Below are 87,613 nucleotides of genomic sequence, written 5' to 3'. Positions count from 1 at the left end.
TCCGGCCGGCGGCCCCATGTGGCTCTTTGGCGATCAGCCGGAAATTTGACCGATTAAAAGGGAAGGCAGTGATTTTTCCGAACTGCCTCGGCGAAAATCTTTATCCGCGAATTTCTTGAATTTTCACGAATGAATTGCATCCAACCCCACTATTGAAAGCGAAATGCACTTCCCTAAATCGAAAGCCGAACATTCCCGCGATCTCTGTGAAAAAATTGACATACCCAAACTTTCACCTTTTAAAAAAATCATCCATTTGGAAACGACAACAATTTCAACTTGACTTTTTCATTGAAGTTATGTAAAATAGACCATCCAAGGCAATTTCATGCATGGCCGTGAATTTTATTAAAAGGAGATTCTCCTCATGTACTTCGGGTATGCCAACAAAAAGGAAATTCTTTCCGATTATGCTGACTTTGTTTCCAAAGGGAAAGTGGCCTTTTTCAAAAAATTTCGGATGGATGTTGTTATGGGCAAACGCGAAGGCATCTATTTTTACGACATTGAATCCGACAAGCGACTGATTAATTGCCATTGCAACGGCGGGGTTTTTAACCTCGGCCATCGCAATCCCGATATTTTGTCTGCTCTTCAAAACGGGATGCAGGATTTCGACATCGGCAATCACCATTTGATCAGTGCGGCACGTGCACGGTTAGGGGCTAAACTGGCCGAACTCACACCCGGAAAAATCTCCAAAACGGTGTTTGGCGTGGGCGGTGGAGAAGCCGTTGACCTTGCACTGAAGCTGGCCATGGGTCACACACAGCGACCCAAAATCATTTCGGCTCAGGGCGGCTACCACGGACACACCGGGCTGGCCCTTGCCGCGGGTCACGAGCAATTTCGCAAACGGTTCGGCATTCACCTGAATAATTTCACCTTTAATGACATCCCGGCGCTGGACAAAGCCATTGACGACCAGACAGCCGCCGTCATTCTGGAACCCATTCCCGCCACACTCGGTATGGTCATTCCCGATGATGATTATCTCCCCGCGGTGCAAAAGCTCTGCAACGACCGGGGCGCTCTCTTTATTATCGACGAGGTCCAAACCGGGCTGGGCCGCACCGGGAGACTCTGGGCGGTAGAAAACTGGAATGTGGAACCGGACATTCTGGTCATTGGAAAGGGACTGAGCGGCGGGCTCTACCCGATTACGGCAACCTGTTTCAAACCCGACCTGGAAAAAATCTTCCTGGAAGATCCCTTTATTCACATCTCAACCTTTGGCGGAAGTGAGGTGGGTTGCTTCCCGGCACTCAAGGTGTTAGAAATATCTTCTCAACCGGAATTTCTGACTCACGTGAATGAACTGGCAGATCATTTTAGTGAAGGGTTTCGACAAATTGCGGCACGCGTGACCAAACCCAAATTCACGGTCCGACAGAAAGGCCTCATGATCGGCCTCAAATTCGATGCTCCCCTTAAGGCCATGGCTCTTTCCAAGCTTTTGTACGACAACGGTATTTTTGCCGTTTTTTCCGGGAACGACCCCTCCGTGGTGCAATTTCTGCCGCCCCTTATTACGACCCTCAATCAGGCAGACGACATTCTGACTATCCTTGAAAAATCCATAAGCGATTTAAACAGCCTGAAAACAAAAATGATGATGCAGGCCGTGAAATTCTTTGTGAGAGACCTGTAATGGAGTTTACAATGGAAGGAATTATCCAGAGCTATTGGCAGGCAGCCGATCTCAAACGGCGCCTGTTAAAATTAGTCAGTCAGACACCCGCTGAAGACCGCTGCCGAAAAATCTTTATTCACGGGAAAACAGTATCCACCGAATCATCTCCGGAAAAGATATTGAAAAATGAGCCCGTGCTTCAAATGATTCAACAAATTATTCAGGCCAATGACGACCTGCTGTCAGCAAATCCCACAGAGCTGGAAAATTTTCTTCGGTTTCGGATTCAAAATCCAACCGTTACCGTACGATTACTCAAAATTATTTTTACAGGCTGCTGCGGCCAACCTGCCCTTACCACCCTTTTGAATCAGGAAAATATCTTCCTGAAGGATTTGTTAACGAACACACTTTGTGAATTCATCTCTGAAGAAAACTGGCAGGATTTTATTCAACTTCTGAAAAATGAACAGACCCTGGCCGCGGAGTTTTTCAGGGATTACCATGCCCTGCTTAAATATCCGCTCGAACTGAAAATACTGGGCTACGGCGAAATATCCACCGTTATGAAACCGGCCCGTAAATTTTCAAACCGGCAAAGCACGCGCTGGATTTACAAACGCATGCCGATTTTCCCTTCGTTGGAGGATGTGAAAAAATATCAGAAAATCTACCGAGAGTACCGCGAATTGCTGATCGAAAAATGCGGCCTTCGCGTTCCGGAGCAAAAAATCTGGTACGTGGTTCGAGAGAATGGAACCGTGTCGGTCTACGCACTTCAGGAAATGGTCAACCCTGACCTCATCGGACATAAGATTATTCACCGCCTGACCCCGGAACAGGGGCGGCATCTGTTCCGCAGGGTTTTGTATGAGATGAAAAAGGTGTGGGATTTTAATCAGACGAGCGACGATCTGAAAATCGCCCTGGACGGCCAGATTTCCAACTGGGCGCTCGAAGACCGCGAAACCGATAATCTGGACGAGCAAATTCAGGCCGATCTTATTTACCTGGATACCAGCACCCCCCTGTATCGCGTCAATGGAGAAGAGCAGTTGGATCCCGAAATTTTCATCAAGAACAGCCCGTCCTTTCTGCGCGCCGTCATCCGGATGTTTTTTCTTCAGGACGTTTTGGACCGGTACTACGATTTTCGCTCGGTTGTCATCGATTTAATCGCAAATCTGTACAAAGAGGGGCTTCCCCAGTTTATTCCGCAACTGGTGGAAGACGCTAACCGAATCTTTGCGCAAGATTTTCGTGATCTTGCCCTGGAACCGCTTACCGAAAAAGAAATTGAAAAATATTACAAGCAAGACGCTTTTATCTGGCGGTTTTTTCAAACCTCCCGTCGAATTGACAAATTTATTACAGAAAAAATCAAACGAAAACGTTACGAATATCGTCTTCCGGGAAAAATAAAACGGTAATTTTTAAAAACAGGAAACGGACATGCTCAAAAAATTGCTCTTTAACTATTGCCCCTATTGTGCAACACCCTTAAAAGAAGGCTCGGAAAACGGCTCATTTGTTCAGGTGTGTCCCAACTGCGGCTGGACACACTATTTTAATCCGGTACCCTCTTCAGCCATTTTGCCCGTTCTGCCGGATGGACGCCTGGTGCTTATTCGGCGCAAAAACGAACCCTTTGCCGGGAAATGGGCCATCCCTTCCGGATTCATTGAATACGGGGAAACGCCTGAAGAGGCCGCCTTGCGGGAACTGAAAGAAGAAACCGGGCTGAGTGGAAAGATTATTTCACTCCTGGACATCTCCCAAAAAGAATCGTACGTTTATGGCAGTGTTCTGGTTATTACATATATTGTGCATGTAACGGGAGGAAATATGCAGGCAGCCGACGATGCCACCGAAATTGCTGCCTTTGCGTGGAACAACCTGCCCAAAATTGAAATTCCCATATTTGAAAAGGTACTGAAAAAATTCGAACATTCTAATTTTTTCTTGACATCCGCCCGATAATATCGTATATTAAATAAAATTTTTAGCTCATCTCGTATCCAGAGTGGTGGAGGGACAGGCCCTGTGAAGCCACGGCAACCGTTCCGGGAAAGTTTGAAAAAACTCCGGAAGCCAGGTGCCAATTCCTGCTCGCCTTTTGGCGGGAAAGATGCGGGGTGGAGAGGTCTTTAAAGCTTCTTCCATCTCGAAGGAGCTTTTTTTGTATGTGATCTTTGCAATAGGATTCATTTCGTATCCAGAGTGGCTGAGGGACGGGCCCTGCGAAGCCACGGCAACCGTTTCGGTCCGGTTTTATGAAAACCCCCGAAAGTCAGGTGCCAACTCCCGCTCGCCTGTGGCGAGAAAGATGCGAGATGGTCGGTGTTTGGTAACGTTTAAAACCCCTTCCATACTCGAAGGGGTTTTTTGTTTTAGTAATCAACCTTGCGAAGGTTATGTCCAATGTAAGACTCAACACACTGAATTGTTCAATGTCTTACATATTATGTTTTATGGCTTTAAAAACCTTCGCAAGACTAAATGACGCCAATTAACAGAACCAAGAATAAAAAGATTTCAGGGAGGCTTTATGCCGTTTGCAACACACCTTGTTTGCAGGGAGTGCGGGAAAAAATATCCGCTGGCCTCGCTCACCGCTTGTGAGGAATGTTTTGGGCCGCTGGAATTGGACTATGATTATGCCGCTATTCAAAAATCGCTTTCCCGGGAGATGTTGCAAAGCCGTCCGCCCAACATGTGGCGGTACAGGGAATTTCTGCCACTGAGCGAGCCTCCCAAAGTGGGCTTTGACGTAGGTTTCACACCGCTCATTCATGCCAGGCGCCTGGGCGATACTCTGGGACTGAAGAATCTCTACATCAAAAACGATGCGGTTAATCATCCCACCCTGTCGTTTAAGGACCGCGTGGTCGCGGTATCCATTTCCAAGGCAATTGAATTTGGATTTCGGGTTGTGGGATGTGCATCTACCGGAAATCTTGCCAATGCAGTGGCTGCCCAGGCCGCCTCGGCTGGTTTGGAGAGTTACATTCTCATCCCGGAAGATCTGGAAACCGTTAAGATTATGGCCACCGCCGTTTATCGCCCCCGGCTCATTAAAGTCCGGGGAAATTACGATACCGTCAACCGGCTTTGCAGTGAAATCGCCGATGAAAAGGGCTGGGCTTTTGTCAATGTGAATCTCCGCCCCTATTACGCCGAGGGTTCTAAAACCATGGGGCATGAAATTTTGGAACAGCTTAACTGGCAGGTACCGGACAACGTGGTACTTCCAATGGCCGGAGGATCGCTGCTCAATAAAATTAACAAGGCATTTAATGAATTTGAAAAAGTCGGCTGGATCCAAAAGAACACGGCTAAATTTTTTGGCGCGCAAGCCTCGGGATGTTCCCCGATCTCAACGGCTTTTAAGGAAAATTATCCTGACATCCAGCCTGTGAAACCGAAGACCATTGCTAAATCGCTGGCTATCGGTAATCCCGCCGACGGCTACTATGCGGTGGAAACCATTCGGCGATCCGGAGGCCGTGCGGATGATGTGAGCGATGAGGAAATCGTTGAAGGAATTCAACTTTTGGCTGAAACAGAAGGGATTTTCACCGAAACCGCCGGTGGTGTAACCATCGGGGTTCTAAAAAAGCTGGTTGAGGAAAAACACATCCATCCGGATGAGGTAACGGTTGCAGCCATTACGGGACAGGGGTTAAAGACAGTGGAGGTGTTGTCTGAGACCACATACTCCATTCCCATTATCAATGCCGACTATGATGATTTCGAAAAAGTCCTAAAATGAGCCAAACTAACGTAAGAAAGGGATTTTGCTATGGCAGTTTCTGTAAAATTACCGCGGCCCTTCAGGCGAATGACGCAGGGACAAACAGAGGTCCTGTTGAACGGATCGTCCGTCCGCGAATTGTTGGACGACCTGGAATCCAAACATCCCGGAATCCAGGAAAAAATCTTCGACGATCGAAACCAATTGCGTCGATTTATTAATGTCTACGTCAATAATGAGGACATCCGCTTTCTGAATGGACTGGATACACCCATTTCAGAAAACGATAAGGTAACCGTGATTTCAGCAATCGCAGGTGGCTAAATCAGGAGGTGACAACCATGAAACCGTCTGTTCCTGAAGACACCCGGTCTGTCCGGGATTCTATCGCAAAATATTCTCATGTAAAGTCACAATTCATCCGAAATGTTATCACAGGAAAACATTGGAATCTCAAGGATCAACGCAAATACATTGACGACTTGATTGCAATAGAGGATTTTATCCTAAATGGCAATCATACGGCGTACGATTCCCTTGTTTACAGTCTTTTGAAAGAACGCTACGCTGAAGAATTCAAGGCCATTGCCTATGAATTGAAACCTGAAATCTACACGCACTTTGTTGAAAGTGAACGTTTGGAAATCAAAAAGCTTGAACACGCGGAAGACTCCGTTCAAGAGGAACTTCAACTCAAACAGGATTGGATCAATGCCGGTGGACTCGAATAACACCCTGAAAAATATCGTGGTTCAGAAGTACGGCGGCACTTCCGTTGGCGACATCGAAAAAATGAAACGGGTTGCCCAACGAATTGCCGCTGAAAAAGAGCGCGGCAGAAGCGTTGTGGCCGTCATCTCGGCCATGGGCAAAACAACCGATGAATTGGTAAACATGGCACGCCAGGTACACCAAAACCCGCCGCGCCGGGAAATGGACCTGCTGCTCTCGGTAGGTGAACAAATCTCCATTGCCCTCCTGAGTATGGCGTTGAACGACATGGGGTATCCCTGTATTTCCCTTTTGGGACACCAGGCAGGCATTCAAACGGACGGGCAATTTGCCAATGCGCACATTGAGACCGTCAACAAAAGCCGTATTTTAAAGCACTTAAATGAAGATAAAATTGTTCTGGTGGCGGGATTTCAAGGCATAAGCCAGGACGGCGAGATTACCACTCTCGGACGCGGCGGTTCCGACCTGACAGCGGTGGCTCTTGCCGCCATTTTGGAAGCCGATCGCTGCGAAATCTACACCGATGTGGATGGCATTTTCACAACCGATCCGCGGTATTTTAAGAAGGCCCGGCTGCTTCCCTTTATTTCCTACTCCGAAATGCTGGAACTGGCCTCCGAGGGAGCTCAGGTGATGCAGACCCGCGCCGTGGAAGTTGCCAGAAAATATCACGTGCCACTGGTTATCCGCAATTCATTTAAGCAAAATTCGGGAACATGGATCATAGGAGATGAAACATTGGAAAAGGTTGCCATTACCGGAATAGCCTTCGACAAGCAGGTGGATCAAATTCGGATAAAGGACTATTCCAAAGACCCCAAAAATTTTCTCACGATTTTTGGGAAATTAGCCCAGGAAAACATCAATATCAAAATCATTGTTCAGGGAGCCAGCTCTAACGGAAACACCTCCATCAGTTTCCTTGTTTCAAGTGACCAATTGGGTGGAGTTAAACGCGTCCTGGATGAACTTCAGAGCCGGCGCAAAAATTTCTTTTACGAGGTGGATACGGATGTCTCTAAAATCGCCGTGGTGGGTTCAGGAATCGCCAGTACCCCCGGCACGGCCTATCGGGTTTTTCAGACGTTGTTGGAAAATCAAATTCCGATCCTCTCAATTAGTACGTCTGAAATTAAAATTGCCTGCGTGGTTCCCGAGGGCCTGGCTGAAACAGCCGTAGCCGTACTCCACGACGAATTCGGACTTGAAGATATTCAAAGGAGGAAAATTGCCTGATCCAAAGCTTGGAATTGTGGGCGCCTCCGGGTTGGTGGGCCGCACCCTGCTTGAGGTGATTGGCGAACACAACTTTCCTTTTCGTGATCTTCGGCTGTTTGCCTCCGAGCAATCGGAGGGCAACGAGTTGCAGGTTGGACATCGCTCCTACCCCCTTCGACGCCTGGAACCGAACTGTTTTGCGGGACTTGATCTTGTGTTTTTTGTTTCAACCAATCAGGTGAGTCTGGACTGGGCACCGGAGGCCGTCAAATCCGGCGCACTGGTCATCGACAACAGTAAGGCGTATCGAATGGATCCGGCAGTCCCGTTGATTGTCCCTGAAATTAACGGCAAGCAGCTTTTTAAAAATCAAGGGATTATTGCCAATCCGAACTGTTCCACTGTCCAGACGGTATTGGCGCTTTCCCCATTGGAAAAGGCGTTTGGCCTGGAACGGGTTGTCGTTTCCACCTACCAGTCCGTATCGGGCAGCGGAAAATTGGCACTTGAACAATTAAGGGCCGAACGGAACGGAAAAAAGGAGGACTACGCCAGGGTTTACCCTCACCCGATTTTCAACAACTGCCTGCCGCATATCGGAACATTTCTGGAAAATGGCTACACGGACGAAGAGATGAAAATGGTGCACGAAAGCCGAAAAATCCTTGACCTGCCCGATCTTCGAATCACGGCCACTACGGTTCGTGTGCCGGTGGAAAGCAGTCACTCGGTTTCGGTAAATGTAGAATTGAGAAAAGACTTTGATTTGGACTCCGTGCGGGATCTGTACCTGAAGACCCCGGGCATTATTTTAAGAGATGATCCTGCAGAGGCCGTTTACCCGCTCGCCCGGGAGGCCCGGGGACATGATGAGGTTTTTATCGGACGTATTCGCAGAGATTTTAGCGTGACTCACGGGCTGAATCTCTGGGTTGTTGCGGACAATCTCCGAAAGGGTGCCGCTTCGAATGCACTTCAAATTGCTGAATATTGGTTACAATCGCGACACTGAAAAGAGGAAAAAAATGCACATGATTGACAAAAACAATTCATTTGAACGCTGGGCAGAACGATACGACCGCCACATCCGACTGGACGAGATTGGAGAAGCCGGACAAATCAAACTAAACAACAGCAGGGTTTTGGTGGTTGGTACGGGCGGGCTGGGCTCACCGGTTGCTTTGTATCTTGCCGCCGCGGGCATTGGAACCCTTGGGCTGGTTGACCATGATACCGTCGATTTGAGTAATCTCCAGCGGCAGGTTTTGCACAGCACACAGGACATTGGCCGACCCAAGGTGGATTCGGCAGCGGACACACTAAGCCATTTGAATCCGGACATCACGATTCGAAAATACAACGATTTCCTGTCCAGGGAGGATGCGGTCCAAATCATTTCCAATTATGATGTAGTCGTGGACGCATCCGACAATTTTCCGACACGATTTTTACTGAACGATGCCTGCTATCTGCTCAAAAAACCGCTCATTTTTGCGGCGGTTCTGGAATTTCAGGGACAGGTAACCACCTTCACCCAGGAACCCGACTCAGCCTGTTATCGGTGCTTGTTTCCTGAGGCTCCCGATCCGGCGCTGGCCCCCACCTGCGCCCAAGCCGGGGTTATCGGCGTTCTCACGGGCGTCATCGGGTCTGTCCAGGCAACAGAAGTCATTAAAATCCTCCTGGATTTCGAGGGAAAAAAAATGGGAAAAACCCTCAAGAACCGAATATGGACATTTAATGCACTAACCACCGAAGTGGAGGTTTTGCCTATTCGAAAGGACTCTTCCTGCCCTCTTTGTTCACGGGAAAATGTCTCGCTGGATGACTTCGATTATTCCCACTTGTGTGAATGGATTCACGCTTAAAGGATCCAAAAATCGTTATTCCGTCCGTTTTGCGCGGGGTTGTATTAGGACTCTAAAAACGCATTTGTGAGGTTCATTCTTCATAGCCTGTAATGGCAAAAACGCATTTCATGCCTGAAAAAGGGACTTTTAATACAACCCCCGAATATATCCACAAAAAAACTTGAAATCGACCTAAAATCATTTTATATTAAAATCCAATAATATTAGAATATAGAAATTTTCTAATATTTTATCAAGGTAATCAATTGAGAAATAGCACATTAACAAAAAAAGCCGAAATACTTAAGGTTCTTGGACATCCGGTAAGACTGAGCATTATTTGCAGGCTCTACGACGAGAAACAAAATGTCAGCCAATTATGCAACTGCCTGGATGTTTCTCAGCCGGTTATTTCGCAGCATCTGGCCGTTATGCGGTCTTGCGGTCTGATTGAGGGAAAACGCCAGGGTGCACGGATTATCTATAAGATTAAGAATCCCTTCGCCCGGGATATTGTCCGGCTGATCATAGAATAAGCTGTATTTTTTAAAATAGACAGAATTTACGTGAACACGTCAGGTCTCTTCTTTGTTTTACAAGCTTGGGCCGGGCGTAATTTGGTTTTCTTTCTGTTGACAAAAAGGACTGACACAGATGGAAAAAAAGGTTAATAAAGACGTAACCATTGAGGAATTGGTCGTTAAGTTTCCGGAATCGGTTAAATTCCTGATGGACAAAGGCATTAAATGCATTGCTTGCGGAGAACCTGTTTGGGGCACCCTGGAAGAAAATGCAAAGGAAAAGGGATTTGATGATCAAAGCATTGAGAAGGTAGTGGAAGAATTGAATGAGTTGATTTCATCGGATTCGAAAAAGGAGGAGAAATAATTCATGGCAACCACACAAAATCAACCCAAGGTGATTGTTTTTACGACACCGACGTGCCCGCATTGCCGTGCGGTTAAACAGTATTTAAGACAACATCAAATTCGCTTCAAAGATATCGATGTTTCGAGGGATCAGCGGGCGGCTACGGATATGGTTCGCCGAACCGGCCAGAGCGGCGTTCCCGTTGTTCTCATTAATAATCGTCCCATTATTGGATTTGATCGGGCTAAGATCAATCAAATGTTGGGCTTACGTGGTTAAAAAAGGAGGTTTGCTGCAATGAAGATACAGCCATTGGATGATCGGGTTTTGATCGAATTACAACAGGAAGAAGAAAAAACCAACAGCGGGATTATTATTCCTGAATCGGCCAAAGAAAAACCAAGAGTGGGTACGGTTGTGGCGGTTGGTACTGATGAAGATTTGAAGGAAATCATTAAAGAGGGGGATTCTGTTTTATTTGCAAAATACGGCGGCGAGGATATTTCGCTGGACGGAAAGGATTACATTATTTTGCAACGAAGCGATATTCTTGCAATCATTAAAAAATAGGCGAATCCCATAATTGGGGTGATTTAATCACCCCAATTGCCTTTTAAATATTTCGATAAGGAATAATATTTTTCTTGACAATCTCCAAATAAATTTTTATATTAGATGACAATGAAAACAAAGACCAAAAAAAGTAAAAAAGAAAAAAAAGCCGCTTCACGTAATAGCGGTTTGTCATTTACCCGAAGAAATTACCAACTCTTTATTATCGGACTTTTGGTTTTAACGATTGGCTTTGTTTTCCTGAGCATCGGCCCATGGGATAGTTTTTGGTCTCGAACATTGGCACCGGTTATTTTGGTTATCGGCTATCTTGTGGTAATTCCGTGGTCTATTCTCTATCAGAAAAAGTCAAATTCGTCATCTAAATAGCGTTTTGGGGACGTAGTTCAATTGGTTAGAGCACTGGCCTGTCACGCCAGAAGTTGCGAGTTCGAGTCTCGTCGTCCCCGCCATCCCAAAAAGCCAGCCCGATCGGTTGGCTTTTAAGTTTCCGGCAAATTCGGGCGCTTAGCTCAGTTGGTTCAGAGCGCTGCCCTTACAAGGCAGAGGTCACTGGTTCGAATCCAGTAGCGCCCACAAAAATGCCTGCCTTTTTCTTAATCGTTTTCCAGCCGGATTTCCACGATTTCAGCCGGCGCGCCAATTCGCAGAGGGGGGCCCCAGGTCCCTACTCCGTTACTGACATAGACAAACATCTCCCCCACTTTTTTCAGACCGGAACTGACGTCATAAACCCAGTCGGTTACATAATTAAAAGGGAAAAGTTGCCCATGATGGGTATGGCCGCTTAATTGCACATTGATTCCCGCACGGGAGGCTTCTTCCAATCGGTTGGGCCGATGGTTAAGCAAAATCGTCGGCAAATCTGGATTCACGGACGAAAGCAATTCTGAATAGGGAACGACTGGTTCATTTACAAATCGTTTCGCCTCGATATCATGAACGCCAACCAGATTCAAAACATTTCCAATTTGTACGCTTTCATTTTTCAATACCCGAATGCCGGCTTTTTCCATGACATCAATCGCCTTTTTTACGCCCGAATAATACTCATGATTTCCCGTTACGGCGTACACCCCAAACCGGCTTTTAAATTTCGAAATCGGCGTTACAATTTTCTCGGATTTGGCCGCATTTTCATCCATTAAATCGCCTGTAATGACAATCAGATCAGGTTTAAGTTGATTAACACGTCGCACCAGACGCTCCAGCCGTTTTTTGCTGAATATGGTATTGATGTGAACGTCCGATAATTGAACAATTTTGAAGACCTTCTGACTGGCAGGCAACCGTTTAACCGGCAATTTTACCCGGCTAATTCTTGGGTGCCTGGCCATAAAATAACCGTATCCCAGAATAACGGCCACTCCCCCAATAATCGCAAAGCCCACGGCATTCAGCAAATTGGGTGAAAGCATTTGAAACAAACTCTTCCCAAGTGACAGGCTCAGAAAAAAATTTAAGGCATCTGCCACAATAAAAATCATAAAGAAATAAACCATGGCTCCAAGCCAGATTGAACCGGGCCATACCAACAGCTTATTCAGCTTTCCCTTTTTGGTCAGCTCGGAAATTCGACCTATCGGAAAGGCAAATATTTCAAACCATAAAAATATTTTTAATCCGGTCACAAATGAATGCGAACCAGAAAAAAATCTTATTAAGTTAATGTATATAAAATAATTAATAAGAAGATAAAAGAAAAAAACAGTCCCCAAAATAAGAAAAAGTTTTGTCCGTTTCATAAAAAGGCCTTATATTTTCAGCCGGATTTCATTAGGCTTCAAGCCAGACATTTTCATTGCCTACCACGGCGCGTACCCGGTTTAAGAATTCATCGTTAAAGGGGACAAAAAGGGATCTGGACCGGATGAGGTATTCCCGTTTTTGCCCATTTATGACGTGCAAAAGAACCCCGCATTTTCCGCGGTTGGCCCGGAAAAGTTTCTGGAGGTCCGACAATTTTTCTTCATTCAATTCATTGAGATACAAATTGACACAAACGGTTTTCACGTATTTTTCTCTCGCCTGAGAAAGAGGAATGACTTCGGAACACAAAATTTTTGCCGAAGATTCATCCTGTTTCGACACCTGTCCCAACAGCAGAACCATTGAATCCGGCTGCAACAAATGGCGATGCTTTTCAAACGTATCGGAAAACACGACCACGTCTGTGGTTCCCGTAAAGTCTTCCAGGGTCACAAAGGCCATGGTTTTCTGTTTGCGATCCAGGTGGGTCCTTACATGGGTAATAATCCCTCCCACGCGAACCATTGTTCCGTGGTCGTGAGAAGCCAGATGCGAGAGCGAAACGGTTGAAAGGGTCTGAATATCACTCTTGAACCGTGAAAGGGGGTGTCCGGATAAATAGAATCCGAGCAATTCTTTTTCAAGGGCCAACGCCTTTTTCTGATCCCATTTTTCCACGCTGGGCATGTCCGGATAGTGACCATTGGTTCTTTTCGTCTCTGCCCCGCCCAAATCAAAAATTGAGGTTTGCCCCAACATGTGTTCATTTTGAACGCTTTGGGCGTAATTAATGGCAATTTCCACCGCAGCCAGCAACTGTGCACGGTGCCCCTGCAGCGAATCCAGAGCGCCAGCCTGGACCAGACTTTCCAGCACCTTCTTATTGACCAATCGAAGATTCAAATGCTGCACAAGGTCAAAAATGGTCTGAAATTTCCCGTGTTTTTTCCTTGCCCGAATTATGGATTGAATGGCCCCGTGTCCCACATTTTTGATGGCCCCCAATCCAAAGCGGATGTTTCCCTCCACAACCGTAAATTTTGCAAAGCTTTCATTTACATCCGGGGGCAGCACATTTATTCCCATACGTTTGCATTCATCCATCAGAATCATCACACGATCGGCATTCCCCATTTCACTGGTGAGTGAAGCGGCCATAAATTCGGCCGGATAGTGCGCCTTGAGATAGGCGGTTTGGTAAGCCACCACCGAATAACCGGCTGCATGAGATTTATTAAAGCCATAACGCGCAAACTTGTTCATTAAATCAAAAACTTCTTGCGCCGTTTTCTTTGGAATGCCATTCTTTTCGGCGCCCTTCAAAAATTTGACGCGCTGCTCCCGCATGAGCTCGGCTTTTTTCTTCCCCATAGCCCGCCGCAGAATATCCGCTTCGCCCAGTGTAAAGCCGGCCATTCGGCTGGCAATTTGCATCACCTGTTCCTGATAGACAATAATTCCGTACGTTTCTGCAAGAACCGGCTCCAGCAGCGGATGGGGATACTCAATTTTCTTCACCCCCTGTTTGCGATCAATAAAATCGTCGATGTTCTCCATGGGGCCGGGGCGATAAAGGGCGTTCATTGCAATGAGGTCTTCAATCCGGTTGGGCTTTAGTTTCCTCAGGTATTCCCGCATTCCACTGCTTTCAAATTGGAATACGCCCACCGTATCGCCGCGGGCAAACAATTCGTAGGTTTCGGGATCGTCCAGAGGGATTTTATCCAGATCAAAATCCGCTTTCCTTCGCTTGATGAGTTTTACCGTGTCATCGATTACAGTCAACGTGCGAAGCCCCAGAAAGTCCATTTTCAACAGACCGATTTCCTCGATCCATTTCATATCGTACTGAGTGGTGACATCCCCTTCTTTCGATTTGTAGAGCGGAAGAAAATGGGTCAGGTCCTCGGGCGCGATGACGACGCCTGCTGCGTGTGTCGATGCGTGGCGCGACAACCCCTCCAAAACAAGGGCGTATTCAAAAAGCTTTTTATAAATTTCCTCATCACTGTTTTCTGCGATCTCCTTCAGTTCAGGCACTTCGGCCAGGGCCTCGCCCAGTTTTTTATTCGGGGGGATCATTTTGGCAATCTTGTCCACGTCACTGTAGCGCATTTTCAACACACGCCCCACATCGCGAATCACGGCCCGTGCCGCCATGGTTCCAAAGGTAATGATCTGTGTGACGTTCTTTTCACCGTATTTTTTTCGAACATATTGAATCACTTCTTCTCGACGCTCGTAACAAAAATCAATGTCGATATCGGGCATGGTTACCCGTTCCGGATTAAGAAAGCGTTCAAAAATAAGATTATATCGGAGGGGATCGATATTGGTGATTCCAATGGCGTAGGACACAAGGCTGCCTGCCGCGGAACCGCGCCCCGGCCCCACAGGAATTCCGTTTTTGCGTGCATAGGAGGTAAAATCCCGCACAATTAAAAAATAACCCGAAAACCCCATTTGCCTGATAACGGAGATTTCGTGATCAAACCGCTGTTTGATTTCGGGAGTAATTTCTGGATAGCGCTGCTGTAATCCCTCCCAGGCCAGCTTTTCCAGATAATCATCCAGGGTTTCCGCCGTATCATTGGGAGGAATTTCATAAACAGGCAAATGGAGCGTGCCGAAGGGAATTTCCAGATCACATTGCTCCGCAATTTTCAAGCTGTTTTCGATGGCTCCGGGGTACTCCCCGAAGAGTTTCTCCATTTCCTCGGGAGACTTAAAATAGAGCTCTTTTGTGGAATATCGCATGCGGGTGGGATCGTCGTAGTCCTTGCCGGTTTGCAAACACAATAAAATGTCGTGCGCATCGGCATGCTCCTTTTTCAGATAGTGAATATCATTGGTGGCCACCAGCGGAATCCCCAGGTCGTCACTCAATTCCAGCATGCCCTGCCGGACCTGGCCTTCTTCTTCTATTCCGTGGTCCTGAATTTCCAGGTAGAAATCTTCGCCAAAGATATCCTTGTACTCCACGGCACTTTTCCGGGCGGCCTCCATTCCCTGTTTGATCATTTTTCGCGGAACCTCGCCATGAAGACAGGCTGTTAGTGCAATTAAGCCCTCATGATGTTTCCAGAGCAATTCCTTGTCGATACGCGGCTTATAGTAAAAGCCCTCCAGAAAACCAGCACTGACCAATTTCAGGAGATTTCGGTATCCCTCCTGATTCTTGGCCAGAAGAACGATGTGATAGGCATTGTCACGCCCCTTTTGCGTGGTTTTTTCAAAGCGGCTTTCCGGGGCAACATAGGCTTCTACGCCAATAATGGGCTTGATTCCGGAAGCCTTTGCCTTTTTAAAAAACTCAATTGCGCCAAACATATTTCCATGGTCCGTAATGGCCAGGGCAGGCATGTTGTATTCCGTTGCCAGCTTCATCATGTCTTCAATCCGGCAGGCGCCATCCAACAAACTGTAATGGGTGTGATTATGCAGATGAACAAAAGAACTCATGGCGAGTTTAGACCCTCTTTTTTTCTTATTTAATTTTTAAATCATTAAATCTTTACGGTGAGTTCGTTTAATTTAAACAGCGATTAAATCGGCGGTAACACCCCATTCTGAATTTCAATTTTTATTTTTCATCCAGAGACTGTCACAAGAGTCAAATACCGTGGTCGTCAGGTCCATTCAAGGTATAAAGATAAGAAATTTTGGGCAGGAATAAAAGATAAAATTCGCTTGAAAAAATCACACTCTGCCGCAAACAGGTTTACTTCAGGCAAAAAACAGAGGGTTAATCACATTTAAAAAATAAATGCCTAACCGAACAAAGACCCCCGAAACAACCCTGCTGCGGCAGAGACTTTTGTTTACTTGGCGACAGAAATCTTGGGTCGTGTGTAACCGACTTTCTTAATCAATGCTTCTATCTTATCCATAATTTCCTCGGAAACATCCGGATTATGGACCGGTTTTCCTTTGTTTAAAACAGTGTACATTTTTTGGGCCGACTTCAAAAGCGCTTCTCGTTTCTTCCTTTCTTCAGGCTGTAAATTGGCACGCCGCAGATACGTTTCGGCTCCCTGTAAATCCATGAAAACATCTATCAAACGATCCTGTAAATCATTATGCCACTTCCGCAACGTCTGATCATACCCCTCTTCATGACAGGCCACGCAATTTTCCGCCACGGAAATCAGCGGTTCCCGCTTATCCTCCAGATTATGACAATCGGTGCAGCCGATCTCGGCGGCGTACATCACATCCGGCTCATCGGTAATACCCGCTTCCTTTACCTCTCCTGAATACAATTCCGTTTGGTACACATGACAGGTGGCACAATTTGCATTTTCATCCTTGTGGTGGCAATTCATGCATTCCTGCTTCGAAATGATGCGCTGTTTGTGGCGTTCCGGTGAATGGCATACCGTGCATTCCAGCCCCACCTTTTTGACATGTTTGTTGTGCGGAAAATCCATTTGCTCAAACATGATGCGGTCCGGCGGTTTCACAATATTGTGACAAAAGGCCGAACAAAAGGCATCGGGGGTTGTGAGAATGGGATCGCGAAATTTTGGAGGGGGAGCGTGAAGCTCTTTTGAAACAGCCTCCAGATTTGATTTTGTTGATTTTAATAATTTTACCGCATAAAAGATATTGTGAACACCCTTTCCATTCTTGACAAAATTAAAATTATAAGATGCATCATTGTACAATTTCTGGACGTATTTTTTTTCGATCTCGTTATTTAGGCGCCCGGATCGGCTGGCCGCCGAAACAAGCCGGCCCACCTTCGAAATTTTGGGCTGCATTTCTTTCACCAATCGGTTCATGTTTATAATCCAATTGTCCAGCATTTTGTCGTATTGGCCGCCATGGCACCGCAAACAGGCCTTTTTCTTTTGCACCAGACTGCTCTTGGCATTTGATTTAACATATTCACTGGAAATAGTGGAGTGACATCCTTCACAGGAAACCTGGGCCAAAAACATTTCACTGGGGGTATCGGGCACGTCCTTTCCGCCGGCTCCCATGTACATCTCCTTTTTGGCGCTGTGCGTGGTTTGGTGGCAGCTGCTGCATTTTACGTCCAAGGTATTAACCAGCTTAATATCCCCGTGTTTAATCGCTGTGTGACAGATATTACAGTCGAAGTCATTTTCGGTCACATGTTTTTCATGGATGAATTCCGCATCTGTGATTTTCCCGAATCGTTCCACATGGCAATGCCTGCACCGCTCCCGGGGCACATTTCCCGTGCCGCTGGCCACGTCCACATGACATTCATTGCAGGTAATACCGGCTTTTACGTAGGTTTTGTGATCGAACACAAACCCCGAGTGATGAATAATTTTTTTGGGTGTTCCGTGGCAGGAGGGACACCCGGGAAAGGCCTGCCCCTTCGGAACATTCTTGAAGTGACACAAAAAACAGGTCTCTTCATTGACATCCAAATGCGACTGATTGGACGTAAAGTTGTGACAGCTGCTGCAGTGGAGTCTTGTATTCCGTGCCAATCGGCCAATGTGTTGCGTGTGGTCAAATTTAATGTCCCGCTTGTAGGTAATTTTCTTTTTTAGGATTTCCTCACCATGGCACTTCAAACACGATTGATCGCTAATGTGCGGATTGATTTGAAAGCGGTATGTCCCCGTCCAATATTTCCAGATGAATCGAATGTAGGTTCCCGGACTGTAGGTGTGACATTTGGAACAACTGACGTCGGCATGGTAGGAATTTTCCCAGCGATTCACGACCGATGTCTCATAATGGCAGACAGCACACGTTTTGGGAGCTATAACCGAAGACGTATAAAATCCAAGATCAACAAAAACAAGCACTCCAAAAATAATGAGAAAAACCATCACCAAAAATCGATAATGTTTTCGTATAAGATTCCAAAAATCGGCCAAGAAACTCTTCATGAATCTTCTTCCTCCAGCTTTGGAATTTTTCCTTCTTTAAGGAGTTTCTCATATTCGAGAGGATGTTCCTCCTTCAAATCTTCGATGGATATTCTTCCGGTAAAAATCGTTTTATTCAGCGGAAATTTGGACGGATTAAAGTGAGCATTGTAAAAATGCCAGATAACAATGACCAGTGTTGCCAGCATGGCTTCATCGCTGTGCACTTCGATGGCGATGTCCGATATGAATTTTGGCAGAATACGGAGAGAGATATTTTCAAACCACAAAATAAGGCCTGTTCCAATCATGACAATCATCCCCCAGTACACCGCCCAATAATCGAATTTTTCAATATACGTAAACCGGCCAAATTTGGGTTTTTCTTCACTGAGTCCCAAAAAATACCGGATGGCCTGATATACATCAATAAAATCTTTTTTACTTGGAAAGAGCTCCTTAAAATTGTTTCGTCCGTCTTTTGTAAAAATGAGATAGATCAGATGAAAAACACCCACAAAAATCAGGCCTGTAGCCCCTATCCGATGAATAAAGCGCGTCGTTTGAATGCCTCCATATAGCGTGATTAAGAACCTTGAGAGCGCCGCGTCGTGAAATTTTATGGGTAATCCCGTGAAAATGAGAATCAGCACCGATGTGAACATGATAACATGCTGGATACGAATACTCAGTGAGAATCTCTCTACCGATTGAATGGTTTCCTTTTCTTTTCGTTCCTTCTTTTTCTTGTGAAGAATTTGTTTCTTTTTATATTCTATTTCTTCCAATATTTCTTGATGAAGTTCCCCTTTCAGCCTATCCAATTGCTGTTCAAACCGGTTCAAAAATTTCTTTTCCAGCTCTTCTGCGTAGGATTCATTTACTTCATTTGCAAGATGGTCTTGAATCTGCTGCCGGATAAACTCCTTTAAATCTTTTTCGATGGCGGCAATTTCACCCTTTTTTAATGGTTCCTCTTTCATAAATACTATCGTTCCTCTTTCTTCTCATGAAATTTACGATTTAGATCCAAAAAAATATGTATAATTAATGCAAAAAGAACAGATATGGTTAAATACTTAAAAAACAGGCCAACATAATAGATAATTCCTGAGCTTTTGCTATGCGGGTCGACATGTATCTTCCCCTTTGCAAAATTCTTATTGGCATTTTTATGACATTTTCCGCAGGTGTGCGGCAAATTCTTTTTGTTGATTGGCGAACGTGGATCGCTCGCAGGCAATATGCTGTGATACCCGTGACAACTGGCGCAATTAGCCGCTTTCTCATCCCCGAATTTCGTTGCAATTCCATGAAAGCTGTCTTCATAGGTGAGTACCTGCTGGGTCGGAATGCCATATTTTCCAACAATTTTTACCGAAGAATGACATCGGGAACAGGTATCCGGGATTTTCGTGCCGTACACCGATGAACTCTTTTGCGTGGGAGGCTCAATCGTGTGACCACCGTGGCAGTCTGTACAGGAAGGCGCCTCGGGTTTTTTCTGGTTCAGCAGTTTTGCATGAATACTCTCCTCATAATCCCGATATTCATTCGTGTGACATTTCCCGCAGGTACGGACGACATTGAATTTGTTTACCTGCGACCGTGAATCTTTGGCCGGCAATATGTTATGATCCCCGTGACAATCCTGACAGTGGGGTGCTTTGGGATTTCCCTTCAGTAACGCCTGTCCGTGCGCGCTTTTTTGAAATTGGGTGTACCGTTTCGTTCCCTTCGGCTCAATCGGGCTTCCTTCATAATGACACCGCGTACAATCCACCCGTTTTATTTCGCCCTTGTGAGGAATCGTCACAATATCAATATGACACTCCTGACATCGAATATTCTTATGGGAAGAATTTAAAAGCTTTTTTTGATCAACAAAAAGCGAAATGACGTGTCCCTCTCTTGTCACCTTTTTCAGATCCGGTTTGGCATGACACAAAAGACATTTTTGCCATTGCAGGGCTTTTGTCTTTTTCGTATTAGTCGTTTGCCCATAAAGTACGGATAAAAAAAGGGCCACAAACAAAGGTGCCATCACAAATTTTTTCACACGGCCTTTATTCATCTTTAGCTTTCCCCCCATCTTCTTTAAATAGTTCCACATATTCCAGATAATGCTTTCTTTTTAGTTCATCAACGCTGATTTTCCCGGTGAGCCACACCTTGCTCATTGGAAAATAATCCGGATTCAGATGAACATTATAGAGATGCCACAGGAATAACACGATGAAAATGATTAAGCCCTGCCATCCATGAAAAATCACCACAAGATCAATTACCCATTTGGGGAAAATAGCCATCGATATGGATCGAAACCAAAGAATGCCACCGGAAATAACCATGACGATAAATCCCAAGACCACACCCCAGTATTGAATTTTATTTATAAAACTGTATTTCCCAAATTCCCGGCTTTCTTTTTTCCCGGACAGGGAAAGGGTCCATGAATGAAAGAAATCCTGAACATCCTTCCATGTGGGAAGCAATTTCATAAGCTCTTGATGACCTTCTTCCGTAAAAAGAACATAAAATGAATGGTAAATTCCAAGGAGGACCAAAATGACCGCAAAAATGCGATGAATAATTCCTCTTGCTTCAAATCCTCCTTCCAGTTTGATCACCAGGTGCCCAAACCAGGTATCATGAAACATGAGTGCCAGGCCGGTCAGGCATAAAACGATCATGCTGGTCAACAAAATAAAGTGTTGAATTCGGATATTCCAGGAAAATCGTTGAATTTCTTCTGGTTTTTTTTCTGGAGCCATGATTACCCTCCACAAATAGAATTATTGAGACTATTTCTCATTCCTAATAAGACAATGCGAGTAGGAATTGTCCAGAATAAAAAAGGCCTTTTCCGTTAAAGGAAAAGGCCTGCTGATTGCATTACTTTTTACAATGCAAATCGATTTACGACTCTTCATCGTATTCTTCCAACTCCTCACACTCACCCTTCTCATCGAACATCCGGCGAATAGACTCGGGTTCTTTATGCATAAGTTTTCGGTACCAGTACCCATGATGTTTTTTGCATTCTTCGCACGGCATTTTTCCTGTAATACTGACCAAACTCATAGGATATTCGCTCGGGTGGAAAATAACAAAGAAGAAATGCCATACCAAAATGGCTAACGTTGCAAGTATCGCTTCAAAGTAGTGGAAAAGCAAAGCAATCGGAACAATCCAACCCCCGAAAAGATTGGCTGCAATAACCGGAAACCAAAGAATCAAACCAGAGGCCCCCATAACCACCGTGCCCCAGATAAGGGCCCAGTACTCAGCCTTTTCTGTATAATCATACTTATCATATTCCGGTTTCGTTTCACGAAAGCCCAGATAATATTCCACACTGTGGACGGCATCGGTTACGTCCTTGAGTACGGGAACCATATAACGTAATTCAATTCGGCCGCGCTTACTGAAAAAGAGCCAGAATAAATGATAAAAACTCGTTACAATCAGTATCGTTCCGGCAACCCGGTGAATAACCGATCGAATAGATTCATGCAGCCCAATGGAGCTCAAAATTTTCACCCAGAAGGCATCCGGAAATTTGAGAGCAAATCCCGTAATTACGAGGGTTGTAAATGAGATAAAAAGAAAAAAGTGTTGAATAATCATGCTTTTATTGAACCGGGTGATAGACGGTTCAGTTAAGATCTTTCTATATTTCCGGATAACCGCCTGCAGCCAGATCAGGAAATTGTGAAAGAACATTGAGCCAATAACGGAAATGATCAGAAGAATATAGATTCTGGTAATAATGTCGGCAGCCTTTGCTTCCGCGGGATTTCTGGGTTGATGTACGGGAATTGCGGTAAACCGTTTACTTGCTCCCGGATGGCATTTCCCGCAGGTTCGATCCAGATTGTCTTTGTTAACGGTAGAACGCGGATCCCATGAGGGATAAATATTGTGGACACCGTGACAACTGGTGCAGTTTGCGGCAATTTTGGATTTCCCCCTGACAGCCAGACCATGATAACTGTTTTCGTAGGTCAACACCCGATCATTCGGCATCCCAAATTTTTCGTTCAATGTTTCATTCGCGTGACATCGGGCACAGGTTTGCTGCGACACATTTTCAGGATTCACCGGGGAACTTTTACTGGTCACCTCCTGAATTGAATGCTCCCCGTGACAATCCGTACAATTGGGAGCATCATCCACGCCGTTAAGAAGCGCCTCTCCATGGATGCTTTCAATAAATTGTTTGTATTCATTGTAGTGACACTTGCCGCAGGTTTCCGGAACATTTTTGGAATTGATTCTTGAATCGGGATTGGATGCCTGAAGGATTTTATGGGCACCATGGCAATCGCTACACGTTGCTGCATTCTTGCCCTGCTGAAGCATCCGGCTGTGAATGCTGTGCATATAGGCCCGGGTGGGATCGGCTACTGGAATCTTGTGACGCTGGTTAAAAGCGGGATCCCCGTGGCATTTGGCGCAGGTTTTGGGTTGATTCAGTTTCGATGTGGGTGAAATGGGATCGTCTGACGGATGAATATTGTGAGATCCATGGCAGGTGGCACAACTGGGCGCATCCTTATCGCCCCGCAATAAAGCCCTCCCATGGACGCCCTGTACAAAGTTCTGATAAATATCCTCGTGACATTGCTCGCACGACACCTTTTTAGGGCGTTCCTCATGCGGGGATTGTTTTACATCGGAATGGCAATCCGTACAGGCCAAACCGGCATGTACGGAATTCTTTAACGAATCAACACTTACATACAGGGAAACCTCTTTCCCCTGTTCATTTTCCCCCGTAAACTCCGGGTCCCCATGGCATTCCAGGCAATCCTGATTGCTCTGGGCGTGTACAAAAGCGCGATTGGAAGAGTCTATAAAAAATACGGCCGCCGTAATAAAAATCAGGCCAATCGAAAACACCGTTCCGAATCTTTTTGCCTTTTTCATCATCAATCTATCCTTCCTTCTGCTATTGATAAAATGGGCCTATTTTGATCAGACACACTTTTAAAAATATAATTTTCAAATATGAAATTTCAGAGAAACTATTTTATGATCCTGTAAAATCTGAAGGCAAAAAGAATTTTTAATGATTGATTTATATCGCATTTAACATACTCATAATATTGCTTACTAATTTAAACTTTACACAATAAAAATCAATAAAAATTTTCAGTTTTTTAAGAGCTTTTGATTTTGAGGCCTATCTGCCCCTATTTTTGTTGAATTATTCAACATGCTTTATTGGGTTTGATTCATTCGACCGAGATGGCAAACGATAAGCCGATAAAACGTAGGGTGTCAGGATGGTTTTCGCAGGATGATTTGGCGGTTGGTTTTTCCAATGGGTGCCCAAAGCGTTTTGCCAGGGTTATAAAACACAAAAGCATCTCCTTCTGGAGATGCTTTTGTGTTTCTAAAATTCGAATGCCTATTTCTTGGGAATATTGTGGGCAATTTCTTTCCAGAATTTTGCATAAACAAATTTCTTATAGGTCGGACTTTCCGGATTATGGCATTGTACGCACGTTTTTTCATTCGGTTGAATGTATCCGACGGTTTTGGGATCAATTTGGCCCTTATATAATTTTCGCATCACACTTGATTTCCAATAAGCCGATCCCGGACCGTGGCAGGCCTCACAGGTAACCCCATCTTCCATGTGATATTTGGGTCCAAAAGCCGTTTTGGGCTCTCCATAACCCGTTACATGACATTTTAAACATTTCGGGCTTTTTTGCGGGTCAGCAATCCCTTTTTTCTTGGCAATCGCTTTTGCCTCAGCGGTTCCAAGAGCTTCATAGGCCTTGGCATGAGGACTGCTTTTCCAGATTTTAAATTGATTTCCTTTCCGGGCGCTGTTGTGGCACATTTTGCATTTTAATACGCCAATGTACTTAAACTGACCTTTTTTTGCCTGCGGTGTGCCGGATATCCCCATGCTCATCCAGGTTAAAATTAAGCCGGCGGCAAACATCACACCCAGGCCAATTTTCATTTTTCTAATTCTCATGGATTGAACCCTCCTTTTTTAATGGTTTGTCATGGAACAGCCTGCTTGCTTACTTTATTCCTTTATGCGTACACAAAAATCTGAATTGAAAGGATATGTTTTTATAAACAGACACATTTACAGAAGGTTATATGAGCATAATTCATTAAATTTAATGCTAAGCCGGACATTCCTAAAACCAAGGAAAAGCAGGAAAATCACATTTCTTTATTACCATACTTTTTTCAATTTGTTCCGATTCGACTGCTGAACAAATTTCGTATAGTTAGCGAAAATATAGAGGAATTGAGAATTAAAATCAAAATGTATGATCTTAATTTAAAAAAAAAACTTTAAAAATCAAGAGAAAATCGGCTCATTTGAAAAAAATTGGGACTTTATTGCAGAAAAGGCAGGCAAAACCAAAGAAGCGGAAGCACGTGCTTCCGCTTCTTGTATTCTCAATTTTTCAAGAATGTCTTTATCAGTGCATGTCTTTGTAAAAGGATTCTCCCGGAAGATTCAGATCAATAACCGATTCCTTCATGTGTTTCAGATCCCTTTGATCACGTTCCTTGTAGAATTTCCATTTCGGGTGTTCCGGAAATTTCGTACCCATGTAGTATTCTTTGTTATTGTATCGCTTCAACCATAATTCCCATTGATCCTGTGAAAGGAGTCCCTTTTCATAAGCGGCTTTCACATTGGATTTAATGCGGGTCCAATAATCGGGAAACATCTGGTACACAAAGTTGGGTTTATAAAGCTCCGTGTTGATTCCCCATTCATTCCCTGGAACATCATATAGTTTGAATGTAATCATTTTAGTGGGATTATTGGATTTCTGCCACACCTTGGCCTCGGCATCCCCATGGTCGGCTGCCCAGTTCAGCATTTCAATAAAGTCTTGCTGAACTTCCCAGATGCCATGCCACTGGGTAAAATCGGCCCCCATCATCTCGGCTCCGTGGCGGAAACGCCGTCCTTCATGGTGCCAGGCATAATATTTCGCGCGCTCCGGCTCCTGATCATAGCCGTCCAATACGGGATTTGTCCAGAGGCGGTCGCCGGTTTTCCAGGGATACATCAATTTTTCCTTATACAATTTTTTATTCCAGTAAACAAACTGACGCCGAATTTCGTTGTATTGAAGATTGACAAGGTCGGCTTCCAAAAAGTATTCATTAACAAAATCGGGAGCATGACAGTTAAGACAAATCTCTTTCATACGTTCCCGTTTTTTCTGCCAGGTACCCAGGTGCTCCTCATCCCAGACCGTGCGATAACTCCACGGGGCCTGTGACTCCCAGGCCAGGCGTGCACTCACGTTGTGGGTCATGGGCTGTGTGGGACTACCATCCATGTGACAGGTTGTGCACACGGGGGCTTTAATTGGGATTTTTTCGTGATTCGTCGTTTCGTACCCCATGTCCCAATCTTTTCCTTCGGCCGCCCAGATGTTTCCGTGCTTGGATTCTTCATAAATCTCAATATGCGGATGGTCTGGCCCCAGGTGACATTCTCCGCATGTCTTCGGATTTCGGGCCTGGGCAATTTTAAAGGAGTGCCTGGTATGGCAGGCCGAGCAGTCGCCCACGCTGCTGTCGGGCCACATATTTCCAATTCTGTGGCATTGTTCGCATCCGTGCTTAACCGCAGAGGGAAATTCATACACGGCACGGTCATCATTATGCAAAAGCCAGAATTGGTGAGCATGCTTGCTGTTTTCAAATTCTTTCACTTCCTTATCATGACAAACACTACAATCTTTGGGGGTCGGGTAACGGCCCACTAAAATATCACTACCCGGACAGGTAAAGGCATCAAAATCGCCTTTCTTTGCGGCATGGCATTCGATACATCCAATGCCATATTCCGCATGTTTGCTATCTTCCCACTGTTCAATTTGTTTAACGGCGATTCCTTTTCGTTCGTGACAGGTGACACATTGTTTGCTCTTGCCGGTTAGTTCAACTTCGGGTTTTGTAGATTCGCTCTTTTTCGTCTCAACGCCGGCCACAATTACCAGGGTCACCAAAAATAGAATCGAAAAAATTCCGACCAGATACTTTGTTCCATCTCCCTTGGCCATAAAAATACCCTCCTTTTATTTATTTTGCTAATAGTTCCATTATTGTAAATACCAGCGCCAGTACAGCGGTTGTTCCGCCCAGGACATAACCGATAGGCGCTTTGGGCCATTTTGCCCGAAACCAATCATCGATAAAAGGCCAGAAAACCAGTACAATCATAAATGCCAGAACCAGATACACACCCAGCCACAGCGGCACAAGTTTTAGTAGTCCGTAGACCGAATAAAAATACCACTCGGGTTTGATATGCATAGGTGTTTGGGTGGGATCTGCCGGAACTCCGATTCCCGGCGGAATTAAAATTGCAAGTGTACTCATGAAAACCAGCAGAAACAGGGTGATGTAAATTCCTTTAACAAAATGATCAGGATAAAAGGCGTAGTACCCCTCGCCTTCGTGGCCTTCCAATTCGGCCACGCCGTGAAGATGAATCATAAAAATGTGCAGGGCGATGAGAATAAATAAAATTGAAGGCACAAACAATTCATGAAAAACAAAAAATCGGGTCAGGGTGTTGGCAGAGACCTCTTCTCCGCCCCGCATAAATGTGAGAAGCCAGTGTCCGATCAGGGGAAGTTGATTAACGAGGTTGGTTCCAACCGTTGTTGCCCAATACGAAAGCTGGTTGTAGGTAAGGGAATATCCCGTAAACCCCATTGTCAGGGTCGTTCCCAAAAGAAGGGTTCCCAGTATCCAGTTGATTTCCCGAGGTTTGCGATATGCCCGGGTAAAAAAGACACGCAGCATGTGGAGAAAAACCGCTATAATCATCAGGTTGGCTCCCCAGCGGTGCAATCCCCGAATCCAGAACCCCAGAGGAACATCCTGTTGAATATGCCGTACACTCTCGTAAGCCATATCTGGTGAGGGGATAAAATAAAATGTCAGCAAAAGCCCGGTTGTCACCTGAAGCAAGAATAAAATCAGGGGCGTGGCTCCCATTGCATAGTACCATTTTTTCATGTGTACGGGAATGGGTTCCTTGATCACAAGATCTCGTACAATTCCTATCGCTTTCTCGTAATCCAGAGGGACCCTTTCCACCCACCATTCCTTTTTAAGTACGCTCATACAAGCCCTCCTGTGTATTTTTCTTTCATCCAGACATAAACCAGCCCTGTTTTTACCTCCACTCGAAAGTGATCCAGAGGTCGGGGAGGCGGTCCGGAAATCACCGTTCCATCAGGACGATAGCGGCCCTTGTGGCAGGGACAAAAGAATTCCTGGTTTTCTTTCTGCCATTGAACAATACACCCCAGATGCGTACAGATGGCTGAAAGAACGCGATATCCCTCTTTTAAATGAACCACAAAAATCTTCTGTCCGGCCACCTCCATAGGCTTGGCATTCCCCACTTCAATTTCATTGAAATGGGCAACCAAAACCTCTTTCATTTTGGGCGGCCGTTTTTCGGGTATAATGAACCGAAGAAGACCCGCTGTAAATCCCCCAAATGCGGCAAGGATTCCTCCTCCATACAGAAGATTCGCCAGGAAACTCCGGCGCCCTTCTTCTTGTACGTCATTCTTTTCTTCTGCCATTGATTCCTCCATTTTAGTGGATTGGATTCCTGAATTATAACGAAATTTATGGTAAGTGTACAAAAATAATCTGATCTCAAAAAATCAAATTATTGTCCCTTCCAAATAATCCAAACCGCCCTGAACACGCACGGTCCCTTTATTGGGAGGATCATATCTCCAGGGGAACAATCCGAATCGCCGGCGGCGACAGCGGACAAGCATGTTCACACAGTCCGCACCCCGTGCAGAAATCGGCATTGATTTCCAATTGAAGTCTCTCGTTCAATCGGATGGCCTCCCCCGAAAACGGACATTTTTGGAAACATGCATCGCACCACCCTCCCTTCGTGTTGAAACACCGCCTGGAATCGAGTTCAGCCACCCCCATTTTAAGATGATCTTTTGTAAGGGCTCCCTCCTTGCAGGCCGTCACACAGGGAAAATCCTCACAATACAAACAGGGTTGAATCCTCGGAATGATTGCCGGGGTACCCTGATATTTTCCCGCCCGATGATCCAGCAACCGAATGGCTTCAAATTGACAGGCAACCACACAATCGCCGCAACTGGTACATTCCTGACCCAGTATTTCTTCTGAAACGGCTCCGGGCGGCCTCAGGATGGGCCGCCGATTTCGCCGGCTTTGCGGAGATTTTTGCAAGGGCACCCGTTCCTTCAGGGTTCCCAGACCCAATGAAAAAAACTCCCTTCGATTGAGTGTTGTTTTCCCCGGACTTTCAGCCATATTTTTCGGGACTCCTTACCGTTTTGTTTTTCCAGTTGAACCGAAGGGCATCAAACGGACAAATGTCAATGCAATCTCCGCAATTGGTACAATAAACCGACGCTCCTTCTCCCAATTTCGGCATAAGACCCCAGGTACAGATTTCGTGATTTTCACAAATTTTGCAGATTCTCTGACATTTCGCGGATTCAAACTCAATCTTCAGAAGGCGTTTTTGGCCGACCAATGAGAGAGTGGCTCCCAGCGGGCAGACATATCTGCAAAATCCTCTTCGTGCGACAAAAAGCTCAAATGTCAAAAAGATCAAAATAAAAAGAATTTCCCCACCCAAAATGTGGAAAAAAGCCAGCCGCATGGCTTCCCGGCCAATCACACCCGGAGGGGAATAGATTGAAAACAGAGACGTTCCCACAATCATCGACGCCAAAATCTCAGCCGTCAGAATAACCCAGACTATCCATCGCGGAATCGCAAAAAGGCCCTCCGGCGGATGATGAGAGTGTCCCCATTTTCGATACGCCCACTGACGGAAATCCGACACCCACTCGGACAGAAGCCCAAACGGACAAAGCCAGCTGCAAAATACACGTCCCAGAATAAATGCTAAAATAAATGGCGTTAAAAATGATACAAACAGGGTTAAAAAAAACGTTCGCGAGATCAAAAAACTCTCAAATGATTCGAGAGGGGAAGCAATAAACCAATACCCGATGCCCAGCGATTGGTACCATCCGTTAAAAAAATGAAACCCAAACAGATTTAAAAAGGGAACAATTAGCAAAAACAAAAAACCCACTATCTGAATCGTCCGACGATATCTAAAATAGATCCTTTTCTTTTTGGTTTTGTCAGCCAATTTTAGCCACTCCGTTTCAGGTGATCCTCCAACGGATCCACATTTACTGCACGCGGAATCTGGACGGGACAGGCAGCCACGCAAAGCCCACAGCCCACACATTTATCTTCGATAATAATTGGTTTTAGGCGAATCAGCTGAATCGCCACATTTTTGAAAGGACAGGCATCGTAACAGGCCCGACAAATTGCTTTTCCATTGTAGGCCCAGCACCGTTTCTGGTCGATATGTGCCAACCCCATCCCTGCCTTTTCTGCAGGAACGTTTTGGAGCGCGCCGGTGGGACAAACCTTTACGCATTCCATGCACAGGTAACAGGCAATGTGCTCCACATCAATCAGCGGTGTACCTGCCTGCAGGCCGCCCGACAAACGAATCGGTTCAATGGAATAATAGGGGCACACTTCGGCACATCGTCCGCACCGAATGCAGGCTGCCACAAAGTCGGCCTCCGGAAGCGCCCCGGGGGGCCTCAGATGATTTCGCCCGATTGGAGACCATAACACCGAAGAAAACAGGTTCTCGGGCCGTAAAACGGATAACCCCATCCCGGCTCCAAAAGTCAAGAATGATTTCAGAACCGTCCTTCGATCAAGCGATTTCGACCCGTTTTCTTCAGAATTCATTTTTTGCATTTTCTTTTTGCTTCGGGGACGGAATATCGTCCTCAAAGTAATGATAAACGCCCATCACTTTTATGACCCCGTCTATGGCCTCTATCTGTTGGTTTAATTCCTCCAGGGCCTTTTTATTTTCGGTCTCCAGAACGGCGATAATGTTCCCTTTTTTATCATCTCCGTAGAGGCTGACCGCTTTCATTTCATTCAGTACATCGTAAACAAAGCTCGTTTTATCAGGCATTGTTTGTATTGCAACCCCGGTAATCGGCATAAACAAGCTCCTCCGCTTTAATTGAAGGCACCGATTTCAGATGAAGAGACAGAAATCGGTGCCCGTCATTTTCCCTTACGTCACTAAACCAGCTTCATCTCCACCGTGGTGGGTTTAAGGCGTTTGGGACCGGATATTTTTCTGATCTTAACCGCACAGATTTTATATTCAGGCTCTTTTGATCCCGGATCAACCGCTTCAATGGTCACAAAATTAATCATTCGATTGAAATTCTGGTCATGCCACGGAACGGCTATGAGTCCCTCGCGCGGGCCTTCCACTATTTTTGCCGGAACCTCCACTTTTCCGCGGCGGCTTTTGATTTCAATCATATCGCCATGTTTGATTCCCAGGCGTTTCGCGTCTTTCGGATTAATTTCCACATAGGCATACGGAAATCCGCGGAGAAGTTCCGGAACCCGCCCCGTCATCGTCATCGTGTGCCACTGTTCAATTACGCGTACGGTCGTCAAATAAAACGGGTAGCTTGCATCGGGCGGTTCGGCCGGACCCTTGTAAGGCCTGGCCCACACAAAGGCGCGTCCATCCGGATGTCCGTAAAACTGAATCCAGGCCTTGCCTTTGGCCAGCGGATCAATTCCTTTAACATATCGCTTGGGTGTTCCGGGAGAGGTTACCGTGGGCACGGGCCATTGCAGGCCATCCGGCGCTTTTTTGAGCCGTTCGTAAGTGGCGCCCCAGAGGTCTACATCCGTTCCCTTGGTGCACCGGCGATAATCATTCCAGATATCTTCCGACGTGTGCAATCCCTTTACGATATGTTTGTAGATCGGATCCTTCATTTCTTTGCCCAGGCGAAGGGCAAATTCACGAAAGACCTGGATTTCTTCCCGTGCTTCCCCGGGTGGATCAAGGGCCTTTTGTGTCAGTTGAGAACGATGTTCGGTGCATCCGTAAACGCCCGATTTTTCGAACAGAAAAGCAGCTGGTAGTACCAGATCCGCCAGTTGTGTGGTTCGGGTCGGGAAAATATCCGTTACGATAATAAAATTATCTTTTCGCTTAAAACCCTTTATCACCGGAGTTAAATCCGGTAAGGATTGTGCCGGATTGGTGGTGTGAATCAGCATAACCTTAATCTTTCCTTCCGTCAGGGCTTTAAACATGGCGACGGTATGATAGCCCGGTTTTTTGGGCAATCGTTCCACCGGGATCGTCCACAATTTTGCAATTTGTTCCCGGTGTGCCTTTTTAGCCACCAATCGATGGCCCGGAAGAATGTGGCACAGCCCACCGGCTTCGCGCACGCCACCGCAGGCATTGGGTTGTCCGGTAAGCGAAAAAGAATCCGCACCCGGCTTTCCGATTTGGCCGGTAAGCAGATGCAGGTTATGCACCAGATTGTTGGCCCAAACCCCGCGAATACGTTGATTGAGTCCCATCGTCCACATGGACATGGTAGCACTGGATGTGGCAAACCATCGCGCGGCCTGACGAATTTGATCCGCCGGGCATTTGGAGATTTTTTCAGCCTTTTCCGGAGTAAAATCATTCAGGAATGTCTTGTATTCTTCAAATGTCATGCTGGCCGGCTTACCGTTTTTCATCGTTTTGAAGTCAACAAAATGATCCACAAAATTTTTGTTGTACAGTCCTTCATTCACGATAACATTGGCCATGGCATGCATAACAGCCAGATCGGTTCCCGGCAGGAATTTCATGTGCAGGTCTGCAATTCTGGATGTTGGGGTGACACGGGGATCCGCCACAATCACCTTGATGCCGTCCGGATTGGAGAGTTTTCGGTTCATAACCCGCCGGAAAAGAACGGGGTGCGCCTCTGCCTGATTGGTTCCAATCAGAAAAAAGCAGGTGGCATGCTCGATGTCGGAATAGGATCCGGAGGGTTCATCTTTTCCAAAGGTCGTCACATACCCGCCTACCGCACTGGCCATACAAAGCCGGGGATTTCCTTCTACGTTACTGTTGCCAATTCCAGCCCGAAAAATCTTCTGAATGAGATAGGTTTCTTCGGTCAACGCCTGACCCGATCCGTAATAGGCAACGGAATCCTTCCCATATTTTTTAATGGAATGGGCAAATTTTTTCGCCATAATGTCCATGGCTTTGTCCCAGGAAATCCGCTTGAATTCACCGTTCTTCTGGCGCAGCAGGGGATATTTCAACCGGTCCGGATGGTTGTAGATTTTATACTGTAAAAATCCCTTCATACAGAGAAACCCAAAGTTTGTTTTGGAATCCTCAACCCCTTTTACCGCCACCGGTTTCCCATTTTTTACACCCAGATACATGCGGCATCCGACGCCGCAAAATCGACAGGTTCCCTTCACCCACTTATCCACATCCTTTTCGCCCGGCGGAATTTCCGCTCCGGCTGAAGGGATTTTCAGGCTGACACCCAGAGCCGATGCAACGGCTGCGGCTGCCGTGGTCTTCACAAAATCACGTCTTTTCATTGTCATAACTACACTCACCTCCTTTATTTAATGAAAGGGTGAAGGTTTGGTTTTATCAATCCGATGAACCGATTCATAATGCGCCGGATGACACTGCCAGCAGGTCATTTTTGTTTTCCCTTCCGGGAGAACCATTTGATCGTATTCTTTGGCATGGCAGCTCCGGCACGTTTCCACCGAAGGGACACTCTTAAAATCTACAAATGAACCGTGGCAAACGGTGCAGCGTACATTTGCAATTCCATGTCTGCCGTTTGCCCATTCTTTGTACACGTCGGGAGTGGTCGTCATATGACACCCCCGGCAGGTTTTGCTTTCCAGCTCCGCTCTATTTTCCGGCCAGCCGGGGTGTTGATCCGCTTGAACAAGAACGCGGGCTTTGGGTGAAGCGTTTACCCAACCGCCGTTCCGATTCGAAAAAAGAAAAATCAACAACCCGACCAGTCCAATGAAAACCGGAAGCATCCATAAAGACTTTTTTGGCATGGCTGGTCCTCCTTAGGTTTTAAATGGAAATAATCCTCGATCCTGCATTTTTAATAAGAGGAAATGTGCATCCCTTTTCACTTCTTGTAGAAAAAGAGGCTCTACTGGAATTTTTGTGGATCTTTTTTCTTGAAACATGAAAAGCATTCCATTTCTGACCCTCCCTCCGGCCCCTTCCCTGAGATCAGGGAGGAGATCAGGGAGGGGGAGTCAGGGGGTGGGTTTAAAAGACCGGGTTCTATTTCCAAAAAGATTGTCTTTTCCACAAAAAAGCCAATAGAACCGAAAAAGAATACACATTTTCCTCGTCCACACAAGAGTGTGCTATCCTAAAATTTTACCGTAAGGGTTGTCTTTAACTCAATAGGTTTGTCATTCCATTTGTTCGTTCCGTTGATTAAATAGCCAGCGGCGTCACCGGGCATAAAAATACCTCCGCGAACCGTCCAGATCAGTTTCGGGTAAATTTTCATATCAATTTTAAAATCGGCTTCGGTTCCCAGTGCAGTGGAATTATCGGCCAAAATGCTTGTTTTCCCATTGGCATCGACCGTCCAGGCATGAATCGGTTGTGTGGCTTTAATGAATGTGTATGAACCGAAGAGACTCACTTTAGGTGTTGGTTTGAGCGTTACATTGGCTTGTACCAGAGTGGTGTTTTCCAATTCTCGATAGCCGCGTGTATTGGGAGCACCCAGCCCCTGAGGTGTAATGCCCTCTTCATCAGGCATAATGGAATCTTCCCAGATTTCCGTTACATAGAAGAAACCGGATGTTCGCAGCTTGTTTACATTTCCCTTTCCGCTTGTAACATCTTTATCACCGGAACCCAGTCCGAACACGCCGCCCAATTTTACTTTTGGTGTAGCGGCAAAGGTAGGTTTGAGGTAAAGGTTGAAACCCGAAATATCTCCATTGTTGATATCATGCCGTTGTTTGGGCCCGAAGGTAGTATTTTTAACATTGTCTTTTCCTGTCAGATAATCGAACTCTCCATCAACAGCCAGTTTCCCAAATTTGAAATTCGGGGCCAGTCCAATAATGGCCAGAGAGCTAATATTCGGGGTAAAACGTGCCCGGAAATACTGGAGATCGTCCGGAACGTAGGTTTTGCCGTCTCCATCACCGGCATCCCGGTAATACAATCCAAATGCATTAATTTTAGCAAAGCTAAACGCCGTACAGGTGTAATTGGCAAACACGACATCAGCGTCTCTCCCATCCGTATCGCCAAAGGCACTTTTGCCGGCCCCCACACCGTTATCGCTCAAGCCGTCAATTCCTTCAGACACCTTTGCCCAACCTACTGTGATCTTCCGCACATCACTCAATTTTACATCGGCCTGAATCCCATCCAGGTTGTTATCCAGAACCAGTTTATTTCCAAGCCGATATTGCTGCCGTCCAACGCGCATGACGATTGGCGCCACAGGCACCTTAAATTCCATGTAGGCCTGATCTACGTGGAAGAGATAATTTGTATCTTTGAAATCAAACAGGCTGCTGCCACCATAAGCACCATATGGCCGGTTAGCACTTCTCAGGGCATTATCCACACCCCACCATCCCTGAGCAATATCAAAACGCGTGACGGCCTTTACATTGTCATTGGCGGCCGCCTGAATTTTGAATCGCAGCATCTGGACAAAATAATCGTCATTGCCATTATTCTTGCCAAAGAAAAATTTTTGCTGAGATAATCCCCAGGCCGTGTACAGGCCATTAACCTTGATCTTTTTTCCATTTTGCGCAAACGACGGCGAAACCAGTGTAACTGTCAATAAACCAACAAACAACGCAATCACATACTTTTTCATAGGTTTCTTCCTCCTTTTCCCGAATTTGAATTCAAAAACGTATCCTTTTTAAAAAGTGAAACCCACATCCAAAAACAGAAAGACGTATCACCTCCTTTTTTAATTCGATTAGGCTTTTTCTAACCCATTTAGAAACACCCCGTTTTCTTTGAGTCCGTCCCAATTGGCCACCAGCGATCGCAGATCACGGCTAATCATTCCAGTCCGGTTGTCGGAGTATTTGCACACGCGTGACGCTTCCCCTTGGAAGCTGCCTTACATTTTGCGGAAGGACAATAATGCCGTTGACCTTGCGCCGGTTTTCCGGGTTGGAAAATGGATTTTCTTCAACAGGGACGGCATAAAAAACACCATTTCTCAAGTGAACCGAGGCCTGAACAAGTGATATCCGGTTTTCAGACTTATTAATGGTCTTGTCCAATCGTGCATTGATCACATCGTGAGTGATTTGTTTTTTGCCTCTCATTTTAAAAAGCGCGGGCCGGACAAATTCCTCAAAATTCAGAATGGCGCCAATGGGATCGTTGGGGAGCAAGAAAATCAATCGGTCTTCAAATGTTCCGAATGAGAAGAATAATCCCGGGTACACATTCTGGGTGTGTAAATGAAATTGAACATTTTTCTTCTCCAATACGCCAATCAAAATATCCTGGTACCTTTTTGAGCATTCGCCAATAAAAATGATCAAATCATTTTTCAAAGCACGCGAGATTGTGACACGATCGGCCCCGGAAAAATCAGATAATATTTTATAGCGTCTGACAAGACCGCGATATTTTATGACCTGCGCAGCAATGGTATTTGAAATTCCCTTCAGGTATTTTACAAGCGTCTCTCTGTCCCTGACATTTTGAATGGACGGGCAAACAAAAATCAAAGCCACCCGCGGCTTTCGAATAACGGGCAAGGATTCTAACTCCAGGAACGATGCCGTACCGATATCTAAACAAGTGATTTCGCTTCCCTTTGACAGCAACACCCGGCCTTTGCGTATTTTTGAACCCGCAGGCAACACATTCGTCCATTTTTGAAAGGGTTTCTCAATGGTAATTGTCTGATGCGACACGGATACCTCTTCTTCTCCAAATACAACATCAAAACCCTCGGGCAGGGGTTCAAATAGTCTGGCAGAAATGGCAACATCTTTCTCAAACACCCTTTTTGAGACGCTTCTTTGGGATCGTTTTAAAGTAACAGGGGTTTTTTTTGATGCTTTTTCCAGCCATTCGTGGCGGGATGCAAAACCATCCATCAGGGAAAGGGTGCGTGACGGAAAATCGGCAGATGCAATGATGTTTTCACCTGCAATACAACCTACAGATTTCATTAATGAGATATTTTCAGAAGGAAGTGTCTTTGTGTATTTTAAAATCGTGGCAACAATGGATTGGATAGATTCCAATGCTCCTCCTTAGGTATTTGCTGTCCTGATATTCAAGAAGTGTGCCATTCCTGAGAAGAAAGCGTAAAATATCCAACTTATTGATTTTATTAGAAATAGGCAAGATGCAGGAGTTGGCATGAAGGGGCATAATTTACGAATTTCTGTACAAGTGACGGAATTTCGTCAGGTATTGTCGGGGATGACATGAAATTCCTCCCAGAATCGGGACACTGCGAAGGGCTTACTTCATCTCTGCATAGAGAATGGGTTTGGTTTGTTTGGATGTTAATGGCGGAATCAAAATAGAAAATGTGGTTCCTCGTCCAATTTTACTTTTCACGATGATCTTTCCCCCATGTTCTTCGATAATTCCGAGACTGACGGCCAGCCCCAATCCCGTTCCCTTTCCCACTTCCTTGGTTGTAAAAAAGGGATCAAAAATCCGCGGTAAATCATCTTTTGGAATTCCAACGCCCGTATCCTCAATCGCTATTTTTGCCCATTTTTCACTCTCTGCTTTGACCTCGATCCGCAGTTCCCCGCCCTCGGGCATGGCATCAATGGCATTCAGAAAGACATTCATCATAACCTGCTGCAGATGGTTGTCATCGCCCAAAACGAGAATGTCCTTTTCCGGATACTGCTTAATGACTTCGATCCCCGAACGCGACAGTCGATATTCCAACAAAATAAGCGTTTTTTCGATAATTTCGCTCAGAGAAACCGCTTCCATTCGGTAGCTTCGCGCACGGGCATAACCCAGGAGTTGCTTTACAATGGTTTCAATCCGTCCGATATTCTCAAGAATAAGATTGAGGTAGACCATGTTTTTCATCTGGTCGTCAGGATTTTGGATAATATTGTGGATGCTGTTTTGAATGCCATCCAGAGGATTATTAATTTCATGCGCCACTCCGGCAATTAAGCGCCCGAGAGAAGCCATTTTTTCAGACTGAATAATTTGATTTTGAGCGTTCTTTAATTTCTTGTAGGCCTCCTGCAATTCCTTTGTTCGTTCCTGAACATGATCTTCAAGAACCTTCATGTAGTCTTCCATTTTTTTCTGCATCTTGACCTTCTCGGTCACATCCCGGCTCACCAAAATCATCCCCACAAAACGTCCCTTTTCATCCCGGACTGCGGCGTAGACATTGTCGTAATAGCGATCCCCATTGACTGAGGGAACCATTCGACGATATTCAGTGGCATTGTTCGATCGAAAACTTTCGATAATTTTTTCCACGCCGGGGCGAACTTTGGGCGGATGACAATCCATAACCGAGTTGCCAATGATATCTTCCTCCCGGATTCCCCGAATGACCTCTGCAGCATGGTTACAAAAAACAACCCGATTCTCGGTGTCAACAAAAATAATCCCTTCACTAAGATTTTCAATAATATGCTTGAATATCGCAGGGTTGGCAGATGAATTCATCGGATCCTCTCTGTCGAAATAGGTTTATTTTCGGAATGAGTGAGTTTGCTTCAAAAACCGCAAATTACACAAATCGCGCTAATTTCATTTCAATAAAATCAATTCGTGAAATTCGCGGACAACGGCTTTTTTAGAACAGATGCCTGAATACACCCCTAAATTAATAATGTTCATTAAAGAAGTCAATATTTTTCTGATCCCAAAGCGAGATTGGGCGTACCGTTTGGTCCCGGTCTCAACCCTCTTCATTGTTTGCAGTGTGCCGGATGGTTTTCAGAATTTCATTTGCCAATTCTCCACGATTGGAAACCGTGACGTCGAATAGATGATAGGGCACTCTCAGGTTGACGAGCATTCCCAGGATTGGGCTTCTTTTTTGGATGACCCAGATCTGATTGCGGGGCGATTTCCACAGCTTTTTCAGGGCATCCACAAAAGGCCTGGAATCTGATTCCATAATTCCGACCTCATCAATGACGATCCAGCCCTCTTTCGACATCACCTGCGCCACAATTTGTGTTCCGAATTTCTCAAATACCTCTTCACGAATTCCAAAATCACCCAAGCGCTTATCGCTTTTGAAACGCCTGTGTGCAAAGAGATACTTTTCTCCGGTTTCCAGGTCTTGAAGATAATACCCCAATTTCTGGCGGCCTTCATAAATGGGAAGGGTCTTAAAACCCGAGGGCTTTAGATGCAGTTTTTGAACCAGGTTTTGAGTAAGTGTCGATTTTCCGACACCCTGTTCACCGGTTATCAGAATACGTATCATTTCAGACAAATGGCAGATAAATGTTGTAAAAAAACCGGGAAAGCCAGAATCATAATAAAGCCGCTCTGTTGTTTCTTTTCACACCGTGCCTTTTATTGATTTTTGACTGAGCCAGTGGTACGAAACCATGTGACGCAGGCGATTGGATAAACTCCACCCGACCATACCTGCCAGTAATCCGGCCGCTGCAAAAAGACTGAACAGGAGTAATAAAACAATAAACGCCTGTTGGGGAGCCAGATGAAAAAGTTTGGCCCCTTTTTCAACGACAATGGAGAATATCTTCCAAAATCCCAGACCCGCAACAAGCCCCTGAACAATAAATGGGTGGAAAAAACTCCACAGCAATCCCAGAACACCGGAGACCTGGTAATTGATTCGGGAAGAAAAGGGAAAGGCCAATCCGATTTCCACAAAAATGGACTCCATAACGATGCCGATCATCGGGTAGATGACAATCGCGCCCAGGAAAAGGAAGGTAGATAAAGCAGCAATCAAGCCGGTTAGAACGGCTGTTCCCGTCCGTGGAACAAAGGTCCGCCCCACCAAAAGAATGATCACGCCAAAAAACGTTAACAAAATTCCGGCAAATGGTAATTTTACAAGGTGCAGCAGAAAGCCAACGTGAATTTCCACCGCTGCCCAAAGCGCACCAAGAAGGGCAATTAGAACCATTTCCTGAAGCGAAACAAAAAATTGTTTATGAGCCACGTTTCCTCCCAATGGAAAAATTTAATTTGCCGGAGGCAGATCCAATATTCTCTGATCCGTTCCCCGGTCTCCTGCGTTTCTCTATGGATTTTTACGACAGATTTTTCAAACAAAAAACCCCAATTTCGCGTTCGGAAATTGGGGCTATTTTTCCTCTGCTATCTCCTTTCCAAACGCGGGAGGCTCACCTGTTTCCAGTTGAACCCTATCGGTTCGAGAACCCTGGCTTTTGGGCTGTAGGTTCGGGAACTCGGAGATATTGAATAATGTGATTGAAATCAATTACAACAAAAGCTATGCCATTCAATCCCCCGATATGTCCAGATAACCTTCATAACAGCGTAACCGTTTGATTCTTCAAAAGGTGAAAACCAAAAGGCTTTGTCCCAGGAATCCCTTTGAGCAGTCGCAAATGATGCATTTTCGACAATGTGACGGCATTTCGTCACAACTGTTTGAGCGCCTCTTCATACCCTTCGGGATCATTGATATTCCAGAAAAATTTACGGAGATCCCCAAATTGAGCCAGATCTCTTTTGCTCAGCGTTTTTGTGGGAACCCGGTCAAAAAGGGACTCAATTTTCCGGTTTCCGCTTTTTAATAATTCTTCGATCACCGGCATGGCTCGATGGGAATAGAGTCCCGCCAACGGCTCATAAAAACGGCCTATTTTGGGAATCAGACAGCTTATCTTGTCTGACCACTGGTCCAGTAAAAAGAAAAAATACTCTGTTGTAATAAAGGGGGTATCGCAAGCCATCACAATAACCGGTTCGCTTCGTGTGATCGCCAGTCCGGTAAAAATACCGGCCAGGGGCCCGCTATCGGGAATAAAATCAGCGTGCATGGGTAAATTGAGAAATGTGTACAATTCGGGCGTATTTGTAATAATCCGAATATCCTCGGTTACCGGGCGCAATTGATGAACCACTCTCTCAATCAGCGAAATTCCGCCAAAATTAAGCAAAGCCTTTGGCCGGCCCATTCGGGTGCTGCTTCCGCCCGCCAGTACGATGGCAGTGTTGTTATTTCTCCTGAAGGCCATATTTCTTCAATTTATCCTGAAGAGTTGTACGCTTTAACTGCAATAATTGAGACGCTTTGCTGCGATTTCCACCGGCCTTGTTAAGTGCCCAAATCAGCAGCTCCTTTTCATAGGATCGAATCAGTTCCGCAAAATCCAGTTGAGGGTGATGACCATAAAATCCCCGCCAGTTAAATGTTGTTTTTGAAGGAACCAGAAGAAAATCCGGGAGATCCTCCAATTCAACGATTTCATGCGTGGTAAGTGTACAAATGCGCTCTACGATGTTTTCCAACTCCCGCACATTCCCGGGCCAGTCGTACGAAAGAATGACTTTCATGGCGTCATTTGAAAATTTTCGTACGGGAGATTTTGTTTGATATTTGCTCATGAAGTGGTCAATCAACAGGGGAATATCTTCCTTTCTCTCCCGGAGCGGCGGCAACAAAATGGGAACAACATTCAGGCGGTAGTACAAATCCTCCCTGAATTCATTCTGCTTGACTTTTTCAAGAAGATTAACCTTTGTCGCGGCCACCACACGAATATCCACAGAAATGCTTTTTGTACCCCCCACCCGCTCAAACGCTTTTTCCTGAAGAACTCGCAACAGTTTTACCTGCGACGACAGGGGAATATCGTCCACATCATCCAGAAAGATCGTTCCTCCGTCGGCCAGTTCGAAACGGCCTTTTTTCTCTTTTACTGCTCCTGTGAATGCCCCTCTTTCGTGGCCAAAAATCTCACTCTCAAAAAGGCTCTCCGTTAGAGCGGCACAACTGACACAAACAAGGGGTTTGTTTCGCCGGTTGCTGTTAAAATGGATCGCATTGGCAATAAGCTCTTTTCCCGTACCGCTCTCCCCCTGAATGAGGACCGTGGCATCCGAATCGGCTATGGTTTGAATAATACGATAAATTTCCTGCATGGGTTTGGAGCGGCCAATAATGTTTTCAAAGCGGTAACGGCTTCGTATTTTCGCTTTTAGATAAATGTTCTCCCGCACAATTTCCTGATAATCCCTGAGACGATCCAGAACAAGAATCAGTTCATCGGTTGTAAAGGGTTTGGTGATGTAATCGTAGGCCCCCAATTTCATGGCATCCACGGCCGTTTCTACCGTGGCATAGGCGGTTACAACAATAATAGGGATTTCTTTATCAAATTCACGAACTTTTTTAATGAAATCGATGCCATTCATTTTTGGCATTTTTAAGTCCGTGACAATAACGTCTATGGCTGCTTCTTCTTCCAATACAGCAAGCGCATCAATCGGGTTTTCGCAGGGAATGACCTCAAAATTTTTTCTCTCAAGAGCATCCGTCAGTGAAATGCGCTTGAGTTTTTCATCTTCTACCAATAAAATTCGCATGGGCATTCGGGAAAGATTTTCGCCTCGGCTATTTTAGTTCTCAAATGATTTACTTTATTCGACCTAAATATAAGAATTCCAATTCTGAAAAGCAAAGCAAAAATCCGGTTCCCGAACAAATTCATCGGGTATTTTCCCCGGGACGGTACCCAGTCCGGCTTCATCCCTTTATTCAGCTGAATCGCGGTTTTCCTGAATCCAGCGAATAAATGTCATGACCCACGGCCGGGGAGCGTGCTTTGCAAACCAGGCGCCCAGTCGATTTGGAAACCCGGGAATGACCACCCGTTTCCCCTTCATTAGCCCCCGGTAACCGATTTCAGCCACCCTTTGTGACGACATTAGCCCCACCCGGCCTACCAGCGCATTTTTCATCCCCGCTTTTTTCTGAAATTCAGAAGCCGTTGGACCGGGGCACAGCGCCGTCACCGTAACAGGCGTCCCTTTAAGCTCGTGTGAAATGGCCTCCGAAAAATTCAAAACAAACGCCTTTGTGGCGTAATACACGGCCATCAGGGGGCCTGGCTGAAAGGCAGCCGTTGAAGATACATTCAGAATTTTTCCGTACCCTCGTTCCAGCATATCGGGCAAAAACTGGCGCGTCAGGCGTGTCAGTGCCGTCACATTGACCTGAATCATTTCAACTATCTTTTCCGGATCCATTTTGTAAAAGGGCCCAAGTGCTCCCAATCCCGCATTATTCACCAGAATGTCCACCGAAATATTCCAGGCCCGAAGCTCCTCAGCCATTTCCTGAACTGCCTCGCTGCGGAATAAATCCTTTACAAGAAGCGTGACCTCAATTCCATATGCAGATTGAAACCGCTCTGCCGCGGCCCTCAATTTTTCTTCACGCCTGGCAACCAGAATTAAATTAAAGCCATTCTCTGCAAACACCGCTGCCAGTTCAAGCCCAATTCCGCTGGAAGCCCCTGTAATCAGTACATTTCTTTTGGAGATTTTATTTTCCACGGCTTATTCTTTCCCTTTTTCATCAGATGTCCCGGATTGTATTTTTCGAAGGAGCGCTTCAATTTCCGGCAATTTTTCTCGGGCGGCCCGGGCGCCTACCTCAATTCCCTTATCCACGGCGCTAAATTTGGTGTAGCTTAACCCCTGTAAATCGGGCCGAATCAGGACATCCGCTCCGCTCATCTTGTCGCGGGTTTGAGCGTCCTGCGAAATGTAAATAGCCTGCCGGATCACATCAAAAGGCGTGCGAATATTTTCCTTCAAAAGCGGGTGATGCACATCCACGGCAATGACGTATCTGGCACCCAGCGCCTTGGCTGTGGGTACCGGCAGGTTTTCAACGAGACCGCCATCCACCAGCGTATGCCCGTCGATTTTGACCGGTGTGTAGATTCCGGGCACCGACGCACTGGCCAGCATAGCCGTTACAACGTCTCCGGAATCCAGCACAACCTTTTCCCCTGTGTATAAATCGGTTGCCACAGCTGCAAATGGAATTTTCAGTTCGGCAAACGTCTTGTGATCCAGATTAGCCCGAAAAAGTTTCTCCGTTTTTTCCCAACTGAAAAATCCCAGGCCAAGAAATGACCAGTCCATCAGCTTAAAAATCGTAATGGACGAAGCCTGCCGGATTAAAGCGGGAAGCGGAACACCGGCCGCCACGTGCCCCCCAATAATGGCACCCATGGACGTACCCACAATGAGATCCGGCTGGACGCCGTTTTCTTCCAGCACCTTTAATACACCGAGGTGGGCATAGCCAAGAGCAGCCCCGCCGCTGAGCACCAGTGCCAGCGAGTAGGTTTGTTTTTCAGGAGCCGTCCTCTGAAGCTGAGCGTCAGAGCTCCGGCTGAAAAAAAGGAGCAGTAAAATTGACCCCAAAAACCATTTTTTAAAATCAACTTTCATTTCCGCACTTTCAACAAATTCAATAGTCATATATATCATTGGAATAAAGTTAAATTTACCCCAAACAGGACCCAAAATCAACTTTTTTGCGTGGCTGGGACGTTTTCCGGAAACCGGCGGATTCTCTGAAAATAGATTCAGACAAGGCGTCAAAGAAATAAAAAAGCGCTCCGTTTGGAACGCTTTTCTGTGAATCCATTAACGCAGGATGGGATACAACCCTGGCCGCACGAGAAACAGCGGTTTTCCGGGCATTTCGGACACCATTCGAAGATAGTCCATTTCCGATGGGGTAAACATTTTCACGCCCGCAAACGGCAGGTTGGGAATTGGTGATTTAAAAAGTCCCTTGTATTTGGGAATCTCAACCAGGGCCACATGGGCGCCCGGTTTCAGGCCGGCTTTTTCCCGGGCGATTCGAATCGCCGTCTCCAACCCGCCAATCACATCCACCAGCCCTATTTTCTTGCCCTCCACACCGGAATAAACATGCCCCTGGGCGATTTGTTTCACCGAATCCACCGGGAGCGACCGTCCCTCAGCCACATTTTTCACGAAAATGTTGTACGCACTTTTCATAAAATACCGAACCGTGGCCCGTTCATCCCGGGTTAAATCGCGTTCGGGAAGCATGCCCACAAAAGGAATGGAAATTCCGAAACCCGCGTCGGCGTGTTTACCGCGTTTCACATGATCGGCTGTAAAGCCAATCTTCCCCGAAAACCCCTTATCGTAAAGCCACCCCCCAATGACCCCGATGGAACCGGTTACCGTGTTTGGTCCGGCCACAATGGTATCTCCGTACATGCTGATCCAGTACCCGCCGGAACCGGCCACCTGTCCCTGTGAAACAATAACCGGCTTCTTTTTGGCACAGGATTTCATCGCTTCCGCCACCAGATCGCTGGCCATGGCGTCGCCGCCGGGAGAATCCACACGGAACACCACGGCTTTCACGCTTTTGTCCTTTTCCAATTTTTTGAACACCTTTTCCAGCCAGCGGGCACGGATGCCTTTGTCCATGGCACAGGTTCCCAGCGCGTACACCAGGGCAATTTTTGGCGCGGGTCCCCACTGATCGATCACTTGCTCATTGGAAAGCAGTCTCTTTACCGGAAGGGGCCGGAGTTTTTTATGCATAAATGCTTTAACCACGTCATCAATCGCTGACCAGCGGGCCAGCGTATCCACCAACCCCGCTTTTTGGGCGGAATCTGCCAGAAAGAGGAAATTTTGGTTGACCAGCGCATCAAACTTTTCAGGCGTCATATTTCTGGAGCTTGCAATATCCGTTTTAACCAGACTGTACCAATCGTCCACAAAAGCCTGGCGCTGTGCGCGGTCTGCTTCAGACATCTTCTTTCGACTAAAGACCTCAACGGCTGACTTGTATTTGAAAAAGCGAAGCTCGTCAAATCCGATTCCCAGCTTTTCCAGTGTGCCTTTGTAAAACGTGCGTCCCATGACAAAGCCTTCCAGCGTCAACGAACCCAGCGGATCCATTACAACCCAATCCGCCACACTGGCCAGATGGTAGAGTGAGATGTCGGTATTTTCGAGGAAAATAAGAACTTTCTTCCCTTTTTTCTGTGCCTGCTTAAGTGATTCCCGAATTTCCCAGGCATGTTCCGGCTGAACCCGAGTTCCGGACAAATTGAGTACGATGGCCGTTACCCGCGGGTCATTGGCCGATGCGGAGATATTTTTCAGCAGCTCAAAGAAGGAATATTCCTTCCGGTCGCCAAAGCGGTAGCTGTGGTATACGATCGGTCCCCTGGGCCAGAAACGAACGTACCGGGTGTTCTTCTGCACCTTTCCGGAAAACGGATTTTCCAAAAGAGCTCCTGTACGAATTGCTGTGGTGTTGGAAATCAAATCGTGCTGATTGGAAAATCGGGCCTGTCCGGCCACACCCGTGTGTCCCAAATTGAAAGACAATCCGGCGGTGAGGGTTTTGTCCGAAAAGTATCGACCGATAAGGTGCACGCCCGGCAATACGCGCACCACGGCCCCGGCACTCCATTCGGCATTTTTCAGGGCCTGACCAGAATGTGCTGCCGCGTCCGCAAAGAGGGTGAGCGCAGGTGAACCGAATGGCCGGATGCCCGTTTCGAATATGCCTTCACGGAAATTGTGTTCCAGCGAAAAATGGCCGGCCGCCCCTAACGAAAAATAGCGACTGGGTCGAAAAAGAGCCCCAACATTCAACAAACGATCGTGCGGCAGGGCCCCCGCCGACGCCTTTGACCAGCGGTAGCCCAGGCCAAAGCCGACTGTTTCCGTCGAAAAAGCAGCCGACAACCCGTAGTCCGAAACCCAACCGGTTCCTTCTCTTTGCCGGAAAAATTGGGTTCCCAGACCGTGTGACGCAGCGAAAATACCCCACGTATTTGTCTGGGTGATCGGATTTCGCCTCGTGTCCCAGACGCCCAGAACTTCAAATTTGGGGACAAACGCAGGAACGGAAGGGTTCACAAATCCCAGCAAACCATTGTGAAAGGCCCCCGGAGGCGTAAAAAGCAACTGCGTACTGCCGGTGTAGGTCAGATTATTTTGGCCCCAAATAGGATTTGTCAAAAGAACCGAAAAAACAAAAAGAACCGCAAACCTCCTCAGACGTTTCATGCCATTCCTCCTTTCTAAAATTGACTCCGACAAACCGGACGCGGTGAAAAGAAAAGTGCCCTCGGGTCATTTCAAATCAGCCCAAATGGGAATCCTTTTCAAGTTTGTCCTAATCTACGCAAATTTCATGGGTCTGTTTCAAATTAGCCGTTGGCAGTTCGCCAAGTGGATTTTGCTTGAATTTAAACCGGTTGTTTTTTACATTGGTGTAGTTTGTTAAATGACCAGGATTTCCAAATAAGGAAAGGACAAACACGATGAAAAAATGGCTCGTTTTTCTGTCGATTTTTCTTCTGTCTTTGCCTGCAATGGCACAGAAGAAGGCCTTCACAATTGAGGATTTGTACCACCTGAAATCGGTTTCCGATCCACAGATTTCACCGGACGGAAAAGAAATTGCCTTCACGGTCACCTCTTACACCCTTCACAAGGGCAAGAGCAACACGGAAATTTACCTGATGAACAAAGACGGCAGTCAGGTGCACCAGATGACCAACAACCCCGCGGCCGATTACGCCCCGCGCTGGACGCCGGACGGGAAATCCCTGCTTTTCATTTCCACCCGGAAAAACGGATCGCAGCTCTGGCTGCTGCCGGTCAGTGGCGGCGAACCGACCCAATTAACCCATATTTCCACCGGAATCACCAATCCGGTTTGGTCCAAAGACGGAACCAAAATTTTATTCGAAACGTCGGTTTTTCCGGAATGCGGTGCCAGCGACAGTTGCAACAAAGCCATTAACGAATCCATGAAAAAAGGGCCCATTCAGGCTCACCTGGCTGACCATCTCCTCTACCGGCACTGGACACACTACAAAGACGGCCACCGGAACCACCTGTTTGTGTTTGATGTAAAATCCAAAAAAATGACGGACGTTACGCCCGGTGATTTCGATTCGCCGCCCTTTTCCTTGAGCGGTGCGACCGATTACGATTTTTCGCCGGACGGGAAGGAAATCTGTTTTACCTCCAAGCGCGTGCCGCACCCGGAGTCTTCCACTAACATGGATCTGTGGCTGGTTCCGGCCACGGGAGACCCCGCCAAAAATATTACGGCGGACAATCCCGCTTACGACGGCCAGCCGCGCTATTCGCCTGACGGTCGCTTCATCGCCTACCGCACGCAGAAAATTCCCGGCTACGAATCCGACCGGTTCCGCCTGGCTATTTACAACCGAAAAACCGGCCAAAAACGCATTCTGACCGAGGCCTTCGACAACTGGGTGGACGACTTCGCGTGGGCTCCGGATTCCAAAAGCATTTACTTTATTGGAGAAGTGAAAGGCCACTTCCCGTTGTACAACGTGCGGCTGAAAGACAACCGCATTCGTCCGGTGGCCGATTTGAAAACGATCAATGCCTTTGCCGTTTCACCCAACGGAAAATGGGTGGCGGTCAGCCGGCGGGCGGTACAAGACCCCACGGAAATTTGGCGGGTGGACACCAATGGCAAACATGCCAAACGGCTGACCTTTTTCAACAAGGCGGTGGAAGATTCCGTGGACATTCGGCCGGTTCTGGAACGCTGGTTTCCCGGTGCGGACGGCATTCCGGTGCACACGTTTATTGTAACGCCCCACAATTTTGATCCCCACAAAAAATATCCTTTGATTCTAAACGTGCACGGCGGGCCTCAGGGTCAGTGGGCAGATGCTTTTCGCGGCGACTGGCAGGTGTACCCGGGCGCGGGTTACATTGTGGCCTTTCCCAATCCCCACGGGTCCACCGGTTACGGTCAGGCCTACACGGCGGAAATCTCCAAAGACTGGGGCGGCAAGGTGTACCAGGATGTGATGGCTGTGGCCGATTCCCTGGCCAAAATCCCCTGGGTGGATGCCGATCGGATGGGCGTGATGGGCTGGTCGTACGGCGGCTACATGATGATGTGGCTCCAGGGACACACCACCCGTTTCAAGGCCATTGCCGCGATGATGGGCGTGTACGATTTGCGCTCGATGTACGGCGCTACAGAGGAACTCTGGTTTCCGGAATGGGATTTGGGCGGGCAGCCCTGGAATTCGCCCCTTTACCAGAAATGGTCTCCCAGCAATTTTGTGCCCCATTTCAAAACCCCGACGCTCGTCATTACCGGCGAACGGGATTACCGCGTGCCTTACACCCAGAGTTTGCAGTTTTTCACGGCCCTGCAAAAAATGGGCGTTCCGTCCCGTCTGATTATTTTTAAAAACGACGGCCACTGGCCCAGCTATGTGAAGTCCATGCCGCTTTACTACGATGCGCACCTGGATTGGTTTCACAAATATCTGCACGGCGGGGCCGCTCCGTGGGACGTGAAAAAAATGGTTCGAAATGAGGTGTTTAAATAAGTCCGACAGACAGAGGCCTGGAGTTTCCAGTAAAAAAGACCCAAATAAAAAACCTTGCGAAGATTCAAACCTTCGCAAGGTTTGCTTTTTGGGGATTGATTTTCACTCACGTTATTTCGGGTAAACCAATTTCCGCATTCAGGGGTTGAAATAAAAAATTAAATGTGGGATTTTTCTGAAATACGAATAATCTCAAAAATACCCTACCATTCTTGGGATTAATCTTCCCATTGCGGGTGCGAAATTTTACCGATAAATACAATTGTGTTCGTGGCGTGCTCCCGAATCACACACAAAAAGGGCCGATTGACGATCATCGTAAATCCATTGCTCCCCCCTCCGACACTTGTAGCATACATGCCCACCACCGTCACGGCAGCAGCTTCGGTTCCTTCTTCGTCCACTTTGGCAAAGGTTTTGTGTTTGACGAATCCAATGTAAAGTCCCCCCTTTTTGCTCATTCGGGTAAAATCGGCCTGTGAGGGACTAAAGGCAATGCCCATCCCAAGCGCTTCTAATACGCTGTTTAAGTTAATTTTGTAGCGAAGGGTAAATTTTGGCAGCAAAATACCGCCTTTTTTCTTCTCAAATCGCCCCATCCAGGTATGCCAGGTTTGGGGATTCAACTGGCCAATGAGCGAATCCAGCGGCACATTGTGTGTGGGCAGGAAAATGGTCATGCTGTAAGCGCCATCTCCGTAGGGCAAATCAATGGCTTGAAACTGATCCGTTTCAAAATAGTCGTATTCTCCGGATTGGTTCATCATCTGGACGGAAATCGTTGAGCCGTCCGGCAGATAGAAACTATCTTCTTGGGTGGCTTCCTTCTTGAATTGATAGGTCCACGTTCCTTTAAAATAAATGGCATTGATTAGAAACATGACAGAACTTTTGTCAATCCGATCCAGAATGCTTTTGATCTTATTGTGTGTTTTCGCTGCCACCCAGTTGTTAATGATCTTCACCGAATTCGGATCATTAAAATTGAGCCCCTGCACTTCGGACTGAAAATAGGTTCGGACCACATCAAAAAAACTTTTTTCAAAGGGAAACGTATTTCGGTACCAGATGGAATTGGCCAGTTCAAAAATGACTTTGGGATCCGCTTGAAGCAGATAGGTTATGAGCGACCTGTAGGCGGTGTCCACCGATTTCAAATCCATGTCACCAAAGCCAAGCGTGGTCTTCATGGCGCGTTCCGTTTCCCCGTTGGCCCCGTTTAGGGTCATGCCCAGCGCCATGGATACACTCAAAGGCGAGACAAAGATGTTTTCGCTGGAATCTTCACGAACAATTTCTTTGAACAAATTGAAGCCGAAATCGTTACTGGAGGAAACCACCTTTTTTTCAAGAGGGGTTAACGTATGCGTCCCCACCGGCTGTAATGGTGAGACGTCTTTCGAACAGCCTCCCCACAAAAAAGCAAAACCGACCAGCAGAAGCACCCATTTAAAATGGCTCATGTTTGGGCTCCTTTCTGAAAAACGTGACCTCCTTACCCAACTATTACAAAAATATCATAAAAATGGGGGGTTGTCAATTTATTTTGGAAAAATTTTTTGGTGTTCGTGTTTGTCGGATATTTTAGGCTTTGCATTCTCGTGGTGAATTTTTTAAGCCGCGAATGCGCGAATGTTTGGTGGTGGGGCGATTCACGAATCGCCCCGATGAATTGCCCCCACAAATCGCCCCGGAAATAACACCCGATTATCTCGCAGGCGTAAAGCCTGCGGTTACGAAACTTTCCATTTTTTAGATCACATTTTCCCGGAAACCGAATCTTTCCCCTGTTTTCAGGCATTCATCGACCGGCAAAATGCTTCCCGAACAGGTGGAATCGAAAAGCGACACCGCAGCCACGCTGACTCCCAACCGAACGCTTGCCTGAATATCCCACTGTTCATGCATACCGTAAAGAAATCCGGCCGCAAAGGCATCGCCGGCACCCGCGGCACCCTTGATTTTTTCAGACGGAACACGCACACTTCCCTGTACAATAACCTGCCCTTTCGAATTGGCCGCCAGCGCTCCCTCAGGAAAATGAATAGCCACCCACCGGCGCACGCCCCGGTTCAAAAGCACGCGAGCCGCTTCGCGAAGACCTTCCGGTTTCAGTTTTCCATTGACGCGAGTGGGCACTCCGGCAATCTTTCCCGCTTCAAACTCATTGACGATCAAAAAATCAACCCACGGCAAAACCGGCCCGACCACACTTTGGAACCGGTCACTGGTTTCACTCACTACATCAACAGCGGTCTGAAATCCCAAAGCCGTGGCTTTTTGTAACACCCGGGCTGCTCCTGTACGTCCATCTGAGCCGGGGACGTCCAAAGTGTCCAGGAGTAACACGTACCCCAGGTAAAAAATCCGGGCCGTTTTCTTCTCCAGCTCAAAATGGGATTCATCCAAAAAGGCATTGGCTCCTTTCTGGTGAAAGAAGGTGCGCTTTCCCGTTGAACGAACAGTCATAACGTCTGTGTATGAGGTGGGGGCCCGATCGGTGGTTTTCAATCCGGAAACGTCAATGCCGTGTGTCCGGCAATCGGCTCGAATGAATTTCCCTTCCGAATCGTCTCCCAGCAGGCCAATTCCCGCCAGGGAAAAGGGAGCCTTTAAACGGGCCAAATCCTTCAGCAAATTGTACGGCCCGCCTCCGTTACCCAGACTCTCCTCCTGAATAATAGCCAAAGATTCCTGTTCCGGATACTGGTCAATGATTTTGACATGATCCAGCAGCCAGTTTCCGGCAGCCAGAATACCACTTCGGTGATTTTCCATGTGTTTTTTCCCGCAAAATTAAAATAATCGCAATTCGTAAGCACCCAGAATTTCGCATCTTAAAAAACCTTGTGTTACCTACAACTCATTTACCAATTTCACAAACGGGGGCTCATCTTCTTCAATTTCCGGGAACCGCCCCACATCCGGATTGGCGAAGAAATTGTCGTGCAAATCATCATTGTGTGACGAAACTTCCCCGATAATGCATTCCTCCGATTCCGGCCAGAATTCGTGGTACACGCCCGGCACCAGTGTTATGCGTTCGCCCGCTTTCAGGTGAATGATATCTCCCGACCGCACGTCCCGCATTTCTCCATTTATTTTGACTTGGAAGATCTGCGGCTCGCGTTTTTCATTGGGATTGTGATTCCAGACCTGAATCGCCAGTTCCCCGTTTCGGCAAATGATGTCTTCTTTCTTCTGGCGGTGGCAGTGAGCCGGTGTACGCTGATTTTTGACCCCGTACATCAGCTTTTCACAATACTCGTCTTCTTCAGCCAGATTCACCAGAACCAGGCCGTATTTCTTAAAATCACCCAGCCCTGCATCCGTTACATCCCATCGGGGGTTAGGCGGCAAATGCCAGCCATTTCGTTCAAAACAGGCCATGGCCTGTTTAATGGCGCGGTTGATTTCGGAACGTTTCATGCTAAAAATCCTTTCTTAAGAAATTTACAATTTGGTTACACCTGTAGACATTATGTGCTGCGTGTTGTCAAATAAAAATTTCTGGCCTTCATTTTATTGTGATCCCGTTACGGTTGCCGGTGTGTCTGATGAGTAGGGAAGTTGTTTTATTAGTCTCTAAAAGATAAAGTTTGCAAGGAATGGAATCAAGATAATTTCGTAAACAGGGAAATTAAAATCTCTAATTTTGTTTTCGCGGCCCAATAAATAATTCTCTTGTAAATTGAAGAAATTGGCAATCTCTGAATAAAACATGCATCTTTTAGGAGGATGTACTTTTTCCCAAACATTAAAGCATTCGTATCGTATTTTATAAGGCACGGTTCATTTCAACAAATGGAAAATAAAAATGAAAACCACGGATTCAACATCCAGTGACAATCAGAAAATTGGAAAAACAATTTTAAATGATCTTCACCAAACCGGACTCTGGAAGACTATCCGGGATGATTTTTTAGGCCTGCAGGATTTCTTTCTCACTCGCGATCGGAAAAAACGTCTGCAAAATATGGGAAAAGTCAAGCGTTGGCTCTTTCTTGTCTGGTGGCTTTTAAAAACCCTCTTTTTTAAGCTCACACCTGCCCGTCGTATTTTGCTGCTCATCGCCTTGTTTTTAATGCCGTCTTTTCAATTCGGAAGAACCACTGCAAATACCAATTTCTTGGGCGAATTAATCATCCTCTTTGTTCTGATGCTTGAATTAAAAGACAAACTGGTTGCCCAAAATGAATTAGCCGAGGGACGGGCTATTCAGAAAGCCCTGGCTCCTCCCCCCATGCCGAACGTACCCAACTGGGAACTGTGGCTCTTTACCCAGTCTGCCAACGAAGTGGGCGGAGACCTGATTGATTTTTTGGAATTGGATCAGGATCGATATGCGGTTGCTCTCGGAGATGTGTCGGGCAAGGGCCTGCCGGCAGCCTTATTGATGGCCAAATTGCAGGCCACCATCCGGGCATTGGCGCCGGAAGCTGAATCGCTTCCAGATTTGGTCTTCAGAATAAATCGCATCTTTTACAGGGATGTTCTTCCGCAAAATTTCTCTTCGCTGGTTTATCTGGAGTTGGGATCGAATTCTCACGAAATCCGGTTCATTAATGCCGGGCATTTGCCCCCGGTTGTTGTGACAAAAATGGGGTTCAAGGAAACGTCAAAGGGAGGACCGGCTTTGGGATTGCTTCCAAATGCTGAATATTCGCAGCAAACCGTCATCCTTCAGGAAGGGGATTTCCTCCTGATCTATTCCGACGGTTTAACCGAGGCACTCAATGAGCAGGGTGAGTTTTTCGGCGAAGAACGGCTGTTCACGCTTTTTGAAAAACGATCCCATTTATCTGCCCGGGAAATGGGAGAAAAACTCCTGGCGGATGTCCGTCAGTTTGTGGGTCATTCCCGCCTGGGAGACGATCTCTCGCTGGTGGTGTTAAAGCGCATCGCTTAATATTTCTCTTAAGCGAAATACAATCCCGAATCTGAATTCAAATAAAAACTCCTTTAATAAGCCTCATTCCAGATCGAAAGAAACCGACAGCCGGAAATTGTTGTTTAAATCCTGAAAAATATACGCTCCATCCAGATACAGGATAAACCCCTGAGGAAACCGATACCGAAGTCCCCCGCCAACGGCCGTCGATAAGAAATCCGAGGGAACCAATCCCCGTGAAATGCCGCCTCTCAGAAAAAAGTATTTGTAAATCGGGCGTTCCATCCCAAAAGAAAAGCGGTCTGCAACGTCTTGGTAGAGAGCTTTCTCGAAATCCAAATCAAAATTAAATTTCAAAATGTCCAATGCAGCGAGACCAAAAACCAATTGCCTGGGTGTACCCTCGCTGTATTTTCCGAGAGTGGAGCTGTTCCATTGCAGATAATTTACCATATTTTTCAGGACGGCCGCCAGAACGTAGTGTTTCGCCGGGGAGTACTGAACGCCCCAATCCATGGAAAATCCCGATGCGCTTCCGGTGACTGCTCCCTCGTTCTGAGCGGCATTTTTCCCAAAGCTGGCATTGCGGTAGCTGATCGTCGCCCCGCCTCTGACCCAAGACCCGGTTTCCCACCGTTTTTCGTAGCTCAACCCCACCAGAAATGTAAATTCCCGCATGGCGTCGTCGCCCGAAAGGATGATTCCTTCGGAATGAACAAAATTCAGCCCGAAGCGAAAGGCGGCCGCCGCCATTTGATAAGGGATAAGTCCCAGCTGCCGGGTGGTGCTGAATGTTCCCTGAACAAAAGGGACTCCCGCCAGTCCGGCCGGATTCCAGAGAAGCGATTCCACCCCGTTACTTGCGGCGGAATACGCGCCGGACATACCCAAGGGCCGGGCCCCAAATCCGATGTCCACAAAAGCAGCAGGGATACCGGCCAAGTCCTGAGCCCGGACGGTCGTCACCCCCACACCCAGCAGCAGCCACACGAAAATTACAAGCGTTCGTTTTTTCATTTTTATTTCACCAGAACCACGGTTTTAAGGGTTGTTTTTGTACCGGTTGCATCCGATACGTCAATTTTTATCAGATAGCGCCCGTTTCGGGCCATTCGGCCATCATCGGTCAGCCCATCCCAGTGAAAGCGCAAATACTGGTCCTTATTTTCCGGCTGGTCATCCAACAGGGTTCGCACCTTCTGGCCGACCATGCTGTAAATCTCAATGGTCACAAAGGGACGCCGCGTGTCCCGTGAGGTAATTAAAAACTGAATGGTCAGGCCGGGACTGCCATCCCCATCCGAATCCACCACAGGCGAAAAGGGATTCGGGATCAATTTGAGCGATTCCATTCCGAGATCACGTGCCGGGTTAAGAACGGCCAGAAGCGAAAAGGATTCCACATCGGCCGTAATCGCACGCTCTCCGGTTACCCGGGTTTCCAGAATGTCCCATCGGGCCAATTCCTGATTCCATTTGCCGATGCGCGTGCGCTTCGGAACAAATCCCTCCGGAACCGGCAGAGTTAATTGGAGGGGCTTTAGAAAATGAAAGCCTCCCGGTTTCAGCAGATAACCTTTCCCCAAAGCCGCGTACCGCTTTGTACTCTTCTTTACGGATGGAAGCGAGATGGCTTGAATTTTTATTTTTTGAGGCTGGTCTACGGATCCCGCCGCAATGGCCAGGGTTACGCCGTCTGCATTTTTAACGGTGAGCTGCGAAGAAGGGCTCACCGGAGCATACAGAGAAATGGCCAGTGTATCTGCAATTCCGGTAAACGGGTCCATTACGGACAGAAAAGCCTCCCCAAAATACTGAGAATCCGGGTACACCACCCCCTGACTGACAACCCCCGCGGCCTCCGGCCAGAGTTTCCAGACGGGCGATTGCAGGCCCATGACCTTTCCGCCGGCCGTCTTGGCCACAAAATCGAAACGGGAAGGAACATTATTGGGAATCTCCCGGTCGCCCGAGATTTCAATCGAGGCCAAAACAGCCTTTTCCAGGATAAAATCTTCCGTTACGGTATCTCCGGGTGCCAGGTTAACCGTGACCTGGTTGGGCGTACTGACAAATCCGTTACGAAGAGCGTAAACCAAATATTGGTCGGCTTTCAGGCTGTCCAGTTGGTAGCGGCCGTCTTTTCCGGTTAAGAAGCTGTCCACTCGCGTTCCCTTTTTCAGATTCAATGCCTGTACCCACACACTATCCATGGGTGCCCGGGTCGTGTCTCTAACCATTCCCAAAACCCGGCCGTAAAACCAATCCAGTGTAACGGAAACCGTTTGATTGACGGCAACATTGGAAATAATTTTATCGTGAAAACCATATTTTGTAATCTTCACTGTGTACGCGTACCGTTTTGCCAGATTGTTGATGGCAAAGTGGCCGGTAGAGTCCGTATTCCCCGAACCGAAGTGCGTGTGTCCGTCGTCTGCCACGACAAGAGCCCCCACCACCGGTTCACCCGTATTCGCCTTAACCCAGCCGTCAATAAACCCGTTTTGTTTTTCAAGGTACAATTTCAGATTTCGGGCCCCGGGCTTGATTTTCCTCAAAATGTCCGAGGGGGTGTAACCCGCTTTGGAAGCAAACACGTCATAGGTTCGGGTTGAATCCAGACCGCGAATCTGAAAAAATCCCGTTGTGTCCGACCGGGCCGTTTTTACGGTTTGGGTTCCCGTTTCCCGGGCAGAAATTGTCGCGCCCGGTAAAACCGTTACGCTGTCCGACTCAAAAACAAGGCCCGAAATGGCATCGTGACGGATAACAATTCGCACTCTCCCGTTTTTCACCTGAGCCACAGGGTTTCCGCGATTAAAGGTAAACCGCTCCAAAATGAGGGAACTCGTATCGCCTTCATTGGCCTGAGAATTGGTTGTCCCCTCAAAATAAAATAAGACACCGGAGTCCGAAAGAGCCTTTGTCCCCTGCGCCGAAAAAATGACGCTGTCCGGGTAAACAGACGCATCAATTGTCTTCCAGGCTTCCAGCAGGGACTTTTGGGTGGTGGCGCCGCTTATTTTGAGAACCGAATGAGAAAAAACCAATTTCCCGTTAAATGAGAATATTCCTTTCTGAGTTAGATCTCCTACCCTGACCGGGATCCGCACGCTTTTGCCGGGTAAAAAACTGGTATCCGGCAGGGAAACCTCAATTCCGCTCCCCCCCGCAATGGCGTGGATTTTTGCCGGTGTGGTCTTTACAACCGGCGTTCCGTTATTAAACTGAAACGATTGAAACGGAATTTCCAGATCCGTGCCGGGCACCACACCACCCAATAATTGGAATTTCAGCCGGATTAAAACACCGGTTCCTTTGAGCGGCTCTGTCCCGGACATTTCCACGTGAAGCACATGATCGGAAGCGGAAAAAGCAGGCACACCCCAATCCTGAGCAAGTGTCCCCCTGGAAGACGCCCCCAACGCCGTAATCTGATCGGGATTGTAGGCAATCTCAATGGCAAAACGGGTGATTCCAAATCCCGTCAGATTGGTTACGACCAGCGGCAATTCAAACGTACTGCCCATGGGGACCGTTGTGTCGGGGACGGTAACAAAAACCGTGTCGGACAATGTGGTGAAGCTTAGATCCTTGCTCAAAACCGGCCCGTTCCCTGCCGTATCCGTGACAGACACCCTGAAATGATAGGTTGTAAGAGCGGTCAAATTCTCTATCGTGATCCGGTGAACGGTGTCTATTTTCGTTTCTTTGAGTTGTTTTCCGTAACTGGGTGTTGTGCCGTAATCAATTTTGCCTGTCGTTAATTCATTGGTTTTCCAGAATAGGGTCGCATAATTAAACCCCACATCTGTGACCTTTGGCGTTCCCACAAACTCAGGCGGGGTGCGGTCAACCAAAAGCCATCGTGCGCTGTTGGGGGAAGCCGGCGGATCTCCGGTATTAAAGGTAAACTCTTGAAAAATCAGTCCCACATCCCGGCCCACTCCGGCCGTGGCCTTAATCTTAAATTGAATCTGAATCAAATCTCCGCTGCCCGAAAGAGGGGCATTTCCGGTGTGATCCACTGTAATAGATGTGTCGGTTATCCCAACGGTGGGCGTACCCCAGGATGCTGAAAGCGTTCCGGTTTTTCTCACCTGAAGCGCGCGAACCGCCGAAGAATCGTATTTTAGGATGAAATGGTAGCGGGTGATGTTCTTTCCGGTGACATCTTCAACAGAAACCGGGTACCAGATGGTCTGCCCCACAGGGGCCAGGGTGTCGGGAATGGAAACCACCACCTCATTTCCAGACGTCGTGGTAAAGGTTTGATCGGTGCTTTGAACCGGCCCATTGCCCACAGAATCGGTTGAACTGACACGAAAATGATACGTCGTGTTTGGATTGAGTCCGGCAACCGCCAGATCGTGGTAGGTTACCAGGTCCTCGCTTTCAACAGCCTTGTCATACGTGGAAGTCACTCCGTAATCCACTTTACTGTTGGACGGCTCGTTTGTTGTCCAGACAATGTGAACCGAATGAGCCCGAACCTCGGTGGAATTGGGACCCGTCAAGATTTCCGGAGGCGTCAGATCGCGAAGCGTAAAGCGGCCCTCCCGAATAACGAAGCCCGAAGAAAGGCCATTTGCAGAAACATTCTGCAAAGTCAGAGGAGTCGGGTAATTGTAAGCTCCACCGGTTTTAACCCGAAATTGTACCTTAAAAAGAACGCCGTTTTCGTGGATCGGATTGTTGGAACGCATTTCAATGGAAACCGAATCCGGGCCGACACTCACCACGGGCGCTTCCCAGAACTCGGTCAAACTTCCTGCAGTTTTCACCCCTGTTGCCTCGAGATAACGGGAATCAAACTTCAGGGTCATTTTGAAGGAATACAGACTGCCATTTCCAAGGCTGTCCAATCGAACGGGTAAATCAAATGTGTGTCCCACATCGTAGGCCACGGAAGGCAGCCGGAAAATCATGGGCTGTTCAACCACCGTTTGAAAGGTCTGGTCGGCGCTTTGTGTGGGCCCGTTTCCACTGGCATCCGTTGATGAGACACGAAAATGGTAGGTTGTCCCCGAATACAATCCGGTTATGACCGCCAGGTGACTTTTTTCGAGAATGCCGCTTTCTTCCATCTGGCCGTAAGAAGCGGTCTCACCGTAGTCAATCCTCCCGGTAGACGCTTCATTCGTTGCCCACAAAATAGTGGCCGTAGACGCCGTTTTTGCCACCACGGAGGGTCCCGCTGTAATTTTCGGTGCCGTCACATCCTTGACCGTAAACAGTCCCCCCCTGTAAACAGAAGCCGGTGTTCCTTCATTAAAAACGAACCGCTGAAAAACAACCGGTGCCTGGGTTCCTTCCTTTGCGGATCCGGATACCTGAAAGCGGATTTTGACCAGGCTGCCACTGCCGCTAAGGGCACTAATTCCTCCCATCGCAATAATTATTTTGCCCCTTTTCACGGTTGTGGTGGGAGGCCCCCAACTGCTGGCCCGTGTCCCCGACGTAGAGGCCGAAATGGCCGTGAGCACGTCGGGATCAAAAGTCACCGTGATGTCGGCCGAATAAACGGACTTTCCGGAAACGTCCCCGATTTGAATGGGCCAGTCGAATTGTGTTCCGGCACGAATGGTCCGGTTGGGAAGAGAGACCTGTACTTCCCCTCCATTGGTGGTCTGGAAAGAAGCATCCGGGCTGACAGTGGGTCCGTTTCCCCAGCGATCCGATGATTTGACCCGAAAATGGTAGCGGGTGCCCGGAAGCAGCCCCGACAGGGTGATCCGGTGAATCCGTTCAAAAACAGCTGCCCCCCCCGCCGTTTGTCCGTAGGAGGTCCCCGTTCCGAATTCCACAATCCCGGAAGAAGGCTCGTCCGTAACCCAAACGATTTGTGCCCCGGTTGCCGAGATATTTTGTGCAAAGGGTCCAAACGTGATCTGCGGTGCCTGGCTGTCGGGGGTTCCGCGAAGGGTAAGCAACCCGTTCGCGGTGGTCAATTCAGGCATCCCCGTATTGAATTGGGCAAAGACAAAGGAAATAGGAGTGGTTACGCCGTCGGTTACGTCCGATTTGACGTGAAAAATCACCTTCACCAGTACTCCCGCTCCGGCAAGGGGCGTACCGGATTGTCCCTGGATAACCACCTGTCCATCCACTTTTTGAAAAACCGGAGCGCCCCAACCGGACGTTAAAGTACCGGACGTTTGAGCCGAAACCGCCGTGATCAGCTCCGAATCGTAGGTCAGTACAACGGTGTAGCGTCTGACGCCCTGCTGGCTTACATCCGTCACCCGGAGCGGCACGGTGACATCATTTCCCGCCTGTCCCGTGACATTTTCCGCCGTTAAAATAATTCCGGTTCCGGCTTCCGTGCTGAAAGTGGCATCCTGGCTGAATGTGGGACCGTTCCCGCTGGAATCCACTGAGCCCACCTGAAAATGGTACGTCGTAGACGGTGAAAGATTGGACAACAGAACGGAATGCTGAAGGGTACGCGTCTGATTCTTTTTCTGCCATCCATACGATGTATCGCGCCCATATCGCACAATACTGGTACTTTTTTCATTGGTCTGCCAGGTGACTACGGCACTTTTGGCAGTGATGGATTCCACCTGCGGACCCGACACAATTTCCGGAGGACGCGTATCCTCTACGGTAAACCGCCCGTTCTGGGTGGTGGCAGGTATGGTTTCGCCCCCGCTGTTTTTCAACATAAATTTCTGAAATGTAAGGGGCGTGGTTTGCCCGATTTTCGCCGCGTCTGAAATGTGAAACTGTATGTTGACCAAAATCCCCGACCCGCTCAAAGGTGTCGTACCGGAAAGGGTAATGGTGATTTTTCCGGATTCCACCTGAAATGCCGGAGAATTCCATGCGGAAATAAGGGTGCCGTCCGAACTGACGCCTGTCGGAGATAAAAGTCCGGCGTCGTAGGTGACGACGATTTCTGCAGACGTAATCCCCTGCTCCGAAACATCCGTCACGGTCAGAGGGAAAATAATGTCCGCCCCCGGATCCAGGGAAAGCGAAGGCAAACGGGCAATAATAGCGGCCGTTGTAAAGGTTTGATCCGAAGAAACCGTTGGGCCGTTCCCCAATTTGTCTTTGGATGCAACCCGGTAATGGTAGGTAGTCGAAGGTTTGAGTGGATGAAGCGTTACCGAATGGGACGTAACCAAGGAGGAATTTTCCAACACGTCTCCGTACGAAGAGGTGAGTCCGTATTCCACCTTGCTGTCGGCGGGTTCATCCGTTCGCCAGTGAATGTCGGCCGAATGCGCTGTAAGATTGACTGCCTGCGGGCCCGATGTGATCTTTGGGGGCTCGGTATCCAAAATAACCGTAAATGTTCCATTGTTTAATTGGACAGATGGAGACCCCTCATTGAATTTAAAGTTTGTAAATGTCAATATGGACGTTTTGCCGACAGACACCCCATTATTGACCTTAAAAATAAGGTAAATCAAATCCCCGGCACCCGACAAGGCATTCGTTCCCCCAATACCCACCTGAATTTGCCCGCTGGTGATGTTTTTTGTGGCCGGCCCCCAGGAGGCCGAAAGGGAACCCGACGTTCGGGCATCCAGAGCCGTTAAAACACCGGGATCATAAACCAGCGTTAAATCGAATGAGTAAATATTTAACCCGGAAAGGTCAGACACCTTCACCGGCAACCGGAATGTTTTTCCTTCCGACTGCTGAATATCCGGCACCGAGACCGTAACGGTTTGAGCATAGGCCGTCGTGGCAAAAAGTAGTGCTCCCCAAAAAAACACGCATAAACGTTTCATAGACACAACCTATTTCAAAAGTAAAAGCTTTTTCACATAAACCCGATTTTTGGCCTTTAATCGATAAAAATAGACCCCGCCCGGAACCTGATTGCCCGATTCGTCCGTTCCGTTCCATTTGAACTGATAATAGCCGGGTGCCAGTTTTTTTTGCACAAGCTGCCGCACCTTTTGTCCCAGCACATTGTAAACGGACAAATCGACTGAAACCCCTTGTACATGGTCTTCTGACGGAACCGCAAACCGAATCAGGGTTTCACCGTTGAAGGGATTGGGATAATTATCATACAAACGAAATTGCGTTGGAAGCCGGGTCCGTTCAGGCGGCTGAAATTCTGACACAACCAGCCCCTCATTCACCTGCACCTGCCTCACCTCCAAAAAGGTTTCGGGGGAAATGGACGGATCCCCCTTCACCTCAATCAAAATGCGAAGCAGTTTTCCGGAGCCCTCCAGCGCTTCAGGGCCCGCCGTTGCAATGGTAAGCACACCATTTTTCTCCGACCAGGCCAGAGCATGGCCTTCCGAGGAGCGGAACAAGACACAATTCTGTACATTTACCCACTGCCGATCGACCTCAATTTTCCATTGCGTGGCGTAAATATGATTCAGATTATCCGCTTGAATATCAACAGCCCAACGGGTTTCATCCAGATGTTTCACCGCAAATGTAAACACGTGAACCTCCGGATCAGAATAATTTTCGAGCCCTTTTCCCAGTCGGGACGGTTCCACAGGAAAGCGATCAATCAGATTGACCGAATAGCGAAAAATAAGCGATGCATCGAAGGAACTCACCTGTCCGTTACCGCTGACGTCGGCCGCGATGGAATCCCTCGGCTGATTTCGATAATACGGGGCCACATTTTGCTGAGCGCTGATTCTAAGGATAAGCGACCCGTCAAATGAACTGACCTCTTTGTTGCCGCTCACATCTCCGTACAGAGCTCCGGCAAAATCCTGGCCGGTTTTGTTGGCGATCAGAGGAGCAAAGCGTCTTTTGGACGGAACGAAGAAAAAGCCCGGCAGTTTGGGACGCAGGGTGTAATCCAAACCGGTTTGCAGTTTCTTGATATCGTACGTTCCATCCGTTTCCGTGTAAATGATATCCACCTTCCCACCGGAGAGTGAAATTGGAACACCCACCATAGGTTTGTGAAAATCATCCAGAATTTTGCCCTGAATCCGGGCTATTTCCGTGGGATCCGGCTGAAGCGCCATATTTTGGATTTTGACGGCACCTGCCGCAAGCGACACACTGAGCTGCTTTCGGTGATATCCCAATTGATCGGCGACCAGGGTGTACGTCCCCGAATTGAGAAAAAAGGTGTATTCGCCCGTGTAATCCGTTTCCGTTTGCGTCGTGTCGGCTCCCAGGATCACCCACACGGCCGCCTTATTGATGGGCAGACCCGTGGAACTGTCCGTTATTTTTCCGGTCAACGTTCCCATGGTGGTCAGGGAAAAATTCTTCGTAATTGTTGAATTAAGTACTGCCGTAACGGACGTCGTCTGGCTGCTAAACCCCGGTTTCCATGCCTTTAGCTGGTAAGGTCCCGGTTCCAGCTGAATGGTGTAATTTCCATTCAGATCAGACACCGATTGGAGATTTTCTCCAATCACATCGACCCATGCATTTTCAACCGCCCGTCCATGATTGTCCGTGATTTTTCCGGAAATCGTGCCCAAGTTGAGTGTAAGATTGAAATCCACACCCGTAACGGTTTGACCGGATTGCACGGGCGTATTCAATTGGGCGGGAACAAAGCCTTCCTTTTCAGCCCGGATTGTCCAGGTGCCGGGTTTTACCGAAAGGGTGTATTGTCCCACATTTCCGGGCAGCGTGCGAAATGTATCCGTTCCGGAATAGGCCAAAACGGCTGCCCCCACAATGGGCAAATTCCCCTGTTGAACACGTCCCTTAATCGTTCCAACATTGGGCACAAGTGTAAAATTGACCCCTGTCTTATTTTCACCCAGGGCAATGGTTACGGTTTGAATTCCCGTTGCCGCATATCCCGTTTTGGATGCCGTTATTCGGTACGTCCCGGGTTGAACCCAAAGGCGGTAAGACCCGTCAGAAAGAGTCGTGTCGTTTGCCCCGTCTGTCTGAATGATCACCCCTTCAAGGGGTTTTCCGCCTGAGGCGGCTTTTCCGGAGATAAAAACGGGATTTACCCGAAGATTAAAATTCAGGTTGGAAAGGGTTTCACCGGAGTGCAGAGATACCTGCAGCGGGTCAGGTGGTGCGTACCCCTGCTTGGAAACGGTGACGGTATAATTCCCGGGAGCCAGATTCAACGCATACGCTCCCTTGGGATCGGTTAAAAAAGAAACCGGCTGTCCTGACGGAGGGATGGCCTTCACTTCCGCCCCATTTACGGAGTTCTGTCCGCTGAAAACAAAGCCGGTCAAAACCCCGGCATTGGACGTGAGCTCCAGGTCGGGAGTCAGATTTATTGTCGCTCCGGGCGTCACCTGGACAATTCGGGGCGCCGGGCTCACATAGCCTCCCTTTGTAACCGTCACCGTCCACTTGCCGCTGCTCACCTGCAAGCGAAAAGATCCATTATTGGCCGTAAACTGAGAAACAACCCGTGCATCCTTCTGTGCCTGTACGCGTGCCGTAATAACGGGCTGTTTATTTACATCCACCACCGTACCCGTAATGAAACTGTCAAATTCCTTTAAAACAAGGGGCTGAGCCAAGGTTACTTCTTCCTGAGATGATAACACAACCCGAACCGTATCTGAATTGGAATAGTTCTCTTTCTGTCCCCAGATATCCCAGACCCCGCTGGAAAGGCTGAGTACGAAATTCCCGTTTGCGTCGGAGGAGGTCTCCAGAAGCCGGCCGGAAAGATTCTCTTCCGCCCGCAGTGAAACAGACGGCAGAAGCTGATCGGCCTGGTTACGCGTGACCCCCTTTACGCGATGGGACGCCTTCCTTAAACGCAATGCGACGGAAAGGGTATCCCCCGCCTCCACCTCAACGGTTTTAGTCGTATCCAAAAAGCCTTCCTTTGAACCCGTAATCGCATACGAACCCGGCCGGACCGTAGCTGTAAAATTGCCATTATCCGATGTAATGAAAGACACGTTATCCGAAGAGCCATCAATAGCCGTTAAGGTAACGTTGGTTCGGGGAAGATTGGTTCCATCCATCTGAAGGGTGCGAATGCTTAATGCGCTGACCGGTACAGTGTAAGAAAATTGACGCGTGTCGCTTGGCGTTCCGTTGCCGGAATTGTCCATGGCCAGTACACGCCAGGCGTATTTCGTTCCCTTTAATACTGTGCGTGCCGGAAAATCAATGGACGTATTCGAAGTGGTGGTGCTCCAAATGAGAAAGCTGGAGGAACTTCCCTCTTCGTAAATGTACTCAAACAGTGAAATTTGATAATTGACCGCACCGGACGCAGGCTGCCATTGGAATGTAATGGTTTTTGAATTCAGAGAGACTCCGTCAGCCGGTGAGATAAGAATGGGCTTGGCTGCTGTCGTGGAAAGATTAACGTAGAACGCACTTACACCTGATTGAACCAATGATGTGAAGGCCGGATTATTTCCATAGTTGTTCAGCACGATCCAGGTGTAGTGATTTCCATTGAGCAGCGGCGGAGTGGTCCCGTTGAAATCCGTAAAGTAGCCGGAAGGATCGGGATCGCCATACGTAATATGTGTCTCAGACGTAATCACCTGCCAGATGATATTGGCACCGGTTAACTGCAACTCGCCGGTATCGGGATCCCGTGTAATAATCGCTTCGTGATCGGAAAGAATGAGGTGGTAAAAGGGAACCCCGGAAACTTCATCCCACTGAAATTCAGGCGTGGCTGTCCGAACGGTTCCGTTATTTGTGGGTTCGCGCATAATCGGAGACACAGATGCCTCTACAATGAACGGAAACTCAGCCGACCGCAGCGAGCCATTGGTAATAATCCCATAATAAACCCCGGGATGAATGCCTTCATTTTGCGGAGTAAATGTGAGTGAGCGCGTACCGCTTTTTGAAATTGAGGCATTGTACACTCCATGGGTCGTTCCGTAATGAAGTGTCGCCTGAATCGGCTCTGCCCATGTCACCGTAACGGATTCGGACTCACTAATGAGCTGATAGGGTACGCTTGTAAGTGTAATTTGCTGGGCCGCAGCCTGATGGGGTAACATCAGGACAATTAGCCCAATCCAAATTAGAACTGCTTTTTTTTGCATTATCCCGCCTAAAATTCAAAATGAAAACTGTTCAAAACCTGCCGAAAGCATTAAAATTGGTAGCCCGTTGAAAAATAGAGAATGGGATCGGGCAAAAGGGAAAGTCCGACATGAATCGGGTAATGTTTTTGAAACAGCCGGGCATACCCCATGGCAAATGAAGGCAGCCAGATTCGGCTTTCTCCCTTTCCGAGCTTTTCCGAATGATGAATAAAACTCTTCATATATTTTAATCGGATTTCCATATAAAAATGATGGAATCCAAACAGGGTTTGCCAATCCAGTTTTGATTGCAATCCAAATTCGTAGGGTCCATAGCCTATTCCGGCGTAACCAAAATTCTGGACCATACTGTTGTACCAATAAAAATGCGGCGTTTGGTAGAGAACTCCCACTTTCAGATACGATTGTTGATGCAGAAAAAGGGCCGGATATGTGGGATTTTCTACGGAATCGGTGAGGGTTAATTGGGACAAATCCAGCTTCGCCGGATCCAGAATTTCCGCGTTGGGATCATCCGAAGACAGGGCGTCGATGTTCAGTGCGGGAATTTTGTTAACGTGAATAGAGAGATTTCCATCCAGGCGCATGGGGGTTTGCATGGAAATGACGCCGTCGAAAATGAAATTCCGATTATAAACATACCAACCGCCCCAATTCATCCGCCAACCGCTTCCCTTGTATCGGCCTTTAATAGCCTGTGTCAGCCGGTTGTACCAATTATCATTGGAATTATTAAAAATATACTCGTGACCGTTAAAAAGCATGTCCCCCTGCGCATCCATGAATCCAACCGTTTCAACATTCCCGCCATACCGATCCAGAGAAAATCCAAATGCAAACCGGTTGCGAATGACCTTCGCCAATCCCATTGTGGTCTTGTCCACATTTATGCTGAACCGAAAATTGGCATCCAGGAAGGCATTAAAAACCACCTCACTTGTAGTTTCTGAAAGGGGCACCTGGGTGGAAATGGTCGCCTCTGCCCCTGTTAAAAAGGTTTGAAGATTCAGTGAAAGCTGACGCTGGTAGCCCAATGTAAACACAACGCCGCCTGCCGGAAAACTGATGAGACCCTGTCCCCAATATCGGTTCTTGCGGAAGACACTTTCGAGTTGAGGATAAATCAATCGGAGCGAATCAGACCGGTAACTGGCTATTCCATTGTCTATTGCCCGCTGAACGCGGCCATTCACATCCATAAATCGATTGGGATGAATCGCAATAGACGGCGCAAAAAAGGTGGTTATAAAGGGATTTTTAATACCCGTTGAGAAGGCCGGGTTTTGATAAAAATCCATCCAGGCCAGATAATTGTTTGAGGGCGTAAACCGGCCGGAATGAAGAGAAGACAAAGAGGTACTGACCACTTCACCATCAAAATCGAAATGACCGCCCACTAATTTCTCTATTTTACTGCTCGTGCCCTGAGCAAAAAGGGTATTTGAAAAAAACATCACCCAAAGAGTCAGTGAGAATAGTTTTTTCATGCGTATTTTGTCCTGGATTAAACAAGGTTTTTTCAGCAGAAAGAACACCCAACCGGAAGAAGGAAAAGCCCAATCAAATTTCATTTAATGTATACATTTTTCATCAGACTGTCAAGTCAATATTTGTTAAAAAATTGTCATATATTCATTCTGATCATTTTATTTCTTTTCAAGAATTTACAGTGATATTTTCCCAAAGAGTGCATCATTTTAAAAACAGGCCGGACCGGGAGTTATAACAGGACAGGCACGTAATAGAGCTCTTAAAGGCCGATCGGAAATACCCGAAATTTTTTGTAACATTTGCCGTGAAATTTCGTTATCTTAATATTGATATATTCTATTAATTTCGGAGGATTCTTATGAAACAGGTTCATCGCTTACTAAACGGTCTGGTATTCCTGATGGTAGTCGGCCTTTCCCCGGCGCTTATATTACACGCAGCCAAAATCAAACCCATGGAAGGCCCGGAGCATCACGCCCCGGACCGGGATTTCCATATTATTCATTACACGCTGAAACTTTCATTCGATGCCCCCAATAAAACCCTTTTTGCAAAAGAACGGCTGACACTAACCCCCTTTCACTCCGGCGTCGATTCCGTTGTATTGGACGCCGCCAAAATGGAGATTCATTCGGTGCAGCTTGTTCCCAAAACAAACCTGAAATTCAAAAAACACCCTGAAAAATTGGTTATTTATTTAGACCAAGCCTATTCTTCGAGAGACACACTGGATGTGTCCATCGACTACACGGTTAAAAAACCCAAAAAGGGTCTCTATTTTATTTTGCCGAAAAAGGGAGGAAAAAATCATTTTGAAATCTATTCCCAGGGTGAAATGGAGGACAATCACTACTGGTTTCCCTGCTGGGATTATCCAAATGACCGCGCATCAAGCGACGTCTTCATCACCATTAAGCGCCCCAATATTGCCATTTCCAACGGCAAGCTGGTGGCGGTGACCGAAAACAAAACGGATTCCACTCGCACCTTCCACTGGAAAATAACAACGCCCCACGTGTCTTACCTGACCTCCATTGTAGCCGGAAATTATGTTAAGGTGGAGGACTTTTATAAAAAAATTCCGGTTCAGTATTATGTTCATCCTGATCAAAAGCCCTACGCCAAACCGACTTTTGAAAAAACGCCCCGGATTATCGAGTTTTTTTCAAAACGGATCGGTGTGGAATATCCCTACGCCAAATATGCCCAGAGCGTCGTCGACAATTTTATGTACGGCGGAATGGAGAATATCTCGGCCACCACGTTGACCTCCGCCACCATGCGCGACAGACGAAGTACAATTGACGGCACCAGCGAAGGGCTGATCGCACATGAGCTGGCCCACCAGTGGTGGGGCGACTGGCTGACCTGCCGTAATTGGACGAATTCCTGGCTAAACGAGGGGTTTGCCACCTATTTTGCCTCACTCTGGACCGAACACACAAAGGGGCGGGATGCACTGGATATCAATATGCGAAATACCGCCAAAGTGTACATGGCGGAAGACTCAACGGTCTATCGCCGCACACTGAACTGGTACCGATACAAATACCCGATTAATATGTTTGATCGCCATGCCTATGATAAGGGAGCCTGGGTTCTTCACATGCTGCGCTATGTGGTTGGCGACGAACTTTTCTGGAAGGGCCTGAACACCTACGCCGTCACAAATGCCAAAAAATTGGTAGAAGCCCCCGATCTCAAAAAGGCCTTCGAAGACGGTACCGGAAAAAATCTCTACTGGTTTTTCAATGAATGGGTCTACTCCGGCGGCTATCCGAAATTTGACATCAGCAAAACCTGGGTGGACTCCCTGAAAGCACTGGCCCTTCACGTAAAACAAACACAGGTTGGCGACACCCTGACCACCGTTTTCAGAATGCCCGTTCGAATACGGATGATTACCGGCACGCACAAACAAACGGCCCGGGTCACTCTTTCAACAGCAGATACCACATTTTACTTGCCGTGCACCCGTAATCCTGATCTGGTAATTTTTGATCCGGGGAACCACATCTTAAAAACCGTCCATTTTAACAAAAGCAAAGACGAATGGCTGCTTCAATTGACGCGGGCTGAATATGCCGTGGATCGGTTGGATGCCCTGAACGCGCTTAAAAAATCGTACAAAGACGACGAAACCGTGCAAAGAGCAATTGCTGCCCGCTTAAAGTCAGATCCGTTCTGGGTGCTTCGCCGGGAATCGGCTCGTTTTTTGGGCGAGGTACATCCCCAATGGGCAAAAGCTGAATTGGTTTCCGCCATGCACGATCCCAAAAGCCGCGTACGGGCAGAAGCGATCTCGGCTCTCGCCAGTTTTAAAGACACGACTTTAGTGGCAAAAATCCAGGAGACGTTTCAATCGGATTCCAGTTATGCGGTCGAATCGGCAGCCATTCGGGCCATTGCAAGATTGGATTCCACCCATGCCCTGCCGTTTCTTCAAAAAGCTCTTGCAATGGATTCCTACAACGAACAAATTCGCAAGGCAGCCATTCGGGCATTGGCTCGTCTTAAAACCCCGGAAGCCGTGGACATCATGCTGCCTTACGGGAGCCTGAATTACCCGGCCACCCTGCGGATGTCGGTTTTGCGCGCCGTGGGACGGGCCGGAAAGAAAAATCCAAAAGTTGTTCCGTTTCTCATCGAGCATCTGAAGGATCCTTCCAATTGGGCACGCCGTCAGGCCGCATTCACACTGTCTCGAATCGGCGACTACCGGGCTATTCAACCTCTGGAGGAAGCGATAAAGAACGAAATTGATCCGCGGGTCAAGAAATCGATGGAAATCGCCCTAAAACATCTCAAATCCAAGAAAGAAATAGACGAGGAAAAGAAGAAATAGACCCAAAAGTCGAAGTCACAAAACACGAAAAGAATCCGGAAACTGCCTCAATTTTTAGGCGCGCCATTTCCATCAAATTCTTCACGCTCCGCGGCTTTTTATTCGCGTATTCGCGGCCTAAATCTTTATCGGGAAGCGCGCAGTTACCCTGTTGAAAAATGAGTTTTGAGGGGATTATTTTTCTCATTCAAAAGAAAAACCGGCAGGGCCAATCAGGAAGTCCAGAAGTCCAGGGGCGAATTAATTCCTTCAGGCTTCGTTTTTCCACCTCGGGCAGAGGACTTTCTATCTGGTATTTTTTCAGAACCTCGCAAAAAGCAACCCAGATAAAAGAGGTTGTCAGCCCAAGAGTAAGCAGGAAATAAATGATGCCTGTGTACAATCCGACAAAAACAAGCACAATAAAGAGAAACAGCATCGTCAACGAAACCTTGAGGTTATCAAAACAGAGAATCCACGCCTTTTTGAATGATCGTTTGAGAGATTCCTGAAAATAGACTTTTGTAGGAAGTACCCATAAGCTGTACATCAGGTAAACAATGGCAAACCAAAATATGATCGTGGAGAGCCATTCCGCCAGACGCCCGCCCTGATGGAAGTTCCTATAAAAATAAACATTGGCCGCAATGACCAAAAATAGCCCCAGAAGCAGTGATCCGTACCCAAACGCCCATTTCCAGTTTTTGCGAATATCCTGCCCCCATTCGGAAAAGGAATACGATTGATCACCAAACAATTTTGCCACACTGATAAAGATCATGCTAAACGCAAATCCGGCTCCCACGATGGTGATACTCAAAACGGCATAGGCAAAATTCAATAAAATCAGCCAGCCGATATGATCGTAAGATAACCAGAGCCATTTCTTGGCAATTACCACAAGGGATATTTTGGGGGATTCTTCGGTCATTTGAATGCCGGATTCTTTCTTATTTTCTCGTTCCGATTTTCAATTTCTATTAGAATAAAATAGAAATTTTTTATGAAGAATCAAAGGAATATTTCGGTCTGAACGGGTAATTTTGAATTGACGAATGAAACGGAGTCTCCCATAAGCGGGTGCCTAATAAAAAAACCCTGTTATTCCGCATAACAGGGTTTATCGTGGGCGGTACTGGATTTGAACCAGTGACCCCTTGCATGTCAAGCAAGTACTCTAACCAACTGAGCTAACCGCCCGGTTAAAATAAAAAAGCGTCTGTTCCTGACGCTAAATACGTGTACCGAGGGCCGGAATCGAACCGGCACGGGCTAAAGAGCCCAAGGGATTTTAAGTCCCTTGCGTCTACCAATTCCGCCACCCCGGCACATGTTGAGGCGGCGACCGGATTCGAACCGGTGAATAACGGTTTTGCAGACCGTCGCCTTAGCCACTTGGCTACGCCGCCAAAAAAAGCGACAGTTGGTCTGAACACCGAATGAAACTTAGAGCGGGAGACGGGATTTGAACCCGCGACCTTCTCGTTGGCAACGAGAAGCTCTACCACTGAGCTACTCCCGCACAAGCAAAAAAAATATAAGGATTTTTTCTTTTGAATGCAAGATTTTTTTACCGGCGTTCACGATTTTTTTTGATTCGATCCAGCACCTCCCGGCGACGTTCGCGAACCGATCGGGACTTCTTTCGCCCCATCTGATACAGCAAATAAAAGAGCACCAACAGAGCAATAAGTGCTCCCTCTTTCTCAATCCTTCCTGAAATTTTAACTTCACCCGATTTTTTTTCGAGGAAGATTTTGTTATGAAATGCCAGATGTTCGCCAATGTGACGTCCCCAATACGTCCAATTGTGGGATCCTTCATAAACCTCAAAAATATGCTTCACACCGAGGGAATCCAATCTCAAATGAAACCGGACATTTTCAGGATACGAAAAATCGGATCGTCCGACATCAAACAAAAGGGCAACGTGTGCTCCGACCAATTTTGGAGCCAGATAATAACAGCTATTGGCTTTCCAGCGTTTCGGAAATTCGGAGTAGGGTCCCAGCCGGTCGGCAATATGCCACTGATGCGGATGCTGCGTAATATCCAGTATGCCGCTGAGCGACGAAGCCGAACCAAAAAGGTCGGGATGCTTTTCCGCCAGCGAAATGGCCCCGTGGCCCCCCATGCTGAGTCCGCAAATTCCCCGATGCCAGCGATCCGCGCGGGTTCGAAAATGGTGATCCACGTAGGGAATCAGTTCCTTTACGATGTAGCTTTCGTATTGGGAGGCCGAATCAAGAGGACTGTCCACATACCAGCCAAACGGATTTCCATCGGGAAAAACAAGGATAAAATCATAGTGGTCAGCCAGATTTTCAACATCTGTTTTTTCAACCCAGTCCCGATAGCACCCGTACGCCCCATGAAGCAAATAAAGCACCGGGTAATGCTTTTGTGTGGTCTGATAATCATTCGGTAAATAGATGATGAACGACACCGATTTTTTTAGATAACGGCTTTCGTGCGTAATGGTCCGGAGATTTTTTTCACTGCCATAAAGGGAATAAAACAAAAAAATCAGAATAAAAAATGGAAGAAATCTTTTCATTTAAAACCACCCATTTATTCAACAGAACCACGACTTACTGCCGCCATACGGGCCACGCATTAAACGGTTAAAAGCGAGGCCGAATTTTTATCCAGAAAAAGAAAGGCCTGAGGATGTTGCCGCAGAATGGAAGCCGGAACGCGGTTTGTAATGGGCCCTTCAAGGGTTTTCTTCACGGCCTCCGCTTTTCGCAAATCGGGAACTGTACAAATAATGGCTTTCGATTTTAAAATCTGCCGGATCGACATGCTGATGGCCTGTCGGGGAACGTCATCCAGAGAAGCAAACCACCCCTCACCCAGTTGCTGGCGCCGGCACTCATCATCCAAATTTACGATAATGTAGGGTTCTTCCGTTTCAAAATCTGCAGGGGGATCATTAAAGGCCAAATGCCCGTTTTCCCCAATCCCCACGAACGCAACATCGATTGGGTGTTTCGAAATGATTTCTCCCAGTCGTTTGCATTCTTCTTCCGGGTTCCCCTCGCCATTGACATAATGGAATTTTTTAATCGGGACCTTATCGGCAAATCGCTCTTTCAGGTATTTCCGAAAGGACGCCGGATGCGAAGCGGACAAACCAATATACTCATCCAGATGAAAGGCGGTAACCCTGGTCCAATCGACATCTTCCTGAACCAAAAACGAAAGCATTTCAAACTGGGAGGCACCCGTCGCCAGAATAATATTTGCCTCGCCCTTTTCAGCAATGGCATCCCGGATGAAGTCAGCCCCCTTTTGGGCCGCTTCTTTCCCCATCTCTTCTTTTGAATCAAAAATAAGTACGTCCATTTTTTCCTTCTCCCTGTACATCTTTCAACAGACCCTCTTTGGAATGCGTCGTCCTGTAATCGGGTGCTAATTTAAGTAATTTGTCGAAAAGATACAAGAAAAATATTTGCCTTGATTTTAACCTGCATTATTCATAAATTTTTGCCACGAGGGCCCTAAGTTACGAAGGTTATTACAATTAAAATAATCCGCTATTTGAACGTCATTCGAAACCGTTGGGTAAACGCTAAATAATTTACAGGAGGCTGATTATGAAGTTTCACACGGAATATCTCTGGTTTCAAACAAAAAAGCATCGGGAATACATAAATATTACACCCCAGGTGGAAGAAGCCTTGCAAAAAAGCGGAATTCGGGAGGGCATGATTCTCGTTTCGGCCATGCACATTACGGCCGGTGTTTATGTCAACGATGCAGAATCCGGACTTATTCAGGACATTGATCAATGGTTAGAAGGCCTTGCCCCCTATCGTGCGGATTACCGGCACCACCGAACGGGCGAAACCAATGGAGATGCGCACCTTAAGAGTCTTTTGGTCCATCATCAGGTCATTATTCCTGTAACGGATGGGCGGCTTGATTTCGGCCCATGGCAACAGGTTTATTATGCGGAATTTGACGGCCAGCGAAGAAAACGGGTCATTATAAAGGTCATGGGGGAATAAAATCTGCGAGCATAACAGCAGCTAATAAAAACCAAAAAGCCAGGGAGAACGAATCTGCCCTGGCTCATTGGGTTGGTTGGGTTAGGGGAAATCTTTAGTGTTCAATTATTTCAAGTGAACTCAATATTTTTGTCAACTCCAAAACATCAAAAGGTTTTACGAAAAACGGGGTTTTACTCATTAAGAAAGTGTCTGAATAGAACTCCGAATAATTATACGACGACATAAACGCAACATTCGTTTCCGGATAGGCCAGCATAATAAACTCGGCCAGCTCGATTCCTTCCTGCAAAATGGGTTCGATATCAATAAGAACATAGTCAAACGAGCGATTGGCAAGCGTCTTCTCAGCCTCTAAATAGGAGCTAACTTCTTCAACAAGGTAGCCCTTCTCTTCCAATTCAATTCGCAAAGAACGCCGAAAATTATCGTCGCCATCAACCACCAAAATCCGCTTCAACACTCTCTCACACCTTCAATCAATCATAAAAAACAAGAAGGCTGCTGCTTAGCCACACCTCACACGACCTTTATTATTCCTCGTCACACACCACTCACCACACAATAAAGGAGGCTTTTTTTGACCCACCACAAAATTGTGCAGCAGCCCTCTTTTCTAATCTATTATACAATTCGCGTGCCAAAAAACCAGGAGAGCAAGAATCACATTATTTCTATTGATGTTAAGACAATATGGGGTTCCAAAGGATGCCGTCATGGCACAACAATTTCCCCGGATAGTTCAATATGAAATAGACCGTGGGTTCATTTTGAAACGTTTCAGGATTTTAATTTTTGCGGAGAGACCCCATATTCTTTCAGGCGACGGTACAGGGTTGTTTTTGAAATGCCCAAAATATGGCAGGCCTTTTTTTGATGCCAATTGTTTTTTTCAAGAACATGTAAAATATAACACCGTTCAACTTCTTCAAGACTTCTATTATTCCGGCCGTTTTTTTCAATTTCCTGCCAAACCGGCTTTTTCAATGTTTGCGGCAAGTTTTCCACCGTAATTTTGGATGATGTGGCGAAGGTGCAGGCATATTCCATCACATTTTCCAATTCCCGCACATTTCCGCTCCAGGAATGAGACAAAAGAACGTTAAATACATCCGCCTCGATATGCGTCAGCGGCTTATGAAAGCGTTTGCTGTACTTTTTCATAAAATAATGGGCCAATACAGGAATATCTTCTTTCCGTTCCCGAAGCGGAGGCAAATAAAGGGGAATCACATGAATGCGATAGAACAGATCCTCCCGGAATTTTCCGTTTCGAACGGCCTCTTCCAAATTACGATTGGTTGCGGTTATTAACCGGACATCCGCATAATGCACGCTCGTGCCGCCCACACGTCTGATTTCCCCATTTTCCAAAAACCGAAGCAAACGCACCTGCACCCCCGGCGAGGCCTCTCCTATTTCATCCAGAAAAAGCGTCCCTCCATCAGCCTGTTCAATAAGCCCTTTTTTATCAGAAATGGCACCTGTAAAAGCCCCCCTGACATGACCGAATAATTCACTTTCCAGGAGGTTTTCGGGAATAGCTCCGCAATTAACCGGAATAAAGGCTTTATCTTTTCGGCGGCTCAACCGGTGAATGGCGGACGCAATCAATTCCTTGCCCGTACCACTTTCTCCCCCAATATAAATGGTGCTGTCGGTCGGAGCAATCGCCTGGACCTGGGACAATATTTTTTTCATAACCGGACTTACCGTGACAATATTCTGAAAACCGATGTGATGCTGAACTATTTTTTCCAGATTCCGAACCTTGTGCCGCAGTTCCGCTTTTTCCAGTGCCCGCTGAACCTTGACCCGAAATTCGTCTTCGTGAAAGGGTTTCGACACGTAATCGAAAGCCCCCATTTGCATCGCTTTGACGGCATTTTCAATAGTCCCAAATGCGGTCATCACAATGACTTCGGTGTCCCGATTAATCAGCTTAATTTGCTGCAGAACCTCTATTCCATCCATTCCGGGAAGGCGAAGATCCGTTATCACCAAATCCACGGGATTCGTTTTCAGGTATTCAATTCCCTTTTCACCCGTGCCCTCTTCGATAACGTGGTGATTATCCATTTGAAGTGTAATGGCAAGACTCCGGCGAAGGTTTTTTTCATCTTCAATAATTAAGACTTTCGACATTCCTTATTCTCATTCCTTCCGTGGTTTCAATAATTTCTAATTCTTTTGATCATCTTCCCAGGGTAACGTAATAATAACTTGGGTGCCTTTTCCGGAAACGCTTTTTATATCAATTGTTCCCGAATGATCCTCCACAATCCGCTTTACAATGGGTAATCCCAAACCTGTGCCATTGTTTTTTGTAGAAAAAAATGGTTCAAACACATGGTCAATTATTTTTTGAGGAATCCCGCTTCCCGTATCCGAAATAATAATCGTCACCTTCTGCAACGACCGGCTGGGCAGAACGGAAAGGGAGATGTTCCCTCCATCATTCATTGCTTGTGCGGCATTCATAAACACGTTTTCAAAAACCTCCCGAATCTGGTGGGGATCCACACGAACGAAAATGTTGTCTGAGCAGGAAATTCTGAAATGAATCTTTTTAAAAAGTTCACCATTTTTCTTAATAATCGCCGTTTCGTTTCTGATTTCCTTTTTCAGATTGACATATTGCAGGGAGGGCTTTCTGGGACGTGCAAAAATCAGAAATTCATCGATTATCTGTTTAATGCGATCGGTTTCTTCCAGTACAATTTGAATAAGCTCCTCATGAACCCCTTCAAACGGGACGTCCCGGCGCAGAACACCAATTGAATTTAAAATGGCCCCCAGGGGATTTCGAATTTCATGCGCAATGGCGGCCGATAATTTTCCGATGGTTGAAAGCTTCTCGGCTTGAATAAGTTGTTCCTGGGTTTTCTGAAGCTCTTGGTAAGCCTTCCGCTCCTTGTACAGGAGCTCTGCATTTAAAATGGCAATGGCCGCCTGATTGGCCAGAGTTTGTATAAATTCAATCTCATCCGATTGGAATTTTCGCGCAGTTTTGTACTGATTTACATGAAGAATACCCAAGACGCGTCTGGAGTGAATCATCGGTACATCAAGCGTTGAAACCAGCCCGATTTTTTTATGCAACTCCCTGATTGATTCAGCTAAATCAGGATAATCTGAAATGTTTTCGATATACACCAGCCGGCGCTCTTGAACGGCCTTTTGAGCAAAAACAAAATCCTTTAGGGGATAAAATGAATCAATCTCGCCAAAGGAAAACAGGGGTTTTTCAATTTTTTGGGCCATCAGCTGTAAAGATTTTTCATCATCGGAAACAAGACTGATGGCACACCCATTTACCCGAAGGCGATCATAAATAATATCAAGCAATTCCCCCAGAATCTTTTTCAAATCCGTGGAAACCAGAAATTTTGAGCTAATCTCCAGGATGTCTTTTAAATTCTCCATCTTTTGCTGAAGGGAAAAAATGGTTTTCGCATTTTCAACAGCCAGGGCCAGTTCGTTGCAAATATTTTGAAACATCCTGCTTTCTTCACGGGTAAATCGCCGTTTCTTTTTCGAATGAATGACCATAATTCCAAGGGTATCTCCCTTAATCGCAATGGGTGCTGACATGGCCGAAAGATAACCCTTCTGCAAAACAATTTCCGGAACTCTAAAACGATTTTCCTTTTGAAGATCGTAGACCTGGATTATTCTTTTTTTGCGAAATGTTAATTCAGACAGATTATGCTGGCTATTTAGTTTAAAGTGATTAACCAAACTTCGGGGGAAACCGCTCGTTGCCCGAACCATAAATTGTCCCGACTCATTTCGCTGTAAAATCGTAGCCGCATCCGCCTTAAATATTGATTTTGCAAGCTTTACAACATGCTTGTAAATATCATTTATCTCAAACGTAGAGGTTAACTGGCGGGAAAGCACCAGAAGATTTTCCAAATTCCGGCTTCTCTCCGCAAGCGCTTTTGCTTTTTGCTGGGTCTCTTCGAACAATTGAATGTTTGACAGGGCAACAGAAACCTTTTTAGCCATTTCACTTATGTATTGGATATCCGATTGCGAAAACCCGCTGACCCGATCCGATGCAAAACGGACACTGCCGATTACGTTTTCTTGAACAATCAAAGGGGCAATGACCTCCGAACGCGTTCCCCGGGTGTAGAGATAGTTCTCCTCAGGAATGGCTGGATTCATCCGCGTGTTGTAAAATATTCTTTTTTTCTTGAAAACAGCCTCAAACGCTTCGGGACTAAACAGGATGCGATTCTTTTGAGTCTCTTTTTTCGAATGGGTCTGTGACGAGGCGACGAAACGGAACTGATTTCTTTTTTCGTTGTACGTGACCAGAGAAATTTGTTTGGCCGGAATCAATTTTTGCAGGCTTTCCGTAATTTGAACACCAATTTCTTCGAGATTCCTGGATGTCAAAATAGCCGTATCTATTTCACGGGCAATTCTCAATTGTTGAGCCGTTTCCGAAGCCTTTCTGAAATTTTCACTATTTGATAGTCCCATTCCAATCTGAAAGCCAAGCATTTCAAAAAAATTCTTCCTGGATTCGGGGAAATTGCTGATCGCATCAAAACCTACCGTCAATATCCCGTAGGCCGTATTTTGAAATTGAATCGGAATAATGGCGTACTCCCCTGCCTCCAATTCCTGCAGCCAATTTTTCATTAATAGATTGGGATTCTTCCGGTGATTCAAGAAGGCCGTACGCCTCTTTTGCACAATGTCCCAAAACAGGCCATTATTTTTTGGAAGGATTTTAATTCGGTTGCGGATTGCCTCCGGAATGTTATTCTGACTTATCAGAACAAGAGTATCATTGGCAAACTGAATAAGATGGATCGTTCCAAAACTTATCGGAATTGTTTTGGTCAGAATCTGAAGAATTTCATCCAGAACAACCGGAATATCTTTTTCCAGAGAGGAGTTCAATGTCTGCGTTACGAGATTTAATGCGGTTTGCTCCCGCATCCGGCCCTCCAAAAAACTCATTCGGCGTAAATTACCGATAAGGACGGCCATTTCCCCCAGAAAAATCTCCAGAAGGTCCCTTTCAAAATGTCTAAAAATATCATTTTCCCGAGATCGTAAAAGGACCACACCGATTGTTTTTTCCCGTGTCATGAGAGGGAAAACCGCCAGCGACCCGATTCCGATTGTCTGGGCTTCCTGCTGCACAAAGCCGCAATCCTTATTTTCCCGGATATTCTGAAAGATTTGGGGTCTCTTTTCCCGCACAACGGTGCCAATGATCCCCCGCCCCAGAGGTGAATCGTCAAATCGAATCCTCTCCAGCGAAAGACAATTCTGAGCCGGTCCGGACATGGCGATGGGCAGAATCTCCATGCGGGCATAATCGCACAATCCGATCCAGCACGAATGGAAACCAAACTCGGACACAAACAAATCCGCAAGAGACCGCGCAAATTCGTCCAGAGTTTCCACTTTTGCCAGTGCAAACGTCACATTTTGAATTTTTCGAATGAATTGTTTTTCAAGGGATTTCATAAAGCGCTTTAACTTTAGGGTCAGTTTTCAAATAATTTAGACAGAAATGGCAGAGATTTCAAGTATTTATTTGGGGAATCGGACATTAAATTCGCTTCAGTCTCCAGCGGCCTCTTTTAAACCACCCCGCCATAAGCCCCCCTTTGATCCCTGTGGAAACGGCAATCGCCCACCAGACGCCAGGGGTTCCCCATCCCAAACGAATGGCCAGATAATAAGCCAGCGGTACACGCGCAAGCGTAAACAGGATGGAAATTGACATGGGCGGCACCGTATCGCCGGCCCCGCTAAAGGCACCTTCAAAAACCAATTCCCAGGCCAGGAAAATCTCAAAAACCGAAATAATGCGCAGGTACGCGGCACCTTCACGAATAACGTCAGAATCAGACGTGAAAATGCCCATGAGCTTATCGGGAATAAAAATGTAAAAAAGCAGAAAAATCACCACCGAAACAGAGGCATACAGTAAGGTCCACCACACGGCTTTTTCAGCTTCGTTCAATCGGCGGGCACCCAGATTTTGCCCCACCAGCGTTTGAATGGAGAACGAAAATCCCAGGCAGACAAAATAAACGATTCCCTCAATGCGGTGGCCCACTCCCAAAGCCGCCAAAGGGACGCTTCCAAAATGAGAAAGAATTTTTGCAAGGAATACATACACGACACTAAATGTAAATCCCCCAAGTGCAACGGGAAACCCGATTTTAATGATTTTCCACAAAACAGAAGCCAGCGGCCTCACCAGCAAGGTCAGGCGAAAATGCTTCCTTTTCAAGAAATAAAACGCAATAATGGCACCAAGGACGCGGGCAATCACGGTTGCAATCGCCGCTCCCTCCAATTCCATCCGGGGAAAAATCCACCAGCCGAAGATAAAAAACGGATCCAGAATACCGTTCAGGATCACAAACACAATCAAAATCACCATAGGGGTAAGGGTGTCGCCGGCCGCACGAAAAAACGAATCAAACAAAGACACCAAATAGATAATCAGCATGGAAAGAAAGACAATCCGTAAATAGCTTTCGGCCTGCGCCGCAACCGCCGGTTCCAAATCCAGGAAACCAATCAGTGAATACCGAAACAAATACGTCAGAATCGTTAGTGGAATCGCAAACAGGATAACCAGCCAAATGGCCTGATTGGCATAGTAGGAAGCCTTTTTGAAATTAAGAACCCCAAATTCCCGTGAAATCAAAGCCAAAGAACCGGAGGCCGCCAATTCCGCCAGGGCGTAAAGAGCCCAAATAATGAAACTGCTTCCACTGATTGCTGCCAATGCCGATTTTCCCAGATGTCCCACCCAAAAGATGTCCACCAGTTCAAAAAGCGTAATAAAAAGCATGGAGCCCATGGAGGGAACGGCCAATTTAAATATGGCCCGGTGAACGCTTAATTTTAACAGCGGCGAAATGTTTTCAGACGTATCCATTAATTCAATTATTCAATTCGTTAAAAAAGACGTTAGCAAAAAATGCCAGAAGATCATTATATTATCATAAAATGCAAAAATTTTGGATCACTTGCAAGGTCTTTGATTTTTACTGTTTCCTTGTTGGATTTGGCTCCCGGAAAGCAGAATCCGGGATGTGTTAAACGTCTTTTTCCTTTAATCGGACCAATTGTTAGATTTCTGTTAATTCTTTTTGTTTGTAAATTTAAACTTGATTTTTAATTCAAATATATTAATTTTTAAAATCAGAAAAGAGCTAACATAGCTCAGACAATTGATTAATGGAAAATTCGCCCTTTGTCTTTTTTATTATTCAGAGAGTTTTTGACAGATAATTTTTTACCCTTTCGGGAGACTCACACATGCGAAGACTATTGAAAGCCGGACTCCTAATCCTGGTGCCGATACTGGCCTTTGCCCAGACACAAAAGCGCCCCATGACGTTTCAGGATATTTTTAGATTTAAACGCGTGTCTTCTCCCGTGCAGTCCCCCGATGGAAAATGGATTGTATTTCAGGCGTCGGAATCGGATTGGAAACAGAATAAACGTATCTCTCACATTTATCGTGTCGAAATCTCCACAAAGAAAACAACCCAGCTGACGTTTAGCCGCGAGGGAGAATGGGCGGCAAAATTTTCACCCGACGGCCGGTGGATTTCATTTCTCAGCAGCCGCAACCGGTCCACCCAGATATTTCTCATGCCGGCAAATGGCGGCGAAGCCTGGCAGCTGACCCACCATTCCACCGGAATCCGGCAATATGCGTGGGCTGTGAATGGGAAAACCCTCTATTTTCTGGCCGCCGATTCACTCAGTAAAAATGAAAAGGCTCAAAAGGCCGCACGTGGAAATGCCTATTATGTGGATCACAATGTAAAGCCCGTGCACTTATGGTCAATTGATCTGGCTTCGAAAAAGGAATCTCCATGCATCGACGGACATTTCTCGATCCGGTCATTTGCTCTTTCACCGGATAATTCTCAGATTGCCTTTATCGCCGCACCTTCGGCCTTGCGGGATGACGATATTCATAATGAAATTTACCGGTTCACTTTTCGGCAGAATAAAATCGAACAGCTCACCCGCAACGGTGCCATCGAGCGGTCCGTTTACTGGACGCCGGATGGGAAGAATCTCGTTTTCATTTCGGATTCCAACGAAAAACTGGAAACCTATTATGAGGAATCCATTTTCTATCTTCCCCTGAAAACCCTAAAACCGGTGGATTTGCTTCCGAAATTTCCCTATCAGGTTTTCCAGTTATTTTGGGACGGGAAGAAACAATCGACCCTTTATTTTTCAGCCAATACGGGTACGGATGTTCAGCTTTTTCAATTGGATTTAAAAAATCGCCACTGGAAAAAACGGACCTCTCATCGCGGTGTTCTTTCAAATCTAAATTACAATCGAAAAACGTCCCATTTGGCCTTTGTCTTTTCCGATCCCTCTCATCCGGGCGAAGTTTTTTTCAGTAATCTTCATAAATGGAATCCGATCCAGCTGTCGCGTATAAATACCCTGCAAGACAGCCTTCTTCTTCCGGAATACCAAACCATTCATTGGAAATCAACCGACGGCTGGACGGTAGAAGGCCTGCTGATTAAACCGATCCATTTTAAAAAGGGCCGGTCGTATCCTCTGATCACACAAATTCACGGTGGTCCTGAATCTTCCGTAAAAAATGCCTTTTCAACAAGCTGGGGGTATTACCCGGCCATCTGGGCGGCTCACGGCTACCTGGTTTTTCAGCCCAACTACCGGGGAAGCACGGGCTACGGAGATGCCTGCATGCGGGCCATTATCGGACACTATTTCGAGAAAGATTGGGACGACATTATGACCGGTGTGGATTATCTGGTTAAACAGGGCCTGGCACACCCTGACAGCCTCGGCATCATGGGGTGGAGTGCCGGCGGTCATGAGACCAATTGGACCATTACTCATACGAACCGGTTTAAGGCCGCATCATCCGGTGCGGGCGGTGCCAATTGGTTTTCATTTTATGCCCAGACCGACATGCACTACATTCGTGAAATCTGGTTCAACAGCAGTCCATATGACAACACCGAACTCTGGCTGAAAAAATCTCCTGTGATGTACGTCAAACGCGCTCAGACCCCCACCCTGATTTTTTGCGGAGAAAAAGACAAGCGGGTTCCCTTTCCTCAAAGTCTCGAGATGTACCGGGGGTTGAAACGCAATGGCTGCCCTGTTGAAATGGTTGCTTTTCCGGGTTCCGGGCACGGGCCTCACGAATTAAAACAACAACTCTATAAAATGAAAAAGGAGTTTGCCTGGTTTGAATCGCACATCCGGAATCGAGTGATCCCTGTAGACTAATAAGCGGAAATGTTCTGTCCGAGTTTTGAATAACGATACGTATTTGCCCGCGGCAAAGTGCTGTATTTTTGTAATTTGAAAAGATGAGGAGGCAAGATGAAAATTGTTGCAAAGCTTTTTGGAAAATCTCCCTTTCTACCCTTACAAGAGCACATGAATCTTGTGAGAGAATGCGCCCACAAGGTGCCTGAATTGTTCGTTGCTCTCAAAGCCAAGGATTATGAAAAATTTGACCAACTCGTCAAAGACATTTCAGAATTGGAACATCGGGCCGACCTGAAAAAGAATGATATCCGGAGCCATTTGCCCAAGACCACGTTTTTGCCTGTGGCCCGCGGCGATTTATTGGATATTCTGAGCATTCAGGACAGCATATCCGATACAGCCGAGGATGTGGGTGTTCTTTTGAGCATGAAACGACTGGACTTTCCAACCGAAATCGAAAATGAGTTTAATGAATTCATCCAAAAGGTCACACAAACCCTTAACAAGTCCTGGGAGATTATTGATCAAATCGACGAGCTGCTGGAGTACACTTTCTCCGGGCCGGAAGCCGACAAAGTTTGTGCCATTATTGATGAAGTTTGTTACCTGGAGCATGAGGCCGACCAGTCGCAAATGAAAATGCTGCAAAGCCTTTTTAATCAGGAAGATAAGTTCTCAAAAGGAGAATTTATTCTCTATCTGAAGGCCTTTGAAAAAGTAGCTGACATTTCAAATTATTCTGAAAAATTGGCCAATCGCATACGGACACTTTTGTTGACAGACTAATCGGAAAGGATTAAACGTTGGAAATTTCGGTTATTTTAGTCGTGGCCCTTGCTGCCGGATTGTATATGGCAATGAATATCGGCGGCAACGATGTGGCAAATGCAATGGGCACTTCTGTTGGGTCCAAAGCGCTTACGTTTAAACAGGCTGTTTTGGTCGCCGCTATTTTTGAATTTGCAGGATCGGTTCTGGTCGGTTCTCACGTCACCAACACCATTCGTAAGGGGATTGTTGACCCTGCACACTTTATGGCCGATCCCCGGCTTTTGATGCTCGGTATGCTGGCAGCGCTTCTTTCCGCTGCCTTTTTTTTGCAGCTTGCGACGGCTTTTGGCCTGCCGGTTTCAACCACACATTCCATTGTGGGCGCTGTTGTCGGATTCTCCATTATTGCCAGGGGATTCTCATCCGTTGATTGGTCAAAATTTGCTCAAATCTTCCTGAGCTGGATTATTTCTCCCTTTGCCGGCGCCACTATTGCATTTCTGACGTTTACTCTGGTGCGACTCAAAATACTTGACAAGGAACACCCCGACAGAGAAGCCAAGAGATATGCCCCCTTTCTTATTTTTATGGTCATCACTATTTTGGTGCTTTCTTTTATTTTTAAAGGATTGAAAAATCTGCGATTGGATCTGCCCTTCCTTGAAGCCCTGTTTTATTCAGTCATAGTGGCACTGATTGTTGCCCTGTTGAGTGCCCTTTTGCTTCGTAAATTTACGCGGAAAAAGCAGACACAAATGGAATTTGTCGAAGGAATTTTCAAATATTTGCAAATTATGACCGCCTGTTACGTGGCGTTTGCACACGGGGCAAATGACGTGGCCAATGCCATTGGGCCTCTGGCTGCCATTATTTCCATTATTAAAACAAACTCGGTCATTATGAAAGTGAATGTTCCGTTGTGGGTTCTCACATTTGGAGGAGCCGGCATTGTGCTGGGGCTGGCCCTTTTTGGTATGAATGTGATTAAAACCGTGGGAGAAAAAATTACGGAAATCACCCCTTCCCGCGGATTTTCGGCTGAGTTTGGAGCGGCCACAACGGTTCTTGTTTTTTCACGATTGGGAGTTCCGATTTCGACCACACACACCTTGGTTGGAGCGGTTATTGGCGTTGGGTTTGCCCGTGGTATTGGCTCCCTTAATATGCTGGTTATTCGTGACATTGTGGCTTCCTGGTTCATCACGCTCCCGGCCACGGCTGTCATTTCCGTTGTTGTGTTTGAAATCCTAAAACTTATTTTTTAGATTTTCAGCTGGAATCCAAATGCATTTGGTTTATCCGTTTGAATAGAGTGTCTTGGTTTGATTCCATTTTTTCCTGAACCGAGGCGTGGCTTTGTACCCCGGCCAATGGCTTGCCTACAGGTTATTTAGAAGTCCTGTCCGTTCATTGAATTTTTCAATTTCTTCATCCCATTCGTCCACTTTGGCCCACTGGCTCTTCCAGTAATTTTCGTCATACCACTGGGCGTTGAGCTCTTCCACGGTCTTCCCCTGCTGTTCCACCCAGGTAAAGTACTTCAGGTTGTGCATGCGTTTTCGGTCGTAATAGGAAAGTTCAAGCATGGCATCGGTCTTGATTTCCATTAAGCGACCTTCATAATCCACGGCGGCCGCCGTCTCGGTATATGCACCCAGGCGCTGCCGCTCTTCCACAAGCCGGGACTGGTACATTTCCATTGAATCGGTCGCTACCGTAAAGATAACGTCGTTTTCGTTCATTTCGTAGTACCTGGCCATCTTAATCGACCCCACCAGATTGGCAATGGAAGAAATCCCAAGTAAATCCAGTTTGTTTACCAGTTCTTCCGGAATACTCTGTTTTTTCAGATATTCCCGGCCGGCCGGCTCATTAAACAACCGCATAAGCCGTATGGTGGTTTCATCATCGATGTCCACCACCATGTCCGTATTTTTGAGATTGTGCACCCAGGGCACGTGCTTGTCGCCGATACCTTCAATCCGATGGCCACCGTACCCATTGTACAATAAGGTAGGACATTGAAGCGCTTCCCCGGCTCCAACTTTGATTAGCGGGAACTTTTCCCGGAGGTACTCTGCACTCCCCAACGTACCGGCAGAGCCTTGCGTAAGAAAGACCGCACTCATTCGGTTTGTTTCGGTTTTTTCCTGGAGAAAAACCTCTTCCATCGCAGGCCCCGTGACGGCGTAGTGCCAGAGCGGATTGCCGATCTCGCTGAATTGGTTGAGGTTGACCACCTCGTCCCCGCGCTCGGCCAACAGCTCTTTGGCCTTGTCGTAAATTTCCTTCACGTTGCTTTCGCAGCCGGGCGTCGCAAAGATTTCTGCCCCCACTTTTTCCAGCCACTCAAACCGCTCTTTGGACATGCCTTCCGGCAAAATGGCAATGGAATCGCACCCCAACAGGTAAGAATCGTACGCCCCACCCCGGCAATAGTTGCCTGTAGACGGCCAGAGCGCCTTCTGCCGCGTGGGATCAAATCGCCCTGTGACCAGTTTTTCCACCAGCGGCCCAAATGTTGCCCCCACTTTGTGGGAGCCCGTGGGAAAAAACTTGCCAATAAGCATGAAGATCCGGGCCTTGACGCCTGTCAGTTCCGATGGCAATTCCAGAAAATTAACCCCGTCAAATCCGCCTCCGAAAGCAACCGGCTCATTTTTCCAGGTAATGCGAAACAGATTGAGAGGATTTAAATCCCACAGTCCGATGTTCTTCAGCTTTTCTTTGATTTTTTCCGGAATCAGCTCCGGGTTCCGCATTTGCTTGTATGTGGGAATAATGATTCCCCGTTCGCGGCATCGCTGCACGGTCTTTTGCAGCACCGCTTCGTTTACAATTTTGCCTGTTTTTTCCATTTAGAGCTCCTTTTCAAAATTATTGTCAGATTCCTACGCGTACATCCCCCCCGCCCCCTTCAAAGGGGGAGCTTGGTTGGGCAATGCTTGGTTAAAAGATTGCAGTAAATACGCATGCAACCTTTAGCAGCAAAATAAGGCTTAAATTCTGCACGGCTCAAAAAGTCCCCCCTTGAGGGGGGATTTAGGGGGATGTCACGCTGAATTTCGCTCGTACTCAGCAATCCACGCATCAATCACATTCAAAGCATCCTCAATATTTTTCCTAACCTCCATTTCCGTGAACCGAAGAAAATGTACTCCCAATCTCTCAAGACGAACTTGTCGTTCCTGGTCTTGGTCCACTTTGTAAAAATGGCTACCTCCGTCAATCTCAATAGCCAACATTAGCTCGTGGCAATAAAAATCCACAATGTACCTGTCAAGTGGAACCTGCCTGTGAAATTCATAACCCCGAATTTGTTTCCCTCGGATTCGTCGCCACAAGAAAATTTCCCCCAATGTCCCCTGCTTTCTTAATTTTCGAGCTATCTGCCTTAGTTTGGGATCATAGGGAATAATCTTATTCCTCGCCATCTCATTCCCCTTTCTGACAGATTTTAACATCCCCCCCGCCCCCTTCAAAGGGGGAGCTTGGTTGGGAAATGCCTGGTTAGAAAATTGCAATAGAAATGCAAGCAATCTTTAACAGCAAAATAAGGCCTATGTTCTACACGGCCCAAAAAGTCCCCCCTTGAGGGGGGATTTAGGGGGATGTACTTTTGCCTTTGCTTAATCTCGCTTCGCTTTTCCTCCAAACCAGCAACATTTGGCACTTACTAGCTGTTTCTTTTCTAACTGACATCTTAACATCCCCCCCGCCCCCTTCAAAGGGGGAGTTGGTTGGGCAATGCTTGGTTAAAAGATTGCAGTAAATACGCATGCAACCTTTA

General features: G+C 46.9%; 64 protein-coding genes, 6 tRNA genes and 3 riboswitches. Of the genes, 23 read left to right on the top strand and 47 right to left on the bottom strand.

Translation table 11 applies throughout. The annotated features are described in order from the left end of the window. Positions 1-367 precede the first annotated feature (367 nt). The 16 genes from GXO76_12675 to GXO76_12600 all read left to right on the top strand — a co-directional run bounded on the left by GXO76_12675 (position 368) and on the right by GXO76_12600 (position 11,209). Positions 368-1,651 carry an aspartate aminotransferase family protein gene (locus GXO76_12675; protein NOY78710.1) on the top strand — a complete coding sequence of 428 codons (1,284 nt, stop codon included), beginning with the start codon at positions 368-370 and terminating at the stop codon, positions 1,649-1,651. Positions 1,652-1,662: 11 nt separating this feature from the next. Then, entirely contained in the window at positions 1,663-3,063 is a 1,401-nt protein-coding gene (locus GXO76_12670; GenBank protein ID NOY78709.1) for a hypothetical protein, read from the top strand. 22 nt (positions 3,064-3,085) lie between these two features. Then, positions 3,086-3,613, top strand: coding sequence for an NUDIX hydrolase (locus GXO76_12665; GenBank protein ID NOY78708.1), 528 nt, complete (start codon positions 3,086-3,088; stop codon positions 3,611-3,613). Between the two features lie 31 nt (positions 3,614-3,644). After that, a riboswitch (SAM riboswitch) is annotated at positions 3,645-3,768 on the top strand. A 73-nt stretch (positions 3,769-3,841) separates the two neighbouring features. Continuing rightward, positions 3,842-3,966: riboswitch (SAM riboswitch) on the top strand. Positions 3,967-4,181: 215 nt separating this feature from the next. Further along, entirely contained in the window at positions 4,182-5,405 is a 1,224-nt protein-coding gene (locus tag GXO76_12660; GenBank protein ID NOY78707.1) for a threonine synthase, read from the top strand. A 30-nt stretch (positions 5,406-5,435) separates the two neighbouring features. Continuing rightward, positions 5,436-5,711, top strand: a complete 276-nt coding sequence (locus tag GXO76_12655; GenBank protein NOY78706.1) for a MoaD/ThiS family protein — start codon at positions 5,436-5,438, stop codon at positions 5,709-5,711. A 17-nt stretch (positions 5,712-5,728) separates the two neighbouring features. Then, entirely contained in the window at positions 5,729-6,118 is a 390-nt protein-coding gene (locus GXO76_12650; GenBank protein ID NOY78705.1) for a hypothetical protein, read from the top strand. Next, positions 6,099-7,358, top strand: coding sequence for an aspartate kinase (locus tag GXO76_12645; protein ID NOY78704.1), 1,260 nt, complete (start codon positions 6,099-6,101; stop codon positions 7,356-7,358). Before GXO76_12650 ends, GXO76_12645 begins: the two co-directional genes overlap by 20 nt. Further along, complete coding sequence (locus tag GXO76_12640; protein ID NOY78703.1) at positions 7,351-8,352, top strand: aspartate-semialdehyde dehydrogenase; 1,002 nt, start codon at positions 7,351-7,353, stop codon at positions 8,350-8,352. The genes GXO76_12645 and GXO76_12640 overlap by 8 nt, the downstream gene beginning before the upstream one ends. Before the next feature lie 19 nt (positions 8,353-8,371). Continuing rightward, positions 8,372-9,208 (top strand): HesA/MoeB/ThiF family protein, encoded by an 837-nt coding sequence (locus GXO76_12635; protein NOY78702.1) that lies wholly within the window; start codon positions 8,372-8,374, stop codon positions 9,206-9,208. 248 nt (positions 9,209-9,456) lie between these two features. Continuing rightward, positions 9,457-9,726: a winged helix-turn-helix transcriptional regulator gene (locus GXO76_12630; GenBank protein NOY78701.1), complete on the top strand. Its 270-nt coding sequence runs from the start codon at positions 9,457-9,459 to the stop codon at positions 9,724-9,726. A gap of 118 nt (positions 9,727-9,844) precedes the next feature. Further along, complete coding sequence (locus tag GXO76_12625; GenBank protein NOY78700.1) at positions 9,845-10,078, top strand: DUF1858 domain-containing protein; 234 nt, start codon at positions 9,845-9,847, stop codon at positions 10,076-10,078. 3 nt (positions 10,079-10,081) lie between these two features. Further along, the gene (locus tag GXO76_12620) at positions 10,082-10,339 is read left to right on the top strand and encodes an NrdH-redoxin (protein NOY78699.1); all 258 of its coding nucleotides are present in this window, start codon (positions 10,082-10,084) and stop codon (positions 10,337-10,339) included. 18 nt (positions 10,340-10,357) lie between these two features. Further along, positions 10,358-10,630 carry a co-chaperone GroES gene (locus GXO76_12615; protein NOY78698.1) on the top strand — a complete coding sequence of 91 codons (273 nt, stop codon included), beginning with the start codon at positions 10,358-10,360 and terminating at the stop codon, positions 10,628-10,630. A gap of 171 nt (positions 10,631-10,801) precedes the next feature. Beyond that, positions 10,802-11,002 carry a DUF3098 domain-containing protein gene (locus GXO76_12610; protein ID NOY78697.1) on the top strand — a complete coding sequence of 67 codons (201 nt, stop codon included), beginning with the start codon at positions 10,802-10,804 and terminating at the stop codon, positions 11,000-11,002. A gap of 6 nt (positions 11,003-11,008) precedes the next feature. Continuing rightward, positions 11,009-11,085: transfer RNA gene (locus GXO76_12605), tRNA-Asp, on the top strand. A 49-nt stretch (positions 11,086-11,134) separates the two neighbouring features. Next, positions 11,135-11,209 (top strand) — tRNA-Val (locus GXO76_12600). Positions 11,210-11,229: 20 nt separating this feature from the next. On the opposite strand, the gene GXO76_12595 is transcribed toward GXO76_12600, so the two are convergent. From GXO76_12595 to GXO76_12465, 27 genes are all read right to left on the bottom strand, one after another. Then, positions 11,230-12,264: a metallophosphoesterase gene (locus GXO76_12595; GenBank protein ID NOY78696.1), complete on the bottom strand. Its 1,035-nt coding sequence runs from the start codon at positions 12,262-12,264 to the stop codon at positions 11,230-11,232. 145 nt (positions 12,265-12,409) lie between these two features. Beyond that, complete coding sequence (locus tag GXO76_12590) at positions 12,410-15,844, bottom strand: DNA polymerase III subunit alpha (GenBank protein NOY78695.1); 3,435 nt, start codon at positions 15,842-15,844, stop codon at positions 12,410-12,412. 359 nt (positions 15,845-16,203) lie between these two features. Continuing rightward, positions 16,204-18,258, bottom strand: a complete 2,055-nt coding sequence (locus GXO76_12585) for a hypothetical protein (protein NOY78694.1) — start codon at positions 18,256-18,258, stop codon at positions 16,204-16,206. After that, positions 18,255-19,220 (bottom strand): hypothetical protein, encoded by a 966-nt coding sequence (locus GXO76_12580; GenBank protein NOY78693.1) that lies wholly within the window; start codon positions 19,218-19,220, stop codon positions 18,255-18,257. The genes GXO76_12585 and GXO76_12580 overlap by 4 nt, the downstream gene beginning before the upstream one ends. Before the next feature lie 5 nt (positions 19,221-19,225). Next, a complete protein-coding gene (locus GXO76_12575; GenBank protein ID NOY78692.1) occupies positions 19,226-20,311 on the bottom strand; it encodes a hypothetical protein in 1,086 nt (361 codons plus the stop codon). Continuing rightward, positions 20,304-21,011 (bottom strand): hypothetical protein, encoded by a 708-nt coding sequence (locus tag GXO76_12570; protein ID NOY78691.1) that lies wholly within the window; start codon positions 21,009-21,011, stop codon positions 20,304-20,306. The genes GXO76_12575 and GXO76_12570 overlap by 8 nt, the downstream gene beginning before the upstream one ends. Positions 21,012-21,156: 145 nt before the next feature. Next, the gene (locus tag GXO76_12565; GenBank protein NOY78690.1) at positions 21,157-23,172 is read right to left on the bottom strand and encodes a hypothetical protein; all 2,016 of its coding nucleotides are present in this window, start codon (positions 23,170-23,172) and stop codon (positions 21,157-21,159) included. A gap of 481 nt (positions 23,173-23,653) precedes the next feature. After that, entirely contained in the window at positions 23,654-24,235 is a 582-nt protein-coding gene (locus GXO76_12560) for a cytochrome C554 (GenBank protein NOY78689.1), read from the bottom strand. 463 nt (positions 24,236-24,698) lie between these two features. Further along, complete coding sequence (locus GXO76_12555; GenBank protein NOY78688.1) at positions 24,699-26,306, bottom strand: cytochrome C; 1,608 nt, start codon at positions 26,304-26,306, stop codon at positions 24,699-24,701. Between the two features lie 19 nt (positions 26,307-26,325). Continuing rightward, positions 26,326-27,378, bottom strand: a complete 1,053-nt coding sequence (locus tag GXO76_12550) for a cytochrome bc complex cytochrome b subunit (protein ID NOY78687.1) — start codon at positions 27,376-27,378, stop codon at positions 26,326-26,328. Next, complete coding sequence (locus GXO76_12545) at positions 27,375-27,701, bottom strand: ubiquinol-cytochrome c reductase iron-sulfur subunit (protein ID NOY78686.1); 327 nt, start codon at positions 27,699-27,701, stop codon at positions 27,375-27,377. Before GXO76_12545 ends, GXO76_12550 begins: the two co-directional genes overlap by 4 nt. Before the next feature lie 298 nt (positions 27,702-27,999). Next, complete coding sequence (locus GXO76_12540; protein ID NOY78685.1) at positions 28,000-28,575, bottom strand: 4Fe-4S dicluster domain-containing protein; 576 nt, start codon at positions 28,573-28,575, stop codon at positions 28,000-28,002. Further along, on the bottom strand, positions 28,568-29,431 hold the full coding sequence (locus GXO76_12535; GenBank protein NOY78684.1) for a 4Fe-4S binding protein: 864 nt from the start codon (positions 29,429-29,431) through the stop codon (positions 28,568-28,570). Before GXO76_12535 ends, GXO76_12540 begins: the two co-directional genes overlap by 8 nt. 2 nt (positions 29,432-29,433) lie before the next feature. Continuing rightward, positions 29,434-30,057, bottom strand: coding sequence for a 4Fe-4S dicluster domain-containing protein (locus tag GXO76_12530; GenBank protein ID NOY78683.1), 624 nt, complete (start codon positions 30,055-30,057; stop codon positions 29,434-29,436). After that, positions 30,047-30,292, bottom strand: coding sequence for a chaperone NapD (locus GXO76_12525; GenBank protein ID NOY78682.1), 246 nt, complete (start codon positions 30,290-30,292; stop codon positions 30,047-30,049). The genes GXO76_12530 and GXO76_12525 overlap by 11 nt, the downstream gene beginning before the upstream one ends. Positions 30,293-30,405: 113 nt before the next feature. Next, positions 30,406-32,766: a molybdopterin-dependent oxidoreductase gene (locus GXO76_12520; protein NOY78681.1), complete on the bottom strand. Its 2,361-nt coding sequence runs from the start codon at positions 32,764-32,766 to the stop codon at positions 30,406-30,408. A 21-nt stretch (positions 32,767-32,787) separates the two neighbouring features. Then, a complete protein-coding gene (locus GXO76_12515) occupies positions 32,788-33,246 on the bottom strand; it encodes a hypothetical protein (protein NOY78680.1) in 459 nt (152 codons plus the stop codon). A gap of 329 nt (positions 33,247-33,575) precedes the next feature. Next, on the bottom strand, positions 33,576-35,063 hold the full coding sequence (locus GXO76_12510) for a hypothetical protein (protein ID NOY78679.1): 1,488 nt from the start codon (positions 35,061-35,063) through the stop codon (positions 33,576-33,578). Positions 35,064-35,253: 190 nt separating this feature from the next. Beyond that, complete coding sequence (locus GXO76_12505) at positions 35,254-36,465, bottom strand: hypothetical protein (protein NOY78678.1); 1,212 nt, start codon at positions 36,463-36,465, stop codon at positions 35,254-35,256. A 223-nt stretch (positions 36,466-36,688) separates the two neighbouring features. Further along, positions 36,689-37,882 carry a PAS domain S-box protein gene (locus GXO76_12500; GenBank protein ID NOY78677.1) on the bottom strand — a complete coding sequence of 398 codons (1,194 nt, stop codon included), beginning with the start codon at positions 37,880-37,882 and terminating at the stop codon, positions 36,689-36,691. A 235-nt stretch (positions 37,883-38,117) separates the two neighbouring features. Continuing rightward, complete coding sequence (locus GXO76_12495; protein ID NOY78676.1) at positions 38,118-38,654, bottom strand: hypothetical protein; 537 nt, start codon at positions 38,652-38,654, stop codon at positions 38,118-38,120. 78 nt (positions 38,655-38,732) lie between these two features. Further along, complete coding sequence (locus GXO76_12490; protein NOY78675.1) at positions 38,733-39,365, bottom strand: hypothetical protein; 633 nt, start codon at positions 39,363-39,365, stop codon at positions 38,733-38,735. Positions 39,366-39,511: 146 nt separating this feature from the next. Next, positions 39,512-39,633, bottom strand: a riboswitch (molybdenum cofactor riboswitch). Between the two features lie 177 nt (positions 39,634-39,810). After that, positions 39,811-40,410: a molybdenum cofactor guanylyltransferase gene (locus GXO76_12485; protein NOY78674.1), complete on the bottom strand. Its 600-nt coding sequence runs from the start codon at positions 40,408-40,410 to the stop codon at positions 39,811-39,813. Continuing rightward, on the bottom strand, positions 40,391-41,761 hold the full coding sequence (locus GXO76_12480) for a sigma-54-dependent Fis family transcriptional regulator (GenBank protein ID NOY78673.1): 1,371 nt from the start codon (positions 41,759-41,761) through the stop codon (positions 40,391-40,393). Before GXO76_12480 ends, GXO76_12485 begins: the two co-directional genes overlap by 20 nt. Before the next feature lie 168 nt (positions 41,762-41,929). Beyond that, positions 41,930-42,733 (bottom strand): SDR family oxidoreductase, encoded by an 804-nt coding sequence (locus GXO76_12475; protein ID NOY78672.1) that lies wholly within the window; start codon positions 42,731-42,733, stop codon positions 41,930-41,932. Positions 42,734-42,736: 3 nt separating this feature from the next. Continuing rightward, entirely contained in the window at positions 42,737-43,642 is a 906-nt protein-coding gene (locus GXO76_12470) for a patatin-like phospholipase family protein (GenBank protein ID NOY78671.1), read from the bottom strand. A gap of 198 nt (positions 43,643-43,840) precedes the next feature. After that, positions 43,841-46,267 (bottom strand): hypothetical protein, encoded by a 2,427-nt coding sequence (locus GXO76_12465; GenBank protein NOY78670.1) that lies wholly within the window; start codon positions 46,265-46,267, stop codon positions 43,841-43,843. A 257-nt stretch (positions 46,268-46,524) separates the two neighbouring features. On the opposite strand from GXO76_12465, the gene GXO76_12460 reads away from it, so the two are divergent. Further along, on the top strand, positions 46,525-48,594 hold the full coding sequence (locus GXO76_12460; protein ID NOY78669.1) for a S9 family peptidase: 2,070 nt from the start codon (positions 46,525-46,527) through the stop codon (positions 48,592-48,594). Between the two features lie 218 nt (positions 48,595-48,812). Here the strand turns inward: GXO76_12460 and GXO76_12455 are convergent, their stop codons facing one another. The 3 genes from GXO76_12455 to GXO76_12445 form a co-directional block, all read right to left on the bottom strand. Next, entirely contained in the window at positions 48,813-50,057 is a 1,245-nt protein-coding gene (locus GXO76_12455) for a serpin family protein (protein NOY78668.1), read from the bottom strand. A gap of 289 nt (positions 50,058-50,346) precedes the next feature. Beyond that, positions 50,347-51,372, bottom strand: coding sequence for a carbohydrate kinase family protein (locus GXO76_12450; protein ID NOY78667.1), 1,026 nt, complete (start codon positions 51,370-51,372; stop codon positions 50,347-50,349). Positions 51,373-51,450: 78 nt separating this feature from the next. After that, entirely contained in the window at positions 51,451-52,023 is a 573-nt protein-coding gene (locus tag GXO76_12445; GenBank protein NOY78666.1) for a D-lyxose/D-mannose family sugar isomerase, read from the bottom strand. A 388-nt stretch (positions 52,024-52,411) separates the two neighbouring features. Here GXO76_12445 and GXO76_12440 point away from each other — a divergent pair, with 388 nt between their 5' ends. Then, complete coding sequence (locus GXO76_12440) at positions 52,412-53,503, top strand: serine/threonine-protein phosphatase (protein ID NOY78665.1); 1,092 nt, start codon at positions 52,412-52,414, stop codon at positions 53,501-53,503. Between the two features lie 63 nt (positions 53,504-53,566). Here the strand turns inward: GXO76_12440 and GXO76_12435 are convergent, their stop codons facing one another. Genes GXO76_12435 through GXO76_12420 form a run of 4 tightly spaced genes read right to left on the bottom strand, consistent with a single transcriptional unit; the run spans position 53,567 to position 66,935 of the window. After that, positions 53,567-54,502: a hypothetical protein gene (locus GXO76_12435; protein NOY78664.1), complete on the bottom strand. Its 936-nt coding sequence runs from the start codon at positions 54,500-54,502 to the stop codon at positions 53,567-53,569. A 2-nt stretch (positions 54,503-54,504) separates the two neighbouring features. Beyond that, entirely contained in the window at positions 54,505-61,230 is a 6,726-nt protein-coding gene (locus GXO76_12430; GenBank protein ID NOY78663.1) for a hypothetical protein, read from the bottom strand. A 9-nt stretch (positions 61,231-61,239) separates the two neighbouring features. After that, positions 61,240-65,445, bottom strand: coding sequence for a PEGA domain-containing protein (locus GXO76_12425; GenBank protein ID NOY78662.1), 4,206 nt, complete (start codon positions 65,443-65,445; stop codon positions 61,240-61,242). 50 nt (positions 65,446-65,495) lie between these two features. After that, on the bottom strand, positions 65,496-66,935 hold the full coding sequence (locus tag GXO76_12420) for a hypothetical protein (protein NOY78661.1): 1,440 nt from the start codon (positions 66,933-66,935) through the stop codon (positions 65,496-65,498). Between the two features lie 362 nt (positions 66,936-67,297). Here GXO76_12420 and GXO76_12415 point away from each other — a divergent pair, with 362 nt between their 5' ends. Continuing rightward, entirely contained in the window at positions 67,298-69,784 is a 2,487-nt protein-coding gene (locus tag GXO76_12415; GenBank protein NOY78660.1) for a hypothetical protein, read from the top strand. A 187-nt stretch (positions 69,785-69,971) separates the two neighbouring features. Here the strand turns inward: GXO76_12415 and GXO76_12410 are convergent, their stop codons facing one another. The 7 genes from GXO76_12410 to GXO76_12380 form a co-directional block, all read right to left on the bottom strand. Beyond that, positions 69,972-70,694: a hypothetical protein gene (locus GXO76_12410; GenBank protein ID NOY78659.1), complete on the bottom strand. Its 723-nt coding sequence runs from the start codon at positions 70,692-70,694 to the stop codon at positions 69,972-69,974. 195 nt (positions 70,695-70,889) lie between these two features. Further along, a tRNA-Val gene (locus GXO76_12405) sits at positions 70,890-70,963 on the bottom strand. Positions 70,964-71,005: 42 nt separating this feature from the next. After that, positions 71,006-71,091 (bottom strand) — tRNA-Leu (locus GXO76_12400). 8 nt (positions 71,092-71,099) lie between these two features. Next, a tRNA-Cys gene (locus tag GXO76_12395) sits at positions 71,100-71,172 on the bottom strand. A gap of 41 nt (positions 71,173-71,213) precedes the next feature. After that, a tRNA-Gly gene (locus GXO76_12390) sits at positions 71,214-71,285 on the bottom strand. 48 nt (positions 71,286-71,333) lie between these two features. Continuing rightward, positions 71,334-72,320: an esterase family protein gene (locus GXO76_12385; GenBank protein ID NOY78658.1), complete on the bottom strand. Its 987-nt coding sequence runs from the start codon at positions 72,318-72,320 to the stop codon at positions 71,334-71,336. 59 nt (positions 72,321-72,379) lie between these two features. Then, positions 72,380-73,111, bottom strand: a complete 732-nt coding sequence (locus GXO76_12380; protein NOY78657.1) for a glucosamine-6-phosphate deaminase — start codon at positions 73,109-73,111, stop codon at positions 72,380-72,382. Between the two features lie 251 nt (positions 73,112-73,362). Between GXO76_12380 and GXO76_12375 the strand changes: the two genes are divergently transcribed. Continuing rightward, positions 73,363-73,776 carry a YjbQ family protein gene (locus GXO76_12375; GenBank protein ID NOY78656.1) on the top strand — a complete coding sequence of 138 codons (414 nt, stop codon included), beginning with the start codon at positions 73,363-73,365 and terminating at the stop codon, positions 73,774-73,776. Positions 73,777-73,870: 94 nt separating this feature from the next. Here the strand turns inward: GXO76_12375 and GXO76_12370 are convergent, their stop codons facing one another. The 4 genes from GXO76_12370 to GXO76_12355 all read right to left on the bottom strand — a co-directional run bounded on the left by GXO76_12370 (position 73,871) and on the right by GXO76_12355 (position 80,704). After that, on the bottom strand, positions 73,871-74,239 hold the full coding sequence (locus GXO76_12370; protein NOY78655.1) for a response regulator: 369 nt from the start codon (positions 74,237-74,239) through the stop codon (positions 73,871-73,873). Between the two features lie 317 nt (positions 74,240-74,556). Continuing rightward, positions 74,557-75,921: a sigma-54-dependent Fis family transcriptional regulator gene (locus GXO76_12365; GenBank protein ID NOY78654.1), complete on the bottom strand. Its 1,365-nt coding sequence runs from the start codon at positions 75,919-75,921 to the stop codon at positions 74,557-74,559. Between the two features lie 36 nt (positions 75,922-75,957). Continuing rightward, a complete protein-coding gene (locus tag GXO76_12360) occupies positions 75,958-79,272 on the bottom strand; it encodes a GAF domain-containing protein (GenBank protein ID NOY78653.1) in 3,315 nt (1,104 codons plus the stop codon). Between the two features lie 85 nt (positions 79,273-79,357). Next, positions 79,358-80,704 carry an MATE family efflux transporter gene (locus tag GXO76_12355; GenBank protein NOY78652.1) on the bottom strand — a complete coding sequence of 449 codons (1,347 nt, stop codon included), beginning with the start codon at positions 80,702-80,704 and terminating at the stop codon, positions 79,358-79,360. Between the two features lie 383 nt (positions 80,705-81,087). Here GXO76_12355 and GXO76_12350 point away from each other — a divergent pair, with 383 nt between their 5' ends. The 3 genes from GXO76_12350 to GXO76_12340 all read left to right on the top strand — a co-directional run bounded on the left by GXO76_12350 (position 81,088) and on the right by GXO76_12340 (position 85,088). Next, entirely contained in the window at positions 81,088-83,067 is a 1,980-nt protein-coding gene (locus GXO76_12350; protein NOY78651.1) for a S9 family peptidase, read from the top strand. A gap of 96 nt (positions 83,068-83,163) precedes the next feature. Then, on the top strand, positions 83,164-83,838 hold the full coding sequence (locus GXO76_12345; protein ID NOY78650.1) for a TIGR00153 family protein: 675 nt from the start codon (positions 83,164-83,166) through the stop codon (positions 83,836-83,838). Positions 83,839-83,903: 65 nt separating this feature from the next. Further along, positions 83,904-85,088: an inorganic phosphate transporter gene (locus GXO76_12340; GenBank protein ID NOY78649.1), complete on the top strand. Its 1,185-nt coding sequence runs from the start codon at positions 83,904-83,906 to the stop codon at positions 85,086-85,088. A gap of 114 nt (positions 85,089-85,202) precedes the next feature. Here the strand turns inward: GXO76_12340 and GXO76_12335 are convergent, their stop codons facing one another. Continuing rightward, a complete protein-coding gene (locus tag GXO76_12335) occupies positions 85,203-86,681 on the bottom strand; it encodes a pyridoxal-phosphate dependent enzyme (protein NOY78648.1) in 1,479 nt (492 codons plus the stop codon). Between the two features lie 195 nt (positions 86,682-86,876). Next, positions 86,877-87,257 (bottom strand): endonuclease domain-containing protein, encoded by a 381-nt coding sequence (locus tag GXO76_12330; GenBank protein ID NOY78647.1) that lies wholly within the window; start codon positions 87,255-87,257, stop codon positions 86,877-86,879. Between the last annotated feature and the right edge of the window lie 356 nt (positions 87,258-87,613).

It is taken from the genome of Calditrichota bacterium, assembly GCA_013151735.1.
GTDB lineage: Bacteria > Zhuqueibacterota > JdFR-76 > JdFR-76 > BMS3Abin05 > BMS3Abin05.
This window is presented reverse-complemented; position numbering and strand designations above follow the sequence as displayed.

Excerpts from the sequence above, each read along its gene's own strand:
- GXO76_12570 (NOY78691.1), bottom strand. The coding sequence starts at position 21,011 with ATGGCTCCAGAAAAAAAACCAGAAGAAATTCAACGATTTTCCTGGAAT.
- GXO76_12425 (NOY78662.1), bottom strand. The coding sequence starts at position 65,445 with ATGCAAAAAAAAGCAGTTCTAATTTGGATTGGGCTAATTGTCCTGATG.
- GXO76_12670 (NOY78709.1), top strand. The coding sequence starts at position 1,663 with ATGGAAGGAATTATCCAGAGCTATTGGCAGGCAGCCGATCTCAAACGG.
- GXO76_12355 (NOY78652.1), bottom strand. The coding sequence starts at position 80,704 with ATGGATACGTCTGAAAACATTTCGCCGCTGTTAAAATTAAGCGTTCAC.
- GXO76_12435 (NOY78664.1), bottom strand. The coding sequence starts at position 54,502 with ATGAAAAAACGAACGCTTGTAATTTTCGTGTGGCTGCTGCTGGGTGTG.
- GXO76_12540 (NOY78685.1), bottom strand. The coding sequence starts at position 28,575 with ATGGCTGAAAGTCCGGGGAAAACAACACTCAATCGAAGGGAGTTTTTT.
- GXO76_12660 (NOY78707.1), top strand. The coding sequence starts at position 4,182 with ATGCCGTTTGCAACACACCTTGTTTGCAGGGAGTGCGGGAAAAAATAT.
- GXO76_12575 (NOY78692.1), bottom strand. The coding sequence starts at position 20,311 with ATGAATAAAGGCCGTGTGAAAAAATTTGTGATGGCACCTTTGTTTGTG.
- GXO76_12330 (NOY78647.1), bottom strand. The coding sequence starts at position 87,257 with ATGGCGAGGAATAAGATTATTCCCTATGATCCCAAACTAAGGCAGATA.
- GXO76_12545 (NOY78686.1), bottom strand. The coding sequence starts at position 27,701 with ATGAAAGAGGTTTTGGTTGCCCATTTCAATGAAATTGAAGTGGGGAAT.
- GXO76_12510 (NOY78679.1), bottom strand. The coding sequence starts at position 35,063 with ATGAAAAAGTATGTGATTGCGTTGTTTGTTGGTTTATTGACAGTTACA.
- GXO76_12380 (NOY78657.1), bottom strand. The coding sequence starts at position 73,111 with ATGGACGTACTTATTTTTGATTCAAAAGAAGAGATGGGGAAAGAAGCG.
- GXO76_12665 (NOY78708.1), top strand. The coding sequence starts at position 3,086 with ATGCTCAAAAAATTGCTCTTTAACTATTGCCCCTATTGTGCAACACCC.
- GXO76_12350 (NOY78651.1), top strand. The coding sequence starts at position 81,088 with ATGCGAAGACTATTGAAAGCCGGACTCCTAATCCTGGTGCCGATACTG.
- GXO76_12440 (NOY78665.1), top strand. The coding sequence starts at position 52,412 with ATGAAAACCACGGATTCAACATCCAGTGACAATCAGAAAATTGGAAAA.
- GXO76_12615 (NOY78698.1), top strand. The coding sequence starts at position 10,358 with ATGAAGATACAGCCATTGGATGATCGGGTTTTGATCGAATTACAACAG.
- GXO76_12345 (NOY78650.1), top strand. The coding sequence starts at position 83,164 with ATGAAAATTGTTGCAAAGCTTTTTGGAAAATCTCCCTTTCTACCCTTA.
- GXO76_12520 (NOY78681.1), bottom strand. The coding sequence starts at position 32,766 with ATGACAATGAAAAGACGTGATTTTGTGAAGACCACGGCAGCCGCAGCC.
- GXO76_12650 (NOY78705.1), top strand. The coding sequence starts at position 5,729 with ATGAAACCGTCTGTTCCTGAAGACACCCGGTCTGTCCGGGATTCTATC.
- GXO76_12340 (NOY78649.1), top strand. The coding sequence starts at position 83,904 with ATGGCAATGAATATCGGCGGCAACGATGTGGCAAATGCAATGGGCACT.
- GXO76_12410 (NOY78659.1), bottom strand. The coding sequence starts at position 70,694 with ATGACCGAAGAATCCCCCAAAATATCCCTTGTGGTAATTGCCAAGAAA.
- GXO76_12360 (NOY78653.1), bottom strand. The coding sequence starts at position 79,272 with ATGAAATCCCTTGAAAAACAATTCATTCGAAAAATTCAAAATGTGACG.
- GXO76_12495 (NOY78676.1), bottom strand. The coding sequence starts at position 38,654 with ATGATACGTATTCTGATAACCGGTGAACAGGGTGTCGGAAAATCGACA.
- GXO76_12430 (NOY78663.1), bottom strand. The coding sequence starts at position 61,230 with ATGAAACGTTTATGCGTGTTTTTTTGGGGAGCACTACTTTTTGCCACG.
- GXO76_12455 (NOY78668.1), bottom strand. The coding sequence starts at position 50,057 with ATGAGCCATTTTAAATGGGTGCTTCTGCTGGTCGGTTTTGCTTTTTTG.
- GXO76_12385 (NOY78658.1), bottom strand. The coding sequence starts at position 72,320 with ATGAAAAGATTTCTTCCATTTTTTATTCTGATTTTTTTGTTTTATTCC.
- GXO76_12585 (NOY78694.1), bottom strand. The coding sequence starts at position 18,258 with ATGAAGAGTTTCTTGGCCGATTTTTGGAATCTTATACGAAAACATTAT.
- GXO76_12445 (NOY78666.1), bottom strand. The coding sequence starts at position 52,023 with ATGAAACGTTCCGAAATCAACCGCGCCATTAAACAGGCCATGGCCTGT.
- GXO76_12645 (NOY78704.1), top strand. The coding sequence starts at position 6,099 with ATGCCGGTGGACTCGAATAACACCCTGAAAAATATCGTGGTTCAGAAG.
- GXO76_12365 (NOY78654.1), bottom strand. The coding sequence starts at position 75,921 with ATGTCGAAAGTCTTAATTATTGAAGATGAAAAAAACCTTCGCCGGAGT.
- GXO76_12335 (NOY78648.1), bottom strand. The coding sequence starts at position 86,681 with ATGGAAAAAACAGGCAAAATTGTAAACGAAGCGGTGCTGCAAAAGACC.
- GXO76_12525 (NOY78682.1), bottom strand. The coding sequence starts at position 30,292 with ATGCCTGATAAAACGAGCTTTGTTTACGATGTACTGAATGAAATGAAA.
- GXO76_12375 (NOY78656.1), top strand. The coding sequence starts at position 73,363 with ATGAAGTTTCACACGGAATATCTCTGGTTTCAAACAAAAAAGCATCGG.
- GXO76_12480 (NOY78673.1), bottom strand. The coding sequence starts at position 41,761 with ATGCGAATTTTATTGGTAGAAGATGAAAAACTCAAGCGCATTTCACTG.
- GXO76_12635 (NOY78702.1), top strand. The coding sequence starts at position 8,372 with ATGATTGACAAAAACAATTCATTTGAACGCTGGGCAGAACGATACGAC.
- GXO76_12625 (NOY78700.1), top strand. The coding sequence starts at position 9,845 with ATGGAAAAAAAGGTTAATAAAGACGTAACCATTGAGGAATTGGTCGTT.
- GXO76_12470 (NOY78671.1), bottom strand. The coding sequence starts at position 43,642 with ATGAAAGTTGATTTTAAAAAATGGTTTTTGGGGTCAATTTTACTGCTC.
- GXO76_12560 (NOY78689.1), bottom strand. The coding sequence starts at position 24,235 with ATGAGAATTAGAAAAATGAAAATTGGCCTGGGTGTGATGTTTGCCGCC.
- GXO76_12530 (NOY78683.1), bottom strand. The coding sequence starts at position 30,057 with ATGAATTCTGAAGAAAACGGGTCGAAATCGCTTGATCGAAGGACGGTT.
- GXO76_12415 (NOY78660.1), top strand. The coding sequence starts at position 67,298 with ATGAAACAGGTTCATCGCTTACTAAACGGTCTGGTATTCCTGATGGTA.
- GXO76_12565 (NOY78690.1), bottom strand. The coding sequence starts at position 23,172 with ATGATGAAAAAGGCAAAAAGATTCGGAACGGTGTTTTCGATTGGCCTG.
- GXO76_12620 (NOY78699.1), top strand. The coding sequence starts at position 10,082 with ATGGCAACCACACAAAATCAACCCAAGGTGATTGTTTTTACGACACCG.
- GXO76_12485 (NOY78674.1), bottom strand. The coding sequence starts at position 40,410 with ATGGCCTTCAGGAGAAATAACAACACTGCCATCGTACTGGCGGGCGGA.
- GXO76_12590 (NOY78695.1), bottom strand. The coding sequence starts at position 15,844 with ATGAGTTCTTTTGTTCATCTGCATAATCACACCCATTACAGTTTGTTG.
- GXO76_12465 (NOY78670.1), bottom strand. The coding sequence starts at position 46,267 with ATGAAACGTCTGAGGAGGTTTGCGGTTCTTTTTGTTTTTTCGGTTCTT.
- GXO76_12655 (NOY78706.1), top strand. The coding sequence starts at position 5,436 with ATGGCAGTTTCTGTAAAATTACCGCGGCCCTTCAGGCGAATGACGCAG.
- GXO76_12460 (NOY78669.1), top strand. The coding sequence starts at position 46,525 with ATGAAAAAATGGCTCGTTTTTCTGTCGATTTTTCTTCTGTCTTTGCCT.
- GXO76_12550 (NOY78687.1), bottom strand. The coding sequence starts at position 27,378 with ATGAGCGTACTTAAAAAGGAATGGTGGGTGGAAAGGGTCCCTCTGGAT.
- GXO76_12515 (NOY78680.1), bottom strand. The coding sequence starts at position 33,246 with ATGCCAAAAAAGTCTTTATGGATGCTTCCGGTTTTCATTGGACTGGTC.
- GXO76_12500 (NOY78677.1), bottom strand. The coding sequence starts at position 37,882 with ATGAATTCATCTGCCAACCCTGCGATATTCAAGCATATTATTGAAAAT.
- GXO76_12675 (NOY78710.1), top strand. The coding sequence starts at position 368 with ATGTACTTCGGGTATGCCAACAAAAAGGAAATTCTTTCCGATTATGCT.
- GXO76_12580 (NOY78693.1), bottom strand. The coding sequence starts at position 19,220 with ATGAAAGAGGAACCATTAAAAAAGGGTGAAATTGCCGCCATCGAAAAA.
- GXO76_12420 (NOY78661.1), bottom strand. The coding sequence starts at position 66,935 with ATGAAAAAACTATTCTCACTGACTCTTTGGGTGATGTTTTTTTCAAAT.
- GXO76_12450 (NOY78667.1), bottom strand. The coding sequence starts at position 51,372 with ATGGAAAATCACCGAAGTGGTATTCTGGCTGCCGGAAACTGGCTGCTG.
- GXO76_12555 (NOY78688.1), bottom strand. The coding sequence starts at position 26,306 with ATGGCCAAGGGAGATGGAACAAAGTATCTGGTCGGAATTTTTTCGATT.